At 37.6% G+C, this 115,343-nt stretch carries 107 protein-coding genes and 1 riboswitch (2 of these 108 only partly in view); of the genes, 73 read left to right on the forward strand and 34 right to left on the reverse strand.

Annotated elements, in window-relative coordinates; translation table 11 throughout:
- The 4 genes from FLEMA_RS0146560 to FLEMA_RS76285 all read right to left on the reverse strand — a co-directional run.
- Positions 1–224, reverse strand: partial view of a hydroxypyruvate isomerase family protein gene (locus tag FLEMA_RS0146560; protein WP_026997952.1) — the beginning only. Its footprint begins 676 nt before the window's first position; the window shows 224 of its 900 coding nt (coding positions 1–224); the start codon lies at positions 222–224; the stop codon falls past the left edge of the window.
- 195 nt (positions 225–419) lie between these two features.
- The gene (locus tag FLEMA_RS0146575; RefSeq protein WP_026996973.1) at positions 420–779 is read right to left on the reverse strand and encodes a TM2 domain-containing protein; all 360 of its coding nucleotides are present in this window, start codon (positions 777–779) and stop codon (positions 420–422) included.
- Positions 776–1,108 carry a DUF2752 domain-containing protein gene (locus FLEMA_RS76645; protein WP_081681369.1) on the reverse strand — a complete coding sequence of 111 codons (333 nt, stop codon included), beginning with the start codon at positions 1,106–1,108 and terminating at the stop codon, positions 776–778. Before FLEMA_RS76645 ends, FLEMA_RS0146575 begins: the two co-directional genes overlap by 4 nt.
- A 220-nt stretch (positions 1,109–1,328) precedes the next feature.
- Complete coding sequence (locus FLEMA_RS76285; protein WP_026996974.1) at positions 1,329–2,414, reverse strand: mechanosensitive ion channel family protein; 1,086 nt, start codon at positions 2,412–2,414, stop codon at positions 1,329–1,331.
- Positions 2,415–2,586: 172 nt separating this feature from the next.
- Between FLEMA_RS76285 and FLEMA_RS72925 the strand changes: the two genes are divergently transcribed.
- The 3 genes from FLEMA_RS72925 to lptC all read left to right on the forward strand — a co-directional run bounded on the left by FLEMA_RS72925 (position 2,587) and on the right by lptC (position 5,307).
- Positions 2,587–3,348: a type III pantothenate kinase gene (locus tag FLEMA_RS72925; RefSeq protein WP_044173140.1), complete on the forward strand. Its 762-nt coding sequence runs from the start codon at positions 2,587–2,589 to the stop codon at positions 3,346–3,348.
- Positions 3,296–4,636, forward strand: a complete 1,341-nt coding sequence (gene bamG / locus FLEMA_RS72930) for a BamG family beta-barrel-assembly machinery protein (RefSeq protein ID WP_044173142.1) — start codon at positions 3,296–3,298, stop codon at positions 4,634–4,636. Before FLEMA_RS72925 ends, bamG begins: the two co-directional genes overlap by 53 nt.
- Before the next feature lie 65 nt (positions 4,637–4,701).
- Complete coding sequence (lptC, locus tag FLEMA_RS72935) at positions 4,702–5,307, forward strand: LPS export ABC transporter periplasmic protein LptC (protein ID WP_044173145.1); 606 nt, start codon at positions 4,702–4,704, stop codon at positions 5,305–5,307.
- Positions 5,308–5,386: 79 nt separating this feature from the next.
- Here lptC and FLEMA_RS0146675 read toward each other — a convergent pair whose 3' ends face one another.
- The 5 genes from FLEMA_RS0146675 to FLEMA_RS0146720 all read right to left on the reverse strand — a co-directional run bounded on the left by FLEMA_RS0146675 (position 5,387) and on the right by FLEMA_RS0146720 (position 9,562).
- Positions 5,387–5,803, reverse strand: coding sequence for a c-type cytochrome (locus FLEMA_RS0146675; protein ID WP_026996978.1), 417 nt, complete (start codon positions 5,801–5,803; stop codon positions 5,387–5,389).
- Positions 5,804–5,813: 10 nt separating this feature from the next.
- On the reverse strand, positions 5,814–6,488 hold the full coding sequence (locus tag FLEMA_RS0146680; protein WP_229359507.1) for an SCO family protein: 675 nt from the start codon (positions 6,486–6,488) through the stop codon (positions 5,814–5,816).
- Positions 6,485–6,883 carry a hypothetical protein gene (locus tag FLEMA_RS72940; protein ID WP_044173147.1) on the reverse strand — a complete coding sequence of 133 codons (399 nt, stop codon included), beginning with the start codon at positions 6,881–6,883 and terminating at the stop codon, positions 6,485–6,487. Before FLEMA_RS72940 ends, FLEMA_RS0146680 begins: the two co-directional genes overlap by 4 nt.
- 48 nt (positions 6,884–6,931) lie before the next feature.
- Positions 6,932–8,599, reverse strand: coding sequence for a DNA repair protein RecN (gene recN, locus FLEMA_RS0146705; RefSeq protein WP_044173149.1), 1,668 nt, complete (start codon positions 8,597–8,599; stop codon positions 6,932–6,934).
- A 156-nt stretch (positions 8,600–8,755) separates the two neighbouring features.
- Positions 8,756–9,562, reverse strand: coding sequence for a crotonase/enoyl-CoA hydratase family protein (locus tag FLEMA_RS0146720; RefSeq protein ID WP_026996980.1), 807 nt, complete (start codon positions 9,560–9,562; stop codon positions 8,756–8,758).
- A gap of 248 nt (positions 9,563–9,810) precedes the next feature.
- Here FLEMA_RS0146720 and sucD point away from each other — a divergent pair, with 248 nt between their 5' ends.
- The 8 genes from sucD to porN all read left to right on the forward strand — a co-directional run bounded on the left by sucD (position 9,811) and on the right by porN (position 19,387).
- Positions 9,811–10,689: a succinate--CoA ligase subunit alpha gene (gene sucD / locus FLEMA_RS72945; protein WP_044173151.1), complete on the forward strand. Its 879-nt coding sequence runs from the start codon at positions 9,811–9,813 to the stop codon at positions 10,687–10,689.
- Between the two features lie 143 nt (positions 10,690–10,832).
- Positions 10,833–12,029 (forward strand): DUF4271 domain-containing protein, encoded by a 1,197-nt coding sequence (locus tag FLEMA_RS72950; RefSeq protein ID WP_144080145.1) that lies wholly within the window; start codon positions 10,833–10,835, stop codon positions 12,027–12,029.
- 47 nt (positions 12,030–12,076) lie between these two features.
- The gene (locus FLEMA_RS72955; protein ID WP_044173152.1) at positions 12,077–12,862 is read left to right on the forward strand and encodes a uroporphyrinogen-III synthase; all 786 of its coding nucleotides are present in this window, start codon (positions 12,077–12,079) and stop codon (positions 12,860–12,862) included.
- A gap of 324 nt (positions 12,863–13,186) precedes the next feature.
- The gene (locus FLEMA_RS72960) at positions 13,187–14,164 is read left to right on the forward strand and encodes a PorP/SprF family type IX secretion system membrane protein (protein WP_044173154.1); all 978 of its coding nucleotides are present in this window, start codon (positions 13,187–13,189) and stop codon (positions 14,162–14,164) included.
- Between the two features lie 317 nt (positions 14,165–14,481).
- A complete protein-coding gene (gene porK, locus FLEMA_RS72965) occupies positions 14,482–15,630 on the forward strand; it encodes a T9SS ring complex lipoprotein PorK/GldK (RefSeq protein ID WP_044173156.1) in 1,149 nt (382 codons plus the stop codon).
- Between the two features lie 177 nt (positions 15,631–15,807).
- Entirely contained in the window at positions 15,808–16,608 is an 801-nt protein-coding gene (gene porL, locus FLEMA_RS72970; RefSeq protein ID WP_044173158.1) for a type IX secretion system motor protein PorL/GldL, read from the forward strand.
- 153 nt (positions 16,609–16,761) lie between these two features.
- Positions 16,762–18,351 (forward strand): type IX secretion system motor protein PorM/GldM, encoded by a 1,590-nt coding sequence (gene porM / locus FLEMA_RS72975; protein ID WP_044173160.1) that lies wholly within the window; start codon positions 16,762–16,764, stop codon positions 18,349–18,351.
- Positions 18,352–18,481: 130 nt separating this feature from the next.
- The gene (porN, locus tag FLEMA_RS72980) at positions 18,482–19,387 is read left to right on the forward strand and encodes a type IX secretion system ring subunit PorN/GldN (protein WP_052354220.1); all 906 of its coding nucleotides are present in this window, start codon (positions 18,482–18,484) and stop codon (positions 19,385–19,387) included.
- Positions 19,388–19,680: 293 nt separating this feature from the next.
- Here the strand turns inward: porN and uvrC are convergent, their stop codons facing one another.
- Complete coding sequence (gene uvrC / locus FLEMA_RS0146945; RefSeq protein ID WP_044173163.1) at positions 19,681–21,492, reverse strand: excinuclease ABC subunit UvrC; 1,812 nt, start codon at positions 21,490–21,492, stop codon at positions 19,681–19,683.
- A 328-nt stretch (positions 21,493–21,820) separates the two neighbouring features.
- On the opposite strand from uvrC, the gene xylA reads away from it, so the two are divergent.
- Complete coding sequence (xylA, locus tag FLEMA_RS72985) at positions 21,821–23,152, forward strand: xylose isomerase (protein ID WP_044173166.1); 1,332 nt, start codon at positions 21,821–21,823, stop codon at positions 23,150–23,152.
- A gap of 56 nt (positions 23,153–23,208) precedes the next feature.
- Here the strand turns inward: xylA and FLEMA_RS0147000 are convergent, their stop codons facing one another.
- Entirely contained in the window at positions 23,209–24,225 is a 1,017-nt protein-coding gene (locus FLEMA_RS0147000) for a GntR family transcriptional regulator (protein ID WP_044173168.1), read from the reverse strand.
- Between the two features lie 458 nt (positions 24,226–24,683).
- Between FLEMA_RS0147000 and FLEMA_RS72990 the strand changes: the two genes are divergently transcribed.
- From FLEMA_RS72990 to FLEMA_RS73000, 3 genes are all read left to right on the forward strand, one after another.
- Positions 24,684–27,920, forward strand: a complete 3,237-nt coding sequence (locus tag FLEMA_RS72990) for a SusC/RagA family TonB-linked outer membrane protein (protein ID WP_044173170.1) — start codon at positions 24,684–24,686, stop codon at positions 27,918–27,920.
- Between the two features lie 54 nt (positions 27,921–27,974).
- On the forward strand, positions 27,975–29,714 hold the full coding sequence (locus FLEMA_RS72995) for a RagB/SusD family nutrient uptake outer membrane protein (RefSeq protein ID WP_044173172.1): 1,740 nt from the start codon (positions 27,975–27,977) through the stop codon (positions 29,712–29,714).
- Positions 29,715–29,795: 81 nt separating this feature from the next.
- Positions 29,796–33,347: a VCBS repeat-containing protein gene (locus tag FLEMA_RS73000; protein WP_044175116.1), complete on the forward strand. Its 3,552-nt coding sequence runs from the start codon at positions 29,796–29,798 to the stop codon at positions 33,345–33,347.
- A gap of 308 nt (positions 33,348–33,655) precedes the next feature.
- Here FLEMA_RS73000 and FLEMA_RS0147225 read toward each other — a convergent pair whose 3' ends face one another.
- Complete coding sequence (locus tag FLEMA_RS0147225) at positions 33,656–35,986, reverse strand: penicillin-binding protein 1A (RefSeq protein WP_026996996.1); 2,331 nt, start codon at positions 35,984–35,986, stop codon at positions 33,656–33,658.
- Between the two features lie 367 nt (positions 35,987–36,353).
- Entirely contained in the window at positions 36,354–37,001 is a 648-nt protein-coding gene (locus FLEMA_RS73005) for a phosphatase PAP2 family protein (protein WP_044173173.1), read from the reverse strand.
- A gap of 323 nt (positions 37,002–37,324) precedes the next feature.
- Here FLEMA_RS73005 and FLEMA_RS73010 point away from each other — a divergent pair, with 323 nt between their 5' ends.
- The 10 genes from FLEMA_RS73010 to FLEMA_RS73045 all read left to right on the forward strand — a co-directional run bounded on the left by FLEMA_RS73010 (position 37,325) and on the right by FLEMA_RS73045 (position 45,782).
- A complete protein-coding gene (locus FLEMA_RS73010) occupies positions 37,325–37,972 on the forward strand; it encodes a YceD family protein (protein ID WP_044173175.1) in 648 nt (215 codons plus the stop codon).
- A 73-nt stretch (positions 37,973–38,045) separates the two neighbouring features.
- The gene (gene rpmF / locus FLEMA_RS76650; RefSeq protein ID WP_026996997.1) at positions 38,046–38,240 is read left to right on the forward strand and encodes a 50S ribosomal protein L32; all 195 of its coding nucleotides are present in this window, start codon (positions 38,046–38,048) and stop codon (positions 38,238–38,240) included.
- A gap of 165 nt (positions 38,241–38,405) precedes the next feature.
- Positions 38,406–39,347: a phosphate acyltransferase PlsX gene (gene plsX / locus FLEMA_RS73015; RefSeq protein ID WP_044173177.1), complete on the forward strand. Its 942-nt coding sequence runs from the start codon at positions 38,406–38,408 to the stop codon at positions 39,345–39,347.
- 92 nt (positions 39,348–39,439) lie between these two features.
- Positions 39,440–40,429, forward strand: coding sequence for a beta-ketoacyl-ACP synthase III (locus FLEMA_RS73020; RefSeq protein ID WP_044173179.1), 990 nt, complete (start codon positions 39,440–39,442; stop codon positions 40,427–40,429).
- A gap of 230 nt (positions 40,430–40,659) precedes the next feature.
- A complete protein-coding gene (gene efp / locus FLEMA_RS73025; protein WP_044173181.1) occupies positions 40,660–41,223 on the forward strand; it encodes an elongation factor P in 564 nt (187 codons plus the stop codon).
- 293 nt (positions 41,224–41,516) lie between these two features.
- Entirely contained in the window at positions 41,517–41,987 is a 471-nt protein-coding gene (gene accB, locus FLEMA_RS73030) for an acetyl-CoA carboxylase biotin carboxyl carrier protein (protein WP_044173183.1), read from the forward strand.
- A gap of 312 nt (positions 41,988–42,299) precedes the next feature.
- Positions 42,300–43,643: an acetyl-CoA carboxylase biotin carboxylase subunit gene (gene accC / locus FLEMA_RS73035; protein ID WP_044173185.1), complete on the forward strand. Its 1,344-nt coding sequence runs from the start codon at positions 42,300–42,302 to the stop codon at positions 43,641–43,643.
- A 175-nt stretch (positions 43,644–43,818) separates the two neighbouring features.
- Positions 43,819–44,280 carry a QcrA and Rieske domain-containing protein gene (locus tag FLEMA_RS0147395; RefSeq protein ID WP_026997004.1) on the forward strand — a complete coding sequence of 154 codons (462 nt, stop codon included), beginning with the start codon at positions 43,819–43,821 and terminating at the stop codon, positions 44,278–44,280.
- 33 nt (positions 44,281–44,313) lie between these two features.
- Entirely contained in the window at positions 44,314–45,207 is an 894-nt protein-coding gene (locus FLEMA_RS73040) for a DUF5777 family beta-barrel protein (protein WP_044173187.1), read from the forward strand.
- A complete protein-coding gene (locus tag FLEMA_RS73045; protein WP_044173189.1) occupies positions 45,207–45,782 on the forward strand; it encodes a YceI family protein in 576 nt (191 codons plus the stop codon). Before FLEMA_RS73040 ends, FLEMA_RS73045 begins: the two co-directional genes overlap by 1 nt.
- Positions 45,783–45,822: 40 nt before the next feature.
- On the opposite strand, the gene FLEMA_RS0147435 is transcribed toward FLEMA_RS73045, so the two are convergent.
- Positions 45,823–46,539: a LytR/AlgR family response regulator transcription factor gene (locus FLEMA_RS0147435; protein ID WP_026997005.1), complete on the reverse strand. Its 717-nt coding sequence runs from the start codon at positions 46,537–46,539 to the stop codon at positions 45,823–45,825.
- A gap of 647 nt (positions 46,540–47,186) precedes the next feature.
- Here FLEMA_RS0147435 and FLEMA_RS73050 point away from each other — a divergent pair.
- The gene (locus tag FLEMA_RS73050; RefSeq protein ID WP_044173192.1) at positions 47,187–47,558 is read left to right on the forward strand and encodes a DUF423 domain-containing protein; all 372 of its coding nucleotides are present in this window, start codon (positions 47,187–47,189) and stop codon (positions 47,556–47,558) included.
- Between the two features lie 2 nt (positions 47,559–47,560).
- On the opposite strand, the gene FLEMA_RS0147465 is transcribed toward FLEMA_RS73050, so the two are convergent.
- The 5 genes from FLEMA_RS0147465 to FLEMA_RS0147510 all read right to left on the reverse strand — a co-directional run bounded on the left by FLEMA_RS0147465 (position 47,561) and on the right by FLEMA_RS0147510 (position 54,048).
- Positions 47,561–48,583 carry a hypothetical protein gene (locus FLEMA_RS0147465; protein WP_026997954.1) on the reverse strand — a complete coding sequence of 341 codons (1,023 nt, stop codon included), beginning with the start codon at positions 48,581–48,583 and terminating at the stop codon, positions 47,561–47,563.
- Between the two features lie 175 nt (positions 48,584–48,758).
- Entirely contained in the window at positions 48,759–49,988 is a 1,230-nt protein-coding gene (locus tag FLEMA_RS0147480; protein ID WP_044173195.1) for an MFS transporter, read from the reverse strand.
- A gap of 273 nt (positions 49,989–50,261) precedes the next feature.
- Positions 50,262–51,551 carry a rod shape-determining protein RodA gene (gene rodA, locus FLEMA_RS0147490; RefSeq protein WP_026997955.1) on the reverse strand — a complete coding sequence of 430 codons (1,290 nt, stop codon included), beginning with the start codon at positions 51,549–51,551 and terminating at the stop codon, positions 50,262–50,264.
- Between the two features lie 56 nt (positions 51,552–51,607).
- Positions 51,608–53,641, reverse strand: a complete 2,034-nt coding sequence (gene mrdA / locus FLEMA_RS73055; protein WP_081681370.1) for a penicillin-binding protein 2 — start codon at positions 53,639–53,641, stop codon at positions 51,608–51,610.
- Between the two features lie 197 nt (positions 53,642–53,838).
- Complete coding sequence (locus tag FLEMA_RS0147510; RefSeq protein WP_026997007.1) at positions 53,839–54,048, reverse strand: AtpZ/AtpI family protein; 210 nt, start codon at positions 54,046–54,048, stop codon at positions 53,839–53,841.
- A gap of 216 nt (positions 54,049–54,264) precedes the next feature.
- Between FLEMA_RS0147510 and porW the strand changes: the two genes are divergently transcribed.
- On the forward strand, positions 54,265–56,409 hold the full coding sequence (gene porW / locus FLEMA_RS73060) for a type IX secretion system periplasmic lipoprotein PorW/SprE (RefSeq protein WP_044173197.1): 2,145 nt from the start codon (positions 54,265–54,267) through the stop codon (positions 56,407–56,409).
- Positions 56,410–56,472: 63 nt separating this feature from the next.
- Positions 56,473–58,128, forward strand: a complete 1,656-nt coding sequence (locus tag FLEMA_RS73065; RefSeq protein ID WP_044173199.1) for an ArnT family glycosyltransferase — start codon at positions 56,473–56,475, stop codon at positions 58,126–58,128.
- 49 nt (positions 58,129–58,177) lie between these two features.
- Here the strand turns inward: FLEMA_RS73065 and FLEMA_RS73070 are convergent, their stop codons facing one another.
- Both FLEMA_RS73070 and FLEMA_RS0147635 read right to left on the reverse strand, forming a co-directional pair.
- Complete coding sequence (locus FLEMA_RS73070) at positions 58,178–59,269, reverse strand: homoserine O-acetyltransferase family protein (RefSeq protein WP_081681371.1); 1,092 nt, start codon at positions 59,267–59,269, stop codon at positions 58,178–58,180.
- Between the two features lie 45 nt (positions 59,270–59,314).
- The gene (locus FLEMA_RS0147635; RefSeq protein WP_026997956.1) at positions 59,315–59,557 is read right to left on the reverse strand and encodes a hypothetical protein; all 243 of its coding nucleotides are present in this window, start codon (positions 59,555–59,557) and stop codon (positions 59,315–59,317) included.
- 118 nt (positions 59,558–59,675) lie between these two features.
- Positions 59,676–59,790, reverse strand: a riboswitch (SAM riboswitch).
- 220 nt (positions 59,791–60,010) lie between these two features.
- Here FLEMA_RS0147635 and FLEMA_RS73075 point away from each other — a divergent pair.
- From FLEMA_RS73075 to ftsA, 24 genes are all read left to right on the forward strand, one after another.
- Entirely contained in the window at positions 60,011–62,524 is a 2,514-nt protein-coding gene (locus FLEMA_RS73075; RefSeq protein WP_044173201.1) for a TonB-dependent receptor plug domain-containing protein, read from the forward strand.
- A 107-nt stretch (positions 62,525–62,631) separates the two neighbouring features.
- Positions 62,632–62,994 carry a hypothetical protein gene (locus tag FLEMA_RS0147705; protein WP_026997015.1) on the forward strand — a complete coding sequence of 121 codons (363 nt, stop codon included), beginning with the start codon at positions 62,632–62,634 and terminating at the stop codon, positions 62,992–62,994.
- Positions 62,995–63,100: 106 nt separating this feature from the next.
- Entirely contained in the window at positions 63,101–64,186 is a 1,086-nt protein-coding gene (gene atpB, locus FLEMA_RS73080; RefSeq protein WP_044173203.1) for a F0F1 ATP synthase subunit A, read from the forward strand.
- A gap of 80 nt (positions 64,187–64,266) precedes the next feature.
- On the forward strand, positions 64,267–64,512 hold the full coding sequence (atpE, locus tag FLEMA_RS73085; RefSeq protein WP_044173205.1) for an ATP synthase F0 subunit C: 246 nt from the start codon (positions 64,267–64,269) through the stop codon (positions 64,510–64,512).
- Between the two features lie 209 nt (positions 64,513–64,721).
- Positions 64,722–65,216, forward strand: coding sequence for a F0F1 ATP synthase subunit B (atpF, locus tag FLEMA_RS0147770; RefSeq protein WP_026997017.1), 495 nt, complete (start codon positions 64,722–64,724; stop codon positions 65,214–65,216).
- A gap of 64 nt (positions 65,217–65,280) precedes the next feature.
- Positions 65,281–65,817: an ATP synthase F1 subunit delta gene (atpH, locus tag FLEMA_RS73090; protein ID WP_044173206.1), complete on the forward strand. Its 537-nt coding sequence runs from the start codon at positions 65,281–65,283 to the stop codon at positions 65,815–65,817.
- Positions 65,818–65,931: 114 nt separating this feature from the next.
- Positions 65,932–67,008: a CHC2 zinc finger domain-containing protein gene (locus FLEMA_RS73095; protein WP_044173207.1), complete on the forward strand. Its 1,077-nt coding sequence runs from the start codon at positions 65,932–65,934 to the stop codon at positions 67,006–67,008.
- A gap of 610 nt (positions 67,009–67,618) precedes the next feature.
- Complete coding sequence (rplM, locus tag FLEMA_RS0147835) at positions 67,619–68,062, forward strand: 50S ribosomal protein L13 (protein WP_026997957.1); 444 nt, start codon at positions 67,619–67,621, stop codon at positions 68,060–68,062.
- Between the two features lie 59 nt (positions 68,063–68,121).
- The gene (rpsI, locus tag FLEMA_RS0147845; RefSeq protein WP_026997021.1) at positions 68,122–68,511 is read left to right on the forward strand and encodes a 30S ribosomal protein S9; all 390 of its coding nucleotides are present in this window, start codon (positions 68,122–68,124) and stop codon (positions 68,509–68,511) included.
- Positions 68,512–68,689: 178 nt separating this feature from the next.
- Entirely contained in the window at positions 68,690–69,502 is an 813-nt protein-coding gene (rpsB, locus tag FLEMA_RS0147855; RefSeq protein WP_026997022.1) for a 30S ribosomal protein S2, read from the forward strand.
- Positions 69,503–69,804: 302 nt separating this feature from the next.
- On the forward strand, positions 69,805–70,638 hold the full coding sequence (gene tsf, locus FLEMA_RS73100; protein ID WP_044173209.1) for a translation elongation factor Ts: 834 nt from the start codon (positions 69,805–69,807) through the stop codon (positions 70,636–70,638).
- A 467-nt stretch (positions 70,639–71,105) separates the two neighbouring features.
- On the forward strand, positions 71,106–71,711 hold the full coding sequence (locus tag FLEMA_RS73105) for an RNA polymerase sigma factor (RefSeq protein ID WP_044173211.1): 606 nt from the start codon (positions 71,106–71,108) through the stop codon (positions 71,709–71,711).
- A gap of 45 nt (positions 71,712–71,756) precedes the next feature.
- Entirely contained in the window at positions 71,757–71,948 is a 192-nt protein-coding gene (locus tag FLEMA_RS73110) for a hypothetical protein (RefSeq protein WP_044173213.1), read from the forward strand.
- Positions 71,949–71,988: 40 nt separating this feature from the next.
- Positions 71,989–72,813: a mechanosensitive ion channel family protein gene (locus FLEMA_RS73115; protein WP_044173215.1), complete on the forward strand. Its 825-nt coding sequence runs from the start codon at positions 71,989–71,991 to the stop codon at positions 72,811–72,813.
- A gap of 82 nt (positions 72,814–72,895) precedes the next feature.
- Positions 72,896–73,801: a DUF3078 domain-containing protein gene (locus tag FLEMA_RS73120; RefSeq protein WP_159102721.1), complete on the forward strand. Its 906-nt coding sequence runs from the start codon at positions 72,896–72,898 to the stop codon at positions 73,799–73,801.
- Between the two features lie 49 nt (positions 73,802–73,850).
- Complete coding sequence (gene mscL / locus FLEMA_RS0147975) at positions 73,851–74,183, forward strand: large conductance mechanosensitive channel protein MscL (RefSeq protein ID WP_026997029.1); 333 nt, start codon at positions 73,851–73,853, stop codon at positions 74,181–74,183.
- A gap of 221 nt (positions 74,184–74,404) precedes the next feature.
- Complete coding sequence (gene murD / locus FLEMA_RS73125; RefSeq protein ID WP_044173219.1) at positions 74,405–75,751, forward strand: UDP-N-acetylmuramoyl-L-alanine--D-glutamate ligase; 1,347 nt, start codon at positions 74,405–74,407, stop codon at positions 75,749–75,751.
- Between the two features lie 55 nt (positions 75,752–75,806).
- Positions 75,807–76,955, forward strand: coding sequence for an FtsW/RodA/SpoVE family cell cycle protein (locus FLEMA_RS73130; RefSeq protein ID WP_044173221.1), 1,149 nt, complete (start codon positions 75,807–75,809; stop codon positions 76,953–76,955).
- 59 nt (positions 76,956–77,014) lie between these two features.
- Positions 77,015–78,112 carry an undecaprenyldiphospho-muramoylpentapeptide beta-N-acetylglucosaminyltransferase gene (gene murG / locus FLEMA_RS73135; protein ID WP_044173223.1) on the forward strand — a complete coding sequence of 366 codons (1,098 nt, stop codon included), beginning with the start codon at positions 77,015–77,017 and terminating at the stop codon, positions 78,110–78,112.
- A gap of 30 nt (positions 78,113–78,142) precedes the next feature.
- A complete protein-coding gene (locus FLEMA_RS73140; RefSeq protein ID WP_044173224.1) occupies positions 78,143–79,150 on the forward strand; it encodes a Gfo/Idh/MocA family oxidoreductase in 1,008 nt (335 codons plus the stop codon).
- A 5-nt stretch (positions 79,151–79,155) separates the two neighbouring features.
- Complete coding sequence (locus FLEMA_RS73145; protein WP_044173226.1) at positions 79,156–79,629, forward strand: CYTH domain-containing protein; 474 nt, start codon at positions 79,156–79,158, stop codon at positions 79,627–79,629.
- A 53-nt stretch (positions 79,630–79,682) separates the two neighbouring features.
- Positions 79,683–81,059, forward strand: coding sequence for a UDP-N-acetylmuramate--L-alanine ligase (murC, locus tag FLEMA_RS73150; RefSeq protein WP_081681372.1), 1,377 nt, complete (start codon positions 79,683–79,685; stop codon positions 81,057–81,059).
- A 241-nt stretch (positions 81,060–81,300) separates the two neighbouring features.
- A complete protein-coding gene (locus tag FLEMA_RS73155; protein WP_081681373.1) occupies positions 81,301–82,071 on the forward strand; it encodes a cell division protein FtsQ/DivIB in 771 nt (256 codons plus the stop codon).
- A gap of 125 nt (positions 82,072–82,196) precedes the next feature.
- Positions 82,197–83,579, forward strand: coding sequence for a cell division protein FtsA (gene ftsA / locus FLEMA_RS73160; protein ID WP_044173227.1), 1,383 nt, complete (start codon positions 82,197–82,199; stop codon positions 83,577–83,579).
- Between the two features lie 80 nt (positions 83,580–83,659).
- On the opposite strand, the gene FLEMA_RS0148220 is transcribed toward ftsA, so the two are convergent.
- Together FLEMA_RS0148220 and FLEMA_RS0148225 are read right to left on the reverse strand one after the other, a co-directional pair.
- Positions 83,660–85,045, reverse strand: a complete 1,386-nt coding sequence (locus FLEMA_RS0148220) for a high affinity choline transporter 1 (protein WP_026997033.1) — start codon at positions 85,043–85,045, stop codon at positions 83,660–83,662.
- 108 nt (positions 85,046–85,153) lie between these two features.
- Complete coding sequence (locus FLEMA_RS0148225; protein WP_026997958.1) at positions 85,154–85,573, reverse strand: nucleoside-diphosphate kinase; 420 nt, start codon at positions 85,571–85,573, stop codon at positions 85,154–85,156.
- Between the two features lie 335 nt (positions 85,574–85,908).
- On the opposite strand from FLEMA_RS0148225, the gene FLEMA_RS73165 reads away from it, so the two are divergent.
- From FLEMA_RS73165 to FLEMA_RS73190, 6 genes are all read left to right on the forward strand, one after another.
- Positions 85,909–86,934, forward strand: a complete 1,026-nt coding sequence (locus FLEMA_RS73165; RefSeq protein WP_044173229.1) for a DHH family phosphoesterase — start codon at positions 85,909–85,911, stop codon at positions 86,932–86,934.
- A gap of 46 nt (positions 86,935–86,980) precedes the next feature.
- Positions 86,981–87,844, forward strand: coding sequence for an FKBP-type peptidyl-prolyl cis-trans isomerase (locus tag FLEMA_RS73170; RefSeq protein WP_044173231.1), 864 nt, complete (start codon positions 86,981–86,983; stop codon positions 87,842–87,844).
- A 257-nt stretch (positions 87,845–88,101) separates the two neighbouring features.
- Complete coding sequence (locus FLEMA_RS73175; protein ID WP_044173234.1) at positions 88,102–88,986, forward strand: FKBP-type peptidyl-prolyl cis-trans isomerase; 885 nt, start codon at positions 88,102–88,104, stop codon at positions 88,984–88,986.
- An 85-nt stretch (positions 88,987–89,071) separates the two neighbouring features.
- Positions 89,072–89,962, forward strand: a complete 891-nt coding sequence (locus FLEMA_RS73180) for an FKBP-type peptidyl-prolyl cis-trans isomerase (protein WP_044173236.1) — start codon at positions 89,072–89,074, stop codon at positions 89,960–89,962.
- A 66-nt stretch (positions 89,963–90,028) separates the two neighbouring features.
- Positions 90,029–90,610 (forward strand): non-canonical purine NTP diphosphatase, encoded by a 582-nt coding sequence (locus FLEMA_RS73185; RefSeq protein ID WP_044173238.1) that lies wholly within the window; start codon positions 90,029–90,031, stop codon positions 90,608–90,610.
- Positions 90,611–90,866: 256 nt separating this feature from the next.
- The gene (locus FLEMA_RS73190; protein WP_044173240.1) at positions 90,867–93,425 is read left to right on the forward strand and encodes a DUF5686 and carboxypeptidase-like regulatory domain-containing protein; all 2,559 of its coding nucleotides are present in this window, start codon (positions 90,867–90,869) and stop codon (positions 93,423–93,425) included.
- Between the two features lie 299 nt (positions 93,426–93,724).
- On the opposite strand, the gene FLEMA_RS0148445 is transcribed toward FLEMA_RS73190, so the two are convergent.
- From FLEMA_RS0148445 to FLEMA_RS0148475, 7 genes are read right to left on the reverse strand one after another with little or no spacing between them, the layout of a single operon-like run.
- Positions 93,725–93,907, reverse strand: coding sequence for a hypothetical protein (locus FLEMA_RS0148445; protein ID WP_026997037.1), 183 nt, complete (start codon positions 93,905–93,907; stop codon positions 93,725–93,727).
- A 54-nt stretch (positions 93,908–93,961) separates the two neighbouring features.
- The gene (locus FLEMA_RS0148450) at positions 93,962–94,144 is read right to left on the reverse strand and encodes a hypothetical protein (RefSeq protein WP_026997037.1); all 183 of its coding nucleotides are present in this window, start codon (positions 94,142–94,144) and stop codon (positions 93,962–93,964) included.
- A 54-nt stretch (positions 94,145–94,198) separates the two neighbouring features.
- Positions 94,199–94,381 carry a hypothetical protein gene (locus FLEMA_RS0148455; RefSeq protein ID WP_026997037.1) on the reverse strand — a complete coding sequence of 61 codons (183 nt, stop codon included), beginning with the start codon at positions 94,379–94,381 and terminating at the stop codon, positions 94,199–94,201.
- A 54-nt stretch (positions 94,382–94,435) separates the two neighbouring features.
- Positions 94,436–94,618, reverse strand: a complete 183-nt coding sequence (locus FLEMA_RS0148460) for a hypothetical protein (RefSeq protein ID WP_026997037.1) — start codon at positions 94,616–94,618, stop codon at positions 94,436–94,438.
- A 54-nt stretch (positions 94,619–94,672) separates the two neighbouring features.
- Positions 94,673–94,855 carry a hypothetical protein gene (locus FLEMA_RS0148465; RefSeq protein WP_026997037.1) on the reverse strand — a complete coding sequence of 61 codons (183 nt, stop codon included), beginning with the start codon at positions 94,853–94,855 and terminating at the stop codon, positions 94,673–94,675.
- Between the two features lie 54 nt (positions 94,856–94,909).
- Positions 94,910–95,092: a hypothetical protein gene (locus tag FLEMA_RS0148470; protein WP_026997037.1), complete on the reverse strand. Its 183-nt coding sequence runs from the start codon at positions 95,090–95,092 to the stop codon at positions 94,910–94,912.
- A 54-nt stretch (positions 95,093–95,146) separates the two neighbouring features.
- Positions 95,147–95,329 (reverse strand): hypothetical protein, encoded by a 183-nt coding sequence (locus FLEMA_RS0148475; protein ID WP_026997037.1) that lies wholly within the window; start codon positions 95,327–95,329, stop codon positions 95,147–95,149.
- Between the two features lie 178 nt (positions 95,330–95,507).
- On the opposite strand from FLEMA_RS0148475, the gene FLEMA_RS73195 reads away from it, so the two are divergent.
- The 8 genes from FLEMA_RS73195 (at position 95,508) to FLEMA_RS73230 (ending at position 102,717) form a co-directional block, all read left to right on the forward strand.
- Positions 95,508–96,647 carry a sensor histidine kinase gene (locus tag FLEMA_RS73195; RefSeq protein WP_081681374.1) on the forward strand — a complete coding sequence of 380 codons (1,140 nt, stop codon included), beginning with the start codon at positions 95,508–95,510 and terminating at the stop codon, positions 96,645–96,647.
- A gap of 1 nt (position 96,648) precedes the next feature.
- The gene (locus FLEMA_RS73200) at positions 96,649–97,428 is read left to right on the forward strand and encodes a LytR/AlgR family response regulator transcription factor (protein WP_052354225.1); all 780 of its coding nucleotides are present in this window, start codon (positions 96,649–96,651) and stop codon (positions 97,426–97,428) included.
- 286 nt (positions 97,429–97,714) lie between these two features.
- Positions 97,715–98,356, forward strand: coding sequence for a glycerol-3-phosphate 1-O-acyltransferase PlsY (plsY, locus tag FLEMA_RS73205; protein ID WP_044173243.1), 642 nt, complete (start codon positions 97,715–97,717; stop codon positions 98,354–98,356).
- A gap of 160 nt (positions 98,357–98,516) precedes the next feature.
- Complete coding sequence (locus tag FLEMA_RS73210) at positions 98,517–99,878, forward strand: dipeptidase (RefSeq protein ID WP_044173244.1); 1,362 nt, start codon at positions 98,517–98,519, stop codon at positions 99,876–99,878.
- Positions 99,879–99,895: 17 nt separating this feature from the next.
- On the forward strand, positions 99,896–100,741 hold the full coding sequence (locus tag FLEMA_RS73215) for a DUF1207 domain-containing protein (protein WP_052354226.1): 846 nt from the start codon (positions 99,896–99,898) through the stop codon (positions 100,739–100,741).
- Positions 100,742–100,889: 148 nt separating this feature from the next.
- Complete coding sequence (murQ, locus tag FLEMA_RS73220) at positions 100,890–101,723, forward strand: N-acetylmuramic acid 6-phosphate etherase (protein ID WP_044173246.1); 834 nt, start codon at positions 100,890–100,892, stop codon at positions 101,721–101,723.
- Between the two features lie 273 nt (positions 101,724–101,996).
- Positions 101,997–102,323: a c-type cytochrome gene (locus FLEMA_RS73225; protein WP_044173248.1), complete on the forward strand. Its 327-nt coding sequence runs from the start codon at positions 101,997–101,999 to the stop codon at positions 102,321–102,323.
- Between the two features lie 103 nt (positions 102,324–102,426).
- The gene (locus tag FLEMA_RS73230; protein ID WP_044173250.1) at positions 102,427–102,717 is read left to right on the forward strand and encodes a hypothetical protein; all 291 of its coding nucleotides are present in this window, start codon (positions 102,427–102,429) and stop codon (positions 102,715–102,717) included.
- Here FLEMA_RS73230 and FLEMA_RS0148660 read toward each other — a convergent pair.
- From FLEMA_RS0148660 to yihA, 3 genes are all read right to left on the reverse strand, one after another.
- On the reverse strand, positions 102,714–103,688 hold the full coding sequence (locus tag FLEMA_RS0148660; RefSeq protein WP_026997043.1) for an NADPH:quinone oxidoreductase family protein: 975 nt from the start codon (positions 103,686–103,688) through the stop codon (positions 102,714–102,716). The two genes, FLEMA_RS73230 and FLEMA_RS0148660, sit on opposite strands and share 4 nt — an antisense overlap.
- A gap of 142 nt (positions 103,689–103,830) precedes the next feature.
- A complete protein-coding gene (locus FLEMA_RS0148665) occupies positions 103,831–104,259 on the reverse strand; it encodes a DUF5606 family protein (protein WP_026997959.1) in 429 nt (142 codons plus the stop codon).
- Positions 104,260–104,363: 104 nt separating this feature from the next.
- On the reverse strand, positions 104,364–104,966 hold the full coding sequence (yihA, locus tag FLEMA_RS0148675) for a ribosome biogenesis GTP-binding protein YihA/YsxC (protein ID WP_026997960.1): 603 nt from the start codon (positions 104,964–104,966) through the stop codon (positions 104,364–104,366).
- Positions 104,967–105,366: 400 nt separating this feature from the next.
- On the opposite strand from yihA, the gene FLEMA_RS73235 reads away from it, so the two are divergent.
- The 3 genes from FLEMA_RS73235 to hemE all read left to right on the forward strand — a co-directional run bounded on the left by FLEMA_RS73235 (position 105,367) and on the right by hemE (position 109,326).
- Entirely contained in the window at positions 105,367–107,583 is a 2,217-nt protein-coding gene (locus FLEMA_RS73235) for a peptidoglycan-binding domain-containing protein (protein ID WP_044173252.1), read from the forward strand.
- Positions 107,584–107,718: 135 nt separating this feature from the next.
- On the forward strand, positions 107,719–108,159 hold the full coding sequence (locus FLEMA_RS73240) for a thioredoxin family protein (protein WP_081681375.1): 441 nt from the start codon (positions 107,719–107,721) through the stop codon (positions 108,157–108,159).
- 141 nt (positions 108,160–108,300) lie between these two features.
- Positions 108,301–109,326, forward strand: a complete 1,026-nt coding sequence (gene hemE / locus FLEMA_RS73245; protein ID WP_044173256.1) for a uroporphyrinogen decarboxylase — start codon at positions 108,301–108,303, stop codon at positions 109,324–109,326.
- Between the two features lie 210 nt (positions 109,327–109,536).
- On the opposite strand, the gene guaB is transcribed toward hemE, so the two are convergent.
- On the reverse strand, positions 109,537–111,006 hold the full coding sequence (guaB, locus tag FLEMA_RS0148795; protein ID WP_026997048.1) for an IMP dehydrogenase: 1,470 nt from the start codon (positions 111,004–111,006) through the stop codon (positions 109,537–109,539).
- 103 nt (positions 111,007–111,109) lie between these two features.
- Between guaB and FLEMA_RS73250 the strand changes: the two genes are divergently transcribed.
- From FLEMA_RS73250 to FLEMA_RS73265, 4 genes are all read left to right on the forward strand, one after another.
- On the forward strand, positions 111,110–112,141 hold the full coding sequence (locus FLEMA_RS73250) for an FAD:protein FMN transferase (protein ID WP_052354227.1): 1,032 nt from the start codon (positions 111,110–111,112) through the stop codon (positions 112,139–112,141).
- A 178-nt stretch (positions 112,142–112,319) separates the two neighbouring features.
- Positions 112,320–113,264, forward strand: coding sequence for a formylglycine-generating enzyme family protein (locus FLEMA_RS73255; RefSeq protein ID WP_044173257.1), 945 nt, complete (start codon positions 112,320–112,322; stop codon positions 113,262–113,264).
- Between the two features lie 22 nt (positions 113,265–113,286).
- Positions 113,287–114,600: a Gfo/Idh/MocA family protein gene (locus FLEMA_RS73260; protein ID WP_044173259.1), complete on the forward strand. Its 1,314-nt coding sequence runs from the start codon at positions 113,287–113,289 to the stop codon at positions 114,598–114,600.
- A 92-nt stretch (positions 114,601–114,692) separates the two neighbouring features.
- Positions 114,693–115,343 carry the 5' portion of a Bax inhibitor-1/YccA family protein gene (locus FLEMA_RS73265; protein ID WP_044173260.1) on the forward strand. It continues 60 nt past the right edge of the window, so only the first 651 of its 711 coding nucleotides appear in the window; the start codon lies at positions 114,693–114,695; its stop codon lies off the right edge, out of view.

Here is a 115,343-nt window from a genome sequence, read left to right on the forward strand (position 1 = left end):
ATAGACTTCATGCCAATTTCTTTTGCCGACTTACACAAATCTTCAAAAGGAATAGACTGATAACACCAACGACAAGCCGAGTGATTGATGCGTCCTTTTAGGGCTGAACCAATATGATTATCGGCAGCTTCTATACGGTTGGTTAACGAAGTAGTGAGCATGGTTGCAGTAGTAGCCGCCAGTGTTTTTTGCAAAACCGAGCGACGTGACATTGAATTTTCCATAGTTGCTTTTAAATTCCTCTATAACATGAACTAAAGTAGGATGATATATACTCTATCCATGTTTTACTATGAAATTTACAATTTCTTTTTTACAAACGTATGCTCTTTATGGGCATCTATCCAGTTTTTTTTTAGATGCTTCTAAATTATATTCTTACTCACACTAAGCTCTATGATGTATTTGGAAATATGAAATTAGATTCTCCAATTTTTTATGATACCAAGTGTTTCATAAGCCACTTTTTGGTTGTATTCAAAAGCAAGGCTACGGTAGTTGACCAAATCCACAATTGTACCAATCATACAGAGTCCACCTGTAAAGAAATACAAAATACCCATACCAATACGGTCGGTAAGAAAGCGTTGAATACCCGCAAATCCCACAAATCCCATAATGGTTGTAATCAAAATAAGAATTGTTTCTCGACGCTTATTTTGATACATCATCAAAAATTGCTTTTGTTGTTCTTCATCCAATTCTTTGATAAGGTTTTGGATAAATAAAGCTTCCTCTGGTTCAAGGTTAGCTATAATCATCATGAGGTTCTGGTTCATCGTTTTAGGTATTTTAAAAATGGAATAAATGATTGGTAAGATTTTGAGCAAACGTTTGAGCAAAATGTATATTTTATCAAGGAAAAAATCCGAGCAATAATCACCACTAATGCAAATAACCCCAAAGGGTGACTTTGCCAAGACAAAAACCATTGTCCTCGAAACAGATAAGAGATAGCATGACCCAATCCACATCCAGGGCAGTGTTCAAATCCGAGCAGAGACAAAGGGCATAAAGTAAAGTGCGATGTTTCGGGTTTGCTAAAAGCTAGCCAACACAAACCCCCTATCCAAAACAACAGCTCGATATTTATTTTGCGTTTGTTCATGAACCAAATATTGAGAACTTATAGCGTTTCTCAATCAAGTTATACATCAGCAGTTATTTATAAAGGTAGATTGGTTGATTTTAAGGATGGTAAAAAGATGCCATAGACTTTTGTGCCTGAACATATAGGCTAAAAGCATGATAGGAAGACTTTTAGGTAAAAGTACTATTACACAAGAATAGGCACATTGCTACTGTGTAATAGTCTTTTGAGCATTATTTTAGGATTGTATGATATTGAAGGTAGGGTAAGCCAGTTGAATACCTTCATTTTCGAGCATCTGCAAAATCTGGTAATTAATATCCTCTTTGGTTTGGTTCAAGGTAACAATACTACTGCTAGCTACGTGATAGGTAATCAGAATATCTAATGAACAGTCGTTGATACTATCAAATCTAGTTTTGCCAGTATCTTCTTGATAAATTTTTGGATGCGATTCTACCAATTGTTGAATAGCATCGACGGCCGTTTTTACTTTGCTGATGGGAGTATCTAATTTGAGTTTTAGTACATAGCGGGCACGTCTAAAATTGCGTTCGCTGAGGTTTTCCAAAGCTTGGGCTGTAATAAGCCGATTAGGAACAGTAATAAGGCTACCATCGCCAGTTCTTATACGGGTACTTCTAAAGCCGATTTTTTCGACATCGCCAGTTACTTTATCGAGCAAAATGGTATCGCCTACCAAAAAAGGTAAATCCAAGAAAATCGTAAATGAGGCAAATAGATTTTCCAAAGTTTCACGTGCAGCCAATGCTATTGCCAAACCACCTATTCCTAAACCCGTAATCAGGGCTACAACATCTATCTTAAAAACGATGCCAAGCATTGAAAAAAAGGTAACCAGTACCAAAGCAACAATGATGAGGTCTTTGGTGAAGGGGACAAACTGGTCATCTAATTTACTTTCTGTTAGGGCAGCTTTTTCCTGAAATACAATCGCCAAAAATTTGGTGATTCTAATCAAAATCCATGAAAACGAAAAAATAAGAACAATTTGAAAACTTTTCCAAATAACCATCCTAAAGCCAAATTCATGAATGGGTGCCAAATGCCAAACTCGTGGAATTTGGATATGCTGCGAAGCCATAAGAATAGCAATCAGGATAATGAATAATTCAAGGGGTTTTCGCAAAAGTTCAATACAGGTATAAATCGGAACACGGTCGTGACGTAAAAATCTGTATAGAATTTTACTAAGAAAAATAGAAAAATAGCGTTTGATAAGAACCCCAAAAATAAATATTCCGACGCACCAAAGAATATCAATGACGGTATTTTCTAAAATTGAAAATGATAAAAATTCCATAAGTCAACAAGTTGAATACCCTCCTAGAATAAAGATTGAAAGAGGGTGTACTACTGCAAAGATAGGAAGAGTTATAAACAGGAAGTGAATAGAACGTATTAAATTAAAAGCCGTCGAGCTAAGGTACAACAAAAAGGATACTTTACCTTTGTTCTGTAAAGCTATCTTTGAAATGAATTTAGTAATAGATTTGGGCAATACCTTTGCCAAAGTTGGGGTTTTTGAAAACAACCAATTGATTGACATACAATGGAATCTGGAATATGACGCATTGCTGGCATATACCCAAAAAATCATGCCCGAGCGAATTATCGTTTCGTCGGTAAGTTATTCAGAGGAAACTCTACAAAAAACCTTTCGCCACATTACCGACGAGGTATATTTGTTGCAATACACTACGCCTGTGCCATTGGTAAAGCTATATGATACTCCCGAAACCTTAGGAGCTGATAGGGTGGCGGCGGCTATTGGGGCAACTGTTGTGTACCCCAACCAAAACTGTCTGGTTATTGACCTAGGTACATGTATTACTTATGATTTGGTAGATGCCGATTGTCAGTTTCATGGAGGGATTATTTCGCCAGGAATGCGGATGCGTTTTAAGGCAATGAATACTTTTACGCAACGATTGCCGTTAATAGAACCAGACGAAGCCCCTGCACTTATAGGAAAAAGTACCAAAACAGCTATGCAAAGTGGCGTAATCAACGGACTTGCTGCAGAAATAAATGGGCTTATTGAACAGTATAAGAATGTTTTAACAAAAATTAACGTCATTTTATGTGGTGGAGACGCTACATTTTTTGCAAACCGCATAAAATACCCGAACTTTGTAGTTCCAGAGTTAGTGTTGATAGGTCTTAACAGAATTTTAGAACATAATGTCAAACCCAAGAAAATTAGCGATTCAGTCAATTCAAAGCCTAGCTTTTGAAAGAAAACCTTTAACCGCTAAACTAAAAGTAATCACTTTTACCGTATTAGGATTAGTATTTACCAGTACTTTGTCGAAGGCACAACAAACCAATTCTCCGTATTCATTTTTGGGTGTAGGCGAGCCTCTAACCGAAGCCACTTCTATAAACAGTATGATGGGTGGCTTGGGTGTAGCGAGTGCAACAGGACTTTATGTTAATACGCTCAACCCAGCATTATTGGCTCGTAATAGATACACCATGTTTGAGATGGGGGTAAGTACCGAGAAAAAAAATATGCAAAACTTTACCAAACGCTCTGATACGTACCGAGGAACGCTTGGGCCTATATCGTTGGCTTTGCCAGTGAGTTCTCGCTGGACAATGTTGTTGGGCTTGCGTCCTGCTACCAATGTAGACTATCAGACTTTTACGGTAGAAAAACTTGACCTTGTTGGGGCAGACAGTACCACCAAAACTTATAACGGAAGTGGCGGCTTGAACAAAGCTATATTTTCTAATGGTTTCAGAATCAAGAAAAATGTATATGTGGGTTTAGAAACTGCTATTACCTTTGGGGTTATCAACCGAGATATTACAACACAAAACTGGAGCGATGGTCAACGTTATCAGATTAAACTTGCCGATAGGTCTAATTATTCGGGTGTTTTGTTCAAATTGGGTGGTGCTTGGCGACCTCAAATCAGTAAAAAATATTTCTTGAATATTGGTGGAACTGTAGATTTTGCACAGTCGCTCAATGTTAATACCTTAAAGCAATTCCGTACATTGGATGCTTCGGGGCTTACAGCTATTAATGCCGATACATTGAGTAATGTAAAAGGGGCAAGTATTACATTGCCTGCTACTTACCGCTTTGGGGTAAGTCTTGAAAAACCAGGACAATTAATGGTTTCGTTAGATTATTCAACAACCAAGTGGACAAACTTCAAAAATGTACTAGGCGATAACGACAACCTAAAAAATGCTTATACCGTAGCTTTGGGTGCTGAATATATTCCTGATTTTGAAGCTATTTCTGGCTATTTTAATCATGTAGTATATCGTGCAGGTGTTAGTTATACCGAATCCCCATATACATTGACGGGTAATACTGCTGCTAAAGACTACAACTTTTCGGTTGGAGCATCTTTACCATTACGTACTATTTCGTATTTAAACATAGCTTTTGTACATGGTAAAAGAGGTGTGCTAGGAACAAACGGCTTGGAAGAACAGTACAATAAAATTGTGGTAGGGTTCTCATTGGGCGATTTCTCGTGGTTCCGTAAACCAAAAATTGACTAGCAGTATTTACAATTGGATAGATACACTTTTAACAAGTTGACAATATTCCAATTACCATATTCAAGATGATGATAGTGAAATTTTTGAATAGTCTTATCAATAAAAATAACAAAGCAGTAAATATTCTAGCCTTTAGGAAGAAATATTTACTGCTTCCTTTTTGGGCTTTGGTGCTACTGAGTGCCTGTAGGAAAGAAGAGAAGGTCTCGAAAAGAGAGATTTATAATGGGCCCATTTCAGAGCTTCATGGTATCAATATGAGCTATACTGATTCTGCTCGTGTCGTAGTAAAAATGTCGACAGAAACCCAACTTACCTTACAAAATGAAGATAAAGTGTATCCTAAAGAGGTAAGAATTTTTTTCTTCGACAAAATGGGTAATAATACCACTACACTACGTGGCGACTCAGCAAGGTTTGTCCGAGCCAAAAACCTATATCATATTATGGGTAGAGTGCTGATTAATAACCAAGTAAAACACGAAACCTTACAAACTGATGAGCTTTTTTGGAATCCAGATTTCAAGAAAGTATATACCGATAAGCCTGTAGACGTGACTACCCCCGAACAAGTGTTGCATGGGGTAGGAATGGATGCCAATCAAGATTTTACTGAATATACACTGCGTAAAGTAAAAGGCGTGGTACGGGTAAATAATATGCCTCAATAAGGTAGCTTATATAAAAATACAGAGTTTCACTTTGGGCGAAACCCTGTATTATAACAAAATGTATTAATCATGAATGCCATTAAGGTTGATTACAAGCATCCAAAATCTTCTTTGTCGCCTTTACATCTGTAATTATTTTTTCGCCTCCCCATTCATTATAAATAAACGTTGTGATTTCGGCTACATCAATTGCATGCAATTGCTTGTTGGCAGGCATTGGTTGGTGGTATTTTTTCCCGTTTACAACAATCGTATCATGGAGTCCATTTCGCATAGCACAGATAATCAGGTTTTTATTGTTTTTCAAAAAATCTGAGCCTGCAATTGGCGGATACAACCCCGCCAGTCCTTTTCCGTCGATTTGATGGCAGTTGGCACAGTGGGTTTTATACAAAGCCTGCCCATCAATATAATACTGCTTTAGTTTGAGTTCATCCTTGCTCTCACAAGCCAATAACCCTAATGCTGATAACAGGATAAATAAGTATTTTGACATTGTTTTTTTATTATTGATATTGTTCCTTGAGTAATAGGTCAATATCGTTCATTAATTGGTCTACTTTTTCAGGAACAGTACCATCATATAATCCTCTTATATTTCTGTTTTTATCGACCAAAATAAACGCTCCACTGTGTACAATACCTCCAGGCTGAGTAGGGTCGTCGGTAGCGGTAACCATATAGCTTTTCTGTCCAAGCTCATAGATTTTCATTTTATCGCCAGTAACCATTTGCCATTGATTTCCTTCGATACCAAGGTTTTTCTTAAATTCTTTCAATACACTTGGCGTATCATGCCGAGGGTCGATGGTATGAGAAAGAATCATGAAATGCGGATTGTTTTTGTACTTTTCATATATCCGAAGCATCTGTGTTTTCATTTTTGGGCAGATAGTCGGGCAAGTTGTAAAAAAGAAGTCGGCTACATAAATTTTGTTAGCTACGTCTTTTTGGGTCGTAACTACAGAGTCTTGATTAATAAACTCAAAATCAGGAATAGTATGATAAACGGTGTCCGTTACACTTTTGCCATCTACAACTTTAGTTTCAATGCTTTTCTGGCCTAAATAAGGTAGGCTCTTTTTGCTTTCTGAGCAGCCAAATATAAAGGTAACCAGCAAAGCTATAGCCCAATGGTGGCCATGAAATATACCCATTAACTTACTTTGTAATTTTATCATTTTCCTAAGAACTGCTTTGCGTTGGCAATGCTAGTATTGGTTAAAACTTTTACTTCATTAATTTTCTTTTTTTCTCCTTCAAGGTACTTCAATGCTTCCTCAATACCCTTTCCTTTTACAGATTCAGGATTGTATTCGGCCATCCAATTCGACATTTTGATGTCGGCCGAATCGAGCTGGACAAATAACTCTTTTGCCTTGATAGAATCCTTAGAAACCTTCGATACGCTATCTAATTGCCCTTTTAGTGACATAATAACATCCATTTTAGGCATTACTTCGTCATGGACAGCAATTACTTCTTCTATAAGTTTTTTCTGTTGGTCTTCTTCTTGAGCTTTGTTGCAAGATGTAGCAATACCAAGGAGAAGAACTGGAATTATAATTTTTTTCATAATGGTAAATATAGTTGGATGAATAAAAAAGAGTTTTAATAAAAAACGCTACGATTCGATAGTATGTTTACCCAACATTTCACGAGCATTTTCAATAATCGTGGCTGAAGGATTTTGGCCACCAATCATTTGTGCAATTTCCATGATACGTTCCTCTTTAGATAACTTCTTAATTCTTGAAACGGTTCGGTCGGCAGAGTTATCTTTATAAACAAAATAATGGGCTGCTCCCTGAGCCGCAATTTGATGCAAATGAGTAATAGCAATAATCTGATGGCTTTTGCTCATTTCACGCATCATATTGCCTACTTTGATAGAAACTTCACCAGATATACCCGTGTCTATTTCATCAAAAACAATCGTAGGCAAAGCCCTCTTATTGGCTAGAATATACTTGATAGCTAGCATTAAACGGCTAAATTCGCCACCTGAGGCTACGTTTTTGAGAGGTTGAGGCTTGATACCTTTGTTGGCCGAAAACAACAAGTTAACAATATTGATACCAGTTGCCGAAGGTTTAATAAACTCATTTTCGACTTTGAGCGTAGCATTGGGCATTCCAAGGTCGAATAACAAAGCCGAGATTTGTTTTTCGATAGTTGCTAATACGCCCAAACGTGATTTTGACAAAGCCTCTGCACTTTTCATAAGGGCTTTTTCAGTTTTTTCGACCACACTTTTAGCTTTTTCCAAAGATTCGTCGAGGTTCAATACCTTACCGACTTTTATTTCGAGTTCGGCCTGAATACGTAATAAATCGTTGTCGGCTTTTACTTGATGTTTTTGTAAAAGGTGATACAATAAATCTACACGTTGCTGTAAAGAAGATATTTTTTCATCATCTATTTCTACTTGGTCAGATTCGCTTTCTATTTCGTCGTTAATATCTTTGAGTTCTATCAAACAAGACTGTAGGCGTTCTTTGATATGGACAAACTGCGAGCCATATTGGCCAATAGTATTGATATTGGCAAGAGAAGTACCCAACAACGAAATGATTGACTGTTCCGAGCCATTCAAAAATGCTGAAGTTTGTTGAAGCTTAGATTTTACTTCTTCGGCATTTTCCAGCTTGTTTAGTTCCGTTTCTAGCTCTTCCAATTCATGAGCCTTTAGTTTTGCTTTGTGTAATTCTTCAAGCAAGAAGGCATTATAATCAAACTCTTTTTTACTTTCTTTTGCATCTTGCACCAATTCATCATAAGCTTTTTGGGCTTTTTGATAGCTCAAGAAATCAGATTTGTATTTATCGACCAAACTTTCATTTTGGGCAAATGTATCAACAATCTGAAGCTGATATTCATTGGCCCCCAAAAGTAAATTATCATGTTGCGAATGCACATCCATAAGCTGAGAGGCAATTCGGCGAAGGGTTTCTAAATTGACAGGCGTATCGTTGACAAACGCACGGGTTTTGCCCTGTGGCGAAATTTCACGACGAATAATACAATGGTCTTCATAATCTAGCTCTTCTTCCTCAAAAATACTTTTGATAATAAATCCAGAAATATTAAACTCACCTTCAATAATACATTTTTCATCGGGGCTATATAAGGCCTTTGTATCGGCCCGATTACCAAGCAATAAGCCAATCGCTCCAAGCATAATCGACTTACCAGCTCCAGTTTCGCCTGTAATAATATTAAGGGCGTGATTGGGCGAAAGCTCTAAATGCTCGATAAGAGCATAGTTTTTTATCTTTAGATGAGTAAGCATTGTATATAAATAACCCAGATACCTGAAAAATCACCAATATCTGAAATTTGTTAGTCGTTATCTGTTTAGTTTTGGGCTATATCAACCGATTTATCATGCTAAAAATAGCGAGACAGTTCACAAAAATACAATAGATAATCGTACAAGTAACTAAAATTAATCTTCAAATTTTGGTATGCGTTTTTGTATTTTGGCCGTAAAAGCCTCTTGCAAATCATTTGATAAGAGTAGCCCTGCATTCCAAGTAGCTATATAATCAAGGCCATCGGCTATTGAATGCTCACGGCTATAATTCAGAATATGTTTTGTGCCTCGAATAGATAGAGGCGATTTTTGAGCAATTTGTTCAGCCAGAATCAGCACTTCATCAAGCATAGTTTGGTTATCAGGGAAAGAACGATTCACTAGTCCTATTTTTGCGGCTTCTTGTCCTGTTATATTTCGACCAGTGAAGGCCATTTCTCGTACCATTCCTTCGCCAATAAGCTTCGGTAGGCGTTGAAGTGTACCCAAGTCGGCTACCATACCCATGTCGATTTCTTTGATAGTAAAAAAGCTATCGTCGGTACAATATCGCATATCACAGCCACAAATTAAATCAATACCAGCCCCAATACACCCCCCGTGTATAGCTGCCAAAACAGGTTTAGAACAATCGGCAATAGCATTGATAGGAGCTTGGAGTTGCAAAATCTCTTTCCGCAGTTTTTCTCTACCTCGGCCTTCGCACGAAACAGCCTTTTGGGTAACAGACATTAGTAGGTTGAGGTCGATACCCGCAGAAAAGTGTTTGCTTGTGCCACCATCAAGTACTACAACCCGTACTTCAGGGTTTTCGTCGATATGCTCAAATACCTCTCTAAACTCCCGCCAAAACGTTTGGCTGAGGGCGTTTGCCTTGTCGGGGCGGTTGATACTAAGATGGGCAATGTGATTTTGAATCTTTAAAAGAAGGGTTTCCATGTTAAAATGAGGTTTGTTGATTAAAACGAAAGTAATATAGGAATTCTTTTCATAAAATGGCAACCTATAAAAATTTAGCAGAAATTAATAAAAGATTAAATATTTGATTATCAGGTGATTGTAATGTTGTTTTTGAAATCTAATCAGCTAATTAACAAATCCTTTTTGCTCTTTCACATTCTGCATTTACCTTTACGAAACTTTTCTTAATACATAGGAATTTTCAATAACAGATAACGACACGAAAAATGAGTGTACTTGTTAACAAAAACTCAAGAGTAATCGTACAAGGCTTTACGGGTTCGGAAGGTTCTTTCCATGCTCAGCAAATGATAGAATACGGCACAAACGTCGTGGGTGGTGTTACGCCGGGTAAAGGTGGTTCTACGCATCTTGACCGTCCAGTTTTCAATACTGTATTGGAAGCTGTACAGCAAGCTGGAGCAGATACCTCTATTATCTTCGTTCCGCCTGCATTTGCAGCCGATGCTATCATGGAAGCTGCCGATGCTGGAATCAAAGTGATTATTTGTATCACTGAAGGTATTCCAACAAAGGATATGATTTATGCCAAAGAATACATCAAAAACAAAGCTACTCGTTTGATTGGCCCTAACTGTCCAGGTGTAATGACCGCAGGAGAATGTAAAGTAGGTATTATGCCAGCTTTTATTTTCTCGAAAGGTAAAATTGGTATCGTTTCTAAGTCTGGAACATTGACTTACGAAGCTGTAGATCAATTAACTAAAGCTGGTTTAGGACAAACTACAGCAATTGGTATTGGTGGTGACCCAATTATCGGAACAACTACTAAAGAAGCCGTTGAATTGTTGATGAATGACCCTGAAACAGAAGGTATTGTAATGATTGGCGAAATCGGTGGAGGAATGGAAGCCGAGGCTGCTCGTTGGATTAAAGAAACTGGTAACAAAAAACCTGTAGTTGGTTTTATTGCTGGTCAAACTGCTCCAAAAGGTCGTCGTATGGGTCACGCTGGTGCTATCATCGGTGGTGCTGATGATACTGCTGCTGCCAAAATGGCAATCATGGAAGAGTGCGGAATTCACGTGGTTCACTCTCCTGCCGACATTGGTGCAACAATGTTGAAAGCTTTAGGCTTGAAATAATTGTGATGAGGCTGTTGGCAATTGGTAATAGGTAATGTAATTTTGTAAAAATATTACAGATATTGCTGAACGTCAACTATACATATTGCAAAAACTTTACAAAACCTGACAAACAATCGTTTGTCAGGTTTTTGTGCTTATTATTGTCCAAACCCCTAGGCTTTCCTAGTTGGGTTCGGGTACTTATAACATATATACTCACCCTAAGCCTATGCTTGTTGGGGAGGGGCGTAAAAGCCAATAATATTGGCCCAGACAAAGCCTACTACTTGGTGTATGATTACCATGACGATTGGCAGGTATACGACGACCACTATAAGGCTTATGTACCTTATATTAAAGGCGAACACAAAGATTACAATTCTTTCAGTTTGTTTTTTGATACCGAAAATTATAGAGGATATAAGCTTTTGTATTATTCGGGCAAAGAAAATTACCTTTTTATCAACGCTTCTTTACAACGAAAGCTACCAACCGAGCAGTGGGTGGTGATGGATATAGATAGTTTGAAAGAAAAATATGGAAAACTAAAATTGTTTTTGACTTTCTACGGAACCAATACCAATGTAGAAGCCATGACAGTACAGGTAGGAAATAAGATTTCAAAAGTAGAAAAAAGTATCCAAATATCAGATTCTCTATTGACAGTTATTCCTAGAGAACTAACACCTTTTCAAGATTTTGTTACCTTAGGTTTGTTATTTTTAGCGGTCTGTTATGCCTTTTTATACAATTTACAGCCCAAAGCATTTGGTCGTTATTTTAGTATTCAAGATTTATTGACAATCAATATAAGAGACGATGCCTTTATTGTTAATAAACCATTTGATTTAGGAAACTTGCTTTTTGTACTGAATCTAAGCTTTACATTAGCATTTATTTTTATGCTTATCCAAAGCGATGAAATGGATTTATTTTCGGTTAGTACCATTCTAAGAGATGGCGAAAGCTTAGGAACGATGTTTAGTAACTTTATTGAACTCGGCGTTGTGATTTTTGTTTTGATGTTGGCCAAATATGTAGCTTTAGCCATTTTAACAAACCTCTATAGGCTCGATAATATTACTAATGTGCATTATTTTAAAGTAATTCAAGCATCCAGTATTTTCTTTTTGGTAGTGGTGGTATTCTTGAGTGTGAGTGCTGTATCGGCTCCAGAAGTGATAAAAAATATACAAAATATACTGCTGATACCGATTTCAATTTTCTTTTTACTACGACTAATATTAATATACTTTACGATAAATAAGATGACACCGTTAAAAAATCTCTATTTATTTTCGTATCTTTGCATCGTTGAAGTCATTCCATTGATAGTAGGAATTCGATATGCCCTATAGGTTGGGCCAACAGTAATAACCCACATTAAAGTTTAACTGCATTGAGCATGAGCGAAACAACAGGAAACGCACATCCAGACAGATTAACCAAAGTATCCAGCATTCTAGTGTCGCAAGCACGGCCAACAGATGAAAAATCACCCTATTTTGAGTTGGCTAAAAGATACAATATTAAGGTAGATTTTCGTCCATTTATTGAGATACAAGGCGTTTCATTCAAAGACTTTCGTAAGCAAAAAATTAACATTCTTGACCATACGGCCATTATCTTTACGAGTCGTAATGCTGTAGATCATTTTTTTCGTATTTGCAAAGAAGCTCGAATCGAGGTGCCTGCAGATATGAAGTATTTCTGTATAACGGAGCAAACCGCTATATATTTACAGAAATACATTGTGATTCGCAAGAGAAAAATATTCTCTGGGCAAAAAACGGCAGCCGATTTGTTAGAACTAATTAAAAAACACAAAACTGAAAAGTTTTTGTTTCCATGTTCAGACAAACGTCGTAACGATATTCCAGAGTTTATGGGTACAAATGATTTGCATTTGACAGAAGCGGTAATGTACGAAACGGTTTCTGCGGATTTGTCTGACCTAGAAGATGTTTATTACGATATTTTGGCGTTCTTTAGTCCGTCAGGAATTAAATCTTTGTTTGAAAACTTTCCAGATTTTAAACAAAACAAAACTCGTATGGCTGCATTTGGGCCAACTACTGCCAAGGCAGTTACAGATGCAGGTTTGATTTTGGATATTCAAGCCCCACTGCCCAATGCCCCTTCAATGTCGGGTGCATTGGAATTATACATTAAAAAAGTGAATGGTTTGTAAGCTAAATCATTGACAAAATCTAGCAGGTCTGATTCGTTTTTCAATGAATCAGACCTGCTTTTTTGTGGGTGTTTACAACAAAAACGCTGGAATATCCGTTTATATCAAGTGGTTTTATGTATCAAATTATATATCATTATGGCGTTGTTACAAATAATATTTTAGCGTATTCCAATTCATACCTCAAAATTTCAATGATTATTTGGAATTTGTTATTAGTTTTGGGAAAGCGGAAGCATTTATTGTAAGTAGCTGTATTGAGTAATTGCCTCTTCATCATCACAGTACAATGCTGTACCCATGAGTACCTAGTTTGAAAACACTATGCAGAAAAAACTATTATTCCTCATTTTGACCTTTATTGTGATGGGCGTTCTGCCAGTAATAGCTCAGCAGGATGCTCAATTGAGCCAATATATGTTCAACCCTTTGTACATCAACCCTGCCACCGCTGGCACTGATGGCACACTCAAGTTTCAATTACACTATAGAAACCAGTGGTCGGGCTATCAAACAAGCCTAGATGGAGGAGGCTCGTTGGGTACACAAATATTTACCGCTTCGATGCCACTAAATGGCCTACGAAGTGGCATTGGTGTACATTTTGTCAATGATAAAACTCCTTCAGGGGCAGGTTACCAAGATTTAAAACTTTCATATTCTTATCAGATAGGCTTAGGGAATGGAAGTATCATTTCGCTTGGGGCAAGAGGCGGGTTTCATATAAAATCGTTCGATAATAGTTTTCGCCCACGCGAGAGCGACGACCCCTTGATTGATGGCCTTTCGGGAAAGATTAGTCAAACCAAACCCGACTACAGCGTTGGGGTATTATACAAGGCTTCTAATTATTTTGTGGGTGCGAGCCTCAACCATATCAACTCGCCAGTGTACAATTTTGGTATAGCAAATATTGCCAATAACAAAGCTGTCCAAAGCTTGTATGTACATGGTGGCTATAATTATTATTTGACAGACGACATTGAGATTAGTCCTACTGCACTTTTTAGAACCGACTTTCAGACGAATGTACTCGAAGGAGGTGCGATTTTGACCTATGCCGAAAAGTATTGGGTTGGAGGTTCTTATAGACTTAATGATGCTGGCATTATTATTGCGGGCATATCTTTATTACAGAATAATTCTTTAAAGATAGGTTATTCGTTGGATTTGACCACCACGAATGGAGCATCCGCCAAGGCCCCGACATCGCACGAAATATTGCTTAGCTATTCACTTCCAGCTCCCAAGTTATTAAGTGGTAAGAAAACTCCTGTGAGAACCCCAAGGTTTAGGAGATAATTCTCTTGTTTCATTGAATCCTAGCAAGGAGGAATGACGTAAGTTGATGGTGTGAATAGGCTTGTGTATCAAAACGATAATCTATTACCAAACAACCCGAAAAATTTATTAACTTTGCTTTTCTAAGCAAATACTAAAAAGTTTTTAATCTCGTTTTAAGAAAAATTAACAAATTATATTTTGAAATTAGGAAGAAAAGATATTTAGTTTTAGTAATTTTCTAATGTACCCACAATAATATAAATTAACTACGTTTACAATTTTGAGAATTATTTACCCGTTTGTAAGCAGGTATCAATCGCAAAAGTAAAATCAATATGAATTACAGTGTAATTTTCAGGAAAACTCTATTACTAATCCTTATAGCCGTTCCTGTTTTATTTTTAGATAGTTGTAGCTCTTCATCTAGTAAAAAAGGGGGGAAAACTGCAAGTAGTAAAAGTAAAAGTGGAAAAGGTAGAGAAGTTGCTACCAAAGGAAAAGGAGGGAAAAAAGGCCGTAGCAGCAAGAAAGAAGATGTTGGTATGGTAAATGGTGAAATTGCGGCTACTGCAAGAAAAGGCTGGAAGCAAACCACTCCACTAGGAATGGTACTGATTCCGTCGGGCTCGTATATGATGGGGCAAGCCGATGAAGATATCGTATCGTCGTCTGTTAACTTCAATAAAAGAGTTTCGGTAGCTCAATTCTTTATGGACGATACTGAAATTAGTAATAATGAGTATCGACAATTTACTTCTGCTATGCTTACTGACTCTATCTCGGTATTGGGCGAAGAAAAAATTATGACAGAGTATTATCCAGATACTACTGTATGGAGCAAAGACTTTACGTATCACAACGGTGATCCAATGACTGAATATTACTTTTCAAGCCCAGCATTTGACTTGTATCCAGTAGTTGGTGTAAGTTGGAGAGCTGCAAAGTATTTCTGCGAATGGCGTACAAAAGCTTTGAACGACCACAGAACAGCCGAAGGAATGTATATTTCTCCTCGTTTCCGTTTACCATCGGAAGCTGAATGGGAATGGGCTTCGAGGGGGGGGAAAGCTTCTGCAAAGTATCCTTGGGGTAATCCTTACGTAGCTAATGGAAAAGGTTGCTTATTAGCCAATTTCAAGCCACATAGAGGTAATTATGATGCTGATGGATATGCCTATACTGCTCCAGTAAATTCATACAACCCTAACGATTATGGCCTTTACAACATGGCTGGAAACGTAGCTGAGTGGTGTATTGATGCTTATTCAGACAATGCTGTTGCGATTACATGGGACCTAAATACGTTGAATGACGACAAAGACGAGCCAAGAAAGGTTATTAGAGGTGGTTCATGGAAAGACGTAGCCTATTACCTTGAAACGGGTACTCGTGCTTATGAATATGAAGATAAAAAACGTTCATATATAGGTTTCCGCTGTGCCATGACACATTTAGGACGTTCTTCAGGTAAAGAATTTAGATAGTAGATTGAGGGGTAATTAATTGAAACAGCTCTTTGAGGGAAGATTCAGTTAATTACCTTTTTATTTGATAACATAAGGGGGTTGAGTGTGGATAACAACAACCTTAATCCGAAACTAATAGTAAAACAAACTCGAAACTGTACATTTTCATTCCACTTTAAATCATTTTCAGAACAAATGAAGGGCTTAGAAAAAATTATTAACGTTATCGCCAGTGCTGGTGCCGCAGTAGTTATTGTTGGAGCATTATTTAAAATTTTACACTTAGAAGGTGCTAATCAAATGCTAATGGTAGGTATGCTAACAGAAGCAGCTATTTTCTTGTTGTTTGCTATTTTGTATGCTACTGCTAAGCCTGAAAAGGAGTATGAATGGGAACGAGTTTACCCTGAATTAGCCAAAGATTTTCAAGGTGAATTGCCAAAGGTGTCATCTCGTGGTTCTTTTACAGGTGGCAATGGCCTAACAGCCAAAATGGATGATGCTTTGGCCAATGCTAAAATATCGCCAGAAGTATTCGATAACTTGGGCAAAAGCCTCAAATCGCTTACTGAGTCAGTTTCAAAAATTGGAGAAATTTCAGATGCTACAATCGCTACAACTGAATATGCTAAAAATATTAAAGTAGCTTCGGCAACCGTAAGCGAAATGAACAAAGCGTATGGTACAACCTTGAACGCTGTTTCTGAGTTTTCTAATGCTACTCAGGATGCAAAAGAATATCGTGCTCAGTTCCAAAAAATTACCCAAAATATGGGTGCTTTAAATGCTGTATATGAATTAGAATTACAAGATACCAACAAGCACCTAAAAGCAATGAATGCATTCTATGGCAATTTGACAACTGCAATGGAAAATATGTCTGACGCAAGTAAGGATACCCAACAGTTTAAGCAAGAGTTAGCTAAATTGACAACCAACTTATCTTCATTGAACAATGTTTATGGAAGTATGTTGTCTGCCATGAAAGGTAACTAAGTAATGAAAAAACCTTGAAGTGCGTTACAAATAGCAATGTGATTGGATATTTCACCTCACTTTCAATGTTTTTTATCTACTTGTACAAGGAAATAATCTTGGTTATTTCTTGAAAATCAAACTTAAACTTTAAATCCTCAAGCATAATATACAATGGCAGGTTTAAAAGAAACGCCCCGTCAGAAGATGATTGGGATGATGTATTTGGTACTCACAGCCTTGCTTGCTTTGCAGGTTAGTGATGCTCTTTTACAGAAATTCGCTTTATTGAATAACAGTTTGGAGACAGCCAATCAGTCTGCATCTGAAAAAAATAAAGGTACTATTCAAGGTATCGAATCAAGAATCAAAGAATTGCCTAATCCAGCAGCTTATGCCGATATTACCCGTAAAGCTGCCGAAGTTCATAAATTAGCTGAAAGTGTAGTTAATGAAATAGAAGGAATCAAAGCTAAGGTTATTGAAGCTGGAGGAGGAATTGACCCTGAAACTGGGCAAATCAAAAATCCCAAAGAAGAAGAGAAAATTTATCAGTTGATGGTAGGTGCTAGCAAAAAAGGAGCTGCATATTCTTTGGCCACTTCAATGGAGCAATACATTACAAAGTTGACAGCTTTGGCAGATAAAGGCACCGTATTTCCAGCATTGTCTTTGTCAGCCAAAGAAGACCCAATGGTGGCTAAAGACGCTGATCAACGTAATAAAGATTTTGCAGAATTAAACTTTGCTCAGACGCCTGTAGCAGCAGCATTGGCTACTTTGAGTCAAAAGCAAGCTGAAATCAGACGATACGAAAGTGAAGTGTTAGGCCAATTAGCCGCAAAAGTTGGAGCAAAAGAAGTGAAATTTGATAAAGTATTTGCTCAAGTTTCGGCCAATGCTAATACTGTAGTAGCTGGTATGGAATATGAAGCTGAAGTATTTATTGCTGCTACTTCAAGTGGCTTTACGCCTCGTATGAGCCTTAATGGTGCTTCTTTACCTGTAAAGGATGGAAGAGGACAAATCAAATTTAAGGCAACAGGTGGCGAGTACGATAGAAATGGCTTATCTAAGAAAACATACACTGCTTCGGTATCGTACATGAGCCCAACAGGCCCTAAAACAGAATCTATTGTAAAAGAATACTTTGTTTTAAAACCAACTTACAATATCGAAACAGCAACATTGCCAGCATTGTATTTGGGTTGTGCTAATAGATTGAGTATTGTAAGCCCAGGTTTGGGGGCTTTATGGAATCCTTCTTTCTCTGCTGAGGGTGGTGATGCTATTGCTGGCGAACGTGGAAAGGTAACAATTGTTCCTAGCTCATCTAATGTAACATTAAATGTATCTAACGGAGGTACTTTATTAGGTAAAGAAACTTTTCGTGTGAGAAGAGTTCCTAGACCAGAGATTAAAGTATATGGAAATGGTGGTGAACTCGACGAAAAACGTGGTGCTAGTGCTTCAGGTTTAAGAGTTATCGAAGCACGTGCTTTAGCTGATGAATCGTTTAAAGCTACCAACCCAGAGGATGCTCAATTTAGAGTTTCGGAAATTTACGTGGCTCTTGCTCGTGGAACGAAAAAAGTAGGAGATGTGTCGGGTTCTGGTAGTGTCAATATTTCGGCATTAGCAGCTCAGGCTCAAGCTGGCGACCGTTATTATATCGAAGTAAAGGGTGTACAACGCAAAAACTTTAGAGGAACCGTAGAGAGTATTCCTGTAGGTAACGTGATTAAAAATATTCCATTGAACTAATTGCTTAGCATAATATCAACGCATTTTCAATAAATGCTGATAGTCTGTCGTTTAGATTTCAAAGTTTATTGGTAGAAATTAGCCTTTTGTTTAAGGCTAATGAATGTAAAACTAATAGCGACTAACTCAAATGAAGAATTTTGTAAAATACGCAGGTGCAGCCTTTGTAACTTTGGCTACCTGCACGCTGGTTTCAGCACAAGAAAGAGATAATAGTGGTAAAAATCCAGACTCTGTTCGTCCTATCGATGATTCGAATGTGATGTGGAAGCAACGTTTGTGGAGAAGAATGGATTTGAATGAAAAGCAAAACCAGCCTTTTTTCTCTAAAAATAATGAAATCACGAAATATTTGATTGAGTGGGTTCAAAGTGGTGTTTTGCAACCCTACAAAAATGACTCTTTGAAAACCAAAATATCGAAAGAAGAATTTATGCGTAATCTTGAAATAGATGACGCATTTGGCGATAATGCTCTTTCTGACGAAGAAAAAGCAGCAGGTTTTGGCAACGAAACTGCTGCTGCTGCAGGTAGCGATGACGGTTGGGGCGACCCTAAACCTAAAGCTGGTGCTGAAGGTAAAGCTGTTGCTGGTACAAAACCCGCAGGTGGAGCAGGTGCGTTTTATCGTTTACCACGAGAACTAACTATTATCGAAATAAAAGAGGATGCTATTTTTGATAAGCAACGTTCTCGATTATATTTCGATATTCAAGCGATTACTATGATTGTTCCAGCCAACAAATCAGTAGCAGGATTTGATAAAGTAATTGCATCATTTAAATACAAGGACTTAGACAAATTGTTCCGTAGTAATCCCAATTGTATCTGGTACAATGCCCAAAACGAAGCTCAACACAAGAATATGGCCGATGCTTTTGACTTGCGTTTATTCCATGCTCGTTTGATTAAAAAGGGTAATGCAGAAGATAAAGATTTACAAGAGATGTACGGAGGAGATAAAAAAGGCTTGATGATGTCTCAACAATTAGAGTATAAATTGATGGAGATGGAACACAACCTTTGGGAATATTAATCCTCTTGGGTTGGTAAACATGAGTCATCTCGAATTTTTTCCCTATTAGTGTTTGTTGAGATTCATAAAGTCGTCAAGAGAACATTGAAGAGGCTTATCAATTGCTCAAATGATAGAAAAATAGTGGCTATTCATGCAAAAGGCGTTCGAAAAACTAATTTCGAACGCCTTTTGTATGTTAAGTGTCAGAATGACATATCTTTAGCCGCGAAGTATTATATTTTATATTTCTACTGGTGAAAATCATCTTCAAAAATAAACACCATTCACTCAAATTGGGATGACTCATGTTTTTATTGTGGATTGATAATTTCTAATTGTTGTTTTAATGCTTTTGCTTTTGCCTTTCCAAGCAAACTTTCAAGTTCTTCTAAGGGGGCTTCATAAATCTTACTGACAGTCCCAAAATGTTTAAGTAATTTGGTAGCAGTAGTTTTGCCAATACCTTCAATACTTTCTAGCTGGCTAATAATAAAATTTTTGCTTCGTTTATCGCGATGTTTGGTAATACCAAATCGGTGAGCTTCGTCTCGTAGGCGTTGAATGAGTTTTAGTGATTCTGATTTTTTATCGATATATAAAGGAATACTATCTTCTGGAAAATAAATCTCTTCAAGCCTTTTAGCAATACCTATAATAGGCACTTTCCCGTACAAACCCAAAGCTTTTAGGGCATCGCATGAAGCCGACAATTGACCTTTTCCACCATCAATAATAATCAAATCAGGGAGAGGTGATTCCTCTTCGAGTAGTCGAGTGTATCGTCTTGTTACTACTTCATACATCGTAGCAAAGTCGTTGGGGCCAACAACCGTTTTGGGCGTAAAATGGCGATAATCTTTTTTAGAGGGTATTCCATCTTTAAAACATACCATAGCCGAAACAGGATTTGTTCCCTGAATATTGGAGTTATCAAAACATTCAATATGCCTAGGAATAGTTTTGAGCTGTAAGTCATTTTTCAGCGTAAGTAAAACTCGCATTTTACGGTCGCCACCACTTTCTTCGGCCGCTTGGCGGTCGGCTTTTTCACGCCTAAAATACAATACATTCTTCATCGACATATCTAAGAGTTTTCTTTTATCGCCGATTTGAGGAATAGTATTTTCGATACCCTTCAATTCAACTGAAAGTGGAATATTGGTAATTACTTCTTTAGCCTCGCTCTGGTATTTGTCACGCATTTCCCAAACCAACATCGTAAGAATATCCTCATCAGTTTCATCGAGTTTTTTCTTGACATCCCATGTTTGTGTTTGCGTAATAAACCCATTGGTAATTTTCATGAAATTTAGATAGGCCAATTGTTCATCCGAAACAATAGCAAATACATCAACATCCTTGATATTGGGGTTTACTACAGTTGACTTACTTTGAAATTTATCTAAAAGCTGTAATTTTTCTTTAAACTCTTGGGCTTCTTCAAAGGCCAGTTTAGCGGCAGCTTCAAGCATTTTTTCCTCAAAATATATTTTTGGAAAACCCAAATTACCCTTGAGAATATGCCTAGCTTGGTCGATTTCTAAACTATAGTCAGCCTCCGACTGAAGTCCTTCACAAGGGCCTTTACAGTTGCCAATATGATACTCTAGGCAAATCTTGAACTTACGCTCTTGGATATTTTTGGGAGACAAATTAAGGTTACAAGTCCGAAATTTATAAAGTTGTCCAAACATTTCTAAGATGGTGTACATGGCTTTCTGATTGGCAAATGGGCCAAAGAATGTTCCCAACTTACGGTCAATTCGGCGAGTCGTAATTACTTTGGGGAAAGACTCGTTGGTGATACAGATGAAAGGATACATCTTGTCATCACGAAGGAGAATATTGAATTTGGGTTGAAACTTTTTGATGAGGTTGTTTTCCAACAATAAGGCATCAAACTCGGTATTAACGATAGTAAACTCAATTTTTCTGATTTGAGAAACCAATCGTTTTGTTTTTCGGTCATGTTGGTTCGACTTAACGAAATAACTGCTAACCCTATTTTTGAGATTTTTGGCTTTTCCAACATAAATTACCGTACCCTCTTCGTCAAAGTATCTATATACGCCAGGTTCTTCGGGTACTTTGGCTAATTCAGCTTTATAATCAAACTCCATCATGTTGCATATTTTTCAAAATTTATTACGAAAATAATAGAATCTACAAGACTTATGAAATTTGATGATTTTAAACCCTAATAGGATTGTATTATAACTAAATCGGCTGTAATTCATTTTAGGAAAATGGATGTTTTTTAGGGAATCATTATAATTAATATGGCTAAATATTTTTTGATTCAAAGATATAATTGTATTTTCGCATCAAAATAAAATAACAGAACAGTACAGAACAGTTGACTCTTAAAATATTACTGCTGAAGTGAATAGCTCAGGTAAAAACAGTATATTTAGCTTAATCTTAGAACTATAAAAATAAAAGTATAAAACAATGGCAAATATTACCTTAGGCGACAAAGAATACTTCGCTGGAATCGGCAAAATTCAATTTGAAGGTAGAGAATCAGATAACCCTTTAGCATTCAAATGGTATGATGAAAACCGTGTGATTGCTGGTAAAACAATGAAAGAGCATTTGCGTTTTGCGGTTGCTTATTGGCATACATTCTGTGGGCAAGGTGCAGATCCATTTGGTCCGGGAACACAGCAATTCCCTTGGGATGTAAAAGCGGGTGCTGTTGACAGAGCAAAAGATAAAATGGATGCGGCTTTTGAATTTTTTACTAAAATTGGTGCTCCATATTACTGTTTTCATGATATTGACTTAGTTGATGAAGGTAACTCAATGAGCGAGTACGAATCAAACCTACAGTCAATCGTTGACTATGCAAAGCAAAAACAAGCAGCTTCTGGTGTGAAGTTATTGTGGGGTACTGCAAACGTATTCTCTAACCCTCGTTACATGAATGGTGCATCTACAAACCCAGACTTCTCGGTGGTTGCACATGCTGGTACACAGGTTAAAAATGCGATTGATGCTACAATTGCCTTGAATGGTGAAAACTACGTATTCTGGGGTGGTCGTGAAGGTTATATGACCTTATTGAACACAGACATGAAACGTGAATTAGCTCACATGGGACAATTCTTAACAATTGCTCGTGACTATGCTCGTAAAAATGGATTTACAGGTAAATTCTTCATCGAACCTAAACCTTGTGAGCCAACGAAACACCAATATGACTTTGACTCAGCAACTGTAATCGGATTCTTGAAAGAATATGGTTTAGAAAATGATTTCATGTTGAACCTTGAAGTGAACCACGCTACTTTAGCTGGACACACGTTCCAACACGAATTACAAGTGGCTGTAGATAACAATATGTTAGGTAGTATGGATGCCAACCGTGGTGACTACCAAAACGGATGGGATACTGACCAATTCCCTAACAACTTGAATGAATTAACAGAATCTATGTTAATCATCTTAGAAGGAAAAGGTATTACACAAGGAGGTATCAACTTCGATGCTAAAATTCGTCGTAACTCTACAGATTTGAATGATATTTTCTATGCACACATTGGTGGTATGGATTCATTTGCAAGAGCTTTGGTAATTGCAGATAATATTTTGACTAAATCACCATACAAGAAAATTCGTTCAGACAGATATGCTTCTTTTGATTCGGGTAAAGGAGCAGAATACGAAGCAGGAAAACTTAGCTTAGAAGATTTGCGTGCTATTGCTTTTGAAAGTGGCGAGCCAGCAAGAACAAGCGGTAAACAAGAATTATTAGAAAACTTGATTAATCAGTATATCTAGTAGTTTGCGATATTAGAATAAAAAAAGGGTTAGATTGTTAAAATCTAACCCTTTTTTTATAAGCTTCCTCGAATAATGAGCGACGAAGGGCTTGCAATTTTTCCTTTTTGTCGGTTATGTACCATTCGGCCAGCCAATTTCCCCATTTTATTGAAGTCATTAGAAATCGTGGTGATGCCATCCTCAGATAGAATTTGTTTAATAGGAGTATCGTCATAAGAGAGTAAACCAACATCACTACCAAGCTTAAATCCTTTTTTATTGACATAATTAATGAATCTGATTATATCATTTTCTAAGAAAAGAATATAGGCATAACCTTTTTCGATAATATCTATTTCGAGGTTATCAACAATCTTAGCCTGAATATTGTAAGTAGTACAGAATTTTTTAAATCCTGTTAGTATACCATTGGGAGTATACTGAAAATGATTTTTGCTTAGAAAAAGTGTAATACCCTTATATTTTTCAAGTAGAGGCAAAGCCTCCTGTAGCCCCTCAAAGATATTCCTTTCAAAATCTTGGTATAAAATAGCGTATTCGTCATCGAATTTATCAATATCAATATCAAGTATCAAAAGCTTTTCTTTGGGAATCTGTCCAACAATATCAGATACATCTTCATTAAAGTGAGGCATCACAATATAAAAATTATAATTACCAATATTATTAATAAGAACATTTTCAAAAACCTTCAGGTCGTGGTAATGAAAAAATAAGTTAATAGAAACGTTATCACCCAAAGCCTCTTTCAAAGAATGGAATAAAACCTCTTTGTAAGGGTTCATAGCATCGAAAAGCACAAAAATGTGCATAGTAGTTTGTACATCTGTCGAAGCAACAAAATATCCTTTGCCATGCTGAGCAGCTACAATCCCCCTTTCACGCAGTTCTTCATAAGCCCTAATAATAGTCATACGAGCTACCCCCAACGAATTAGTGATTTCATTGATAGTAGGAAGTTGGTCGCCTCGTTGAAGAGCACCACTTTGAATTTTTTCAATGATATCTTCAATAAGTTGTTGGTATTTGGGTTTTTGAGCATTAGGCTCAATTTGTAATGATTTTCCCATAGAGTTATATAAAAATGGCTTATATATACAAGCAGTCGTGGTTGAGTACACAATTTAAACAGGATTTCCCTGATATGAAAGTTCGGGCGTTTTTCTGTGAAAAAAAGGCAGAAATCTACTCAGAATACCCTGAAATTATGTGAAAGTAAATCTAAGAAGTTTTTTATAAAAAAATGAAGAAATATTTGCATGAAAAAAATATTATGTAGAATTTTACTAAGTAGAACAGTACAGAACAGAGTTATTATTGTATTATTTTGATTCAATAAGGCTCTAAAACGAATTAAAGTAGTTTAATATTGTACTATTCTTATTTTTATGAACAAAAAAAAACGTTTATAAAAATCAAAGTATAACCATCATTTAGAACACTATCCAAAGAAAGGAGGCTATGAAAATCTAAAAAACACAATTACTCTAATCATTTTCAGTTCATTATTATCCAAAAAACCAATTATATGAAAAACAAATTACTAAATTACTTCAAGCATGTATTTGTCTTGACGGCATTGCTTGTATATAGTGTTTCGTCAATGGCACAAGACAGAAGAGTAACAGGAAAAGTAGCAGGTGTTGATAACCAAGGTATTCCGGGTGTAAGTATTTTAATAAAAGGTACTCGTACAGGAACAACTACAGATGCCAGTGGTAGCTTTTCTATCAATTCAAAATCTGCAAATGATGTACTCGTTTTGACAGGTATTGGTTACAAGTCAAAAGAGGTAACTATAGGTGGACAATCAGTTGTTAATATTGTATTAGAAGAAGATGTTGCGGCTTTAGATGAGGTTATTGTTACGGGTTATTCAAGTAGTAACAAAAAAGAATCAACAGCGGCTATTTCTACTGTAAAAGCTAAAGATTTAACGGCTGTACCATCAGGAAATATCGAACAACAATTACAAGGTAAAGTTTCGGGGGTAACAGTAATCACAAGTGGTCAGCCAGGTACAACAAGTATTGTTCGTGTACGTGGTTTTGGTTCATTTGGGGGTAACAACCCATTGTATGTAGTGGATGGAGTTCCGACTCAGTCTACAGATTTCTTAGCTCCAGATGATATTGAATCAACAACAGTTTTGAAAGATGCTGCTGCTGCTTCTATCTATGGTGCTCGTGCTGCTTCAGGGGTAATCGTATATACTACTAAGAAGGGTACAAAGAAAGCTCGTCCATTAGAAATAACATACGATGGTATGTACGGTGTAACAGACCCTGGTACAGGAATTAAAATGTTGAATCCTCAAGACCAAGCTACCTGGACATGGAAAGCATTGGGCCCTGGAGCAAAACATGACCAATATGGCTCTGGAACTACTCCTATTATTCCAGACTATTTGTTAATTGGCTCGCCAAGTGGTGGCCGTAAGGGTTATGTTGGTTCTATCGATATCGAAGCTGAGAGAGCTAAATACCAAAACAATCCACTTGCTGGGCCACTATATCTTGTAATGGCTGCCAATAAGCAAGGAACAGACTGGTACAAAGCAATTACAAGAACAGCTCCTCTTACAAGACATAACTTAGGTTTTTCTGGAGGAACAGAAACTAGCCGTTTTTACTTCGGTTTAGGTGTTCAGGAACAATCAGGTATTTTGAAATTTAACGAATTCAGACGTTATGATTTCAGAGCTAACTCTGAGTTTGATATTACTAAGAAATTGAGAATTGGCGAAAACCTTCAATTTACATACCGTCAAACAAGAGGTTTAGCAGGTGGTAATGGTGGTGCAGGTATTGCACAAGAAGAAAGTTATTTGTTAGATGCACAACGTATGCCTACTATTATTCCGATATATGATGTATTTGGAGGATATGCCGGCTCTGCGGCTGGGGGCTTTAGTAATGCTCGAAACCCTGTGCAAGGTTTAACATTAAACTCAAATGACAATGTTTTTGGATTGAGTGGTTTTGGTAATATCTATGCAGAATACGATGTTTTGCCAGAATTAACCCTCAGAACAAGCTTTGGTGGTGGTGTAAACTTCAACACATACAGAGATTACACTTTTGTTGACCACGGAAACTCAGAGCCAGTTGCTGGTAAAAATGCTTTAAGAGAAGGTAGCTCATACAACTACAACTGGGTATGGACAAACCAAGTGAACTATAAGAAAAAAATAGGTCTTCATGGTATTGAAGCTTTAGCAGGTATCGAAGCCCTTAATACAGGTGCAGGTAGAAATATCGAAGGTTTTGGACAAGACCCATTCACTACAAGTCTTGATTATTTGAGCTTATCAACTATCTCTAGTGGTAGAAACGTAACAGGAGGTTTGTTCAGTGGTGTAAACTTCTATTCAATCTTCGGTCAGGCAAATTATTCATACAATAGCCGTTATTTCTTAACAGCCGTTGTTCGTCGTGATGGTTCTTCTCGTTTTGGTGCTAACAATCGTTATGGTGTATTCCCAGCATTCTCAGCAGCATGGCGTTTGTCTTCAGAAGATTTCATGAAGGATTTATCGTTTATCAATGACTTGAAAGTAAGAGCTGGTTGGGGACAAATGGGTAACTCTAACAACGTAGACCCTAACAACCAATACAGCTTGTATTCGTCGAGTATTGGAACTGCGGCTTATGACATAACAGGTACAAACAATGCTGTAGCCGAAGGTTTCTACAGAAGCCGTATAGGTAACCCAAATGCTAAATGGGAAACAGCAGAAACTTCTAACATCGGTTTAGACGCATCAATCTTGAATGGTAAGTTTGAAGTTCAATTAGATTTCTGGAGAAAAGATACAAAGGACTTGTTGTTCCAAGTTCCTATTGCAGGTGTAATTGGTACATTGGCTTCTGCTCCATCAGTGAACATTGCTAATATGCGTAACCAAGGTATCGACTTACAAATTGTAAATCATGGCAAAATTAATAGCGACCTTAAATACGATATTACCGTGAACGGTTCATTGTTGAGCAATACTATTACGTCATTGGCTCCAGGAACTACCTATTTTGATGTTTCGCCTCCAACAAACCGCTTGAGTGCTGCTCCAACTCGTAACAAAGAGGGCGAATCTATGGCTTCGTTCTTTGGCTATAAAGTAATTGGCTATTTCAAAGATGATGCCGAAGTAAAATCAGCTCCAGCACAAGAAGGTGCAGGCCCTGGTCGCTTCCGCTTTGCTGATGTTAATGGCGATGGCAAAATAGATGCAGATGACCGTACTATTTTAGGAAGTCCTATCCCTAAATTTACAGGAGGTATCAACCTTAAAGTTACTTACAAGAATTTTGATATTGAAACCTACTTGTACACGTCATTAGGAAACCAGATTTTCAATATGACAAAATGGTATACTAACTTCTATTCAACATTCCCGGGTTCTGCCAAAGCTGAGACTGTGAAAAACTCATGGACTCCAACTAATTTGAATGCTTCTTCTCCAATTTTTGAAAATGTATCTAACTTCAGTACTGATACACAACCAAACTCTTGGTATGTTGAAAATGGCTCTTATTTGAGAATGACAAACTTGGCTCTTGGTTATAACTTACCAAAAGACTTGTTGAAAAAAATGAAAATAAGAACAGCAAGAATTGCTCTTTCAACGAACAACGTGTTTACTGTAACAAGTTACTCGGGCTTAGACCCACAAGTAGGTGGACAAGCTGATACAAACTTTGGTATTGATATTGGTAACTATCCAGTAACAAGAAGTTACAATTTATCGGTAAAACTTGGTTTCTAATTCTAATTAGAAAAACGGTAAGTTTTGTTCAACTCAAAAATTAGAAATAATCAAATGAAAATAAATATAATCGGTAAAACATTAGTCTCTGCATCCTTGTTGACTGCCCTTACGGTAGTTGGGTGTAAGGACTCATTTTTGGAAGTTGCTCCTAATGGACAATTGACCTCAGTATTATTGACCTCGAAAGCGGGTCTTGAAGGTACTTTGATGGGTGCTTATAGTATGCTAAATGGTCGTGGATTTACTCGTTTGGCTTCATCTACTAACTGGGTATATGGTAGTATCTTGGGTGGCGAAGCTAACAAAGGAACTGAATCTGGTGACTACGGTGCAATCAACCCTATCCAAAGATTTGAAACTATTGCCAGTGCTGGCGATGTTGAAGGTACTTGGAATGGTAAATATGAAGGTATTAGTAGGGCAAATGCTGTAATCCGTTTGGTTACTCAGGCCGATGCTTCTGTAACCGCTGCTGACAAAGCTAGGATTCTGGCTGAAGCGAAGTTCCTAAGAGCTCATTATTACTTTGAATTGAAACGTTTGTTCAATTATGCACCATATATCGATGAAACAGTTGATTATGGAACAGGTATTGAAAAAGTTAAAAACGATACAGATTTGTGGCCTAAAATTGAAGCTGATTTGAAAGCTGCAATGGATGCCTTGCCAGAAGTTCAAATTGCTGCAGGTAGAGCTAACAAATGGGCTGCCGCTGCATACTTAGCAAAAACATATTTGTATCAGAAAAAATATGCTGAAGCTAAAGCATTATTTGACCAAGTGATTGCTAACGGTAAAACTGCCAATGGTAAGAAGTATGGTTTGGTTGCCAAATATGCAGAAGTATTTAATGCTGCCAACGACAACAACGAAGAATCTGTTTTTGCTATTCAGGCTGCCGCTAATACAGGTAGTGTAAACAATGCAAACCCAGAGTTTGACTTGAACTTCCCTTATGGTGGTGCTGCTGCTCCGGGTGGATGTTGCGGTTTCTTTCAGCCTAGTTTTGAGCTTGTAAACTCGTTCCGTACAGATGCAAATGGGTTGCCATTGTTGGACGGTTCTTATAACACTGGTAATAATGTTGTGAAAAACGATTTTGGTTTACTATCAAAAGATGCCTTTACACCTGATGCTGGTAACCTAGACCCTCGTTTGGATCACTCTGTAGGTCGTCGTGGAATTCCTTATTTAGATTACGGCCCATTCCCTGGTAACGACTGGATTCGTTCTCAAAGCTATGCTGGGCCATACTCTACTAAGAAGTTTGTTTATTACAAATCTCAAGAAGGTACATTGACAGATGGTAGCTCTTGGACAAGAGGTTATGCTGCCATGAACTACAATGTAATTCGTTATGCCGATGTATTGTTGATGGCTGCTGAAGCTGAAATTGAGGTAGGAAGCTTGACAAAAGCCTTAGAATATATCAATGCGGTACGTAACCGTGCTGCTAACCAAGATGGATGGGTGAAACTAGACGGAAAACCTGCAGCGAAATATGTAATCTCTCCTTATTCTGCATTTGCAGATAAAGATGCTGCTCGTAAGGCTCTTCGTTTTGAACGCAAATTAGAGCTTTCTGGCGAAGGTCACCGCTTCTTTGACCTAGTACGTTGGGGTGTTGCTGAAAAAGAAATTAATGCTTACCTAAGCTATGAAGGTCGTCTTCTTACTATTGCGTTGGGTGGTGCTAAATTTACACCGGGTAAGAGTGAATACTTGCCTATCCCTCAAACACAAATTGATAGACAAGGTAAGGATGTTCTAAAACAAAACCCTGGTTATTAATTTAGAAATGTAATTAGTTTTTTTATAAAAGAGATGGTATATTTTGCCATCTCTTTTTTTATAAAGAAAAATACTTTTGTTATGAATAAATTAACACAACTCTGCCTTTTTGGACTATTAGCTTTGACTCTTTCTTCGTGTAGCAACGATTCTACCGTTTTTACTCAGTTGCCTGCTGAAGATACTGGAATTACGTTTTCAAATAGAATAACCGAAAGCGACACCATGAACGTTCTAACCTTTGAGTATATTAATAACGGTGGAGGGGTTGCTATTGGAGACTTTAATAACGATAGCCTACCCGATGTTTACTTTACTGGTAATCAGGTTAATAATAAACTTTATATCAATAAAGGTGATTTCAAGTTTGAAGATATTACTCAACAAGCAGGGGTTGCGGGCGATAATAAATGGTGCTCTGGCGTAGCTTTGGTGGATATCAACAACGATAACAAACTGGATATTTATGTTTGTGCTACAGCCAAAAAGGTGGCTAGCCAAAGGGCCAATATGCTGTATGTGAATCAAGGGGTAGATAAAGATAATAAACCTATCTTTAAAGAAATGGCTCGGGAGTACGGTATCGCAGATACAACTCATTCGACTAATGCAGCTTTTTTTGATTATGATAACGATGGCGACCTCGACCTTTATGTACTTGTCAACGAAATGGATGATACCCGTTTCCCTAATAAGTACCACGAAAAAATAAAAGATGGTTCTTCTAAAAGAACAGATAAATTGTATAGAAATGACTGGAATCCTACCTTAAAACATGCAGTTTATACTGATGTTTCAAAACAAGCGGGGATTCTTATCGAAGGCTATGGCTTGGGGCTAAATATTACAGATATTAACCGTGACGGATGGAAAGATATATACATTACCAATGATTACCTGACCAACGACCTCCTGTATATCAATAATCACGATGGCACATTTACCGACCAGTCTGACCTGTATTTTAAACACACTTCGTATTCGGCAATGGGCAACGAAGTGAACGATATTAATAATGATGGATTGGTTGATATAGTTGCTTTGGACATGATGCCCGAAACCAACTATAGAAAGAAAATGATGACACCTGCCAATAATTATGTGACCTATCAAAATAACGAACTGTATGGCTATAATTATCAGTACCCTCGTAATACCCTACAAGTAAATCAAGGAAAAGACCCTAAGACAGGACGACCTTTGTTTAGTGAGGTGGGTTTATTGGCTGGTATTGCCGAAACAGATTGGAGCTGGACTCCTATGGTAACCGATTTTGATAATGATGGCTTACGAGATATTATCATTACCAATGGTTTTCCTCGTGATATTACCGACCAAGATTTTATAGCCTATCATGCCTCGATGTCGAGCTTAGTTACCAAGATGATGCTAATGGATTCTATCCCTTCTGTCAAAATCAAAAACTTTGCTTATAAGAATAAAGGAAATCTTCAGTTTGAAGATGTAACCAATGCTTGGGGGATTACTCAGCCTTCGTTTTCTAACGGTGCCGCTTATGCCGATTTAGACAACGATGGTGACTTGGATTATATCGTTAATAATATCAATGATTCGGCATCGGTTTATCGCAATAATATTGTTCAACAAAAACCTGCTGAAAGTAATTACTTGAGAATAAAACTCAAAGGTGGGAAAGACAATATTTTGGGCTTAGGAGCTTGGATTGAAATTGCCTATAACAACGGCGAAAAACAAGTTTATGAGTATTCGCCCTATCGTGGCTATTTGTCGAGCATAGAACCTATCGCTCATTTTGGGCTTGGTAAAGTTCAGGTAGTCGAGCAAGTAAAGGTGATTTGGCCGAATGGGAAAGCCCAAATTTTAAAACAGGTTCATACTAATAAAACTTTGTATTTGGATGAAGCAAAGGCCAAAGATATTCCGCAAGAAAACACCAAACCTCAAGTTGTATTATTAAAAGATATTACCGATGCCCTAAATATTGATTATGTGCATCGGGAAAATGATATTATCGACTTCAATGTTCAAAAGTTGTTACCTCATAAGTTTTCTCAGTTTGGCCCAGCATTGGCTGTTGGCGATGTCAATGGCGATGGCCTAGAGGACATTTTTGTGGCAGGTGCTAATGAATATAAAGGAAAGTTTTTGCTCCAAACCAAAGACGGTAAGTTTTTGGTAAAAGACCTACTACCTGGAAACGAAGGCAAAGAAAAAGGTAGTGAGGATATGGGCGTATTGCTGTTTGATACCGAAAACGATGGCGACTTGGATTTGTACATTGTAAGTGGTAGTTATGAATACCCTGCTGGCGACCCTCATTATCAAGATAGGTTTTATCTAAATGATGGGAAAGGAAATTTTCAGTTGGTCGAACAAGCCATTCCTGCTATCCTAGAAAGTGGCTCGTGTGTCAAGGCGGTAGATTTTGATAAAGATGGCGATTTGGATTTGTTTATAGGAGGAAGGGTAGAGCCAAGTGCTTATCCAAAACCAGTAAATAGCCGTATTCTAAGAAATGAAGCTCCTGCGGTGAAATTTACAGATGTTACGGCTCAGGTAGCTCCTCAATTGAATAATATAGGGCTAATTTGTGATGCCGTTTGGACAGATTACGATAATGATGGTTGGGTTGATTTGGCTTTGGCAGGTGAGTTTATGCCTATTACATTTTTGAAAAATGAGAAAGGAAAATTTAAAAATGTAAGCGAGCAAACTGGATTAGCTAAATATACAGGCTGGTGGAATAGTATTGCGGCTGGTGATTTTGACAATGATGGTGATATTGACTACATAGCTGGAAATTTGGGCTTAAATACCCTTAATAGAGCCTCAGAAGCTAATCCCGTGAGTGTTTATGCCAAAGACTTCAATAGCGATGGGCATTTTGATGCTATACCAACAGTGTATTTTAAAGATTTGGACGGTGTCAGAAAAGAATTTCCTTTCAGTACCCGAGACGACCTTGCCAAGCAGTTTATCCAAACTAGACAACGCTTTGATTCTTATGCAAAATTTGCCAAAGCAACCATCAATGAAGTTTTGAAGCCTGAAGAATTGAAAGAGGCTTTGATACTAAGAGCCACTTGGATGAAGTCTAGTTATTTAGAGAACCAAGGCAATGGCCAGTTCAAAATCAAGGAATTACCTATTCAAGCTCAGTATTCGCCTGTATTTGGTATAGCTGTTCAGGATTTTGACCAAGATGGTAATTTGGATGTATTATTAACTGGAAATGATTACAGTACCGAGCTGACTGTTGGCCGATTAGATGCCTCAAAAGGAAGTCTGCTTAAAGGTAACGGCAAAGGAGGCTTTACTGTCGTAAATGTTGAACAAGGAGGCTATTGTGTTGGAGGCGATTCTAAAGCATTGGTTCAGTTGCAGAATGCCAAAGGAAATCTACTAACGGTAACCTCTCAAAATAGAGATAAATTGAAATTCTTTGAAAGTACGCTTCCCTATCGAGCAGTATTGGTAGCTCCAACAGACAATAGTGTATTGTTGAAGTTGAAAAATGGAAAAACTAGAAAAGAAGAGATTTATTATGGGTCATCATTTTTGTCTCAATCTACACATCGACTATTAGTAGGTAATGATGTTCTTGGAATAGAAGCAATAGATTCTAAAGGGAAAAAAAGAATAATACAATAGTGAAAGTAATAGTAATTAAGCTTGTTTCAGGCTGTAGTTATAACACAGGTTTGGAATGTCCAACATTTTACTCAAAATTACGATTTTAAGATGAAAAGAGTTTTGGATTATTTTGAATACTCGCTAGCTTTTCAATGATGAATTTCCTTATTAATAGGCCAGTTTATTCACTAGTTATAACAGCTTGAATAAAAGCATTTGTTACAGAACCCCTCGTGATCACCGAAAAGAGGTAAAACTTAAAGTGTTTCATTCAGATTGAGTTTTCATAAAAATAGGGAGCTACTAGCTCCCTATTTTTATGAAAATTATTTTAAAAAGCCATCTTCGTCGTCTTTTGGTTTGGCAGTTGGTACTTGCACCTGTGTAGAGTCGGAGGAGGCAGCATAACAATTAATATCCACATTGTCGGGCTTGCGGAAAGGTTCTTTCTTAAAGCCAGCTATCTTTAAAGAAGGGTCGGCATATACCTTATCCATAAACATAGCGTAGGCTGGCATAGCCATTTTAGCACCTTGCCCTAAGCTAATATTTCGGAAGTGAATACTGCGGTCGTCGCCACCAACCCAAACACCAGCTACAAGATTTTGGGTAACACCCATAAACCAACCATCGGAGTAATTAGAAGTTGTCCCCGTTTTAGCCCCAATTTCATTTCCTTGTGCACAAGCATAGCGTTTTAAGCCTTCGGCAGTACCCCCAGGCTCCAAAACAGCTCCTCGTAGCATGTGTACCATTTTGTAAGCTGTTTCGGCCGTAAGCACTTGTTTGGTAGTAGTTTCAAACCTCCTCAATTCGTTACCATTTTTATCTTCAATACGTAAAATCATGATAGGCTCAATTCTATATCCTTCATTTACAAAAGTACAATAGGCATCAACCTGTTCATAAACAGACACTTCGCTTGCCCCTAAGCACAACGATGGTGTTTCGTTGAGTGTACTTGTAATACCAACACGGTGTGCAAATTCCGCAACTTTTTGTGGCCCCATTTGCTTCATCAGTTTGGCTGCTACAGAGTTGATAGAACGCCCCATTGCTCTTCTCAAAGGCATACTTTCATACGAATATCGTCCATCGGCATTTTGAGGTGTCCAAGGTTTTAGCAAACCATCCTCTTTGCCAAAAGTTACAGGTTCGTCTACGACATAGTCGCAAGGGCTAGCCACATCGCTTTCAATTGCGGCTGCATAAACAAACGGCTTGAATGTTGAACCAGGTTGGCGTTTACTTTGGCGAACGTGGTCATATTTAAAAAACTTGAAGTTAATCCCCCCAACCCACGCTTTAATATGGCCATCGTTGGGGTTCATGGCCATAAACCCAGCATTGAGAATCCGCTTGTAATAATTTAAAGAATCCATTGGCGACATTAGCGTATCTTTTTCGCCCTGCCAAGAAAAGACCGTCATTCTTACAGGTTTTTTTAATACTTCCCATACCTTATCTTCGTCGCCATCCATTTCCTCCATCAATTGCTTATAACGCTCAGTACGCTTCATCGCATCTTTCAAGAACCCTTTAAGTTCCTTCATGTGTTCGTCTACCCATGGATTACGGCCTTTCCAGTGTTCATAAAACTTCTTTTGCTGAATAATCATGTGTTCTCTTAGTGCTTCTTCGGCATACTGCTGTGCACGGGAGTCGATAGTCGTATAGATTTTTAGGCCACTCGTGTACAGGTTTAGTTGCTCTTTTTCGTCACGGGTACTATTAATGTCGGCAATAATAGCTTGTAATTGCTTTTTAATGGCCTCTCTAAAATAAGGAGCACTACCAGTATTGTGATTTTCAACCTTGAATCGAAGCTGTATCGGTTTTTCTTGTAGTGCCAAGGCTTCGTCGGAAGGCAAATAGCCATATTTGACCATTTGGGCTAATACGGTATTGCGACGAGCCAAACACTTTTCGGGTCTGCGTCTGGGGTCGTATAGGTTTGGGTTTTGTAGCATACCCACCAAAGTAGCCGCTTCGTTGACACTCACATTGTTGACTTCTTTGCTAAAATAAGTTTTACAAGCTACCCTAATACCATAAGCATTATTGCCAAATTCTACCTCATTGAGGTACATTTTCATAATTTCCTGCTTGGTATAACGGTTTTCGAGTCGAATCGCCAGAATCCATTCTTTAGTTTTGGCAATAATAGTGCTTACTTTCGGAATCCGCATGAGCAAGCCCTTATATTGTTTACCTTCTTCGGCAGCCTCGGCATAACGAGTATTAAACAAGTTTTTGGCCAATTGCTGAGTAATAGTACTACCACCACCTGCCGTTCCAAAGCTAGTTATTACCCTAAATGTACTACGAAGGTCGATTCCCGAATGCTTTGAAAAGCGGGCATCTTCTGTAGCCATCAAGGCATTAATAATATTGGGTGAAAGCTCTTCAAATTCTACAGGACTACGATTTTCACGGAAATATTTTGACAATTCTACACCGTCTTCAGAGATAAGTACAGAAGCCAACTGGCTTTTGGGGTTTTCAAGTTCTTGCAGGCTAGGCATACCACCAAAAAGCCAAAAAAAGTTGTAGTTTACTGCTAATACATACAGGAGTGTTCCTAAAAAAACTCGAATAGACCACTTCCAAATATTTTGAATTGTACGCTGATATTTACCTGGTTGGAGTTTTATCATTGGGATTGAAATTACGGTAAAAGCCGTTTGAATTTTAGGTTTAATAATGCTTTTCAAGAATACCCCATTCATGGAGAATCTAAAGAAGTGCAACAAAAATTATTAAGCAATTATGGTCATTTTTGGTAACTATTGGTACAAAACAGAGGTAATACACCTCGGTATAATCAAATAGTTCGGTTATTATTTTGTTATTGCTCAACTCTTTTGTGCTTGAATCTTATATTCATAGAGAAGAAGCAGGTAAAACACAAAATTAAAAATTTAATACAAATACGCTCATTTTAATAGAAAAGTATTCGCGCAAAGCGATATTTCTTGCTTAATAACGCATAATCAATGGATTAACCCCCAAACGATTGTATGACTACTTATGGATTAGGCTTTGCTGAGGCCAATCTTTATTTTGATGGAAACTCAAACTTGGGTAGCCAATGCGTGTTATCAAGGCCGACAATATACCTATCAAAGAGCCTCCCAGTAGGTCTTCGGGGAAATGCTGAAAAAGATATGGTCTTGAATAAGCCGCCAACAATGCCAATATCAAGTACAGATATCCCCATTTTTTATTAGAAGTAAATAAGGTTAGCAGGGTAAAAATACAAAAAGCCGAAGTGGTATGTCCCGACGGAAAACTATTATAACTATGAATATTGACTCCTTCCACAAAATGCCAAGGGTAGTCGACCCCTTCAAAAAAGGTAATAGGGCGTAAAGTCGAGCATAAAAATTTAAGCCCTTGAGCCATAAGTGTACTCACCAATAATGCCATTGCTAGAATAAGAGCTTTTTCGTACCTGATAAATAAATGAATAAAGATAACAGCCCCAAAAAACCAGCCTTCGCCCAATTGGGTTGCACACCAAAAAAAGGTATCTGTCCAAGTAGTACGATGCGAGTTAATCCAAGTCATTTGTTCAAATTTTGACGAAGAAAGTACCAACGCCAACACAATTACCCAAACACAAAGAAAAGGGGCAAAAAAAGTACGATTTTTTATCAATAACGCTTTCATAAATACAAAGGTCGCAAAAAATAGAAGTGATTCAAACCTCCAAAATAGAAATAAGCTACGAGTCTGAGCTACCAAATATTTTGGATAATTCAACGATTAGCTCAGATTAAGTGATTCATTGCCTGATATTTATTAGAATACTTAGATATACAAAACTATTATAAATAAACATTTGCCTTTCTCAAAAATAGTCTCTAATTTTGCAGTCTTTTCGTGTTTGCTGAGCCAGAAAGGATTCTATGTATATAGAAAAGCCACACCAAAAGCAGTAAGATGTGAATAGTTTATAGAATCGTTTCAAACACTTTTTTCGATAAAATACCTTGAAAAAGAATTACTTAGCAAACTATAGAATCGATATATTTCGCCTTGACAACAAGCAGTATGTACATGAGTTTGAAGGTGATAACGCGTTTTTCTCACATTTTGATCAAGATGTTATCAAAAAAGGAAAATTCAAAGCCCAAGTAATACTCGACAAGTCGGAAACAATGATTCAAATGCTTTATAACATCGATGCTGTTGTAGAGTTGATTTGTGATAAAAGCTTAGAACAGTTTGAATATCCGCTTCTGGTAAGCCAGAAAATGATATTAAAATTTTCGGATAGAACAGAAGAGGTTACAGACGAGCTAATGCTAATCGACCGCCATGTTCAGCAAATTAATGTTGCACAAGATATATTTGACTTTATTTTCTTACAAATTCCAATTAAAAAGCTGCACCCGCGTTTTGTGGTAAAAGAAGAGACATTGGAAGATGATTTTGAAGATGACGAAGATTTTGACGACGATGATTTGCTTTGGGAAGATGAAGAAGGAGAAATTGTGTATTCAACAGGCGGAAGCGAAGATGATGACGACGACGACGATTTTGAAGAAGATGATGAAACCGACGATAGCCCAGCCGATGAAGAAAAAATAGACCCTCGTTGGGCTATTTTGAAGAATTTGAAAAATAATAACAATTAATATTTTAGAGAAAGACATGGTCGTTCTCGCCCACAAGTAAGTAATAACGTAACATAATTAAGGAAATAAAAAAATGGCACATCCTAAACGAAGACATTCGACAACTCGCAGAGATAAGAGACGTTCTCATGATTTCGGTACTCCTAAAACGATTACAGTAGATCCAACTACTGGCGAAATCCACTTGCGTCACCGTGCACACGTGTTCGAGGGAAATCTTTATTACAAAGGCAAAATGGTAGTAGAAGGTTACGCTGCACAAGCGTAATTTGCTGAATATTGAGAGGTCTAAGAAACGCTAAAGTAATTGATTATCAGTTGCATAAACTATATTTTGTTTTGGCAAAATGTAAAAAACGCAAAAAAATACTGTTTCCAACTTCATAAAATGCTATTTTTGCAAATACCAAAATTGAGTAAACAAAAATAACAAATGAAGATAGGAGTTGATGCAATGGGCGGCGACTTCGCCCCGCAAGCTATAGTTGAAGGAGCAGTGTTAGCAGCTAATGAATTACCCCAAGGCGTGACAATCGTATTGATTGGTCAAACCGAGGCTATTCAGGCTATTCTTGATAAACAAAATTTTACGGGTTCAAACATTACGATTGTTGAGGCTAACGAAACTATCGAAATGGGTGAGCACCCCGTTAAAGCCTTGCAATCTAAACCCAATTCCAGCATCGGAGTTGGGTTTAAACTTTTAAAGACAGGCGAAATCGACTCGTTTGGCTCGGCGGGTAATACTGGAGCTATGATGGTTGGTTCGCTGTTCTCGGTAAAGGCTATAGAGGGGGTTCAACGCCCAGCAATTGCAGGATTTGCCCCACAAACCAACGGTAAGCTAGCAGTAATGGTAGATATTGGGGCTAATGCCGATGTAAAACCAGAAATGCTAGAGCAGTTTGGGCTATTAGGCTCGGTGTATTGCCAAGCTACTACTGGCGAACCAAATCCTAAAGTAGGATTGATGAATATTGGAGAAGAACCTGAAAAAGGCTCGATTGTGGCTCAACAAGCCAACAAATTGATGAGAGAAAATCCCAAAATTAACTTTATTGGTAATATGGAGGGAAAAGACTTTTTCAAAGGAAAAGCCGATGTGATTGTAACCGACGGATTTACAGGGAACATTCTGCTCAAAATGGGGGAGTCTCTTTACGGTATCATGAAAGAACAAGGTGTAGAAACAGATTTTCTTGCCAAAACCAATTATGAAGCAGTAGGAGGAAGCCCAATCGTAGGTGTAAATGGCAACGTAATTATTGCTCATGGAGCATCGTCGGCTACGGCTATCAAAAATATGATTCATCTTTCCACACAATTGGTGGAATCAAAAGTTACAGAAAAGATCAAAGAAGCACTAAGTGCGTAGTGTGTTGTGTCGAATAGTAACCAAATAGGTGCTATAAAGCACTTTTAAGTAGGGTACTAGTAAGTCGCATTTCACTATTTATATAATAAATCATGACAAAGATCACCGCAGCAATTACAGGCGTTCAAGGGTATGTGCCAGAGGATGTTTTGACCAACGCCGACTTAGCAAAAATTGTTGATACCACTGATGAATGGATAACCAGTCGTACTGGTATTAAAGAACGCCATATCTTGCGTGGAGAAGGCCTTGGTACTTCGGTAATGGGTGCTGAAGCTGTAAAAGGGTTGTTGGCAAAAACCAATACCAAGCCAGAAGAGGTTGATTTGTTGATATGTGCAACCGTTACACCAGACCATTTCTTTCCAGCAACAGCCAATCTTATTTGTGAAAAGGTAGGAATATCTTTTAGTGCATCTTACGATATTGCAGCTGCTTGCTCGGGATTTCTCAATGCTTTAGTAACAGGAGCAATGTTTATTGAATCGGGTAGATACAAAAAGGTAGTTGTTGTAGGTGCCGATAAAATGTCCGCTATTGTAGATTATACAGACCGAACCACCTGCGTATTGTTTGGCGATGGGGCTGGGGCTGTTTTGTTAGAACCTTCTAATGATAATTGTGGTATTCAGGACTTTATCTTAAAGTCTGATGGTTCTGGAGCTAACCATTTGATTCAAAAGGGTGGTGGTAGTGCATACCCACCAACACACGAAACCATCAACAATGGTTGGCATCATATTTATCAGGAAGGGCAAGCCGTATTCAAATTTGCGGTAACACGTATGGCCGATGTTTCTGCCGAAATTATGGAAAGAAACAACCTTACTGGCGACGATGTGTCATTTTTAGTACCACATCAGGCCAATAAGCGTATTATCGATGCTACAGCCAACCGTATGGGTATTGGCCCCGAAAAAGTAATGTTGAATATTCATAAATATGGTAATACCACTGCCGCAACCATCCCATTGTGTTTGTGGGATTATGAAAGTCAGCTTAAAAAAGGTGATAATCTGATTCTTGCAGCTTTTGGCGGTGGATTTACTTGGGGTAGTGTATATCTCAAATGGGCATATTAGTTAAAATAAGCAGTAAATAACCCAATAAACTAACACTTTTGCAGGCTATTTACTGCTTTTTTATTTGATTAATAGCTCAAAATAAGGTTCATGAAGCAAGTTCATGAACTATTTTGTAATTTTGTGTTTTCAAATTTTTGTAATCATCAAATTTGTAAATCTTTAATGTTAGGAAGTAACAACAATTGATTCTATTGTATTGATAAGAAACAGCTTCCAAAAATTTAAAAATGGCAACGACTGCAGACATCAAAAACGGATTAGTAATTAAATTCAACAACGATTTATTTTCAATCGTTGAGTTTTTGCACGTAAAACCGGGTAAAGGCCCAGCGTTTGTAAGAACAAAGTTGAAATCGCTCACTACAGGAAAACAAATCGATAACACATTCAACTCGGGTGTAGCTATCTATCCTGTTCGTGTAGAACGTCGTGTATTCCAATATCTTTACGAAGAAGAATTTGGCTATACATTTATGGACAACGAAACTTTTGAACAAATCACACTCAACAAAGAAATGGTTGAAGGGGCTGATTTGATGAAAGAAGGACAAGAAGTTGAAATCTTGATTAATGCTGAGTCTGAACAACCAATCTCGTGTGAAATGCCTCCTTTTGTAGAATTGGTTGTAACTTACACAGAACCAGGTATTAAAGGCGATACAGCCAACTCTCCTAAAAAACCTGCTACCGTAGAAACTGGAGCAACAATTACTGTACCTTTGTTTATTCAAACAGACGAAAAAATCAAAGTAGATACACGTACTTACGAATATGTAGAACGTGTAAAGTAATTGCATAAAAATGTGGAGTAGTGAAAATGGATTTGTTCCGTTGAAAAAGATGTTTAATTTTAGGGCTTAATCAATACAAAGTCCCATTCATCAAGCACTAATTCTCTCAACTACTTAGTATGTGCTTAAAATTAGTTTATATTTGACAATGGTTGTCTCAAGAAAATTTTAAAATGTCCTTGAGTTTGTAAAGCAAATCAGATAACAATTAACTAATAACGGTCAACTATTTAGTATAATTTATCCCAGTAAGTATTAAGCTAAACAATAGACATTGTAACACCCAACCTCAAATGGAAAATAAGGAAATACAAAAGCTTCTCGACTTTATCGCACAATCAACCCTTGATGAAGTAAACATTGAGACTTCTGAGTTAAAACTTTCTGTTAAACGTTATGGACAAGCTCCTGTAGTACAACAAGTTGTGGCTGCTCCAGCACCTGTTGCACCAGCAGCACCAGCTCCAGTAGCGGCAGCACCTGCGGCACCAGTAGCAGCTACGCCAGCTCCAGCGGTAGCTTCAAACCGTGTAACGATTAAGTCACCAATGATTGGTACTTTCTATCGTTCTGCTAGCCCAGATTCTCCGTTTTTTGTAGAAATAGGCACAGAAATCACTAAAGGTAAAACAGTTTGTATTATCGAGGCAATGAAATTATTCAACGAAATCGAATCAGAAGTTGCTGGTCGTATTGTTGAAGTTCTTGTTGAAAACGCAACGCCAGTTGAGTTTGACCAGCCTCTTTTTGTAGTTGAACAATAAGCCAACATTATTGAATTGCACACCAATCAAATAGGTTTGATTCTTTTTCAATAAGTAAAAAGCATATTCACCAAGTAGAAAATAAGGGTTATTGAATTTTGAGCAAATTAGAGCCTAATACAAGTATGCTTAGGCAAATGCCTTTGTTCTGGAAGTATTTGAGTTGATACCAATAATAGTGTTTTTGATTATCTCATAATGAGGTATTCTTTTACTCGATAATTTGTTTGATTACTTTATAATACTAAACAACTCAAACCTTATTTTTACCAAATAAATAGCTTAGTTGAGTTTATAACGCAAAACTGAAGAATGTTCAAGAAAATACTTATCGCCAATAGAGGTGAAATCGCCCTCCGAATTATTAGAACATGTAAGGAAATGGGCATTAAGACGGTAGCAGTATATTCAACTGCCGACCGTGAAAGCCTTCATGTAAAATTTGCTGATGAGGCCGTTTGTATAGGCCCTCCTCCAAGTCGCCAGTCATACCTGAATATCCCTGCAATTATTTCGGCAGCCGAGGTAACGGGTGCTGATGCTATCCACCCTGGATATGGCTTCTTGTCTGAAAATGCTGAATTCTCTCGTATTTGTTCTGAATATGGTATCAAATTTATTGGTGCTACCGCCGATCAAATCAACTCGATGGGAGATAAAGCAACTGCTAAAGCAACCATGAAAACGGCTGGTGTACCTGTTATCCCAGGTTCTGAAGGCCTAATCGATACGGTTGAAGATGCTAAGAAAATTGCCAAGGAAATTAAATATCCTGTAATTATTAAGGCTACTGCCGGTGGTGGTGGACGTGGTATGCGTATCATTCGTCATGAAGATGAGTTCGAAAAACTCTGGAATGACGCTAAAATGGAATCTGCTGCGGCTTTTGGTAACGACGGTATTTATATGGAGAAGTTCGTTGAAGAACCTCGTCATATCGAAATTCAGATTGTAGGCGACCAATACGGAACAGTATGTCACCTTTCTGAACGTGATTGCTCTATTCAACGTCGTCACCAAAAATTGTGTGAAGAAACTCCTTCACCAGCCTTAACACCTGAGCTACGTGCCAAAATGGGTGAAGCTGCCATAAAAGGAGCTTCTGCTATTGGCTATGAAGGTGCAGGTACTATCGAGTTCTTGGTAGACAAACACGGTGATTTCTACTTTATGGAAATGAATACTCGTATTCAAGTAGAACACCCTATTACAGAAGAGGTTACTGATTTTGACTTGATTAAAGAACAAATCAAGGTAGCTGCTGGTGTTGCTATTTCGGGCCAAAACTATACACCAAAATTGTATGCATTGGAGTGTCGTATCAATGCTGAAGACCCTGCCAATGGTTTTAGACCTTCGCCGGGTAAAATCACGAACTTGCACTTACCGGGCGGGCATGGTGTACGTATCGATAGCCATGTTTATGCGGGCTATACGATTCCACCAAACTACGACTCGATGATTGCGAAAGTGATTGTGTCTGGACAAAGTCGTGAAGAAGTATTGCTTCGTATGAAACGTGCTCTTCAAGAATTTGTGATTGATGGTATCAAAACCACGATTCCATTCCATATTAAACTCATGGACGACGAACGTTTCAAATCTGGTGAATTTACAACGGCCTTTATGGACGGTTTTGATTTAACTTCTTTGTAATATTCTCGTTTTATTATATAAAAAGGACAGGTAAAGCAATTTACTTGTCCTTTTTGCTTTTTACTTGTCCTTTTTGCTTTTATTCACACTTCCATGATTTAGATTAATGCTTCAACAATCTATTTAGGCGTTTTTCACGTATGTCTTTCATCATCTAATTAAAAGAGCATACATTATGAAAAGAGCAGAATTTATCAGAAGCCTTGGGCTTGGCAGTAGTGCTTTAATGGCAGTTTATTGTATAGGAACGTTAAGTTCTTGTGCCAATGAGGATACTCCGCTCCCTGTAGATAATGGCAATCCTAATCCAATCTCTAATGGTAAGGTCGATTTTACATTAGACTTGTCATTAGCCGCCAATCAAGCACTTCTTGCCAACGGGGGATATATCTACAATGGTAATATTATTATTGCCAAAACCACTTCAGGCAGTTTTATAGCCCTATCAAAAGTATGTACTCATCAAGGTACAACAGTAGAGTATCGAAAAGATACCAACGATATTTATTGCCCCAATCATGGGTCGCGATTTGATATAACAGGAAAGGTTATTCAATCGCCAGCACCCTCACCACTCACAATGTATAAAGTTGAGTATAATGCCGTAACGGCCAAAGTTCGTGTATTCGAGGCTTAAGATTTATTTCTCCAATCGTTTATTTTTCTCAGTATGAACAAATACTATTTTCTTTTCTTATGCCTTGGGTTATCGTTTAGCCTAAAGGCACAAACCGATTTACTAAACCTTTTGCCCGATAATGACAAACCTGAGCCCGTGTCGGCTACCTTTAAGTCGAATCGGCTTATCAACGGCTATTCGATAGAAACAACACCTGCCAACCATTTGGATTATCGTATATCACACCGTTTTGGAACACTCAACTCTGGAGCATATCAGCTTTTTGGTTTAGACCAAGGGTATATTTATATGGGTTTTGAGTATGGTATTACCAATAACTGGATGGTAGGAATAGGGCGTAGTTCAATCCAAAAGTTACTAAATGCTTATACCAAGCTGAAAGTACTAAAACAGCAAACTAACGGAGGTACGCCTATTTCTATTACTTTGGTAGGCGAAGCTTATAGCGATATGACACGCTACGACATTGCCGAAAAGCGTACAAACGTTTCTAAATTTAGCTATACCTCCCAAGCCTTAATTGCTCGAAAATTTAATGATAGGGTCTCTTTACAGGTAATGCCAACGTGGGTACATCGCAATCGCAACAATGTAAATGGCGAAAGTAACGATGTATTTGCTGTGGGTGTAGGAGGACGAATAAAACTGACCAAAAGAACGGCTTTTGTAGGCGAATATTATTATGTATTGCCTAATCAAATTAATCAGCAATACAAAAATTCATTGTCGTTTGGGTTTGATATAGAAACAGGAGGCCACGTGTTTTCGCTGCACCTAACCAACTCTACGGGTATGGTTGCGAAGCAGTTTATTGCAGAAAACCTTGACTCATGGGCAGATGGAGGAATTCACTTTGGATTTAATTTAGGACGAAGCTTTGGATTAGGCAAAAAGCATAAAAATCAATACAAAGTAGCTCAATAATGAAACGGCTGAATATAAACCTAATCGCCAAAATAATACTTTGGCTTATGTTGTGGCAGGCTGTCGATGGTATTGCACAAGCTCAGTCTATTCACTTTTCAAATGACTCGTATATTAGATTTAATTCAGAAGCTCCCATCGAGGACATCGTAGCCGTGAATAAACTTAGCAGATTGGTATTGAATACCAGCAATCAGCAAGTTGCCGTCAAAATACCAATGAAGGGCTTTGTTTTCAATCAAAAACTTATGCAAGAGCATTTTAATGAGAATTATTTGGAAAGTGACAAATACCCCAATGCAACTTTTACGGGTATAATCGACCAGCAGATAAATTGGCTTGTAGCCCAGAATATAGAAGTAACCGTGTCAGGCAATTTGACTTTGCATGGTGTTACTCGTAAAGAGGTTATCAGAGGACGTATTGTAGTAGACCCTGTTCAGAAGAATATAACAGTGGATGCCAATTTCAAAATACGCTTACAACAGTACGACATTAAAGTGCCATCCATATTACTGGCCAAAATAGCAGAAGAAATAGACGTAAATGCACAATATCTATTAATACAAAAGTAACTAGATTGTCTCTCCGCCAAGAGGCTTTTTAGCGAATTTTTTATGAAGCTTTTTCATCAAATAATTTCTCGATACTTTCCCTATAAGAAACCCCTAAAGGGATTTTGGTTTTATCCAAAATAACATGACGTGACGAAATCCCAATCACCTTATTTTGAGGAATAAGGTAGGATTTATGTACCCTAATAAAATTATTGATGAGTAATTTGGTTTGTAACTCAGAAATAGACTCGCTGATTAAGGTTGATTTATCTTTGGTAAAAACCCTAGTGTAAGCCCCTAACGCTTCAATGTACAAAATATCATTAATCAAAAATTTCAGTGATTCTCGTCCCGACTTCAAAAATATAGTTGGTTCTTCTTGTGTTGTTGCTTTTTGAGAAGCTTTATTTTTAATATTAATATTGTCGATAGCCCTATTGACAGCTTTCAGGAAACGCTCAAAACTAAAAGGTTTTAGTAGAAAATCGGTCACTCCTACATCAAAAGCCTCCATCGAATAGTCTGAATGGCCAGTTGTTAGAATAACTTGTGGAGGTGTTTCTAAGGTTTTAATTAAATCTAATCCAGAAATTTCGGGCATCTCAATATCAGAAAAAAGAATATCCACCTTTCCTTGGTGTAGTATAGGAATGGCTTCAATAGGGTTACTAAATACCTGAACGATGTCTAAATGAGGCAATCGTTTAATATTTGTTTCTAAAATTTTCTGAGCAATGCTGTCATCTTCTAGGATAACACACTTGTAAATTAGCATGGATTAGGTGAATTATATATCGTTAAAAAGCCAATGCAGTCTTTAGGCTTATCATAGTTTGAATGAGGAAATTTGGTAAAATATTATAATATATTAAGGATTATGTAATCATAATAGCGGAATTTTACAACGCAACTTACAGTATTTTTATTAGAAAATGAAATTCATGTAGGGCTATTTTACAAAAAAACAGAAGAGAAGGGGTGATTTTGGGTCAATATAATATCTATAAAGAAGGATAACCTATTTTATTGGTTTACTTTGGGATTTGTACTAATAAAAAAGCTATGCTTGATTTATCAAACATAGCCAAGAAGCAATATATATATATGGTGGTCAGATACTGTAAGTAAGGATGTTGCACTACAAAAATAGTATTCTTTGGTATTTTTTGAAGTATAACTGTTTTAAACAAGAAGGCTATTACACCAAAAGACAAAAAAAAGAATGAAACTGCATTTTAGATAACCAATTGCAATGTTGCTTCTATCAAAATGCTCATTGTACTATAATATCATGAATTTTTACAATTCATGATAATTAAGCCAAAGAGAAAGAAAACGCAAGAATCGTATGATAAATAAGCATTATGACTTAATTTCATGGATTAATTCAGTTACAGATACTAGTAGCAGATATATAAGCAAATGAATAAATTATTTATACAAATTGGAGCTATTTTGGCAGGCTTATCGGTAGCATTAGGTGCATTTGGTGCACATGCTTTTAAGGCATCGTTAGAGGCCATAGGCAGGGTTGATACTTTTGAAACAGCGGCTCGTTATCAGATGTATGGTGGTTTGGCCTTACTTGTAGTAGGGATTCTATCAGATAAGTTCAAGCATCAATTCATTCAATATGCAGGTTATGCTTTTGTTATAGGTACATTGATTTTTAGCGGAGCATTATATATGATTTGTGCTACTGGCGTTACAATGTGGGGAGCAGTAGCACCTATCGGAGGTACTAGCCTTATGATTGGCTGGCTTTTGCTAGTTCTGGGCATAAGCAAAAAGTAGTTTTAATGAATCATTACTTGCTCTAGGCTAGCCCAAACTACTTCACCCATTGTTTTGCATTTTAGGAACTTGTCTGATTTATACCATCGGGCAAGTTCTTTTTTTAATTGCTCTGTATTTTCTGGAAGAGCTATTTCGTCACGAGCCATTACTGACATCAGTTCATACAAGCGTTGTTGTTCTACCCGAAGCCTACCAGCAATCAGCGACCGCTCTTCTATCTGGTATTGCATTACTGACTCGGGTGTCATGTATTTCATTCCTAGCTCGACAAGCGGAAAATTTTGTTTAAAATACTGAGGCATATATACCGAACGTTTACCCTCATAGCTTTGCTGGTCAAAGTCAATAGCCCTAATTCTATAATAAATTTCTTCAAAATCGGGTGTTATGTCTACTACAAAATTAGATGAGTGCATATCTCCTAGTAGTCTTACAAAACACCGCTCATTGAATTTAATAAACTCTTTCGACAAACGAATGGGGTTGAGATTAGGGTCAATAAGTCCTTGCTTAAAAAACTGGTCGCCAGGCAAGCCTGCAATATGCTCTTCGATTACAGTATCTTCAAAAGTCAAATAGCTAATTCTATTGGGCGATAGTAGGTGTTCTAGCTCCATACCATATATTCTCGACGAATCGGCCCTTTTGATATAAAAGTAATCAAAGTTGTCGTTGACTCGGTTTACAACCCTAATACGAAACGGTTGGGTATTTCCATAAGTGCATAAATCTACCCTGTCAACAGTTAAGTGTTTGATGACTTTTTCATCTCCATCTGTTTTTAAATCGGCATAAACCTTTTTTAACCCTTCATAAACGTAGTCAATGTCGCTATGCGGATAAAAAACAGTTTGCCATAGTGTGTCGTTACCAAACTTATCATACAAACTAATAGCACTTTCAAAACGCAACAAATCTCGGTATTGCAAAGGCATAGTAATCTCACGATTGTACTTGCTCAAATACTTTTTTAATTGGAGATTGATTTTAAAAGGTATTTTCTTTTTGGAAATGAGGGCCATATCATTGTATAATTAACGGTAGCAAGTGAGCTAATTTGAAAATAAAAATTACTGTTTTGAGTATCAGGTAGTTAATGAGTTATGTGCTAACTAAAAAAGATGCCTTAACTTGTAAGGCTAAACTTCTCATTTTTGTAGACAAAAATCAAGCGAAATATTGCTCAAATAGTATAGTCTAATCCATAAAATCTAAATCTTTTGAAAATGTTTCTTCCGACATATATGCTGCCCACAATGCCAAAAAGTAACAAATAAAGCCTACAATTAAAGCCGCATATATCAAGCCAACTTCTCCTATCAATAATTTAAAGCCAATCGTAATTAAAATTAAAGCCCCTCTTACAAAATTGGGTACAGTGGTGGTTACGGTAGCTCGAATATTGGTGCCAAATTGCTCGGAAGCCATAGTGATAAATACCGCCCAATAACCGCCCGAAAAACCCAACGCAAAGCATAAAAAATAAAAGAAAGTAGCCGAAAGCCCCGTGAAAAGTAAATAAATGCACATCAAAATCACACTTGACCCCACAAACCAATAAATAGTTTTTCGGCGACTTTTGAGCCATTGACTAACCAATCCACTAAGGAAATCGCCAGAAGATAAGCCCGAATAACAAAGAATAATAACCGTTCCAGCCTTGATTTCGCCATCAACCCCCAAGGCTTTACTAAGCTCAGGAGCGGCTAGTACCAAAATACCTACTACGTACCAAACAGGCAAGCCAATAAGGATATAGTAAAAATATTTAAGGCGTTTTTGTGGATTAGTAAAAAGGCTAAAAAAATCACCTTTAGGGGTATGTTTTTCGATATTTTGAAAAAGAGACGATTCAAATGTACCAATACGAAGTAATAATAAAGCCAAGCCCATACCCCCCCCAATAAAATACGAAACACGCCACCATTCTGGGTCGGTACTTAGGCCTGCAATAATAGCTGCTGTAACAGCACCGAGTGCTCCTGTTCCTGCAATAATCAATGCTCCAAAGCCTCGTTTTTCTTTGGGTAGCGACTCGTTCACAAGTGTAATACCAGCTCCTAATTCGCCCGCCAAGCCAATACCTGCCAGAAAACGAAGAATGGCATAAGTGGTAAGTTCTTGTACAAAACCATTGGCTGCGTTGGCCAACGAGTACAATAAAATTGAGCCAAATAATACAGACTTTCGCCCTTTTTTATCACCCAAAATACCCCAGAAAATCCCTCCTAGCAGCATACCCGCCATTTGGATATTGAAGAGGTTTAACCCCTGAGAAAGTTGTTCGGCCTTGGTGAGCCCCAAGCTAGCCAAGCTTGCATTGCGAATTACACCAAAAAGAATAAGGTCATAAACATCTACAAAGTAGCCTAGTGCAGCTACAGCAATGAGAAGTTTCGCATTTTTAGAAATGGTTATTTCGGACATAGGTTTAATTAATTGAGCAAATTGGCAAAAAAGTAAATAAAAAAACTTTACTAATCTACTCAACTACTATGATAATAAAAATGAATGATAGAAGAAAATTTGCTATTTGTACAGTAATAACAATAGCAACTCGAAGAGGTACAAACACTAGGAAGAAAAAAGCTATTGATGAAACTCTTATAAATGCCAATAGGCAAAAGAGATACCAATTGTATAACCTTTGCCTACCAGATAAATAATAATGATAGATATGTTTTTACTTGAATCCTCAAGCTACCATCGAGATAGCATTTGTGAGCGATGAGCATCGAGTTTGAGGAAAATAAATAGCAAAATAGAAAAAGACCAAAGCGACGACCCCCCATAACTAAAGAAAGGCAGCGGAATACCAATAACAGGCATCAAACCAATGGTCATACCGATATTAACAAGGAAGTGGAAAAAGATAATAGACGCTACCCCATAGCCGTAGACTCGGGCAAAGCGGGATTTCTGTCGGTCGGCTAAGTATACAAGCCGTAGCAATAGCCCTATAAAAGCCCCTACAACAAATAGGCTTCCCATAAAGCCAAATTCTTCGCCAACAGTACAAAAAATAAAGTCGGTACTTTGTTCGGGTACAAAATCAAATTTGGTTTGTGTTCCTTGCAAATACCCCTTTCCCAAAACACCCCCCGAACCAATCGCAATTTTGGCCTGACGCACATTATAGCCCGTTTTTTTACGGTCGAAGTCTGGATTTACCAATACCTTTAGGCGGTTACGTTGGTGTTCTTTAAGGACATTATTGACAGCCCAATCAACCCCCGTTACAAACAAGGCCATACAAAAGGCAATTCCAACTACAGAAAGAATATTTTTGGTTTTTCGCTCATATCGAGGCATCGCCCAAACAATAAGGGCTGATACAACCGCCAAACCTATGTAGATTTGCCATTCTTCAAAAATCAGCGACAGAATAAACAAAATAATAACAGCCAAGAAGATAGCTGGATATACGCCTGGTAAGCCTTCTCGGTACAGTAGAATAAGAAAAGAAGCAAACACTAAGGCTACCCCTGTTTCGTTAGAAGCCAATATTAACAGAGGAGGTACTGCAATGATAATCCCGACATTCAATTGGTCTTTGAAGCGAGCCAAATTGGTAAGTGGCGTACTTAGGTATTTGGCCAAAGCCAAACACGTTGCCATCTTTGAGAATTCGGCGGGCTGTATCTGAAAGCTCCCTACTCTAAACCACGAATGCGAGCCCTTTACTTCTGTACCTAGCACCAATACTGCCAAAAGTAAAAAAATGAAAAAACCATAGATAGGAAAGGCAAATGTATCGTAAAAACGATGGTCAATTACCAAAATTGCTATAATCAACAATACTGTTGTACCAATCCAGATAAGTTGTTTGCCTGAATTAGTATCAAAAAAGCCGTCGTCAAAAATCCAAATAGGGTTTTCGGGATTATAAATGGCCGCATATATATTCAACCAGCCAGCGATTACGCATACAACGAATAACAATACTGTTACCCAGTCGAGGCTGCGGGATATTTGTTCTTCTCTTTTCACTTTTGTGGCAATGAAAGGGTAAATGGTTTTGAAAAAGTGCCTAATAACGCCAGTTGCTAGTTCACTCTTTTGGGCGTAGGTTTATTGGTTTTTGGTAAAATAGCATCAGGTTTCATCGGAATCTTAACACTATTTGGTTTTTGAGCTGGCGGAGGTGTCAGCGGGAATACCTGTCCTTTAAGGTTTCTTAACTGATAATCCTCTTCAGTCGAATCTTTTTGTACTGGTTTTGTATCAGTTTTATTGGTACTGGTATTTCTAACACTTAGTACATTAAACAAATAGCTTTTATTCATCCATTTGGTTTCCATAGCTTTGCGTTGCACTTGCCCTTTTATGTATTTTTCAATACACAACGATGCAATAGGTGCAGCGTGTGTACCTCCAAAGCCCGCATTTTCTACAAATACAGCAATGGCTATTTTAGGGTTTTCTTTAGGGGCAAAAGCAATAAAAATGGCATGGTCTTCACCTTTTCTGTTTTGAGATGTACCTGTTTTTCCACAGATTTGGATGTCACTAATACGCGCTTCAGCAGCTACCGTACCCTGATTTACCGCTCCAACCATTCCTTCTATCACAGGCTCGAAATGACGGCGGTCGACACCCACCGAAACTTGTTCTTTGTATTTGGGGTCGATATTACCTATTTGATTAATCCCTTTTACCAAGTGCGGACGAATATACCAGCCTCGGTTAGCAATAATAGCAGCTACATTGGCCATTTTAAGAGGATTAATCACTAACTCTCCCTCACCAATACTCACCGAGTAAATATTAGAGAACTTCCAACGCAAAGGGCCTTTGTAGACTTTATCGTAGTATTCAACGCTTGGTAATTTACCTTTGGTTTCGTTAGGAAGGTCAACGCCTAATTCTTGGCCAATGCCAAATTTAGAAGCCATTTCATTCCATTTTTGAACTCCTACCGCCGACTTCTTAAAAACATTTTGTTCTTTATTGTTATAGATAATCCGTTTGAATACTTGATAAAAATAAGGGTTACAAGAGTTTTTGATACCCGCCTGAATACTCGACGAATTACCCCCGCAGTGGCATTTTACAGGTGCTCCTGCATGTCCAAACCCAGTATGCTGAGTAATAACCCCCATTTGGAGGCCAATCAAAGCTTGTATAAGTTTGAAGGTTGATCCTGGGCGATAATACGCACTTGGAGGACGGTTGATTAATGGGTGTAGTGGGTCGAGGTTGAGGGTTTGGAAATATTTAGAGAACGTTCTTCCCGAAAGTTTACTAGGGTCATAACTTGGTGCCGACACCATCGCCAATATTTCGCCAGTTTGTGGCTCGATAGCCACCACACTACCCACTTTGTGTTGCATAAGGCTATCGGCATAGTCTTGTAAGGCAATATCTACCGAACTGATAAGATTTTTCCCAGCAATAGGCTCACGGTCAAACTCTCCATTTTTGAACGCCCCTTTTTCTACACCACGGCTATTGACCATCATGTATTTTTCGCCACGTTGTCCCCTCAGTTCATCTTCATAGAAGCGTTCTAGCCCTGTTACACCCACATAATCGCCTTGGCGGTAATAGTCGTTGCCTTTTTCTTCTTCCTTGGCAAGACGTTCGGGGCTAATTTCGCCAACATACCCCAAGGCATTGGCCATTCCTTTTGACTGATAGGTACGCAAAGAGCTAATCTGGAACGAAAACCCCGGATAATCTACCATAGCGTCTTGAACTCTGGCATGGTCTTCTTTAGATAACTGACGCAAGAATAAAGATGGGCGAACAGGCGAAAATACCCTAGCCAAATGAGTTAAACTATCAAACTCGGCACGAGTAATATCGAACAGCCTACAAAATTTGAGTGTATCCTGAACATGAGCTTTCTTAGGAGTAATATAAAGGTCATAAACAGGGGTATTATATACAATAAGCTTTTTGTTTCGGTCGTAAATTAACCCCCGAAATGGTGCTTGAACAATTTTGCGAATAGCGTTATTTTGGGCATCAAGCTTATAGGTATCATCTATAACTTGTAGGTAAAATAATCGCAGGATATATATAATGGCTATTAATATAAAAAAACCTTGAATGAATCGTTTTCTAATCTCGTCCACTTGCTTTACTATTTTTGATATATGGGAAGTTGTTGGCTTAAATAAACTACTTTAGGCTTATTCTTACCACAATAACGTTGTAGTGAAGAGAATAAGACATAACAGAAATACAAAATTTGTTGTTTTTTGGGAATTTGTCAAAAAACAAATAAAATCATCATAAAATATTCAGATTAATAAAGGCATGTGGAGAAGTTTTATTCTTTGGGTAAACTTCTAATTAATAAATAGATAGCAGCACAAATAAAAATCAACGAACAGCTAATCGAATACCAAGGTGTAGTAGTATGGAAGGTTTTGTCAAGCCAATTGCCAAGAAAAACGCCTCCTGCAATAGTTACAAGCATTTGTGTACCTGCACCCATATACCGCATATATTTGTTGGAATTGGGCGTTTCGTCTTTCATGATTTTCTATAAAGTTCAGGATAATCTTTTTAGATATATTCGTGGTATATCTTTACATTTAACAAAAATACTTAATTGGTACGGAATGTGATAATAAATTTGAGTTAATTTGCGTTAAAATTCGTAAGATTCATCCGTTATTGGTAGCAAAAGAGTGCCCTTAAGTAATTAGCAGAATAGTCTCGATTTGTAGCAATTTCCGCATATCTTCTTTTCATGAATAAACTATCTTTTTTTTCTATTCTTTGTATGTTGGGGCTAGCTTTGGGCTGTTCCCAGTACAGTTCTGCTCCTATCAGTGTAGGTTTTCATAATGTCAATGCCAAATACAATGCGTTATTTCAAGCAAATCAAAAAATGGCAGAGGCCGAAAAAAAGCTCTTTGATGCTCGAAAGGATAATTACGCTCGTTTATTGCCTATTTTGTTGCCTTTAGATTCGGCTGGTGCTTCGATTGTTTCCGAAGAATTAGCCTCAATTATCAAAAAAGCTTCGATGGTTGCCGAAAGGCATCAAAACTCCAAATGGCTCGACGATGCCTATGTCGCTATTGCCAAAGCTCGTTTATTGAAAGAGGATTACAAAAATGCTATCGAAACCTTCAAATACGTTAACACTACTGCCAACGATGACAATGCCCGTCATGCCGCTTTGATTGGCTTGATGCGTGCCTATACCGAGCAGAACGAATATGCTACGGCTTTGCGGGTGGCCGAGTTGTTGCGTGAAGAACCTCTCAACAAGCAAAATACCAAGAATTTTTACCTGACCAAAGCCTATTTGCATGAGCTTAAAGGGGAGTTTGGAATAGCTGTGGCAATTCTGGAAGAGGTATTGCCTATGATGAAGAAAAATGAGGAAAAAGCAAGAGTATTGTATGCCACCGCTCAATTGTACGAGGTATTAGATAAAAACGATAAAGCCGTAAAATACTATGCTCTTGTAGGTAAAAATAGACCTTCTTATGAATTAAGGTTTTATGCAACCCTCAACGAAGCCCTTGTACAAGGACAAACAGGTAGCTTTGAGAAATTGCTAAAAGATGCCAAAAATAAAGAATTGCAGGACAAAATTTATGAAGCAATGGCCTCGTCAGAGATGCGAAAAGGGAATATTCAACAAGGGATTGCGTTGCTCAAAAAATCGGCAAGTATAAGCCAAGATACCAAGCAGCTACCTTATACCTATTTGACATTGGCCGATTTGTACTATACCAAGTTCAATAATTACGAAATGGCCGCCGCTTATTATGATAGCTGTATGGCTTTGTTGCCTCCCCAAGATGTTGAATATAAAAGAGTCAAGGAAAAACAACAGTTTTTGGGCGACTACGTTAAGCAAATTACGATTGTCAAAACAGAGGATTCTCTCCAAAGATTGGCAAAATTAACGCCTGCTCAATTAGACAGGGTTTTAGAATCAGTAATTCGTGAAAAGAAAGCCCAAGAGGAGGCTAACCTACAACGTGCTCAAGCTATTGTAAATGGGCAATCAGCTACAACTGCTACAACACCTTTTGTAGACCCTAATCGAACAGATTGGTATTTTTCTAATCCTATGGTTGTAAATCAGGGAAAATCAACATTTACTGCTCGCTGGGGAAATAGGGCTTTGGAAGATAACTGGCGAAGAAGCAATCGTGATGATGCCATTTCGTTTGGTAATAATCCCAACAATACGCTTGTCGATAATTTGGGGGTATCTCGCAGTACCGACGATACACGAGATAATAATGACTTGGCTTCACAAAAAAATGCCATGAAAGCCAAAATTCCATTTTCGGCCGAGGCTCTGGTGGCATCTAATAAAAAAAGAGAAGATGCCTTGTTTGAGTTGGGTAAAATTTTCAAACTAAGTTTGAATGAACCTCAAAAATCAATAGATACGTTTTTGAAGCTGCTCAACGAATACCCCAATACCTCGCACGAAGCCGAAGCCTTGTATTTGCTTTGTTTATTGCACGAAAATAATGCCACTCAGAAAGAGCTGTATCGTAAAAAGCTGTTCGACAAGTTTTCCGATTCTTATTATGCCCGTTTGCTCAAACGTGAAAATGTTCAGGAATTAACTTCCGATAAAGAATCAGAAGCACTTAAACTATATGCCGAAGCTTATAGCTATTATAGTCAGGCCAACTATGTAGACGCTTTGTCTTTTGTAGAAACAGGACTCAAAGAATACCCCAATAGCCATATCGAAGACAAGCTAGTATTTTTGAAAGCATTGCTTTTAGCCAAAACCCAAAACTCGGAGGTATATATCAAGGCTCTTGATAGTTTCATCAAGGATTATCCTAAAAGTCAGCTTATCGGAATAGCCAAAGAACACCTCGTTGCAGCAAAGGCTTTGGTCAAAAACTAAAACTATTCAAAAATTATGTACTTTTGTCAAAATTATTGTCACTGTCACAATTGACAATTTACTATGCAGACAAGACACTTACATTACCTTTTAATAACTGCTCTTGGGGCAGTTTTTTTTATCCCTTTCATTGGTTCATCTCATTTGTTTGATTGGGATGAAATCAACTTTGCCGAATCGGCTAGAGAAATGATACTGACAGGCAACTATGCTACTGTTCAAATCAACTACCAACCATTTTGGGAAAAACCGCCTTTATTTTTCTGGATGCAAGTGCTATCTATGAAGCTTTTTGGGGTATTTGAGGCAGGATCAAGTTTCTCTCCCGAATTTGGGGCTCGCTTTCCCAATGCTATCATTGGTATTATTACCTTGTTGGTATTTTATCATATTGGCAAAAAACTGTATAATCCAAAATTTGGTATACTTTGGGTTTTGGGCTATGTAGGTTCATTTACGCCGCACCTTTATTTCAAATCGGGTATTATTGACCCCACCTTCAATCTATTTATCTTTTTGGGTATTTGGTTTTTATCACAAAGCTTGTCAATTACGGGTACATTTCTAACGCCGCACAAAAAACGCTACGCTATGCTATCGGGTTTGTTTGTGGGCTTGGCTATTCTTACCAAAGGGCCTGTTGGCGGGCTTATTTGGGGGCTTACCTTTGTTACTTATTGGGGGGTAAATCGTTTTAGCAAACAAATATTATTAGATGCCCTAAAACCTGTATTTATTGCTATCGGAATAGCTTTTCTGGTAGCCTGTATATGGTTTGGGCTTTCTATTTATCAAAATGGATGGGGTTTATTCCTAGAGTTTATTCAATATCAGATTCGATTACTAACGACGGGCGATGCTGGCCACGAACAACCCTTTTATTATCATTTCTTGGTGGTTTTGGTGGGTTGTTTTCCTATTTCGGTTTTGGCTATTCGAGCTATGATGCCTACCCGAGATGTATACCAAGCCAATATCGAAGCTGAGCTATTTAAGAAATGGATGCTATACCTATTTTGGGTAGTGATGATATTATTTACTATTGTCAAAACCAAAATTGTACATTATTCATCTATGGCATGGTTTCCTGTTTCATTTTTGGCAGCTTATCATGTGTACCAGATTTTAGAAGGGCAATGGAAGTGGTCGAAGTGGGTGAGTTTTGGATTAATTTTTATAGGGTGTACAATGGCAATAGCCCTAACGGCTGTACCACTTGTAGGACAATATGCCACTCAGATTATTCCTTATATCAAGGATGATTTTGCCGTAGCAAATCTTCAAGCAAAAGTTACTTGGAATGGCTGGGAACAATACATTGGCTTGAGTTATTTGGTAGGAGTCGTAGTGTTGGTTTGGCAACATAAAATAAAGGAACTCTATCTCCTCACGGCTATTTGTTTGTTTTTGTATTCTGCCATTGTTGTTCGTAAAATAGAGGGGTATTCTCAGCGTGCTGCAATTAGTTTTTATGAGTCGTTGAAAGGACAAGATGTATATGTTGAGCCAATAGGCTTTAAATCGTATGCACAGCTTTTTTATTTTCAAAAGCAACCCAACCAACCTTTAAGAACTGAAGCGTATTTGCTGAACGAACCACATTTAGATAAACCTGCATATTTTGTGATGAAGATAACCGCAGACAGTGCTACCAAAGCAAACCCTAATTTACAGTTGATAAAAGAAGAAAACGGTTTTCTGTTTTATAAAAGAAAATAGTGAGTTGTTCGTCAACTCACTATTTCAAGTATCTTCTGCTTATTAATCCTTAGTTTATGGTTGAAACAGTTTGTTTAGTTTCTAAATTTTTGAAAAAAGCATACATAGGATTTACATCTAGCTTGACAAATTTTTGCCAAACCTTAATAGCTTTTGTAATAAGCTCATTCTCGATCAAGAAACCATCATGGCCATAAAGCGAGTCTAGGGCTTGGAAGGTTGCTCCTGGAATATGTTTGGCCAAAAAAGCCTGTTCATTGATAGGAAATAGGGCATCGGACTTAATACCCATTACCAACGTTTTGGCTTTGATTTGTGACAAAGCATTTATTACACCACCACGTCCACGACCAACATCCTGCGAGTCCATCACCTGCGAAAGTACATAATACGAAAAAGCATTGAAACGCTGCGATAGCTTTTCGCCCTGATACCTTTGGTAAGTTACAGCACGATAAGGTTTGTCTAAACCTTCGTCTCGACGAGCTTGCGTTACTTCGTATGTTTCATAGTTGCGATACGAAATCAAAGCAGTGGCTCGTGCTGCCTTCATTCCATTTAGGCCAGCGGTAACACTTCTTTCGGGCCAAGTTGGGTCAACTTCAATGGCCATTCTTTGCGACTCGTTAAAAGCTATTCCCCAGGGTGAATGTTGAGCATTGGTGGCTATCAAAATAAGGTTTTCGATTAATTCAGGCTGAGAAATGGCCCATTCTACCGCCTGTTGCCCACCCAACGAGCCACCTACACAAGTTTTTATTTTGTGAATACCCAGATGTTCTCTCAACAAATCAAAAGAATTGACAATATCTCTGATGGTAATTGTAGGAAAATCATGGAAGTAAGGTTCGCCTGTTGTAGGATTAATAGACAATGGCCCTGTACTGCCATAATGCGAGCCTAAAACATTGACACAAACAATAAAGCAACTATCTGGGTCGAAAAGCTTACCACGACCAACCAGCCCCTGCCACCAGTCGGCCACATCTTGGCTTCCAGTAAAAGCATGACAAATCCAAACGACATTAGAACAATCGCTATTAATTTTACCCAAAGCTTGGTAGGCTAATTCTACCTCTGGTAGTACACCTCCTGCCTCTAAGGTAAAAGGAAATGGGTATTTGAAAGTATTCGAGTTCAAGGTATTATATGGTGTCTATTTGAGAAAGTTTTACAAAACAAACCACTAACAAGAAGCTAGTAGCTCCTGAATCGTATCGAAAGACTCTTCGTATTCCCAGTACATTTGTCGTCCAAATGCCGAGCTAACCAACACATATTGCTTACTAACCGACTGAATACGCTCAACTGCTACAAGCTTGAGTGCAGGTTTTTCTACCTTGACACTTTCCACAATTTCCTGATTATTGGCATCATAGCCATGAACAATAAGGTAGTTTCCTACCGTAATGGGGATAAACTTTTTCATAAATGCGTACAGAATAAATAGTCACAACCAATGTGACAGTAAAACGATAAATCGTAAACCTGACGAATACTGTACAGCAAGAATCTGTGAAAAGTAGCTGGATAAGTTCTTCGTAATTGGTTTATATTTCCCGATAAAACTTTTATCAGGTAGGAATTAGCACCTTGCCTTTACGAATCGGTAGGTTGCCAGAAGTTCATAGAGCCTATTCTCTCCCTTCTTCTTTATAAATCAACTACTACTTGTGAAGAGTAATTGACTTGATGTTGCAAAGTAAAAGTTGGAACACGGGAAAAGCAAATGTTTTGAGAAGAGATTCTGTTTTTTAGGTTAAAATACCATAGTTGATTGATAATTTTATTGTTATTTTACAATTTTAAGGATAACCTTAAACCTATCAAGTAAGCATACTCTCTTACTTAGCTCTTGTAGACGTTCTAAAACCCATTTATTATGATGTTTGCCAAACACAAAACTCTTTACCTTGTATTGCTGTGTATTGTAGGGCTTTCGGCCTTCAGATTCTCTGATGAAAACCCTATTCTTGAAAAGATACTTACCCAACTCGAAAAATTTCGGAATACTGTTCCCCAAGAAAAAGTCTATTTACATTTCGACAAACCCTATTACATGGCTGGCGAAACGGTTTGGTTCAAAGCCTATTTGTTTGATGCTTCCAATCATCGGATTGATTCGGTAAGTAGGGTACTGTATGTAGATTTGGTCAATGAAAGTACAGGCAAAGTAATTTTACAAAGAATCTTAAAAAGTGAAGGTGTTGCTCATGGCGATATGGCTTTGCCAGATACCCTTACCGAAGGAATGTATCAGCTAAGAGCTTACACCAATTATATGCGTAACTTTTCGGATGAGCTATTTTTTCATAAAAATATAAAAATTTGGCAAGGCACTATTCAAAGTACCATGTCAGAAGCCAAAGCGTTGGATTTATCGAATGTAGCATCGGTACAGTTTTTTCCTGAAGGAGGCGACTTGGTTCAGAACTTACCGTCCAGAGTAGGCTTTAAAGCTGTAAACAAATTGGGCAAAGGGGTAGACATTGAAGGTATTGTCTTGGATGAAACCCAAGATACTGTTGCTGTTTTTAAATCGGCTCACTTGGGTATCGGAATGTTTAATTTTGTACCCATGCCCGACAAAAACTACAAAGCCTATGTGAAAAAAACAGATGGAAAATATTGGGAACAACCTTTCCCTCAGGCCAAACCAAGCGGATTTGCAATGCTTGTTGATAATATAACTTATAAAGATAAGATTAGAGTATTTGTTAAAAACTCACATCCAAAACCTGCTGGCCAAGGTAAGGAAATGACCATAATTGTTCAGCAAAGAGGACAATTATGTTTGGTAGGAAAAGGCTCGGAGTCGAGCGGAACATTTATGGCTACAGTACCTAAAAATATTATTCCAGACGATGGTATCGTACAAATAACCTTATTTACACCCGATGGTCTTCCTGTTTGTGAAAGGTTGATTTTTGCGAAGCATGATAAAGAAATAAATCTTGCTATTACAAGCAACAAAGAAGTTTATCAGTCAAGAGAAAAAGTAACACTTACCTTAACAGCAAAAGACGCAAATGGAAAGCCATTAAAAGGCAACTTTTCGGTAGCTGTTACCGATGCAGGTCAAGTAAAAGAAGAACCCTATCAGGAAACATTATTATCGTATTTGTTATTAAGTTCGGATATAAAAGATATTGTTAGCAACGAATATTATTCAGCAATACAAGGTACTATAGAAGAGCCAAGTTACTATTTTGATAAAAATATAATGGATGCAGATTTACATTTAGACATGTTGCTAATGACACAAGGTTGGCGAAGATTTACATGGAAACAAATGCTAGATAATGCAGCTCCTCCATTAAAATATTTTATCGAACAAGGGTTGTCTATTAAAGGAAAAGCCCTAAAACCCAATGGAAAAGTGGCCGAGCAGGTCAACCTTACTGTAATGCTAAAAAAAGGAAAGGGTTTTCCTGTATTTTTGTTAACCTCAACAGACTCGCTTGGTCGATTTGCTATTGATGACTTAGATTTTACAGATACCACCGAGGTTTTGGTACAAGCCACCAAAGGTAACGGTGGGCGTAACTTGAGTGTAACACTCGATAAGGCAGACACGCAACCTAAGGTTAAATTGGTGAAATTACCTTATAATCCTATCGAATTTGATGCCAACGAATATGCCACATTTCTCAAACATTCAAAAGAAGCTTTAGAAATAGAACGGAAGTCTATTTTGAATAAAGTACAGGTACTTCAAGAAGTGACAGTAACCGCAAAAAAAGAAGAAAGAGATACTCGGAAAATCTATGGAAAAGCCAATAATACCCTTAAAATTGATGAAACAATGTGTGGTGGAGTCATCAATGTTTTACAGTTTTTGCAGGGAAGAGTAGCGGGTGTACAGGTTACTCCATCGGGCATGAATAGCTTTAAAGTTGTAATCCGGGGGGTAAGTTCTATTACGGGTAGTTCTGACCCACTTTTTTTACTAGATGGTATGCCCGTCGATGCCGATGTGATTAACAGTGTGTCGCCGTGCGATGTAGAAAGTATCGATGTACTAAAAGGAGCAGAAACGGCTATTTTTGGCGTACGAGGAGGCAATGGTGCTATCTCGGTTTTGACAAAAAGAGGAGATTCGTTTTATGACTGGAGCAAAGAACAAGCAGCAGGGATTGTTACCCAAAAACGCATGGGGTATTATCCAAGTCGAGAGTTTTATGCACCACAATATGACGTTCAAAAGCCCGAACACATTCGTCCAGACTATCGCTCAACCTTACATTGGGCTCCTCATGTACAAACCGACTCTACAGGAGTAGCAACAATTAGTTTTTGGAATACAGATGCAAAGAGCGAAATACGCATAAAAGCCGAAGGAATTACGCTTCAAGGCCGAATAGGAGTAGCTCAGCATAAATATTTGGTAAAGTAATATATGTTTTCGGCCAGAAAAAAGAAATAAATTAGCTGAAATTATTAGGCTTTTCTGGCCGACAAGCAAGCTTTTGCGTATCTTTGCACAAAAATTTAAAAACCTACATGTTACGCATCATAACCTTGACAATTGTTGTCGGTTTAATCTTCTATTTAGCCCCCTATTTGGGTCTATCAGCGTTTATACATGCTGACAAATGGTTCATTTTAGCATTTTATACAGCTATTTCGTATTTCAACCATTTATTGATGCAACAAGGCTTTGCCAACGACCGCAAAAATTTTGTTCCCTTTTATATGGGTAGTATTGCAGCACGTTTACTTTTAAGTTTAGTCTTCATCGGAATATTTATATTTAGGGGTACACCCGACATCTATATATTTATTAGCAACTTTTTTGTACTCTATTTATGTTATACAGGTTTTGAAATCTACGATTTGTATCGTAACTTGCGACACTTTTCATAGAGCCAGTATTAATAACGTTTGTAAGTTGTTGATTATCAGCAGTAAGAAAGTAAATCTATAAGAAAGTAAAATCATAAACCATTATACGTTCATCCCCCAAGTCGTGATGAGAAAATTATATTTTTCAAATATTTTGGCATTTCTCTTTTTATTTGCCACATCAGTATTTGCACAATCCGAACATCATTCAGAATCACCTGTTACAGCTGATTCATCAGTAGCACCTCATGCCGTAGAAGCTACAGCTGAACACGTAGTAGGTGGAGAAGCACATGAAGAGGGCAAGGTTGACCTTGGTCACATGATTATGCACCACATTGCCGACGACCACAAATGGGAGTTTGCACATGGAGTAGCTATCTACCTTCCTTGTATTGTTTATGCTGAGAAGGCAGGTTTGCAAGTATTTTCTTCAAGTAATTTAGAAGATGCACACGGTAATGCTGTTGCTTACAATGGCCTTGTGCTAGAGCACGGCAAAATCCATGCTGAAGATGGTTCTCATGTTTTGGATTTGTCAATCACCAAAAACGTAGCATCGTTGTTGATCAGTGCTGTTTTGATGATTGTAATTTTCTTCTCAGTAGCAAAAGCTTACAAGGAAAGAAATGGCAAAGCACCAAAAGGTTTTCAATCGTTGATAGAGCCAATCATCATTTTTATTCGCGATGAAGTAGTAAAAGCTAATATTGGTGAAAAGCACTACCGAAGATTCCTCCCGTATTTGTTGACATTATTCTTCTTTATCTGGATTAATAACCTTCTTGGGTTGTTGCCAGGCGGAGCAAACGTAACGGGTAATATTGCTGTTACTATGGTTTTGGCTGTAATTACGTTTTTGATTACCAACCTAAACGGTAAAAGCACTTACTGGGGACATATTTTTGCCATGCCAGGTGTACCGAAATGGTTGTTGATTATCTTAACACCAGTAGAAATTATCGGGATTTTTACGAAACCAATCTCATTGATGATTCGCCTTTTTGCTAACATTACAGCGGGGCACATCATTATGTTGAGCTTTATTGGTTTGATTTTTATTTTGAAAGTTTGGGCGGTAACGCCAGTAGTAACTGTCTTTGCTGTATTCATGAACGTAATCGAATTGCTGGTAGCATTTTTACAAGCGTTTATTTTTACCATGTTGGCATCTAGCTACATTGGTTCGGCAGTAGAAGAACACCACCATTAATAATTAACTAAGGGCTGTAAGCTCGGTAGTTTTTGGATTCAGTAAATAATTTTTTTTCACTATATAAACAAATAACAATCATGTCACTTTTGTCAATCTTAACGGAAGTTTCAGTAGGTACAGGTTTAGCTGGCGTTGGTGCTGGTCTAGTAGCAATCGGTGCTGGTTTAGGTATCGGTAACATCGGTGGTCGTGCAATGGAAGGTATTGCTCGTCAACCAGAAGCTTCTGGAAAAATCCAAGGTGCGATGTTGGTTGTAGCGGCTTTCGTTGAAGCGGTTGCTCTTTTCGCAGCAGTTATTTGCTTCTTGGTAGCTAACAAATAGTCTGTAGCTATCAAAATTATCAGGGGCCTTCTTGAGTGAAAAGTAGTTTCGTTCTCGAATACTTGATAAAGCACAAAATTCACTTCATGCTGTTACGCATTAGGCCCGCAGCATGAAGTTCCTTGAGAAAATTTATTTTCTAACAATATATTATCATTTAGAGACAAAAGCACTCAGATGCTTTTCAATCGCAAAAACATTTATTTAATATGGAATTACTTACTCCTGATTTAGGTCTTATCGTATGGCAGTTGGTAGTTTTCGGCGTTTTGTTTTTTGTTTTAGCAAAATTCGCTTGGAAACCAATTATTGCATCTTTGCACGAGCGTGAAGAGTCTATTGAAAGTGCTCTTGAATTAGCCGCAAAAACTCGTCAAGAAATGATTGAGTTGAAAGCTGGTAACGAAAAACTATTGGCCGAAGCCCGTTCTGAGCGTGACAGTATTTTGAAAGAAGCAAGAGAAGCTTCTGAAAAAATGATTGCTGATGCTAAAGGTGAAGCCCAAAAAGCAGCTGCTACTGAAATCGAAAAAGCTCGTGTAGCTTTCGACCAAGAAAAAGCAAGTGCTGTTGCTTCAATCAGAAAAGAGGCAGCTTCTCTTTCATTAGAAATTGCTGAAAAAATCTTGCGTAACCAATTGGCAGACCGTTCTGCTCAAGAAAAATTGGTTTCAGATTTATTAGCAGATGCGAAATTAAACTAATTCAGTGATGAGCTATCGGCTTATTTGTATATGCCTATAGACTCACAACTCAAAGCTTAAAGAAATGTCAGAACAAAGTGTAGCTTTCCGATATGCTAAATCATTGATTGGTTTGGCCACTGAAAAGGGTGTAGTTGATATTGTACATGAGGATATGAAGTTTTTCGACCAAGTGTGCGACGAAAACCGTCAACTTGTGTTGGCGTTGAAAAGCCCAATAGTAAAGCATGTACAGAAATTAGCCATCTTAACGGCTATTTTTAAAGATAAAGTAAACCCTATCACATTTTCAATTTTTGAAATTATCACAAAGAAAAACCGTGAAAAATTACTTCCTGCTATTGCCGAAGAGTTTCAGCGTCAATACGAGTTGTATAAAAATATTCAAAAAGTGGAAGTGACAACAGTAAGTCCATTAACTGATGCCCAAAGAGCAGAATTTATTCGTGTAGTAAGTGAAGCTACTGGCAAAACAGTAAAATTGGTTGAGAAAATCAAACCTGAATTAATTGGTGGTTATATTCTTCGTGTAAACGACCGTCAGGTAGATACTTCTGTAAGAACAAGATTAAATGACCTCAAATTGGCATTTTTGCAATAGTTATATCTTTTTGATAAGCTATCAAGAATACAATAAGGATATTAAAAAGCCCTCGTCGCAAGCGAGGGCTTTTGCTTTTTTATAACTTTGTTTATCACTTAAAATATTTGAGCAATGAATGTGCTGGATGAACTGAGCCAAGTATCTATACTACAAGTGGCCCAAGACCTAGGATTGGAGGTAAATCGGAATAGAATGGTATGCCCTTTTCACGATGAAAATACACCTTCGTTGGTTCTCTACCCACATACCAATAGTTTTTATTGCTTTGGGTGTGCCAAAACAGGTAACTCGATTACACTCTATGCCGAAATACGCCAATTGAGTGTAAAAGATACCATTCAAACTATGGCTAGAGAATACCTTGGTGGCTATGAAAATAACGCCTATCATGCCTCTAAAAAGCCTGTTGTCACCAAAAATACATTGCAGGTGGTAGATGTGAGAAAAATGCAGGAAAAAGAAAAGCCTGTCGAAGAAATACATTCTCAGATATATGAAGCCTTTCGAGATTACTGCTTACAACAACCCTCCAACCAGCATTCGCAGTCGGCTTTGGCGTATCTGAAACAACGAGGATTTACTGATAAAACAATTCAAGATTTTAGGCTTTTTACAGTAAAAGATTATAGTACCGCAAGCTGGTACCTCAAACAACGGTTTTCGAGCCTAGATTTGCAAGAATCGGGTCTTTTCAACGATAAAAACAACCTCATATTCTATGCCCATCCGCTAATCATTCCATATTATCGAAAAGGGAGAATCATATATTTGCAAGGTCGGGTGATAGGCCCACCACCCGAAGGACATGGACGATACCAGTTTTTGTACAAACATCCACTAACATTATTCAATGCCGATGTGTTGGAGAAAATCAAATTAGACCAAGATGTATATGTAACAGAAGGTGCTTTCGATTGTATACGATTAGTGCAAGATGGCAAAGCAGCCGTAAGCTTAGGAACGGCCAATGTATTTAAGAAAGAATGGGCAAAACTCTTTAAACGTGCCAATGTAATATTCTACCTTGATAACGATAAAGCTGGACACCGAGCCGCCGATGAACTCGAAAAGATTTTCTCTCATTTTGGCTTAACGTGTTCTCGTAAGCAACTCCCCGACGACTATAAGGATGTGAACGATTATTATACAGGACGTTTGGGTAGCAATGAACAACTAGGACTATTTTAAGCAAAAAGCAAAACTGAGGTTGATATCGTATCGTTGAAAGAATCGCCAATTTCAATACACAGAACTACACTAATAAAATATAGGATATTCTTCTATGTATCTCTATCGTAATATTAACCACCTATCGGGATTTATTTTGTAGTATATAGCTTATAATGAGTTGTTTGTTTGGTGTTAAATATTGGTATTTTATACCAAAGGAATGTTGAAAGTAGCCTATCAGAACAATGATAAAATATTTATTTAGTCGGCAAAAAACAGGACGTTTTTAGGGTTGTTTATCAAGCCATAGTTGTAAGCACTTCTCTCAATTATAGCCAAGTGGTATGTATCATGAGCTAATATTTTTAATAAGGGAAAAACATAATGGATTGAAGCCAGACCGTAAGACCATTGTTGGCCTCAAAAATAGGCCAACTCCTTCAAAGCTAATGAATTTATCAAATTTTTATGTACAATTATTTGTATATCCTTATGGTATTCAGTAATTTTGCGTTCCCATTTTCGACTGGATGCCCGTTCAGAAAGGAAACTAGGCAAAATCATTGAGAATCAGATGTGTTCCGTCATTTGAGAAGAAGTGATTATAACATTAAAACTTAGAACAAAAGTGGATACTTTAAGTTACAAAACCATCTCAGCTAACAAAGCTACCGCAGAAAAGGGATGGGTTATCGTAGATGCAGAAAACCAAATCGTAGGTCGTTTGACTTCTGAGATTGCTAAAGTCTTACGTGGTAAACACAAACCAAGCTACACACCGCATGTTGACTGTGGTGACAACGTTATCGTTATCAATGCCGATAAAATTCGTTTTACTGGTAAAAAAATGACAGATAAAGTTTACACTCGTCACACGGGTTATCCTGGTGGACAGCGTTTTGCTACGCCAAGAGAGGTGTTGAACAAAAACCCTAAAGGAGTTGTTGAAGCCGCTGTAAAAGGTATGCTTCCTAAAAACCGTTTAGGCCGTCGTTTGTTTACTAACTTGTATGTATATGCTGGTTCTGAACATCCACACGCAGCTCAACAACCAAAAGAAATCAAATTCTAATAATCGTTATTCGTTGTAGTATGCCAAGCAGCTATAACCGATAACTTCTCTATAAAACAATGGCAGAAGTAACTAATACATTAGGAAGAAGAAAAACGGCTGTTGCTCGCATCTACATGACTCCAGGTAAGGGCGAGATTATTGTAAACGGTCGTGAAATTAAAGAATACTTTCCATCAGAAATTTTACAAATTATCGTAAACCAACCTTTCGCTTTGACAAAAACTGAAGGTACTTATGATGTTAAAGTAAACGTAGATGGTGGTGGTATCAAAGGACAAGCTGAAGCTATCCGTTTGGCTATTTCTAGAGCAATCCAAGAAATTGACAGCGAATTGCGTCCTGCATTGAAGAAAGAAGGCTTCTTGACTCGTGACCCACGTATGGTTGAACGTAAAAAACCAGGTCGTCGTAAGGCACGTCGTAAGTTCCAATTCTCGAAACGTTAATATTTTGGCGTTCAGCTTGCCGCTATTGGCTTTGGGCAACCCTCAAAGCCAGCAGCCTATTGCTGAAACCTATATGCTCAATCTGGCTTACAGTGACCGATGCCGATTGATTTTCCTTTTCATATTTTCTAACTAAATCATTGTTGAAGATTTTTCAAAAACTTCAACGCCCTTGATAATGGCACAATTAGAATATAAAAATCTATTGGATGCTGGTGTTCACTTTGGACACTTAACACGCAAGTGGGATCCAAGAATGGCTCCATATATCTTCATGGAGAAAAACGGTATCCACATCCTTGATTTGAACAAGACTTTGGCTTGTTTGGATGAAGCATGTACGGCTATCAAAGCTATCGTTCGTTCTGGACGTAAAGTAATGTTCGTAGCAACAAAGAAACAAGCTCAAGAAATTGTTTCTGAAGAAGCTCGTCGTTTGAAAATGCCTTACGTAACTGACCGTTGGTTGGGTGGTATGTTGACAAACTTTGCAACTGTTCGTAAATCTATCAAGAAGATGGGACAGATTGAAAAGATGTTGAAAGATGAAGAAACAGTAAAGGCATTGGCTAAACGTGAGCGTTTGATGATGACTCGTGACAAAGAGAAAATGGAAAGAGTATTGGGCGGTATTACCGACTTAACTCGTCTTCCTGCTGCTTTGTTTGTAGTTGACGTTAAGCGTGAGCACATTGCTGTTGCAGAAGCAAAACGTTTGGGTATTCCAGTTTTCGCTATGTGCGATACTAACTCGAACCCAGATTTAGTAGACTTCCCAGTACCGTCAAATGACGATGCTTACAAATCAATCGCTTTGATTACTTTGGCTATCGGTAAAGCAATCGAAGAAGGTTTGATGGAACGCAAACAAGATAAAGACGATGCTCGTATTGCCGAAGAAGAAGAAGCAAAACGTATTGCTGAAGAAGAAGAGGCATCTCGCGAAGCAGCTAAGTTAGCAGCTAAATACGAAAAAGAAGAAGAAGCTTAGTATCCACGGCGTTTAGGCTATAGGCTTAGGGCTATAAGCCTAATATCATCTTTTTCTATTATTGATAATACTTACTAGCCGTCAATAGCATACGTGTTTTGGCGAGTTAATTGTCAATAAAATAATTATTAACAATTGAATAGCCCATAGTTTTCTGTGGGCTATTCTGTTAGTTTTGGGAGAGATAGGCCAGTAGGTAATACAGCTAAAATCCAAAAGCAAATAATCAATAGCAAAGCCTACAGCTTATGGCCTAAGGCTTAAAGCTATAAAAAAATTCTAATCTTAAAATATACAACACGATGGCTATTACAGCAGCAGACGTTAATAAACTAAGACAAATGACAGGTGCGGGCATGATGGATTGCAAAAAAGCCCTTACCGAAGCAAATGGCGATTTTGAAGCCGCTATTGATATTCTTCGTAAAGCAGGACAAAAAGTAGCTGCTAAACGTGCCGATAACGCTACAAACGAAGGTATTGTTTTGATTGCTATCAGCGAAGACGGTTCTAATGGTAAATTAGTTGCTTTGGCTTGCGAAACTGAGCCAGTTTCTAAAGTTGCAGATTTTACTAACTTAGGCGCTTCTTTATTGGCTGCGGCAGTTGCTACTAACGCTGCTACTAAAGAGGAAGTTTTGGCTGCTCAATTGTCGGATGGACGTACTGCAGAAGAACATATTATTGAATTAACTGGTAAAATTGGTGAAAAAATCAATATTGCTGGTTATGAAAGCGTAACTGCTGAGAAAGTAGTTTCTTACGTTCACTCAAACAACAAAATCGGTGTATTGGTAGCATTTGCTAACACTTCTGGTGCTGATGTATTAGAAGTTGGTAGAGATATCGCTATGCAAATCACTGCTATGAAACCAGTAGCTTTGGATAAAGATGGCGTTGATGCTGCTACAATCGAACGTGAAATTGAAGTTGGTAGAGAACAAGCTCGTGCTGAAGGTAAGCCAGAAGCAATGTTAGATAAAATTGCAACAGGTAGATTAGAGAAATTCTATAAAGAATCTACTTTGTTGAACCAACAGTTTGTAAAAGATTCTTCTATCAATATCAAACAGTTGTTGGAACAAACTCAGAAAGGATTGACTATTACTGCATTCAAGCGTGTAGCTTTAGCATAATAAGTTGGTTTTTCGAGCCAATAAAATCCCCTTTCTTAATTCAAGAAAGGGGATTTTGTTATATTATAAGTTGATTTATATAGCTCAAGTTCAAGAAAAAATATTGAAACTTGAGTATAATCTGTTTTTTGAATAGTTTTTTTATAAATATTATCAATATCGAGATGCTATACGTGATAAAATGGTAATTTTGTAAACGTTTACATAACTAATTGAAAACCTAGATTTTATCATGTTTTACATTTAAGTAACTCGCTACGCTTGTTTATAACGTACCTACCAATATAAACAAAGCTTGATGTATTTAATAATCATTTTGTTATTGCTTGATAATTAGTAGTTAAAGGTGTTTTTTTCTTCTTATATCTAAGACTTTTCTAATAGCTTAGACCATTGTTTTGTTATTTCCTTGAAAATATGGAGTAGTAAATTTTATACCGCCTAAAGTAACTAAAGCACATCTCTGAATGAAAGTAAATCTAAAAAAAGAGACTGATGAAAAACTCGTAAAGCTCTTTATTGAAACACAAAAGAATATCTATTTTGAACAATTATATGATAGATACTCAGACAAAGTTTACCGCAAATGCTTATCCTTTGTAAAGGATGAAGCCAAAGCGGAAGATTTTGCTCACGATATTTTCTTGAAATTGGTACTCAATATTGCCTCTTACAAAGAGAGTGCAAAGTTTTCGACTTGGCTATATTCTATTACATATAATTATTGTATCGATCAGACTCGTTTAGCCAAACGATATTCCGAATCACCACTTGATGATAATTTTGATTTGGAAGAAGACTTTGAAGAGGCCGAATTAGCCGAACTCGAAGCAACCAAGCTTCGTAAAGCAATGACTCAGATTCAGCCAGAGGAAAAATCTATCTTGATGATGAAATATCAAGACGATTTAACGATCAAAGAAATATCTGAAAGCTTGGAAATTTCGGAAAGTGCTGTGAAAATGCGCCTTTTACGAGCCAAAGAAAAAATAAGAAAAGCATACCTAGAAAGTACCTTGATTTGGGGTGTTGTAATTGCAAAACTTCTGAGCTTATTATTTCGGAATGACTAAATCAGTACGTTTTAAGCATTTTTCACAATTGCATAAAAAATAGCCATGGCTGAAAATCCATTTAAAGATATAGAACCTACTAATAAGGCTCCTGAAACATTAAAAAAATCAATTGTATCTGAGATAGATACGATTCGAAATACTTCTATTGTGATAGAGCTTTTTATAGGCAATTTTGTTAATACAATTACCTCAGCTTTGAGTAATTCGACAGGTACATATCAAGATAAAAATTAATAGTCGCTTCTTCTAAAATTATAAAACCGCATTTATTATCATGCCAAACATTCAAGACATCCTAATCGATACTTTCCGAAAATTATTAGAACAACTTACTGGATTTGTACCCAAGCTAATTGGTGCCGTTATATTGTTAGTAATAGGCTCGCTTGTGGCTAAATTAGTTGCAAAAATACTAAAAACAGCTCTCGAAAAATCAGGCTTTGATAAGCTAGGCGATAAGCTTAATAAAATTGATGTTATCAAGCGTTTTGGCGAACTAAAATTAAGTACGATTGTATCCAAAGTATTATACTATTTTATTCTATTAGTATTTATAACAGCCTCGACCGAAACCCTTGGCATGCAAGTACTGACAGATATGGTAGCATCTTTGGTTAACTTAATCCCTAAATTAATAGCATCGGCTATTTTGCTGTTTGCTGGAGTAATGATTGCCGATGCCCTTAAAAATACTGTCGTTAATTTGTGCTTGTCATTCAAAATAGACTCAGGTAAATTACTTGGAAATATTGTGTTTTTCTTCTTCTTAGTAATAGCTCTTATTGCTGCTCTTAAGCAAGCTGGAATTGAAACGAGTTTGCTAGAATCAAGCTTTAATTTGATTATAGGAGGAGTTATTTTGGCTTTTGCCGTAGGATACGGGATGGCATCGCGTGACGTTTTGACCAATATTTTGTCTAATTTCTATAGTAAAAATAAATTCAAAGAAGGACAGGTGATAGCTATAGATGGAACAAAAGGGACAATTATCTCTATTGATACAACTACACTCACTTTGCAAACAGGAGAAACCCAAACTATTTTACCTCTTAATCTTCTTCAGAAAGAAAAAATTGAGGTTTTTGAAGAGATTGTATAATATCAGGTAAAAAAAGGGGTTTACTCGATATACAGCAAAACCTTGCAATACCTGTCTACTACAATCTTAAATGTTTATATCTATGTTAAAAAAAATTATTATATCACTCTCATTATTATTATGCAGTTTTCTTTCAAATGCTCAAGAAGTTAAACGTGACACATCGTATTGGAAGAAAAAAACATCTTTTGGAACAACCTTCAACCAGGCTAGTTTTAATGGCCCTTGGCAAACTGTACAAGGAGCAAGAGGCTCGGTTGGGCTCAATGTATTTTTTAATGCTAAAGGAGAATACAATAAAGCTAAGGTAAACTGGGTCAACGACTTGCAGCTTCAATATGGCCTTTTAGATAATGGCAATGGCCTTAGAAAAACAATCGACAGGGTATTCTTTGATACAAAATTAGGTCAGAAATTTGCTCCTGAATGGCTGTTTTTTGCCAACTTCAACTTCCAAACACAATTTACTAAAGGGTATAATTACGATGCTGGCCCTGAAGTAATCAACCCCGACGGTACATCTTATAAAGAAGATGTCTTGGTGTCAAACTTATTTTCACCAGCTTTTATTACTGAGTCGATAGGTTTTGAATGGAAGCCCTCTAAAATGTTCAATATGACATTTGCCCCTGGTGCATTACGACAAACCATTGTAGCCGATAAAAAAATCGCATTGTCAAAACCTGGTGAGCGATATGGCGTACCAGATGGCCAAACTATCCGCAATGAGGTAGCATTGATGCAAATTGTGGCAAACCTAGACAAAGATATTGCCAAGAATATCAATCTTAAATGTCGATATGCAGCCTTCATCAAATACAATAATTTAGGGGCAATTGATAACCGACTCGACGCTAAGTTTACAGCAAAAGTAAATAAATATATCAGTACAACTTTTGATGTCATTGTCTTGTATTTTCAAGACCAAAGTACTCAGGTACAAGTGGCACAAAATTTGGGCGTAGGGCTTCTATATACCTTTCCTTGATAAATAGAGTAACATATTTTCTAGCTATTAATTAAAAACTAAACTTGTTATGTTAAAAGAATTTCAGAGTTTTATTGCCAAAGGTAATGTCCTTGATTTAGCAATAGGGGTTGTTATTGGAGGGGCATTTGCTAAAATCACAACTTCGGTAGTCGAAGATATTTTGATGCCCGTAGTGGGGCTATTTTTAGGTGGTATTGATTTTTCGCACTGGAAAATTGTCCTAAAAGCAGCAAATCAGGCTACTAGTCAATCAGAAGTTGCTTTAAATTTTGGTAATTTCATACAAATTGTTGTACAGTTTTTAATCATCTCTTGGGTTCTTTTTATTATCGTAAAAGCTGCTAACAAAGCAGGATTAACCCAACAGACATCAAGTTAGAGATGATATTTTAAAAAGAGATACACTTTTCAAAAGCCTAGGGTCAAAAATCCTAGGCTTTTGTATTTTTATTAAAAAACACTGAAAGGTATTTCTCTTTTTGATTACTTTGCAAAATATTCGGAGATTAGTGCTGGGTAGATTTGATAACTCGAAAGATTGAACCTGAATATTGATAGCGATAAATTAAGGACTTTATATCATAAAAGGATTAATACTATATGAAAATCGTAATTTTAGGAGGTGGTGAAAGTGGAGTAGGTGCTGCGTTGTTAGCCAAAAGTAAAGGTTATGAGGTTTTTTTGTCGGATAAAGGGGTTTTATCTGATAAATATAAAGAAACACTCGAACAACACGGAATTCCTTATGAAGAAGGCCAGCACAATGAGGAGTTTATCTTAGATGCCGACGAAATTATCAAAAGCCCCGGTATTCCTGATAAAGTAGAGCTAATCAAAAAACTGAAATCGTTAAGAAAGCCGATTATTTCTGAAATTGAGTTTGCTGCACGTTATACCAAAGCCAAAATTGTTGCTATTACAGGAAGTAATGGCAAAACTACTACAACCTTACTAACCTATCATATCCTGAAAAATGCAGGACTCAATGTTGGCTTGGCTGGCAATGTAGGCGAAAGCTTTGCCAAACAGGTTATTGACGACACCTTTGATTATTTTGTATTAGAGCTATCGAGTTTTCAATTAGACAACTGCTTCAACTTCAAAGCCGATGTAGCTATTTTGCTTAATATTACCCCCGACCATTTGGATAGATATGATTATAGTTTTCAGAAATATATCGAGTCAAAATTTAGGGTTTTGCAAAATATGACTGCCAGCGACGATTTTATATATTTTCAAGAAAGCGAAGCCTTGGCCAAGGAACTCAACGAAAAAACATTTCCTGTAAATCCTCTGCCTGTGTCTATTCAAGCCCCTGTATCGCAGGGCGGAGCCGTTGTTGATGGTATTTTGAGTGTTCATTACAAAAACGATAGCTTTAGTATTGCTACCGAACGCTTGCCGATCAAGGGTACTCACAATGGTATCAATGCTGCCTGTGCTATTCTGGCTGCTAAATCGTTGGGAATTAGCAACGAAAAAATAGAAGAAGGGTTATTAACCTTCAAAAGTGTTGAGCATCGCCTTGAACCTGCTGGTATTATCAATGGCGTAAACTTTGTCAACGATTCAAAAGCTACCAATGTTGATTCTGTCTTTTATGCTTTAGGCAGTTTTGATACTCCTATTATTTTAATTATGGGAGGTGTCGATAAAGGAAATGATTATTCACAAATCGAAGAACTGGTAAAAGATAAAGTTAAAGCTCTGGTGTGCATGGGCAAAGACAATCATAAATTGTTTGATTTTTTTGGCAAAAAAGTCCCCCTTATTTTTGATACCAACAATATCAAAGATGCCGTAAAATTAGGCTTAGATTTGGGCAACGAAGGCGATGTCGTATTGCTGTCGCCTGCTTGTGCAAGCTTTGATTTATTCAAAAATTATGAAGATAGAGGTCGGCAGTTTAAGCAGGCTGTAGCAGAACTGGCCAATACTACAGCGTAGCCGTAGTAATAATTCTACTCAATTTCTTTATATAACCCATATTAGTTTTAAAATCATGATGACAGCTTGGTTAAAGGAAAACCTAAAAGGTGATTATCAAATTTGGACAATAGTTGCCTTTTTGTCAATCATTAGTATTATAGTAGTATTTAGTGCTACAGGTAAGCTGGCTATTTTGTCGGGTAGCGGTACATTCTCATTTTTAATCAAACACAGTGCGTTAGTTGTGGGAAGTTTGGTAGCTATGTGGTTTTTTCATACCATAGACTACCATAAATTATCGCTATATTCTAGTTTTGGGGTAGTGCTATCAATCTTATTATTGCTTTATGCGTATAAGTTTGGCGTATCTATTAATGATGCCCGTAGATGGGTACGTCTGCCTTTTATAGGTATGACCTTCATGCCTTCCGATTTAGCCAAACTCTCGCTTATCACCAATCTGGCAGCTATGTTGGCTCGTCGCCAGCATGTACAGTATACTTTTCAAGAACTGTTTCCTATGATTGCCAAAATTATTTTGGTATGTACAGGGATTGCTCTCACCAATGTATCCACTTCTATATTGCTTTTCTTGACATGTTTTATGTTGATGTATTTTGGGCGTGTGCCTAAAGAGTATCTACTTGTTTCGATCGTCGGTATATTTATATCGGGAACAATTCTGGTAATGACAGGAACAGGTAGCCGTATCGAAACAGCCCGAAGCAGGATTGTAAATTATTTGGACGGAGTAAGGGGTAAAAAGAAAAAAGATGCTGATAAAGATGCCGATTATCAGATAGAAAGGAGCTTCTATGCTATTGCCAATGGTGGTATTACAGGAAAAGGGCCAGGAAAAAGCCAGCAACGGTACTTCTTATCTCAGGCCGACTCCGATTTTGTTTATTCTATTATCATTGAAGAATGGGGCATGATAGGAGGGGTCACTGTATTAGGCTTGTATTTATGGCTTTTGTATCGGGGTATGAAGGCCGTGGATAGTTCTGGTCGAGCCTTTGGCGGGCTACTATCGGCAGGACTAACCTTTAGCCTAGTGATTCAGGCCATGATCAATATGGGAGTAGCCACAGGCGTAGGGCCAGTAACAGGGCAGCCTTTACCACTGCTGAGCTGGGGAGGAAGTTCGCTGATTTTTACAGGTATTACCGTTGGAATTATTATTTCAGTAAGTCGTGATAAAGTGAAAGATGCAGTACTATAAATATTAGTTTATAGTGAAATTATTATCTTTATCATTCAATTGAAAACATATAAATTGACTTGAAAACGCCAAAAGTTATTATTTCGGGAGGAGGCACAGGTGGCCATATTTATCCTGCCATAGCCATTGCAAATGCACTCAAAGAGATTAATCCAGCAATCGAAATATTGTTTGTAGGAGCTGAAGGTAAAATGGAAATGGAGAAAGTTCCTAAAGCAGGATATGAAATTATCGGTTTGCCTATTGCAGGAATTAACCGTTCGAGTATCCTTGCAAATTTATCTTTTCCTGCCAAACTTATATCGAGCCTTTCAAAAGCTCGGCAAGTAGTCAAAGATTTTCAGCCCGATGTAGCAGTAGGTGTAGGAGGCTATGCTTCGGGGCCTTTGTTATTGATGGCTTCGTGGATGGACGTACCGTATTTGATACAAGAACAAAATTCGTATGCAGGAGTAACCAATAAGTTTTTGGCTAAAAAAGCACAGAAGATATGTGTGGCATATCCTAAAATGGAACAGTTTTTCCCTGCTTCAAAAATCCAAATGACGGGTAACCCCGTACGAAAAGACATACTGGATGTTGCATCAAAGCGACAACAAGCTCTTGCTCATTTTGGGTTACAGGCTCACAAACAAACCGTATTGGTTATTGGAGGAAGCCAAGGCGCCCGAACTATCAACGAGAGTATAGACGGAGGATTAACCACTCTTGTCAATGCTGGGTATCAAGTAGTTTGGCAAACAGGAAAGCTTTATATCGACAGGGCCCGTACAACAGCCGATGTATTCAAGGGCAAAGTATTTGTTTCCGACTTTATTTATGAAATGGATTTGGCCTATGCTGTAGCCGATATTGTGGTGTCGAGGGCTGGAGCTTTATCGGTATCTGAACTGTGCTTGGCGGGTAAGCCTTCTATTTTGGTACCTTTACCAACTGCCGCCGAAGACCACCAAACTATGAATGCTTTGAGTTTGGTGAATAACGATGCAGCTATTTTGGTAAAAGATATTCATGCTCGTGAAGAACTGGTAAAAGCTACGATAGCATTGCTACAAAACCAAGCAAAACAGCAAGAGTTAGCCACCAATATTCTGAAATTAGCAAAACCCGAAGCGGCTCATGAAATAGCTACGCAGGTGTTGCAGTTAATAAAATAAGATTTGTAATTTTAGAAATATAATCAGACTATGATTAATGTTGCATTAGTAGGTTTTGGGCTTTCGGGGCGTTTTTTGCAAGCACCCTTTATCATAGCCAACCCTAATTTTCATCTGAAAACCATTGTTACGTCTAATCCGCTAGCCCAACAACTATTTCCGACAGCAAAGGTAGTGAGTAGCCTAGACGAAGTATTGAGCGACGAAACCATCGACTTGGTGAGTATTGCTAGCCCTAATGCAACACACTATGAATATGCCAAACAAACACTTTTAGCCAATAAACACGTACTTGTTGAAAAACCTTTGGCATCGGGTAGTGCAGAAATAATGGCCTTGATTGATTTGGCAAAAGTGCAAAAAAAAGTACTTTCTGTATTTCAAAATAGACGCTTTGATTCTGATTTTCTCACTGTTAAGAAAGTGATTGAAGGTGGTTTATTAGGCGATATTGTATCACTCGAAATCCGATACGATAGATTTAAGCCTATGCTAAATCCTAAAAAATGGAAAGAAACGGTATCGCCAGGAAGCGGTATTATCTATGATTTAGGCCCACATATTATCGACCAAGCTATTGTATTATATGGGACTCCTCAGCGGGTTTGGGGACAAACCTACTGCCAAAGAGCAGGTTCGCAAATTGATGATGCCTTTGATATTTATTTAAACTATGGCTCGTTTAATGTAAAATTGTCGTCGAGCTTATTGGTTAGAGAAGAAAGCCCCAGATATGCTATTCATGGAACAAAGGGCTCTTTTGTGAAGTATGGAATAGATATGCAAGAAGACCATCTAAAGGCAGGTTTGTTGCCAGGGATGGACGGCTTTGGCCATGAACCCCAAGCAAATCGAGGACGTATCAACTCATCAATTAATGGGTGCCATATTCAAGGAACTGTAGAAACCGAAGTGGGCAATTGGGGCTTACTATTTCAAAATCTATACGAAGCAATAGCCGAAGGAAAAGAATTGTATATTAAGCCCGAAGAGGTGCTTGTGCAATTAGAAATTATAGAAACCGTAAAGCAATCTTAGGTATCATGGGATTTGAAATAGAGAGAAAGTTTTTAGTAGATGCGTCGTTATGGGATATTGCTGAAAAACCTAGTCCTCAATCCTTAAAACAAGGCTATATTACTAACGACCCAGCCAAAACTGTCCGAGTAAGAGCTACCAATACCGAAGGCTTTATTACCATAAAAGGCAAATCAATAGGTATTGGTCGGGCTGAGTACGAATATTCGATTCCATTGTACGAAGCCCAGGAGTTGCTGGAGGGTTTTACCCAAAACAATATAGAAAAGCTTCGCTACACCCTCGATTATGAAGGTAAAATATGGGAGGTAGATGTATTTTTGGGAGATAACCAAGGGCTGATTGTTGCTGAAATAGAATTACTATCGGAAGACGAAACGTTTTTAAAACCCTCATGGATAAGTACAGAAGTTACCAACGATGTACGCTATTATAATGCCCGACTAAGTACCAATCCGTATAAAAATTGGGGTAAGTAGCTGAACTATTCGTGAATTAAAAGAAGAAATCAATAACTTTAAAGTATAACGAAGTGAATCTGAAAGAATTAAAATATGTATATTTTTTGGGAATAGGTGGTATAGGTATGTCTGCTATAGCTCGTTGGTTTATTGCCAATGGTTATGAATTGGCAGGGTATGACAAAACTGCTACCCCTTTAACAGCCGCATTGGAGCAAGAAGGCATATCGGTACATTTTGAAGATAATGTTGCGTTGATTCCACATCAATTTTTAGAAAATATTTCCCAAACATTGGTGGTATATACACCCGCTATTCCCAAAAACCATACAGAATTTAATTATTTGGTCGGAAAAGGGTTTACACTCATGAAGCGTTCACAAGTTTTGGGCCTTTTAACCCAAAATATGTTTACCATTGCGGTAGCCGGAACACATGGTAAAACCACTACGTCGTCGATGGTGGCTCATTTACTCAAAAATGCAGGTAAAAATGTTACAGCATTTTTAGGAGGTATTACCCAAAACTATGGAACCAACTTTCTGATTAATGAACAACCCGAAAATCCCATTTGTGTAGTAGAAGCAGATGAGTTTGACAGGTCTTTTCTTACCTTATATCCAGACTTGACCATTGTGACCTCAACCGATGCCGACCATTTGGATATTTATGGCGACCACAACCATGTGTTAGAGTCATTTAGAATGTTTGTGGGGCAAATAAAAGAAAATGGTAAATTATACCAAAAGTTGGGGCTTGAATTAGAAGGATTTACGACCAATAAATCAGCAACTTTTTCGTTGAATCAAGGTGATTATTATTGCAAAAACTTACGTATTGAAAATGCAGAAATGATTTTTGATATTTGTTATCCACAAGGCATAATTCAAGATTGTTCATTGCTTACGCCAGGTTTTCATAATGTTGAAAATGCCTTGGCCGCTTCGGCAGTAGCTTTGGCCGTGGGGTTAACCCCCGAAGAGGTCAAAGATGGGGTTTGTAGCTTTAAAGGAGTAAAACGTCGTTTTGAATATCATATTCGTAGTCAACAAGTTGTATATATAGATGACTATGCTCATCATCCAGCCGAAATAGAGGCATTTCTCAAATCGGTAAAAGCATTGTATCCAACACGCAAATTAACTGCCATATTTCAGCCACATTTGTTTTCACGGACACGCGATTTTCAAGAAGGCTTTGCCCAAAGTTTGGAATTAGCCGATGACCTAATTTTATTGGATATTTACCCTGCTCGTGAATTACCAATCGAAGGCGTAGCCTCCGATATTATCTTCGACAAGGTAAACTTAGATAATAAAACCTTGTGTACCAAAGAGCAAGTATTAGAAGAGTTAAAGAAACGCCAAGTCGATTTAGTGGTTACTATTGGTGCTGGCGATATCGACACTTTAATAGCCCCTATTAAAGAATTATTAACCACTCACTAAAATATGAGGTAATTGGGGAGTTTTTTGGCACGATAATATTATTTTTAATCATGCTTTTTATGCACTCTTGTACTTAATTTGTTGATTAAAACGGTTTTTTTTTCAAGAGCCAAAAATGTATTGTATAAATTCTTGAGAAAACATGAGAAAAAAATACTAATTTCGTGTAAATCTTATCATTGGTACACCCTATGTAGTATTTATTTAGCTATATTGGGCAGAATTCTAATCTTTCTTTGAGTTGCCACTAAAAGTAAATATCAAACGATTAATAGGTCTGATACTATCAGTTGTATTAGTGATTACGGCTATTTGGGTTGCCAATACAATTCATAGCAAGCAAAAATGTAAAAAGGTTAATGTAGTAATAGAAGGGGAAGGAAATCATCGCTTGCTAAAGCCTTACGAAATTAGTTCGGTGGTTGTTGGGGCACCTAGTGAAAGCCCCGAAGGCAAACCTTTTAATCGAATTAACTTTAAGAAAATAGAACAAAAAGTACTTAAAAATCCGCTTGTTAAGTCATGTCAAGTACATCGTGATTTAAGTGGAGATATGACAATATCAGTTCAAGAACATACGCCTATTGCCAGAGTTATCAATGCCAAAACGTCCAATCACCTACAAAATGATAATTATGTAGCAGAAGATGGAACGTTTATTGGTGTTTCACCACATTATACCGCTAGGGTTTTGTTGCTTTCGGGGGGCTATCTCGACAACAAGACATCTCTGCAAGATAGTAAAAGTAAATCGATTATAGACTTGGTGAAGTTTATTCGAGCCGACGATTTTTGGCGTGCTCAAATTGCCCAAATTATTATTGAAAAAGATGGTGGAATTACATTATTACCCGAAATAGGTAGCCATCTGATAGAGTTTGGTTTGGCAATAGACCTTGAAGTGAAATTTAAGAAAATAAAAATATTATATCAAGAGATTCTTCCAGTAAAAGGCTGGGAAACGTATAAAAAAATTAGTGTAAAATACAGGAATCAGATTGTTTGTGAATAGGGTTTTTCAGGGGAGACCACCATGTGCTGTACTTAGAACTAAAAATCATACAAATGAGTTTAGTGATATAGTATTATTACATATTTTAATTCTAATCTGAAAAGCCACTAAAACTTCTAAATCCCATGAGTGAGATTATTGTTGGATTGGACATAGGCAGCAAGCAGGTAAGCGTTGTAGCTGGTAGGCTCGACAACTTGGGAAAGTTGGAGATACTTGGTTTGGGTAAAGCCGATACCACGGGGCAGGTTTCTAAGGGGGTTGTCTTGAATGTGAATAAAACTATTGAGGCTGTCAGAAATGCTATTGAACAGGTAGAAGTACAGGCCAATATAGATATTCGTGGCGTAATAGCAAGTGTTGCAGGGCCCAATATTATTGGTACTAAACACAAGGCAATGATTACTCGTAACACCTCGGGCGAGGAGGTTACTGTAACTGATGTTGACCAAGTTGCGAGTGATGCCGAACGTACTTTTATTTCTCAAGGAAATTCTATTGTACATACGCTTCCTCAAGAATACGTGGTAGATTCAAGCACTGGTATTCAAGAACCTGTTGGTATTAGCGGCCTAAAACTGCAAGGTGATTTTCTTATGATAACATCACCTACTTTGGCATTGGACAAAACCAAGCGTTGTATCGAACGTGCCAAAGATAAAATGGAGATTGAAGGCGGATTAGTATTCTCGCCTTTGGCTGCTTCATTGGCAGTTTTATCAAACCAAGAAAAAAAGAGTGGCGTTGCCCTTGTCGACATTGGTAGTGGAACAACCGAAATTGTTATTTTTTACAAAAATATTGTTCGCTATATTTCGGTACTTCCTTTTGCTGGCGATATTATTTCGGCCGATATTGAGCAAGGTTGTAATGTGTCAAACGAACACGCCGAAGTCCTAAAAGTTAAGTTTGGTAATGCTCTTGCTTCTCAAGTACCATTTGAGGAAACTATTTCTATTCCTGGTATCAATGGCCGTAAACCGAAAGTTGTATCAGTCAAAAACTTGTCGATTATTATCGAAGAGCGCTTGAAAGAAATAGCTGCATTGGTTGTCGCCGAAATTAGCCGTTCGGGCTATGGCAATCGTTTATCTTGTGGTATTGTACTTACAGGTGGAAGTGTCCAAATGCCTAACATTTGTGAGCTGTTTGAACGTGTAACAGGTCGTGATGTAAGAATTGGATATCCAAACGAAAACCTCGGAAAAAGCCTTACCGAAGAAATCAAAAATCCTGTTTATGCTACCGCAGTAGGATTGGTTTGGAATGGTATTCGCTCTGTAGATGACCGTGAAGATAGCTATAAAGAGCTTCGCAAGTCTGCTCCTAAGGTATCTACAATCAGCCCAATACAACCTTCTACTAATGGACGACCTACAAAAAAAGAGGTTGAAAAAGATGATAGGGAAAAAGAAAAGAAAAATGGCGGTTGGGGTATTTTGAACGGATTGAAAAAAATAGGAACCAAATTACTTGGCGACGACCTCGGCGATTCTGATAAGTACTAATTATTATTTTACCCAAAGACAATCCTTACGAAGATATTTTAAACTATAAAAATCTTCTTTATAAAAAAGTCAGCGTATATCTATATTTTTTTGGTATAGATAGGAATGTACGAACCGACAAAAATAGCAATAAAACTTACCAATAAACCTACCAGCGAAGCTGGAATAATGGTTTCGTAAACAAAATTGCAGACAAACCATGTACCAAACCCCAATGTCATAGAGGCGATACAACCCAAGGCATTTGCTTTTTTCCAGTACAAACCTACTGTTAAAGGTACAAATAGTGAAACCAAACTAAAGGCCGATGATTCGCCCACTAGCTCGAAAATATTTTGTCGTGCAGTGGCCATCCAGATACTTGAGAAGGTTACTAGTACTACCGATACTCGTATAGTAAGTAATAGCTGCTGGTCGGTAATACGAGGAAAATGGGGCTTGACAAGGTTTTCGCCAATAACCGATGCAGGGGCGAGTATTGCACCACTGGTAGTACTGAGAACGGCTGAAATTAAAGCTCCAAAAAATAAAATTTGCATAAAGGTACTGGTATGCTCAATCACCATGTTTGGAATAATCATGCGTTGATCTTTAGCCATTAATTCTGGATGTAGATACTTGGCTATCAGTGCAATTAATAATGGAAGAAAGGCGACGCTAATATATAATACCCCTGCCGTAATCGATGATTTTACAGCAGTGTCTTCGTCTTTTGATGCCATTACTCGTTGAAAAATATCTTGTTGTGGAATAGACCCCAGTCCAACAGTAATCCATGCGGTAAAGTACTCGGCCGAACTGAGCCATGTAAATTCGTGTGGAATAGGTCTGAAAAAGCCTGTAGGTGTTTGTGCCAAAACAGGCTGAAGCCCTCCTGTTTTATTGACAAGAATAACCACCAAAATAACAAGCCCAATAATCAGTAATATATTATGAAAAAAGTCGGTAATCGATACCGACCACATACCACCCATAAGTGTATAGGTCATTACCAAAGCGGCACTTACCCAAATACCCGTAGCAAGTGGCCAGCCCAAAATAACTTCTAACACAGTACCCATGGCGATAAGCTGAGCTGCAATCCAGCCAAAATAAGAAGGAACCATCAATATAGCCGAAACGTATTCGGCCGCTCCTCCAAAACGAATTTTGAAATAATCACAAAAGGTAAGAATATTGAGCCTATAGAAAATTCGTGCATAAAATACCCCTACCAGAATCAGGCACAAGGCTGCACCAAAAGGTTCTTCTATTACGCCCAGAATACCATGATTGATAAATTCGGTAGGAGCTCCCATCATTGTTTCCGAGCCAAACCAAGTAGCAAAGGTTACCATCGACGACAAACCAAAAGATAGTCCTCTTCCTGCCAATACAAAATCTTCAGTACTTGAAATTTTCTTGGAAGCCCACCAGCCAATCAAAAGATTGATAGACAGGTAAATAGTAATAAAACCAATAAGCATTTTTGTGTTGGTTGGCTGCTATGGTGAATAGCGTAAAGTCATAAAAAAGTCAGCTCTAAATAAGAGCTGACCATACAAAAACAATTTCTAATAAAGAATATGTTTTACCTAAAACTGTTCTACAGTCGAGAAGAAAAATGCTCCTTCAATAGCCGCATTTTCATCTGAATCTGAGCCATGAATAGCATTGGCACTCATCGATTTTGCAAATAATTTACGAATTGTTCCTTCATCAGCTTTGCTAGGGTCGGTAGCACCAATCAATTTACGGAAATCAGCTACAGCATTTTCTTTTTCCAAAATCATAGGTACAATAGGGCCAGAAGACATATACTGACACAACTCGCCATAGAAAGGTCTTTCTGCATGAACCTCATAAAATTTTCCTGCAAGTTCTGGTGTTAGCAAAGTTTTTTTCAAGGCAATGATTTTAAAGCCTGCTTCTTCAATCAATTTGATAATTGCTCCTGAGTTACCATCTGCTACTGCATCAGGCTTTAGCATTGTGAATGTTCTGTTCGTTGCCATAAAATGGGTGTTGATTAAGTTTAATACAAAAATACAGGGGAATATGCCAAGTTCCAAGCTTTGTGTTTGGGAGAATAGCGTAAAATATAAGTAATATTTTTCTTATCAATAATCTACTAAATCTAATCATTACCACGCTTGTAGGGTATATCTCAAAAAAAACCAAGGGTAAAACGTGGTAGTTAAACACAACAATTTAACTAAATTAGTTGTAAAATAAGCTAATATTTTAAAAATCTGTACCCTATAAATTATAAACTGTAAACTATTGGCTAACTTTGTAACTTTGTAAATAAAAAACCCTAATTTTTCCCTTTGTAAAAGGAATTACTATAATGCAAAATTTTGAAGCCTTTCGTGAGATAATCGCTACTCCGCAAAAAATTGTGATTACCACTCACTTCAAACCCGATGCAGATGCACTAGGCTCTTCTTTAGGTTTGGCTGGGTACCTCAAGAAAAAAGGACATCAAGTACAGGTAATAACTCCTTCTGATTATCCCAAGTTTCTATTCTGGATGCAAGGGCATGAAGATGTTCTTAATTATGAGGACTTCAAGGTTCAGAGAAAAGCTAGCCAACTTATCGCCGATGCCGATATGATTTTTTGTTTAGACTTTTCGGCATTATCACGTATCGAGTCGATGGCCGATGTGGTTAGAAAGTCGAAAGCTACAAAAGTGATGATAGACCACCATATCAATCCAGAAAACTTTGCTACTTTTGTTTACCACGATGCTAAAGCCGCAGCTACGGCTCAATTAATATTTCAATTAATTGTTTTGCTAGGCGATAAACACCTAATTGATATTCCAATGGGCGAATGCCTTTATGCTGGTATCATGACCGACACAGGTTCGTTTAGGCACCCAAGTACAACCCCCGAAGTACACCGAATTGCTGCTGATATTATGGAAATAGGCGTTAATACCAATCGAGTACACCGCCGTATTTATGATAGTACTAGTTTGGATAGGCTCAAGTTTTTGGGATACGTTCTTTCCGAAAAAATGGTAGTTGTACCCGAATACCGAATCGTGTATTTTGTGGTAACGGCCGAAGAACTAAAACAGTTTAATTCGCAAACAGGCGATACCGAGGGGATAGTCAACTATGGGCTACAAATAGATGGAATTGTGATGTCAGTAATAATTGTTGACCGTCCTGAAGCCATCAAAATGTCGTTCCGTTCAGTTGAAGAATTTGCTGTTAATGGTTTGGCATCAAAACATTTTAGTGGTGGTGGCCATAAAAATGCAGCAGGAGGCAAAACTACAGGCTTGGGTGTAGAAGCTACGATTCAAAAATTATTGAATTTATTGCCCGAATATAAAAATGAGCTTTTGAGTGTACCTCGTTAACAATAAAGTGTTGAATCAAATTTAATATTAATAATAAACTAGAAAAATGTTTAAAAAACTCAGTGTAGTTATGTTGGCTGCCGGTTTGGTAGTAGCTTGTAACAAAAACCGTGTAGAGGTAATCGAGAACGTGAAAATCCAGATTCATAGCCATGATGAAAAGGCTAAGAAATTAAAAGATGGCGATATTATTACTTTTACTGCAAAAATTTATAACAGTGCAGATTCGTTGTTGCAAGAGTCACCTGCCTCAAACCCAGCACGTGCCATGGTTCAGCCAGCAGGTGCATCGGGGTTTAAAGGTAGCTTTGAAGATGGGCTAAGATTACTTTCTTTAGGAGACAGTGCAACCATTTTCGTTCCAGTAGACTCTTTATCAAAAGGAGCACATCAATTACCTCCATTTATCAAAAAAGGAACAGATTTAAAATACTCTGTTAAAATCGTAAAAGTACAATCTCGTGCCGAATTTGATAAAGATATGGCCGCTACTGCACAAAAAGAAAAAGTAGCAGCCGAAGAGCGTAAAGCAAAGCTTCCTGAATTGATTGCAGATTATATTAGTAAGTCTGGTAAAACATTCAAAACAACCGCTTCGGGCTTGTACTATTCTATTTCACAAGAAGGAACAGGGGCAAATCCTAAAAATGGCGATGTTTGTAAGTGTTTATATGTAGGAAAATTCTTAGACGGAAAAATCTTTGACCAAAGCAAACAACCTGTCGATATGCCAATCGGTCAGATGATTCCTGGCTTCAATGAAGCGCTAACACTATTGAAAAAAGGTGGAAAAGGTACTTTTGTGATTCCTCCTCAAATTGGTTATGGCGAGCAAGGTCAAGGCCCTATCCCAGCCAACTCAGCTTTAGTGTTTGAAGTGGAAGTAGTAGATTTCACTAAAGGAAACTAGGTTTTTCGGCCAATAGAATACCAGATGAAAGTGTAAGATGTATTGTAAAAATGCCTCTTACACTTTTGTCTGTTTTAGAAAGCACAACTTGTGGCTACAAGCCAAACCAAGCGAACTATTATTTAACAGTTTTTAACAAGCATTAGGTACTAGATAGTTGCAAATTTGCGTTCTAAAAAGTTAACTGTCTAATTTTAATCAGTAAAGGAATAATCCTAAACTAAATTAAGCAACCTAATAATCTGTAATTATCAATAATGATGAAGAAATTCAAAAGTCTGAATGTGCTAAGTGTACTTGGAATGATTGTAATACTTAGTTCTTGTCTTTCTAAAATTGCTTTGGAAGATGACAAAATACTCCAACAAAACGAAGTACAAATTCAAGAATACATTAAAGCCAAAAACTTGAGTGTAACTAAGGCTTCAAATGGTATTTATTATGCAGTAACCAAAGTAGATACCAATGGGCGAAAAATGATAGCAGGCGATACTGTTCGTGTACATTATGTGATTTCAAGATTAGATGGTGTAAAAATCGACAGTTCGAGTATAAGTACCAACAAGCCATTCAAATTTATTTATGGCCTAAGTACAAGTATTTTTACAAAACTATTACCATTGTTGCACGAAACTGAGCAAGGTACTTTTATTATACCTTCCAACTTGGCTTTAGGCTCACAGACTTTCCCAAACTTGCCTGCTAACTCACCAATTCGTTGTGATATTAGCTGGTTTAGAACTTACAGTGAAGAAGCTGATATTGACCGCTATGTTAGAAGTAACAAGCTTACAGTTACTGAAAAATATACCAATGGCCTTCGATATATCCGCTTGAAAGAAGTAACAGGCGACTATATGACATCGGGCAAAATTGCTAAAGTAAAATACACGGGCAAGTTATTGAACGGATTAGTCTTTGATTCTAATGTTGCCAAAACAGATTCGTTTAGTGTTACAATCGGTGGAACAAGTGGTATTATTACAGGTTTTCAAAGAGGTGTTGAACGAATGAAAGTAGGAGAAAAAGCAATGTTGATTTTTCCTTCTTCAATTGGTTATGGTACATCTGGTTCAGGGAAAATACCAGGCGAAACACCACTTGTATATGAAGTGGAAGTTTTGGCTGTAAAAGATAATTAAAACAATTATTTATCACAGCATAGCAAATCATTATGATTGTCGTAGTGGTTAGAATGCTATCAACAACCCCAATTTATTACTATTTATGAAAAAGTTTTTTTGGTTTTTTGCATTGAGTTTCGTTGTCCTTCTTACATCTTGCTTGTCGAATAATGATGTAGACCCTGCCGAAGCAGAAAAGTTAAAGGAGAATGAAGCAGCTGTCAAAAAGTACATCACCGACAACAGTTTAACGGTAAAACAAGATGCATCGGGTTTTTATTATAATATTGATGCCCTTAATCCTACCGCCAAGTCGCCTAAAGTTGGCGATTTAGTAACCATGGATTTTGTAATTAAAAAATTAACGGGTGAAGTTGTCGATAGCTCAAGAATCAACCAAAAAATTCCATACGCATATATTTTTGGGGTATATAATAATTTGTTTAACTACCCTATTAATCTAATGAAAGAAGGCGACAAGGGTATCTTCTTGTTTCCTCAATTAGTATCGAAAGGCGACCCTGTTAAAATTGAAATTTCTTTGATTTCATCATTGGGCGAAGATGACAATATCAATAAATATATTGGTACAAATTATCCAACAACCAATTTTTTCAAATCAAGCACAGGGCTTCGTTATGCTATTACAACCGAAAACCCATCGGGAACGGCTTTACTCAATGGCAAAACAGTAACACTCAAATACACAGGTCGTTTGTTGTTTGATGTAAGAAAAACAGATACTAATAACAAACTTTACTACGATTCTAAGTTTGATGAAGGAACAATCTCATTCACTTTAGGTGCAAGTCAAGTTGTACCGGGCTTTGAAGAGGCTGTTTCAAAACTAAAAGTCGGCGAAAAAGGTATCGGAATATTCCCATCCACTTTGGGGTATTCTACTTCTGGTAGTTATAACCAAGCTACCGGAAATTATGTAATTCCTCCTTATGCTTCATTATTATTTGAAATGGAAGTTACAGCCGTAAAATAAGAAATATACTATTGATATTATAGAGCCTTCTCCTTTGGGAGAGGGCTTTTTAAATGAATAAATACAATGAAAAAACTATGTTTTGCTACCAACAATGCTCATAAGCTCAAAGAAATTCAGGCTATGCTAGGCGATCAGTTTGAACTGATTTCTCTTGAACAAACAGGTTGTAAAGAAGAACTTCCCGAAACTGGCGATACCCTAGAAGCTAATTCGGATGAAAAGGCCAGCTATCTTTATGATCATTATGGTGTAGATTGCTTTGCTGATGACACAGGGTTAGAAGTAGAAGCTCTTAATGGAGAACCCGGTGTGTATTCGGCAAGGTATGCTGGCGAACATCGTAACAGTGCCGATAATATGCAATTATTGCTTACCAAACTCAAAAACCAAGAAAACCGTTCTGCCCAGTTTCGTACAGTTATTACACTTATACTAGGTGCAGAAAAATATCAATTTGAGGGTATTGTAAAAGGGACAATTATAGACGACCAGCGAGGAGGCGAAGGCTTTGGCTACGACCCTATTTTTGTGCCAGAAGGCCATAATCGTACGTTTGCCGAGATGTCCTTGGCCGAAAAAGGCGAAATGTCGCACCGTGCAAGGGCTTTCAAAAAATTGATTGATTTTTTACAAACCATTCGTTAGAAAGTAGAGTATTTACTATTCGGGGTAATTTTTTTGATAATAGTTTTCTATTAAATCTATAGAATAAATAGGTATTGTATTTCAATAATCAGCTATCTAGTTGTGTTTAAGCTTTGAATATCATAGCTTTGTAAATATTTACCACAAATTTTATAATAATATAATAGGGTATTATTAGCATAGATTGTCTTGATAAAAAAATTGTAATCACCTTTTATGCTAACAATATTGTATTTACAAATCACTTGAAAAATAAATGTTTACAAAAACGCTCTTTAGACTTTACCCATTAATTCTATTTTTCTTCTTCCAATCGCTAAGTAGCCATGCACAGTTTGTTATTACTGGGCGTGTTACCGATGCAAAAAATGGCGACCCTCTGCCATTTGCTACTGTAGGTATTCAAGGTAAAAATATTGGTGCTCAAACCAACTTTGAAGGTGTATTTACTATTAGAGCAAAAGTCCTTGGCGATTCGCTGTATGTGAGTACGATAGGCTACAAAACCCGAAAGAAGGCTCTTGATAAAAATGCCCCTTCACAAACACTAGATTTTCAGCTTACTCCCGAGGCCAAATCCTTAGATGAGGTGATTGTATATTCTGGCGAAAATCCTGCTTTTAAAATTCTAAGAAAATTACGAGAAAACAGTGCCACCAATGACCGAAAAAGGCTAAGTGCTTATGAATATGATTCATATTCAAAAATGGAACTGGATGTTGATAATATCTCAGAGAAATTTAAGGAAAAGAAAGTCATGAAGCAGATTCAAGGAGCTATTGCTAAATTTGAGAAAATAGCAGGTGAAGATGGCAAAGCTGTAATTCCTACTTTTATTTCAGAAACCATTTCAAAATATTATTATCGTGAAAGCCCATCACGAAAAAAAGAGATGGTGCTTAAGAATAATGTAAAAGGTGTTGGCGTAAAGGAAGGTGGCTTTGTATCACAGTTGGTTGGAGGTAATTTGTTTGCTAATTATAACTTCTACAATAGCTATGTTCCTTTTTTGGGCAAAGATATTATTTCGCCTATCGGCGAAAACTGGAAAGGTACTTACAAATGGTTTTTGTCCGATACCACCGATATAGATGGACACGTATGTTACGGACTGGAATTTGACCCTAAAAACGACAAAGATTTGGTATTTGTAGGTAAGGCCTATATCGACACTACATCGTTTGCTTTGGTGCAAATAGACGCTACTGTGGGCAAAGAAGCTAATATCAACTTTATTGATAAAATCAAGATTTCACAAGAATTAGAACAAACGGCAGAAGGTGCTTGGTTACCAGCCAAAACACGATTCTTAGTGGATATTGCCGAGCTTTCGAAAAATTCGGCAGGGATGCTCCTGAAAATGTATATTTCTAATAGAAACTTTGTCGTAAATAAGCCTAAAGAGCTATCTTTCTATGATTTGCCAATAGAAGTGGCAGACGATGCCAAGGAAACAGACCCTAAATTTTGGCAAGAAGCAAGACACGACCCGTTGAGTCCACAAGATTTATTGGCATCGAAACTAATAGATACCGTACGAAATGTGCCAATTGTAAAAACATACGTAGAAATTGCCGAAATCATAGCCAGTGGCTACAAGCGATTTGATGGTATTGAAATAGGCCCTTACCTCTATTCATTTGCTTTTAATAGAATAGAAGGAATGCGTTTGCGTATGGGCTTTAGAACCAACGCTGGTTTTAGCAAGCAATGGGTGTTGAAGGGTTTTGCGGGTATTGGTACAAGAGATTTGAAATTAAAGTATGGTGGCGAAGTAGATTATATATTCTCGCGTCGTCATTGGACTGTAGCTGGCCTGCGTCATACCTACGACTTAGAGCGTATAGGCTTGACTCCTGAGTTGATTGCCGATAACAAAATATTTTATGCTTTTACTCGTTGGGGTAATTATTTTGGGGCATTTTATCGCCGAGAAAATGAGCTTTTTTTCAAGACAGAACCCGTAAAAGGTATTACGCTGTCGGCATCAATAACACAACGAAACTTTGACCCTCTCTTTAAGTTTCAGTACAGAACTCAACCCGACTTAGAACATGCGTCACCCTCAAAGGACTTCTATGATGATACCTTTCTAACTTTGGAAGCACGAATTACCAAAAATGAAACTTATATTATGGATGGCAACGAGCGAATCACACTTGATACCAAACGTGTTCCTGTAGTAACGCTTGCTTATCAGCGTGGGCTTAAAGGGTTTTTGAATGGTGATTTTAACTATGACCGTTTTACTGCAAAGGTGTTTCAAACGTTCCGTTTGGGTACACTAGGCCGTTCAACGTATATTTTACAAGCAGGATATACGCCCTCAAATTTGCCAGCACCGTTATTATTCCCGCATCTAGGTAACCAAACTTTTTTCTTTAATAGAGCTGCGTTTAATACGATGCACTACTTTGAGTTTGTGAGCGATAAATACGCATCGTTACAGTATACGCATAATTTTGAAGGGTTGTTCTTTAATAGAATTCCCGCTATTCGTCAATTAAAATGGCGTTTTCTTACTTCTGCCAATATTCTTTATGGAAGCCAAAGAAAAGAAAATCTTAAATTAATGGAAGATGCCATACCTGTATTTAACCCTCGTCATAAAGATGGTGAGCTAGAACCACGATACAATTTCTCTGCTCTTGATCCTTCAATACCTTATGTTGAGGTAGGTTATGGAATTGATAATATCCTGAAAATTTTGCGAGTTCAAGCTTTCCATCGTTTAACTTACCTTGACCACGCTGCACCAGATGGGCGTCGTCCAGCCAAATTTGCGATTAAAGCTTCTGTTCACTTCTCGTTTTAATAGCGTATTATTTCATAAAATGCTCCTATTTATCTTTGTCTTGGCAAAGGTAATGGGAGTTTTTTCATTTTATAGGAAAACATAACTGCAAAAAGCCACTAAGAATATATTATTTCAAAGTTAAAATGCTGTCAAAATTGAAATTGTCGGTATTCAAGTATAGTTTTTTTCCGATAAGGTGTTTACTTTGTAACGTATGTCCGCCAAAAAATAGGAGTTAACGAAATAGAAGTACTACTCAAGATAGAATAATATTTACTCTGTTACATATACGTGTAAGAATTTCCCTACTCTACAAATCAAATATTTGAAATAATCGAAGCAGTATATTCAGCATTAAAATTTGAAATAATCGAGGCCGTGTATTCAGCATTGAAGTTTGAAATAATCGAAGCAGTGTAGTTAGCGTTGGGATTGTTGTTGAATTTAGCAACTGTCGATTTGTTGATATTCAATTTAGCGATGTTCTGAGCGTTTTTCATGTTGTTTATCTTTTAAGGGCTGTTGTGTGTGATATATGATTGAACTGTCTTCGATTAGATATTAGAAATGATAGAGGCTGTATATTCAGCATTAAAATTTGAAATAATCGAGGCCGTGTATTCAGCATTGAAGTTTGAAATAATCGAAGCAGTGTAGTTAGCGTTGGGGTTGTTGTTGAATTTAGCAACTGTCGATTTGTTGATATTCAATTTGGCGATGTTTTGAGCGTTTTTCATGTTGTTTATCTTTTAAGGGCTGTTGTGTGTGATATATGATTGAACTGTCTTCGATTAGATATTAGAAATGATAGAGGCTGTGTATTCAGCATTAAAATTTGAAATAATCGAGGCCGTGTATTCAGCATTGAAGTTTGAAATAATCGAAGCAGTGTAATTAGCGTTGGGATTGTTGTTGAATTTAGCAACTGTCGATTTGTTGATATTCAATTTAGCGATGTTCTGAGCGTTTTTCATGTTGTTTATCTTTTAAGGGCTGTTGTGTGTGATATATGATTGAACTGTCTTCGATTAGATATTAGAAATGATAGAGGCTGTATATTCAGCATTAAAATTTGAAATAATCGAGGCCGTGTATTCAGCATTGAAGTTTGAAATAATCGAAGCAGTGTAGTTAGCGTTGGGATTGTTGTTGAATTTAGCAACTGTCGATTTGTTGATATTCAATTTAGCGATGTTCTGAGCGTTTTTCATGTTGTTTATCTTTTAAGGGCTGTGTTGTGTGATATATGATTGAACTGTCTTCGATTAGATATTAGAAATGATAGAGGCTGTATATTCAGCATTAAAATTTGAAATAATCGAGGCCGTGTATTCAGCATTGAAGTTTGAAATAATCGAAGCAGTGTAGTTAGCGTTGGGGTTGTTGTTGAATTTAGCAACTGTCGATTTGTTGATATTCAATTTAGCGATGTTTTGAGCGTTTTTCATGTTGTTTATCTTTTAAGGGCTGTTGTGTGTGATATATGATTGAACTGTCTTCGATTAGATATTAGAAATGATAGAGGCTGTGTATTCAGCATTAAAATTTGAAATAATCGAAGCCGTGTATTCAGCATTGAAGTTTGAAATAATCGAAGCAGTGTAATTAGCGTTGGGGTTGTTGTTGAATTTAGCAACTGTCGATTTGTTGATATTCAATTTAGCGATGTTTTGAGCGTTTTTCATGTTGTTTATCTTTTAAGGGCTGTTGTGTGTGATATATGATCGAACTGTCTTCGATTAGATATTAGAAATGATAGAGGCTGTGTATTCAGCATTAAAATTTGAAATAATCGAGGCCGTGTATTCAGCATTGAAGTTTGAAATAATCGAAGCAGTGTAGTTAGCGTTGGGGTTGTTGTTGAATTTAGCAACTGTCGATTTGTTGATATTCAATTTAGCGATGTTCTGAGCGTTTTTCATGTTGTTTATCTTTTATAATGTTGTTGTATCTGTCTAGTTATTAGCTTCTTGCGAAGTGATGATACAAAGTTGTGCAAAAGAATTAGCTGTTATTATTTTATCGGATTAATCAGTTTATTGTCTGTCCGAATAGGAATATTGTCTGTTTTAAAAATTTAATTTTCAATAAAAAAAGTGTATGACTGAAAATAAGATGAATGTTGAAGTAGCATTAAAATCCGACTCTAGGCATATAGGGAGACATGTAATTATTTGGGTGTTGTACACAATCTATTTTAGCTTGTTACTTCACTTTTTTTATGGCGAGCCAATCAATATACAGTTTATTGTGTTGTCGATTGTGTATAGGATAGCGGATGCAATGCTTTTTTACGGCAATGCTTTTTTTATTTTACCTAGATATTTTACAACTAAAAAAATTTTTCAGTTTATTCTATCATTTTCAGTGTTGTTACTTCTATATTTTTTATATAGGCTAATCGCCGAGAAATATGTTAGTGGAGTATTGCTAGGGTTAGAGAAAGATAAACTACTTGACATCAAGCAGATGTTATCGCTAACAATATTTAATGCCAACACCTATATTATGTTTAGTTTTGGGTATTACTATGCTGTAAAATCTATTAAGCAACAAATAGAAATAGCCCAAAAAGAAATTGCAATTGCAGAAAAAGATGCAGAAATTGCAAGGCAAGATGCAGAGCTGGCAATTTTGGCAAAAGAAAAAACATTGGCAGAAATGGCCTTTCTACGAGCCCAAATCAATCCACATTTTATGTACAATACCCTCAATATGTTGTACAGTAAAGTAAGGGGAGCATCAAAAGAAGCAGGTAATATTATTTTGACTTTTGCCGAGATGATGCGTTATGCCACCAGTACCCGTATGCAACAAGATACGGTAGATTTGGAAGGCGAGTTGGATTTTGTCAAGCAGTATTTAGAACTCCAAAAGCAACGATTCAGTAATAATATTTTTATTGATTTTGAAGAATCAGGAGATTTTAGTTGTTACCGGATTATGCCAATGGTATTAATTACTATTATAGAAAATAGTTTTAAGCATGGCGAGCTGAGCGAACCCGAATACCCTCTACAAATTAGGGCTATTATTGAAGATGATGTATTGACCTTTTCGACATGGAACTTAAAGCGAAAAGACGAAAATCCTATTACAGACAAAGGTCAAACTGGAATTGGTATGGATAATATCAAAAAACGCTTGAAAGTAGTACATGGCGATGCCCAAGAAATTTGCGTTATTGATGATAAGGATGATTATGCTGTTATATTTACCTTAAATTTTAACCCTAAATGATATGATTAACTGTGTCGCAGTAGATGATGAACAATCTGCTTTAGATATTGTGGTGGATTATATTAATGATACGCCATTTCTTAATTTAGTTGCCGCCACGACCAATCCAATGGAAGCTGTAGGCATATTGCAATCTAAAGAAGTGGATTTGGTGTTCGCTGATATTCAAATGCCCCGAATGAACGGAATGAACCTTGTGAGCCTTTTTGATGGAAGGGTTAAATTTATCATGACTACAGGGTATCAGGAATACGCCCTCAAGAGCTTTGAATATGGGGTTTTAGATTATTTGGTTAAACCATTTTCGTATCAAAGATTTTTGAAGGCTGTTAATAAAATGCCTTTCCACATGACTTTGGTTGATGAAGCCAAAACGCCAGTACAAGAAGCTGCTCCTGTAAAAAGAGAAGAGTTTATTTTTGTAAAAGTGGATGTAAAAGGCAAATTTCATAAAGTCTTGTTCAAAGATGTAGTTTATATGGAAGCCCAAAAGAACTATGCTTCTATATATATGAAAGACGAGAGAATATCTACCAACTTAACGTTATCTGATTTAGAAAAGCGTTTACCTTCCGACCGCTTCATGCGTGTACACCGCTCATATATAATTTCGATGGAAAAAATTACAGGTATCGAAGGCGACGAAGTACTGCTCGACAAAGTCGTAAGAATTCCGATTGGAGATACCTATTCCGACGATTTTACGAAGGTTATAGAGGGCAGTATTTTCTTTAAAGATAAAGACAGTGCTACCTTAATAGATAAGCGATTGACCAACTAATTTACCCATAAAAAAGACTTTTTGAAGCCGTATTTTGTAAAAAACTACGGCTTTTTTCGTGGAAATTACATGAAATTTAGCATTTACAATGAACACGTTGTATTATTTTAAGAACTTTTATTGCATAATAGGTTTTGCTCAAAGTTTCCTTTATTTTTGTTTATACTGTGTTAAAACATATAGATGATAATATTTTGAAAATTTAGTAGCCCTTTCAAATGTCATATTACCAATACGTTTTAATATAAAGAAGGAAATAAAGTTATAATTGATTTATCCCCGTAAGATGTTAACCCTACTCATTTTTGCTTGTGCAGTTGTTGCTTATTTACTTGGCTCTATTCCTACCGCAATCTGGTACGGAGAAGCGTATTTTGGACTCGATATTCGTAAACATGGCAGTGGAAACGCAGGAGCTACAAACACATTTAGGGTTTTGGGCAAAAGAGCAGGAACTGTAGTATTGCTTATTGATGCAATCAAGGGTTGGATTTCTACCTCATTGGCTTTGATGCTTTATTATGGCCACTTTGTAGAATGGAACGATTGTCAAACACTTAAATTGGTATTTGGGTTTGCAGCAGTAATTGGACATATTTTTCCTGTATTTTCTAATTTTAAAGGAGGAAAAGGTGTTGCTACTTTATTGGGTATGGTGATGTCGGTACATCCAGAAGCCGCTTTGGTTTGTATGGTAATATTCTTTGTTGTATTTGTGTCATTTCACTATGTATCGCTTGGTGCTATTATTGCTTCTTTGGCTTTTCCAGTGTTATTGTTGCTTCGTACTTTTGGCAAAGAAAATGATTTGGTAATTATCTTTGGATTTCTCTTATTCTTGATGATTGTGATTACCCACAGAAAGAATATTGTTCGCTTGATGAGAGGTCAAGAAAATAGAATTTATCTAAGGAAAAAGAAAGATTAATGTTTGTATCAGTAATTAATTACTGATGTGTTGGTTTTGTAGGTAATATCATCATCCTTCAAGCATCGTTTCAATGATAACTCCATAATAACTTATTATATTTGCACCTCCAATTACCTGCGTAATTGGAGGTATTTTTTTGAATTCAATCATCAACGTTATGCAAGGCTACATAGAGCAAAATAAAGACAAGTTTCTCTCAGAACTTCTTGATTTATTGAGAATTCCATCGGTAAGTGCCGATACCAAATTTAAAGACGATGTACGTAGGGCTGCCGAATTTGTAGCCGACAAAATAAAAGAAGCGGGTGCTGATTTTGTTGAAATATGCGAAACAGCTGGGCATCCTATTGTATTTGGACAAAAAATCTTGGATAAAGCTCTTCCAACTGTATTGGTATATGGTCATTACGACGTTCAGCCAGCTGACCCTTACGAATTATGGGATTCGCCTCCGTTCGAGCCTGTTGTAAAAGACGGTAAAATTTACGCCCGTGGTTCATGCGATGACAAGGGCCAATTCTATATGCACATCAAAGCATTTGAAACTATGATGGCTACCAATTCTTTGCCTTGCAATATCAAGTTTATGATTGAAGGGGAAGAAGAAATCGGTTCTGATAATTTGGGTATTTTTGTGAAAGCCAATAAAGAACGTTTGAATGCCGATGTAATCTTGATTTCGGATACCGCTATTATTGCCAATGATATTCCTTCGATAGATGTGGGCTTGCGTGGATTAAGCTACTTGGAAGTAGAAGTAACGGGCTCAAACCGTGACTTACATTCGGGCGTGTATGGTGGTGCTGTAGCCAACCCAATCAATGTTTTGAGTAAAATGATTGCTTCGTTGCACGACGAAAATAACCATATTACAATTCCAACATTCTATGACGATGTAGTTGATTTGACGGCCGAAGAAAGAGCCGCAATGGCTTTGACTCCTTTTAATTTAGAAGCCTACAAGGCCGACTTGGGAATCGACGAGGTAATGGGAGAAACAGGTTATACTACTTTAGAAAGAGCCTCTATTCGCCCAACTTTAGATGTTAATGGTATCTGGGGTGGGTATATTGGCGAAGGTGCTAAAACCGTGCTTCCTTCAAAGGCTTATGCCAAAATCTCGATGCGTTTAGTACCTAATCAGCAATCAGATAAAATTACGGCTTTATTTACCAGATATTTTGAATCAATCGCTCCTGCTGGTGTACAAGTAAAAGTACGTCCGCATCATGGTGGCGAGCCTTATGTTACTCCAACCGACTCTATCGAATACCGTGCTGCTGAAAAAGCAATGGAAGAAGCATTTGGCAAAAAACCAGTGCCAACCAGAGGAGGAGGAAGTATTCCGATTGTAGCGTTGTTTGAAAAAGAATTAGGTCGTAAAACAATCTTAATGGGCTTTGGCTTAGACACCGATGCCATTCACTCGCCAAACGAACATTATGGCTTATTCAATTTCTATAAAGGCATAGAAACAATTCCATTATTTTTCAAATATTATGCCTTAGCCTGTCAATAAACAAATAAAGCATTACAATGAAAAGAAGTTTATTGGCATTATTTGTGATGCTTTTGTTGAGCTGTATGGCAAAGGCTCAAACAACAACCCTATGGTTTCCTGAAGGACACTTGTTTGAAACCATTATGCTCGACCCGCTTGAAGCACAAAATAGTGCCAGTTTACTGAAAAACTCAAATGGGAAACTTACTCATAATGGCTTGTATGCTCCATTTTCAATAGGGGCAAAGAAGGCGTTTATTAGGTGGAAAACTCCCAACTCAAGTCGGATGTCGGAATTGAGCTTAGACATAGTCGCATTCACACAGTTCGAGCTATATCAGGAAGCCTCAGCCATGCGGCGAAGAATGCTTAATGTAGATTATCGGGTAGGTTTGATTTATGCCATTAAAAAAGAAAATCATATCACCAGAATTCGTTTGTATCACATATCGTCGCACCTTGGCGACGACTACATGATAAGCCGAGGTATTACTAGCTTTTTTGACAATAAAGTCAACTACGAGCAAGTAGATATACTTCACGCTATTCAGCAGGGTAGTATAAGGTATTATGGAGGCATAGGTGTAGGATTACGACCATTTGGCGAGCGTAAGCCTTTGAGTTTGCAGGGAGGAATATTCTTTAAAGACCATAAGGCTACTTCAAAAAACATACGAATGATTGCTGGGCTTGATATGAAACTTTTTCAACAAACAGATTTTGTTCCTAACCTAAAAATGGCTTGGGGATATGAATTTGGGAATATTACCAATGCAATTAGCATTGTTTTGGAAGGATACACAGGTAAATTACCCTATAGCCCATTAGAACAAGAAAATATTACTTGGGGTGGATTAGGAATGTACTTCAAGCCTTTTTAGTGAACCTAAGTAGTCGTGCAAAATAAGGTTAGAATTTTGATTTTAATAATTGTCTGATAATTAATTGTTTCGTCTCAAAACTCAGCATTCGTCATAAAGCATTCTTACTTATTGTATCTAAAATGCTCAATATAGAATAAATAATAACATGTCACAAGAAATCAACTTAGATAAACTAACAACCGAAGCCACTTCCAATTATAATAACCTCGACAAGATGTCGATTAAAGAAATTTTGGAAGGAATCAATAATGAGGACAAGACGGTTCCTCATGCCGTAGAACAAGCCATACCACAAGTAGAAGCCTTGGTAAGTGAAATTGTTCCTCGAATGAAGCAGGGCGGAAGATTATTCTATATTGGGGCAGGAACGAGCGGAAGGCTAGGGATTGTAGATGCGTCGGAGTGTCCTCCAACATTTGGAGTACCTTTCGATTTAGTGATAGGTATTATCGCTGGTGGCGATACGGCTATCAGAAAGGCTGTCGAAAATGCAGAAGATGATATAGAACAAGCTTGGAAAGACCTTCAGGCTTACGACATCAACGAGTTAGATACCGTTGTGGGTATTGCTGCTTCGGGGCGTACACCTTATGTTATTGGTGGCTTAAACACAGCTCGTGCCAATGGTATCTTAACGGGGGCTATTTCATGTAACAAAGGTAGCGATTTGTCGAAAGCCGCTCAATATCCCATAGAGGTTATCGTAGGGCCAGAATTTGTTACTGGAAGTACCAGAATGAAGTCGGGAACTGCTCAGAAATTGATTCTTAATATGATTTCTACTTCAGTAATGATTCAGCTGGGGCGTGTGCGTGGCAACAAAATGGTAGATATGCAGTTGAGCAACTACAAGCTTGTTGTTAGAGCCGAAAACATGGTAATGCGTGAATTGGGTATCGATAAATCATTGGCAGAAGCACTTCTTCAAGAACATGGTAGCGTTAGAAATGCAATAGATGCTTACCGAGCAGCACATTAACATAACGTTAACATTGATGATGATAATTTTATAGTAATATTGCCGTTGAAGATAGTACAAACGCTTGAAAAAATAAGAATATCCTAAGCTTCTAGTGGGTCTGGTTAGGTATTCTGGTAAAATTATCAAGAAACAGGCAAAAGATGATAAATAAATGAAATGATTCTTTTTATTTTGTAATCCTATTGTCCTACTAAATAATCTTTGGTAAAAGACTTACTATAGTTGCATATTATTAATATTTATTTTCCCAAGAAACCCTTTGATTTACAGATGAAAAAAGTTGTTTTGAGCTCATTATTCCTTGCTGCATTATCAATCAATGCTAAAGCGGAGGATTTCCCAGAAGACATCAAACCGTTGATGACAAAATATACTTGTACTGCGTGCCACAAAGTAGATGCTAGATTGGTAGGTCCTGCTTATACAGATGTTGCAAAGAAAAAGTACACCAACGAGAAAATTGTAGAATTGATTGCTAACCCAAAGCCATCTAACTGGCCAGGTTACCCACCAATGGCTGCTATGAAAAACGTTCCAAAAGAAGATGCGTTGAAAATTGCTGGCTGGATTAACTCTTTGAGAAAAAAATCAAAATAATCTGAGCATAAATACCAAAAAAGCCTTGAAAGTCTTAAATGAACTGTCAAGGCTTTTTTGATGTTGAAAAGATATTAGTATCTTCAACAGAAAATTATTCAAAATGAGTAAATACATCGTAAATATCCAATTTAGCGTAGACGAAGATTTTATGCGATTAGTGCCTAAGCACCGAGCTATTATCAACGACTTAATCCTGAAGGGGTTAATTGATTCTTACGCAATTTCGGCCGAATCGAGTCGTGGCTGGATTATCATGAATGCCAGAAGTAAAGAAGAAATTCTAAGAGAATTAGAAAAATCGCCCTTATTTCCGTATTTTGATATAGATATCGACCAACTGATGGTTTATGACTCTCAAATATATCGTTTTCCTAAAATGGTACTTAACTAAAGTACAACAACAGCTTTTCCTATAATTTTTCGTTCCATCATTTCTGTTAATGCCAAGTGTGCATTTTCCAATGAATACTGGGCATGAATATGTGGTTTGATAAGCCCTTTTTGTATAAAATCTAGAATCTCCTTAAAGTTTGTTAGGCTTTCGGATACTTCTTTGGCGGCAAATGCCCCCCAAAATACACCTACAATAGAAGCCCCCTTCAATAAAGCTAAGTTAAGTGGTAACTGAGGTATATTGCCTGCTGCAAAACCAACAACCAAATAACGGCCTTTCCAAGCAATAGAGCGAAAAGCTGGCTCTGTAAAATCACCACCAACGGGGTCATATACAACATCTATGCCTCTTCCTTGTGTAATTTCATGGATACGTTCTCTTAGATTTTCGGTAGCATAATTAATACATTCGTTTGCCCCAGCAAGCTTACATACTGCAAGTTTTTCATCAGTCGATGCCGCCGCAATTACATTGGCTCCCATAATTTTGCCCAATACAACAGCTGCCAGCCCAACACCACCACCTGCTCCCAGTACCAGTAGTGTTTCGTTAGGCTTGAGTTGAGCCCTATTTTTTAGGGCATGATAAGACGTGCCAAAGGTGTACATAACCGAAGCTGCTGTTACAAAATCCATTCCTTCAGGCATCAACACCGTTTTGAAGGCATCTGCTTCTACTATTTCGGCAAAGCCACCCCAGCCTGTCAAAGCAAAAACCTTATCACCTTTTTTCAGATTTTCAACGCCTTCTCCTACTTCTAAGACTATTCCTGCTACTTCGCCTCCTGGAGAAAAGGGCAATTCAGGTTTAAACTGGTATTTCCCTTGGATAATCAGAGTATCTGGAAAGTTGACTCCGCAGGATTTTACCTGTATCAAAATTCTACCCTTCGATACTACAGGAGCGGGTATTTCGGTCAAAAACAAGGTATCGGGAAGGCCGTATTGCTGGCAAATGAGTGCTTTCATAAAGAATATAGAATTAAATAAATAGCCATACAAGGATACAAAAAAAGTTCTAAGAATATTAATCCTTAGAACTTTTTTAAACAAGTAATAATAAGAAGGAATACTAAATTTTGCACCCAAAACTTAGTAGCCTCATTAAAGCTTATTCTGCTGCTACAGCCGTATTAGTTTCAAATACCGAAGGCAAAAACTGAATAAGGATATTATACCAGTTAAGCATTTTTTTGACATCAGATGAATACACACGCTCGCGGTCAAAATTAGGAGCAACCGATGCTAAAATGTCGAAAAGCTCAGTATCAGAAGCAGTTTTGGTATTGATATCAATAATACCATTGTATTTTTCTTTCAGACTCAAGAATATATCACCTAGTGGCACAGAGCTATCTTGGTGATCGGCCATGTATACTGAAATATCTTTTAGCACAGAAACACGAGCATTAGCCCCCACAACCGAACGTTCTTTTTTAGCATCTAGTCCTTCCACAATCACGCCTGTACGAGTAGGTTTAAGAATTCTGTAAAGACCACTTTTTCCCGAGATATTTGCTACTTCTTTTAATAATTCCATGTTATTTTTTAATGATTTGTTTCTACAAAATTAGTTATTTCCTTCTTAGACTTGACGAAACAGAGCTTAGTATTTCTAAAAAAGGATAAAGAATATGTTAAATTTTATGGTTTAAATCCTGCATTTAAGCTATCGATGGTACTCAGGATTTCGTCTCGACCAGTTCCACTAACGGAAGAGGTAATAAAATATTGTGGCATTTCCTCCCAGTGTTCTAGCATTTTTTGGGTATAAATAGCCACATTTTGGTCAACAGCGGTTTTCGATAATTTATCGGCCTTAGTAAAAATGATATAGAAAGGAATTCCATTTTCGCCCAAACGTTCCATAAAATCAATGTCTATTTTTTGGGGTTCATGACGTACATCTACCAGTACAAATGTACATATTAGGTTGGGGCGTAAAGTAAGGTAGTCATGAATCATTTTCTCAAACTTTGCACGCTCAACCTTGCTTACTTTGGCGTAGCCATAACCTGGTAAATCCACCAAATACCAGTTTTGGTTAATAATAAAATGATTGATTAGCTGGGTCTTCCCAGGTGTTTGAGAAGTTTTGGCTAAGTCTTTTCTATTTACAACTGAGTTAATTAATGAGGATTTGCCCACATTCGACCTGCCAATGAAAGCATACTCTGGTTTATCTGGATGCGGACATTTTTGATAATCCGAGTTGCTCATTAAAAATGTTGCTTGTGTAACTTTCATGGAGTAAATTCTTTTTTGATAAAAGCAATGCCTGTATCATGTAAAAATATGGGTATGCTAAATCTAGTATTTTGGAATAATTAGTAATATATTAGCATAAATAAAGTGCTACAGCCCTGTTATTGATGTAAATGTTTGTATGTTTTCGTAAACATCTGCAAATTTACACAACTTTTAATATATCCGGTCTCATACTCTTATTAGAGTTTCCTTAATTGTAGTAATACAGTTTTTTAGTGTGCTCAATAATATGCCTAAGAAGTGAGTGACTAATGTGCTGAACCTACAGTCATAACAAAGAGAAGAATATCTAAAAAAAATATTTTAGCACAATGACTTATGGTCATCGAAGCTATATATGTGTACTTGAACCCTTAATATCTGATAAATTTTTCTAACCATGAGGAAAAATTACCTTCCGCTGCTTTATACAGCAGTATCTCTTAGTTTGGTTTCTACGGCAGTAAATGCCCAGAACGACCTGCCCCCTAACGCAGTGAATGGCAAATGCTATGCAAAATGCTTGAAGCCAGCACAATTTACAACAAAGACACAACAGTATGTAACAAAAGAAGCTGGCAAAACCCTTTCGGTAGTACCTGCCGTTTTTGGCACAGAAACTAAGTCGATTGTGGTTAAAGAAGCCGCAAAACGCTTGGAAATAGTACCTGCTGCTTATAAATCTGTTTCAGAACAAGTATTGGTAAAAGAGGCTGGAAAAACTGTAACGGTTGTTCCTGCTGTATACAAAACCGAAACGGAAACAATCCTTGTAAAAGAAGCATCTAAAAAAATAGAGGTAGTGCCTGCTCAGTATAAAACGGTAACCGAACAAGTTTTTGTGGGGGGGTGCCCGACGGGTTCTTATATGGCTGGTGCTTGGGACAATATCAAAAGAAGCTTTGTTCGTCCTGATGGCTCTGTATTGGAAGGCTCTCCTTGTAAAAAATTAGAGGTAGTTCCTGCAGTATTAAAAACTGAAACAGAACAGTACATCACAAAACCTGCCTCAAAAAGCTATACAGTTGTTCCTGCTGTATACAAAACTGAAACAGAAAAGTATGTGGTTAAACCTGCATTTTCTCGTTTAGAGGTTATTCCTGCTGAATACAAAACCGTAACTGAGAATATTCTTGTTAAAGAAGCTTCAAAAGTATTGACAGTTATACCTGCCACTTTCAAAAAAGTAACGGAAAGAAGATTGGTAAAAGAGGCTTCAAAAACTCTGACTCCCAATGTGTTCACTTACAAAACGGTTACTGAAAATATATTAGTAAAAGAGGCTTCAAAAAAATTAGAAGTTGTACCAGCTCAATACAAAACAATCACTGAACAAGTCTTGGTAAAAGAAGCATCTACGGCATTGGTAACAACACCACCTGTATATGAAACTGTAACAGAAAAAGTGAAAGTTCGTGACGAATATACAAAATACGAAAAAGGTAAAGCAGACCCATCGTGTTTGTCGGCCAATCCTGATGACTGCCGTATTTTGTGTTTAGTAACAGTACCTGCCGAATACAAAACTATTACAAAGCAAGTGTTAAAAACGCCTGCAGGTACAAAAGAAGTAGTTACGCCTGCTCAGTACACTACAGTAACACGCCAGATTCTGGCTTCGCCTGCTACAGTAAAAGAAACCGTAATTCCTGCTGAATACAAAACTTTTACGAAACAAGTACTCGTTGCTCCAAGCGATTTGGCCGTAGCAAAAGATATTGTAGCAGAATACGAAACTTATACCAAAGAAGTAGTAGACCAACCCGCTAAAGTAACAGAAAAAGAAATTCCTGCTGAATACAAAACTATCACTAAAACGGTTATTGCTAAATCGGCATTAACTCGTGAAATAGCAATTCCTGCAGAATATGCGTCGGTAACAAAACAAATTTTGGTAAAAGATGCAGAAGTAAAAGAGCAAGTAATACCAGCTGTATATGCTACCCGTCAAAAACAAGTTGTGGCTACTCCTGCAAAATCAGTAGAGGTAGACGTTCAAACGCCTTGTGTTGCTCCAGGTACAACTCCAAGTACAGTTGTTGCTAGTATTAAATTACCTGCTGGACAAAGTTGTTATCAGGTATTGACAAAACAAATTGTGGCTGCTCCAGCTTCAACACGTGAAATTGTAGTGCCAGCTGTATATGCTACTCGCCAAAAGCAAGTATTGGTATCGCCAGCAACTACCAAGGTAATCGAAACACCTGCTCAGTACGAAACGCGTGTTCGCCAATTATTGGCAGCACCAGCTACTACTCGCGAAGAAGAAATCCCTGCTGAATCAAAAACTTATACTCGTACTGTTGTAAAATCACCAGCTAAAACAAACGAAAATACTATTCCTGCTGAATATGGCTCGTTTACTACTACAGCCAAAGTTGCCGACAATATGTATGCCGATTGGGTAGAGGTAATTTGTGGTAATAAACTAACAGTTGAGAAAATTATCCAGATTCAACGTGCCTTGAAAGTGAAAGGTTATGACCCAGGCCCAATCGACGATGTAATTGGGCCAAGAACTAGAGCAGCCTTGACTCAGTTCCAAAAAGATAATAACCTCCCATTGGGTAATATCAATATCGAAACTTTGAAGGCTTTAGGCTTAAATGATAACTAGGCCAATTCAATCCTTTTGAAGTAAGTGCAAGAAACCTCGTAGCCAAAAGCTATGAGGTTTTTTTGTATCCCTAAAATACCTGATTGTCTAGCTCGTTTTTTTATATAATTTTAGCTTTTCAACAAAAGAAACAACATGATGATTGGGATAGTCAAAGGGCTGAGTTTGGCTTATGGCCTACTAGTGGCACAACATAGTTTTTCACAAAATATTTTGGAAGCAACTTTCTTTCAAGGAAGCTATGAAGAAGTATTACAGGAAGCCCAAAAACAAAAGAAACCTATTTTTCTTACTTTTTCGGCAAGTTGGTGCCAGCCTTGTAAAAAACTTGAAGATGAATCTTTCTCAGATCAGACACTGGCCTCTATCATGAGTCTTCGGTACATAGCCAAAATTATTGATGTTGAGCAATTTGTAGGTATGGACGTAGCCGATATCTATCATGTATCTGAATACCCTATTTCTATTGTCCTAGATTACAAAGGCAAAGAACTAAAAAGACTACGAGGTTTTTTCCCACCTGATTATTTAATTAATATCCTTAGTAAATACCCTTCATTTAGGCCGATCAAGTAAAGCAAAAATATTAATCCCTAATATCTAAAATCCTATACCAAATTATTGCCGTATATTTGTAAAATACATTTATCGGAAGAGTCTTCGAGCTAGTTATAACAGGTAGTTATAACCAAAACGATACTCTATTGGAACTAATCAATGGAAAACTTACAAAACGATTTAATATTGAGAGCCGCTCGTGGCGAGCGTGTTGAGCGAGTTCCCGTTTGGATGATGCGTCAAGCAGGGCGAATTTTGCCAGAATACCGTGCCGTACGTGAAAAAGCAGGTAGTTTTATTCAGTTAGCTACCAACCCCGAAATGGCCGCTGAAGTAACCATTCAGCCAGTAGATATTTTGGGAGTAGACGCTGCTATTATTTTTTCAGATATTTTGGTAGTGCCCGAGGCCATGGGGTTACCCTATATTATGGAAGAAAAGGTAGGCCCTATTTTTCCTGAAACCATCAAATCAATGGCCGATGTCGACAAATTGGTGGTTGCTAATCCAGAAGAACAATTGAAGTATGTATTAGATGCTATCAAAATAGTAAAACGTGAATTGAATGGTCGTGTACCTTTGATTGGTTTTGCTGGAGCACCTTTTACATTGCTTTGCTATATGATTGAAGGAAAAGGGTCAAAAACTTTTTCAAAAGCCAAAAAAGCTCTTTATTCTGAAACAGAGCTTTCGCATGCTTTATTACAAAAAATTACAGATACCACTATTGCCTATCTGAAAGCTCAGATTGCCGCTGGAGCTAATTTGGTACAAATTTTTGACTCTTGGGCTGGTATTCTTTCGCCTGATCAATATCGTACCTATTCGTTGCCCTATATTGCCCAAATTTGTGATGCCATTACCGAAGTACCAGTAACAGTATTTGCTAAAGGCGCATTTTTTGCCCGAGAAGATATGGGTAAACTCAACTGTGATGTTGTAGGCTTGGACTGGAACATGGATATTGCTGAGTCGAGAAGGTTGGTTGGAAATACCAAAACATTGCAAGGCAACCTAGACCCATGTGTATTGTATGCCTCTTTTGATGAAATCAAAAAACATACCGTTTCGATGATAGAACAGTTTGGCAAACAACAATACATTGCCAACTTAGGGCATGGTGTATATCCAGACACAAATCCTGATAAAGTAAAATGCTTTATTGATACTGTAAAGAGCTATTAGTGTTTAAATGAAACTGTTTGAAGCTTTGTAACGAGCAAATAAATTTGCTAGCCAACAGGAAAATACCAGAGAATATTCAAGGTAATCTTTATTCTGAGTAGTGTTACAGTACTTTCAAACCGCTAAGTTCAGACGGTTTCGATGCTATAAAAAGAAGAGGCGTAGAATTCTATGTTGAATTTTACGCCTCTTGCTTTATGATGACAAAATCTATTTAGCACTGTAGTTGGGTGCTTCTTTAGAAATGGTAATATCATGAGGATGGCTTTCTTTAACCCCAGCAGAAGTAATTTTTACGAATCTTGCTTTCTGCATCGACTCAATACTTCCAGCACCACAATAGCCCATACCAGCCTTTAAGCCGCCAACCATTTGATAAAGAATTTCAGCCACCGAGCCTTTGAAAGGAACACGGCCAACAATACCTTCTGGTACTAATTTTTTAATATCATCTTCTGCATCTTGGAAATAACGGTCTTTAGAACCATCTTCCATAGCTTCCAACGAGCCCATACCACGGTAAGTTTTGAATTTACGTCCTTCAAAAATGATTACCTCGCCTGGAGCTTCGTCTGTTCCAGCCAACATCGACCCAATCATTACAGTGCTAGCTCCGCCTGCAATAGCCTTTGCAATATCGCCAGAGAAACGAATACCGCCATCGGCGATAATTGGTACACCCATACCTTCAACGGCTCTGGCTGCTTCATAAACTGCAGTTAACTGAGGCATACCAACCCCCGCAATAATACGAGTGGTACAAATACTACCAGGGCCAACACCTACTTTTACGGCATCTGCACCTGCTTCTGCTAAGGCTTTAGCACCTTCGCCAGTAGCAACGTTTCCAACAATCACATCTAATTCAGGAAACTTAGCTTTTACGGTTTTCAAGGCATCAATTACCCCTTTTGAGTGGCCGTGTGCAGTATCAATACTAATAACATCGACACCCACCTGTACTAATGCCTGAACTCTTTCGAGTAAGTCGTAAGTAACACCAACAGCAGCCCCAACACGTAAGCGACCTAAAGAGTCTTTAGAAGCATTTGGATGGCTTTTGCGTTTTAGAATATCTTTGTAAGTAACCAACCCAATCAACTTATTGTTGTCGTCAACGATAGGGAGTTTTTCGATTTTGTATTCTTGTAGAATATTTTCAGCTTCATCAAGAGACGTTCCTTTTTGGGCAGTAATCAAACTATTCTTAGTCATGATTTCATTGACCAACTTGGTCATATCTTTCTGAAATCTCAAATCTCTATTAGTAAGAATTCCGATAAGCTTACCCTCATGGTCGATTACAGGAATACCACCAATTTTGAATTCACGCATAATACGATGAGCATCGCCAAGGGTTTGGCCGTCGGTCAAAGTAACAGGGTCAATAATCATTCCTGATTCTGAACGTTTTACTTTTCTTACTTGAGCCGCTTGCTGAGCAATGGTCATATTTTTATGGATAATACCGATTCCACCTTCTTGAGCCATAGCAATAGCTAATTCGGCCTCGGTAACAGTATCCATGGCAGCAGAAATCATTGGAATATTCAAAGTGATATTGCGAGTGAGCTGAGTTTTGGTGCTCGTATCTCTTGGAAGTACTTCGGAGTAAGCGGGAAGAAGCAATACGTCATCGTATGTTAATGCTTCATATAAGAACTTGGATGTATCTAACATGGCAAATAGCGTTGATTTTGTTATTTGCCAGACAAATTTACGACGAGTTTTGTACTTTTAAAAGAAAATCGTAAAAATCATTATTATTTAATTGTGAAATTCAATGTCTTACAAGAAAACCTCAACTTTAATTCATTATTATTTTAAGATTTGTTTTCTGGTATTGGGGCTATATACAAGCCCTGTTTTTGCTCAAAATAGTTGGCAGAAATTTGGTTTTTCTCAGGCTAAAATGGGTTCTCCTTTCTCTATTGTGGTTTATTCCAAAGATTCTATTGGTGTAAGTATCCTTGCCCAAAAGGCTTATCAGCTTGTTGATTCGCTCAATCTGATTTATAGCGACTACCTGCCTCAAAGTGAATTAAGTTTATTGACCCAACACAAAACTCAGCCTATAAAAGTATCTAACGCTATGATTGACATTTTGCAAAGGTCGCAAAAAGCCTACCAGTTGAGTCACGGGGCGTTTGATATTACAATTGGGCCATTGGTCAAATTATGGCGACAAGCCCGTAAAGCCAAGGTTTTTCCTGCCGATTCGCTGATTTTGCAAGCCCAAAATCGCTTAGGATTTGGGGCTATTGTTTTAGATACCGCCAATCAATGGGTATATATCAACAAGCCTAATATGCAACTCGACTTAGGGGGTATTGCCAAAGGGTATATAGCTCAGCAAGTAGTCAATTACTTTATGAAGGCAGGCTTTCCGCGTGTGTTGGTAGATGCAGGTGGCGATATTGCTACGGGGCAAGCTCCGCCCGATAAAACAGCTTGGAGTATTGGAGTAAATATGCCTGAATCTGAGCAACTGATGCCCAAAATGCTCAAAATTCAAAACGCTTCGGTGGCAACTTCTGGCGATATGTATCAATATGTGGAAATAAAAGGACAAAAATTCTCACATATTGTAAATCCAGCAACAGGCTTGGGACTTACCCATCAAAGAAACGTTACAGTGATAGCTCCCGACGGAGCAACAGCCGACTGGCTCGCTACAGCGTGTAGTGTATTGTCAGTAAAAAAAGCGATGCGTTTGGTAAACCAAATACCCCGTAGTGGTGTACTAATTACAGAAATAAGGAAAGGGAAAATAATGAAATGGACTAACAGGCGGTTTAATCAGTGGTTATTGTAAACATACCTGTATTTAGCAGGATAGGAAGCATAATAGATAAGAGTATTTTTGATACTCTTTCACTTTTGTTAAGTGAATATATTAAGGTTAGATAAATCAACCTATTGGACGGGCTATTTACTTAGTAGGAAAACATTATTTTACCTCAGAAAAAAACTTGTATTGACATTTCAATCAGATGAAAAACCTGTTATTAACCTCTCTTTTTGTATCATTAACCAGTTGTTTTGTTCAGGCTCAGCGTTTAGAAGCCTACGAACAAGTTATTCCAAATACTGCTATCAAGTTCAAAATGGTACCTATTCAAGGAGGTACTTTTACCATAGGCAGTAGTGCTGCCGAAATAGGACACGAGGCCGATGAGTCGCCACAAGTAAACGTAAAAATACAGCCTTTTTGGATGGGAGCTTACGAGGTTACTTACGACGAATATCAGTTGTTTTTTGAAGAAGAGCGTGACCCCGAACCTAAGCCCGATGCCATAACGCGTCCTAGCCCACCTTATATAGACTTTACCTTGGGTATGGGTAAAGTAGGAGGTTTTCCGGCCAACTCTATGCAGCAATACGCCGCTTTGATGTATTGCAAATGGCTTTATTACAAAACGGGTGTTTTTTATAGATTACCTACCGAAGCTGAGTGGGAGTATGCTTGCCGAGCGGGAAGTGCAACCCGATTCTTTTTTGGCGATAATGAAAAAAACTTGGGGGAATATGCTTGGTACAAAGCCAATGCCGAAGGGCATTACCACCATGTAGGCGAAAAGAAACCTAATCCTTGGGGTTTGTACGATATGCTGGGCAATGTGGCCGAGTGGACACTAGATCAGTATGATGAAAGTTTTTATCAGAAAATCAAAGAGGGCGAAGAAAACCCCTATTCAATCAAAAATAAAAGATATCAAAGTACCGTAAAAGGAGGTAACTATCAAGATGACCCCCTTGCTTTGAGAAGTGCCAACCGACTCAAATCTGACCCTATCTGGAATCGTCGTGACCCCCAAGTACCCAAAAGTAAGTGGTGGAATGCCGATGCCCCTTTTGTAGGATTTAGGGTAGTAAAACCTTTACAACAACCCTCTAAAGAGGAGGTAGATGCTTTTTTTGACAATGTATTAAAATAAAACTCAATACTATATTTAACTTATGAATCAGACAAGAAGAGATTTTATGAAAAATACCTCCATTATTACTGGAGGTTTGTTGACAACGCCCTTTTTATCAGAGGCAAGCATGTTCAACTCAAATGTTGATGATACCATCAAAATTGCACTCATAGGCTGTGGTGGGCGAGGTACAGGTGCTGCTATTCAGGCATTGAGTACCAAGCAAAATGTAAAATTAGTAGCTATGGCCGATGCCTTTCAAGACCGCCTAGATTCTTGTTACAAAGAAATTACAGGCGATGAATTTGAAAACCTCAAAGCCAAAATAGACGTACCTGCCGAACGCCGTTTTGTAGGTTTTGATGCGTATCAAAAAGCCATACCTTTGGCCGATGTCGTGATTTTGACAACTCCTCCAGGTTTCAGACCGATCCATTTTGAAGCAGCTGTCAATGCCAGTAAGCATATTTTCATGGAAAAACCTGTAGCTACTGACCCTGCGGGTATCCAAAGGGTATTGGTTGCAGCCGAAAAAGCCAAAGCAAAAAAACTCAATGTGGTGGTTGGTCTACAACGCCATTACCAAACGTCTTACCGCGAGTTAATGAAACGTTTTCAAGATGGTATGGTTGGCGATATAGTTTCGGCTTCGGTGTGGTGGAACAACGATGGCGTTTGGATGAACCCACGAAAAACTGGTCAAACAGAAATGGAATACCAAATGAGAAACTGGTATTATTTTAACTGGCTTTGTGGCGACCATATTACAGAACAACACATCCATAATATTGATGTAATTAACTGGGCTAAAAATGCCTATCCTATAAAAGCCCGAGGTACAGGTGGCCGTGAAGTACGCAAAGGAAAAGATTATGGCGAAATTTTTGACCATCATATCGTTGAATTTGAATATGCCGATGGTACAATTATGAACTCGCAATGCCGTCATATAAAAGGTACTTGGACAAAAGTAGATGAGCTTATAGTAGGGACAAAAGGCAAAATTATGTTCGATGCAGGACAAATTGCCGATTATAAAGGTAATACACTTTTTAAACACAATGCCTCAAAAGATCCTAACCCTTACCAAGTTGAGCATGATGAGCTTTTTGAAGCTATTGCTAAAGGACAATACAAATTTGCAGATGCCGAAAATGGAGCTAAATCTACGATGACCTCTATTTTAGGGCGAATGGCAACGTATTCGGGCCAGGTAGTATCGTGGGACAAAGCCATTACCTCAGGAATAAGTCTTGCCCCAAAAACATTTGCTTGGGATGCCGATATGCCATTAAAACCCGATGCCAATGGCTTGTATCCTGTAGCTATACCAGGCAAAACCAAATATGTATAGGCCAAGGTGTTCGTCTGAGAATTAATAGATAATATTTGCTTTAACAATATTTTTTTTCAAAATTGGTGGCAAATAATTTAATTCATACACGTATGCAAAATAATCAATATTCACCTTATTACTCGCAAGAAGCCATTCAGGCAGAACAGGCGAGATATATGACCAAAGTATTTGGCTGGATGTCGGCGGCCTTGATTGTAACAGGTATTGTAGCATTTTTGGTAGCAATAACGCCTGTTTTGGCCGAAACAATTCTTGGTAACCGTATTCTTTTTTATGTAATGCTAGGGGCTGAGTTTGGGGTAGTGTGGTGGTTGTCATCGCGTGTGGCAACAATGTCGGCAACAGCAGCTACGGTATGGTTCTTTTTGTACTCGATATTGAATGGTATTACGCTATCGGTTATCTTTTTTATTTTTACGGCCGATTCTATTTTTTATGTATTCATGATTGCGGCATCTATGTTTATGGCAATGGCCGCTTATGGATATTATACCAAAAAAGATTTGACCTCTTGGGGAAGCTTGCTAATGATGGGCGTAATTGGCCTTATTGTAGCAGGTATCGTAAATATATTCATGAAAAGCGATATGTTTGGCATGGTAATCAGCTCGATTGGTGTTTTGATTTTTGTAGGCCTAACGGCTTATGATACCCAAAAAATCAAAGAAATGAATATCATTGGCAACGAAGGTACCGACGACGACCACAAAGAAGCCATTATGGGGGCACTTACCTTGTAC

Origin of the sequence: Flectobacillus major DSM 103 (genome assembly GCF_000427405.1) — a bacterium.
Classification (GTDB): Bacteria; Bacteroidota; Bacteroidia; order Cytophagales; family Spirosomataceae; genus Flectobacillus; species Flectobacillus major.

What these genes read in the sequence shown, in the direction of transcription:
- FLEMA_RS0147705 (WP_026997015.1), top strand. Translation starts at nt 62,632, where the DNA reads ATGTTACGCATCATAACCTTGACAATTGTTGTCGGTTTAATCTTCTAT.
- atpB (WP_044173203.1), top strand. Translation starts at nt 63,101, where the DNA reads ATGAGAAAATTATATTTTTCAAATATTTTGGCATTTCTCTTTTTATTT.
- FLEMA_RS0148225 (WP_026997958.1), bottom strand. Translation starts at nt 85,573, where the DNA reads ATGGCAACGAACAGAACATTCACAATGCTAAAGCCTGATGCAGTAGCA.
- FLEMA_RS76645 (WP_081681369.1), bottom strand. Translation starts at nt 1,108, where the DNA reads ATGAACAAACGCAAAATAAATATCGAGCTGTTGTTTTGGATAGGGGGT.
- FLEMA_RS73130 (WP_044173221.1), top strand. Translation starts at nt 75,807, where the DNA reads ATGATGACAGCTTGGTTAAAGGAAAACCTAAAAGGTGATTATCAAATT.
- FLEMA_RS0147510 (WP_026997007.1), bottom strand. Translation starts at nt 54,048, where the DNA reads ATGAAAGACGAAACGCCCAATTCCAACAAATATATGCGGTATATGGGT.
- accB (WP_044173183.1), top strand. Translation starts at nt 41,517, where the DNA reads ATGGAAAATAAGGAAATACAAAAGCTTCTCGACTTTATCGCACAATCA.
- FLEMA_RS73115 (WP_044173215.1), top strand. Translation starts at nt 71,989, where the DNA reads ATGCCAAACATTCAAGACATCCTAATCGATACTTTCCGAAAATTATTA.
- plsY (WP_044173243.1), top strand. Translation starts at nt 97,715, where the DNA reads ATGTTAACCCTACTCATTTTTGCTTGTGCAGTTGTTGCTTATTTACTT.
- FLEMA_RS73040 (WP_044173187.1), top strand. Translation starts at nt 44,314, where the DNA reads ATGAACAAATACTATTTTCTTTTCTTATGCCTTGGGTTATCGTTTAGC.
- FLEMA_RS0146680 (WP_229359507.1), bottom strand. Translation starts at nt 6,488, where the DNA reads ATGATAAAATTACAAAGTAAGTTAATGGGTATATTTCATGGCCACCAT.
- rpsB (WP_026997022.1), top strand. Translation starts at nt 68,690, where the DNA reads ATGGCACAATTAGAATATAAAAATCTATTGGATGCTGGTGTTCACTTT.
- FLEMA_RS73175 (WP_044173234.1), top strand. Translation starts at nt 88,102, where the DNA reads ATGATGAAGAAATTCAAAAGTCTGAATGTGCTAAGTGTACTTGGAATG.
- rpmF (WP_026996997.1), top strand. Translation starts at nt 38,046, where the DNA reads ATGGCACATCCTAAACGAAGACATTCGACAACTCGCAGAGATAAGAGA.
- FLEMA_RS73260 (WP_044173259.1), top strand. Translation starts at nt 113,287, where the DNA reads ATGAATCAGACAAGAAGAGATTTTATGAAAAATACCTCCATTATTACT.
- FLEMA_RS73195 (WP_081681374.1), top strand. Translation starts at nt 95,508, where the DNA reads ATGACTGAAAATAAGATGAATGTTGAAGTAGCATTAAAATCCGACTCT.
- FLEMA_RS73075 (WP_044173201.1), top strand. Translation starts at nt 60,011, where the DNA reads ATGATGTTTGCCAAACACAAAACTCTTTACCTTGTATTGCTGTGTATT.
- xylA (WP_044173166.1), top strand. Translation starts at nt 21,821, where the DNA reads ATGGCAAATATTACCTTAGGCGACAAAGAATACTTCGCTGGAATCGGC.
- accC (WP_044173185.1), top strand. Translation starts at nt 42,300, where the DNA reads ATGTTCAAGAAAATACTTATCGCCAATAGAGGTGAAATCGCCCTCCGA.
- FLEMA_RS73240 (WP_081681375.1), top strand. Translation starts at nt 107,719, where the DNA reads ATGATGATTGGGATAGTCAAAGGGCTGAGTTTGGCTTATGGCCTACTA.
- FLEMA_RS73180 (WP_044173236.1), top strand. Translation starts at nt 89,072, where the DNA reads ATGAAAAAGTTTTTTTGGTTTTTTGCATTGAGTTTCGTTGTCCTTCTT.
- porW (WP_044173197.1), top strand. Translation starts at nt 54,265, where the DNA reads ATGAATAAACTATCTTTTTTTTCTATTCTTTGTATGTTGGGGCTAGCT.
- FLEMA_RS76285 (WP_026996974.1), bottom strand. Translation starts at nt 2,414, where the DNA reads ATGGAATTTTTATCATTTTCAATTTTAGAAAATACCGTCATTGATATT.
- FLEMA_RS72990 (WP_044173170.1), top strand. Translation starts at nt 24,684, where the DNA reads ATGAAAAACAAATTACTAAATTACTTCAAGCATGTATTTGTCTTGACG.
- FLEMA_RS0148465 (WP_026997037.1), bottom strand. Translation starts at nt 94,855, where the DNA reads ATGAAAAACGCTCAAAACATCGCTAAATTGAATATCAACAAATCGACA.
- FLEMA_RS73225 (WP_044173248.1), top strand. Translation starts at nt 101,997, where the DNA reads ATGAAAAAAGTTGTTTTGAGCTCATTATTCCTTGCTGCATTATCAATC.
- FLEMA_RS73190 (WP_044173240.1), top strand. Translation starts at nt 90,867, where the DNA reads ATGTTTACAAAAACGCTCTTTAGACTTTACCCATTAATTCTATTTTTC.
- FLEMA_RS0148450 (WP_026997037.1), bottom strand. Translation starts at nt 94,144, where the DNA reads ATGAAAAACGCTCAAAACATCGCCAAATTGAATATCAACAAATCGACA.
- yihA (WP_026997960.1), bottom strand. Translation starts at nt 104,966, where the DNA reads ATGAAAGTTACACAAGCAACATTTTTAATGAGCAACTCGGATTATCAA.
- FLEMA_RS0148455 (WP_026997037.1), bottom strand. Translation starts at nt 94,381, where the DNA reads ATGAAAAACGCTCAGAACATCGCTAAATTGAATATCAACAAATCGACA.
- FLEMA_RS73045 (WP_044173189.1), top strand. Translation starts at nt 45,207, where the DNA reads ATGAAACGGCTGAATATAAACCTAATCGCCAAAATAATACTTTGGCTT.
- FLEMA_RS73050 (WP_044173192.1), top strand. Translation starts at nt 47,187, where the DNA reads ATGAATAAATTATTTATACAAATTGGAGCTATTTTGGCAGGCTTATCG.
- FLEMA_RS73200 (WP_052354225.1), top strand. Translation starts at nt 96,649, where the DNA reads ATGATTAACTGTGTCGCAGTAGATGATGAACAATCTGCTTTAGATATT.
- hemE (WP_044173256.1), top strand. Translation starts at nt 108,301, where the DNA reads ATGGAAAACTTACAAAACGATTTAATATTGAGAGCCGCTCGTGGCGAG.
- FLEMA_RS72955 (WP_044173152.1), top strand. Translation starts at nt 12,077, where the DNA reads ATGAGCGAAACAACAGGAAACGCACATCCAGACAGATTAACCAAAGTA.
- FLEMA_RS73185 (WP_044173238.1), top strand. Translation starts at nt 90,029, where the DNA reads ATGAAAAAACTATGTTTTGCTACCAACAATGCTCATAAGCTCAAAGAA.
- FLEMA_RS0148470 (WP_026997037.1), bottom strand. Translation starts at nt 95,092, where the DNA reads ATGAAAAACGCTCAAAACATCGCTAAATTGAATATCAACAAATCGACA.
- FLEMA_RS73105 (WP_044173211.1), top strand. Translation starts at nt 71,106, where the DNA reads ATGAAAGTAAATCTAAAAAAAGAGACTGATGAAAAACTCGTAAAGCTC.
- FLEMA_RS72995 (WP_044173172.1), top strand. Translation starts at nt 27,975, where the DNA reads ATGAAAATAAATATAATCGGTAAAACATTAGTCTCTGCATCCTTGTTG.
- sucD (WP_044173151.1), top strand. Translation starts at nt 9,811, where the DNA reads ATGAGTGTACTTGTTAACAAAAACTCAAGAGTAATCGTACAAGGCTTT.
- porN (WP_052354220.1), top strand. Translation starts at nt 18,482, where the DNA reads ATGAAGAATTTTGTAAAATACGCAGGTGCAGCCTTTGTAACTTTGGCT.
- FLEMA_RS72960 (WP_044173154.1), top strand. Translation starts at nt 13,187, where the DNA reads ATGCAGAAAAAACTATTATTCCTCATTTTGACCTTTATTGTGATGGGC.
- FLEMA_RS0148475 (WP_026997037.1), bottom strand. Translation starts at nt 95,329, where the DNA reads ATGAAAAACGCTCAGAACATCGCTAAATTGAATATCAACAAATCGACA.
- FLEMA_RS0147635 (WP_026997956.1), bottom strand. Translation starts at nt 59,557, where the DNA reads ATGAAAAAGTTTATCCCCATTACGGTAGGAAACTACCTTATTGTTCAT.
- FLEMA_RS73255 (WP_044173257.1), top strand. Translation starts at nt 112,320, where the DNA reads ATGAAAAACCTGTTATTAACCTCTCTTTTTGTATCATTAACCAGTTGT.
- murD (WP_044173219.1), top strand. Translation starts at nt 74,405, where the DNA reads ATGAAAATCGTAATTTTAGGAGGTGGTGAAAGTGGAGTAGGTGCTGCG.
- FLEMA_RS73235 (WP_044173252.1), top strand. Translation starts at nt 105,367, where the DNA reads ATGAGGAAAAATTACCTTCCGCTGCTTTATACAGCAGTATCTCTTAGT.
- FLEMA_RS72940 (WP_044173147.1), bottom strand. Translation starts at nt 6,883, where the DNA reads ATGAAAAAAATTATAATTCCAGTTCTTCTCCTTGGTATTGCTACATCT.
- recN (WP_044173149.1), bottom strand. Translation starts at nt 8,599, where the DNA reads ATGCTTACTCATCTAAAGATAAAAAACTATGCTCTTATCGAGCATTTA.
- FLEMA_RS73110 (WP_044173213.1), top strand. Translation starts at nt 71,757, where the DNA reads ATGGCTGAAAATCCATTTAAAGATATAGAACCTACTAATAAGGCTCCT.
- FLEMA_RS73145 (WP_044173226.1), top strand. Translation starts at nt 79,156, where the DNA reads ATGGGATTTGAAATAGAGAGAAAGTTTTTAGTAGATGCGTCGTTATGG.
- FLEMA_RS73170 (WP_044173231.1), top strand. Translation starts at nt 86,981, where the DNA reads ATGTTTAAAAAACTCAGTGTAGTTATGTTGGCTGCCGGTTTGGTAGTA.
- porK (WP_044173156.1), top strand. Translation starts at nt 14,482, where the DNA reads ATGAATTACAGTGTAATTTTCAGGAAAACTCTATTACTAATCCTTATA.
- efp (WP_044173181.1), top strand. Translation starts at nt 40,660, where the DNA reads ATGGCAACGACTGCAGACATCAAAAACGGATTAGTAATTAAATTCAAC.
- FLEMA_RS72925 (WP_044173140.1), top strand. Translation starts at nt 2,587, where the DNA reads ATGAATTTAGTAATAGATTTGGGCAATACCTTTGCCAAAGTTGGGGTT.
- FLEMA_RS0147395 (WP_026997004.1), top strand. Translation starts at nt 43,819, where the DNA reads ATGAAAAGAGCAGAATTTATCAGAAGCCTTGGGCTTGGCAGTAGTGCT.
- tsf (WP_044173209.1), top strand. Translation starts at nt 69,805, where the DNA reads ATGGCTATTACAGCAGCAGACGTTAATAAACTAAGACAAATGACAGGT.
- FLEMA_RS73230 (WP_044173250.1), top strand. Translation starts at nt 102,427, where the DNA reads ATGAGTAAATACATCGTAAATATCCAATTTAGCGTAGACGAAGATTTT.
- atpE (WP_044173205.1), top strand. Translation starts at nt 64,267, where the DNA reads ATGTCACTTTTGTCAATCTTAACGGAAGTTTCAGTAGGTACAGGTTTA.
- FLEMA_RS0148660 (WP_026997043.1), bottom strand. Translation starts at nt 103,688, where the DNA reads ATGAAAGCACTCATTTGCCAGCAATACGGCCTTCCCGATACCTTGTTT.
- plsX (WP_044173177.1), top strand. Translation starts at nt 38,406, where the DNA reads ATGAAGATAGGAGTTGATGCAATGGGCGGCGACTTCGCCCCGCAAGCT.
- FLEMA_RS0147465 (WP_026997954.1), bottom strand. Translation starts at nt 48,583, where the DNA reads ATGGCCCTCATTTCCAAAAAGAAAATACCTTTTAAAATCAATCTCCAA.
- uvrC (WP_044173163.1), bottom strand. Translation starts at nt 21,492, where the DNA reads ATGATGGAGTTTGATTATAAAGCTGAATTAGCCAAAGTACCCGAAGAA.
- FLEMA_RS0147480 (WP_044173195.1), bottom strand. Translation starts at nt 49,988, where the DNA reads ATGTCCGAAATAACCATTTCTAAAAATGCGAAACTTCTCATTGCTGTA.
- FLEMA_RS0148220 (WP_026997033.1), bottom strand. Translation starts at nt 85,045, where the DNA reads ATGCTTATTGGTTTTATTACTATTTACCTGTCTATCAATCTTTTGATT.
- FLEMA_RS73020 (WP_044173179.1), top strand. Translation starts at nt 39,440, where the DNA reads ATGACAAAGATCACCGCAGCAATTACAGGCGTTCAAGGGTATGTGCCA.
- FLEMA_RS0148460 (WP_026997037.1), bottom strand. Translation starts at nt 94,618, where the DNA reads ATGAAAAACGCTCAGAACATCGCTAAATTGAATATCAACAAATCGACA.
- FLEMA_RS73120 (WP_159102721.1), top strand. Translation starts at nt 72,896, where the DNA reads ATGTTAAAAAAAATTATTATATCACTCTCATTATTATTATGCAGTTTT.
- FLEMA_RS73215 (WP_052354226.1), top strand. Translation starts at nt 99,896, where the DNA reads ATGAAAAGAAGTTTATTGGCATTATTTGTGATGCTTTTGTTGAGCTGT.
- guaB (WP_026997048.1), bottom strand. Translation starts at nt 111,006, where the DNA reads ATGTTAGATACATCCAAGTTCTTATATGAAGCATTAACATACGATGAC.
- FLEMA_RS0146575 (WP_026996973.1), bottom strand. Translation starts at nt 779, where the DNA reads ATGAACCAGAACCTCATGATGATTATAGCTAACCTTGAACCAGAGGAA.
- porM (WP_044173160.1), top strand. Translation starts at nt 16,762, where the DNA reads ATGGCAGGTTTAAAAGAAACGCCCCGTCAGAAGATGATTGGGATGATG.
- porL (WP_044173158.1), top strand. Translation starts at nt 15,808, where the DNA reads ATGAAGGGCTTAGAAAAAATTATTAACGTTATCGCCAGTGCTGGTGCC.
- bamG (WP_044173142.1), top strand. Translation starts at nt 3,296, where the DNA reads ATGTCAAACCCAAGAAAATTAGCGATTCAGTCAATTCAAAGCCTAGCT.
- FLEMA_RS0146720 (WP_026996980.1), bottom strand. Translation starts at nt 9,562, where the DNA reads ATGGAAACCCTTCTTTTAAAGATTCAAAATCACATTGCCCATCTTAGT.
- FLEMA_RS73095 (WP_044173207.1), top strand. Translation starts at nt 65,932, where the DNA reads ATGAATGTGCTGGATGAACTGAGCCAAGTATCTATACTACAAGTGGCC.
- FLEMA_RS73210 (WP_044173244.1), top strand. Translation starts at nt 98,517, where the DNA reads ATGCAAGGCTACATAGAGCAAAATAAAGACAAGTTTCTCTCAGAACTT.
- rpsI (WP_026997021.1), top strand. Translation starts at nt 68,122, where the DNA reads ATGGCAGAAGTAACTAATACATTAGGAAGAAGAAAAACGGCTGTTGCT.
- FLEMA_RS0148665 (WP_026997959.1), bottom strand. Translation starts at nt 104,259, where the DNA reads ATGGAATTATTAAAAGAAGTAGCAAATATCTCGGGAAAAAGTGGTCTT.
- FLEMA_RS73140 (WP_044173224.1), top strand. Translation starts at nt 78,143, where the DNA reads ATGATTAATGTTGCATTAGTAGGTTTTGGGCTTTCGGGGCGTTTTTTG.
- FLEMA_RS0147225 (WP_026996996.1), bottom strand. Translation starts at nt 35,986, where the DNA reads ATGATAAAACTCCAACCAGGTAAATATCAGCGTACAATTCAAAATATT.
- FLEMA_RS0146675 (WP_026996978.1), bottom strand. Translation starts at nt 5,803, where the DNA reads ATGTCAAAATACTTATTTATCCTGTTATCAGCATTAGGGTTATTGGCT.
- FLEMA_RS0148445 (WP_026997037.1), bottom strand. Translation starts at nt 93,907, where the DNA reads ATGAAAAACGCTCAGAACATCGCTAAATTGAATATCAACAAATCGACA.
- FLEMA_RS0147435 (WP_026997005.1), bottom strand. Translation starts at nt 46,539, where the DNA reads ATGCTAATTTACAAGTGTGTTATCCTAGAAGATGACAGCATTGCTCAG.
- lptC (WP_044173145.1), top strand. Translation starts at nt 4,702, where the DNA reads ATGATGATAGTGAAATTTTTGAATAGTCTTATCAATAAAAATAACAAA.
- FLEMA_RS73250 (WP_052354227.1), top strand. Translation starts at nt 111,110, where the DNA reads ATGTCTTACAAGAAAACCTCAACTTTAATTCATTATTATTTTAAGATT.
- FLEMA_RS73165 (WP_044173229.1), top strand. Translation starts at nt 85,909, where the DNA reads ATGCAAAATTTTGAAGCCTTTCGTGAGATAATCGCTACTCCGCAAAAA.
- atpF (WP_026997017.1), top strand. Translation starts at nt 64,722, where the DNA reads ATGGAATTACTTACTCCTGATTTAGGTCTTATCGTATGGCAGTTGGTA.
- murQ (WP_044173246.1), top strand. Translation starts at nt 100,890, where the DNA reads ATGTCACAAGAAATCAACTTAGATAAACTAACAACCGAAGCCACTTCC.
- FLEMA_RS73000 (WP_044175116.1), top strand. Translation starts at nt 29,796, where the DNA reads ATGAATAAATTAACACAACTCTGCCTTTTTGGACTATTAGCTTTGACT.
- atpH (WP_044173206.1), top strand. Translation starts at nt 65,281, where the DNA reads ATGTCAGAACAAAGTGTAGCTTTCCGATATGCTAAATCATTGATTGGT.
- FLEMA_RS73005 (WP_044173173.1), bottom strand. Translation starts at nt 37,001, where the DNA reads ATGAAAGCGTTATTGATAAAAAATCGTACTTTTTTTGCCCCTTTTCTT.
- mscL (WP_026997029.1), top strand. Translation starts at nt 73,851, where the DNA reads ATGTTAAAAGAATTTCAGAGTTTTATTGCCAAAGGTAATGTCCTTGAT.
- FLEMA_RS0147000 (WP_044173168.1), bottom strand. Translation starts at nt 24,225, where the DNA reads ATGGGAAAATCATTACAAATTGAGCCTAATGCTCAAAAACCCAAATAC.
- ftsA (WP_044173227.1), top strand. Translation starts at nt 82,197, where the DNA reads ATGAGTGAGATTATTGTTGGATTGGACATAGGCAGCAAGCAGGTAAGC.
- FLEMA_RS73065 (WP_044173199.1), top strand. Translation starts at nt 56,473, where the DNA reads ATGCAGACAAGACACTTACATTACCTTTTAATAACTGCTCTTGGGGCA.